This window comes from Rahnella sp. NRRL B-41462, assembly GCF_003263525.1.
GTDB classification, from domain to species: domain Bacteria; phylum Pseudomonadota; class Gammaproteobacteria; order Enterobacterales; family Enterobacteriaceae; genus Rahnella; species Rahnella aceris.
The window spans coordinates 1-90,519 of the sequence record NZ_JYDF01000039.1; the positions used below are offsets into that span (position 1 = coordinate 1).

75 protein-coding genes, 4 pseudogenes and 1 riboswitch are annotated in these 90,519 nt (G+C 53.0%); of the genes and pseudogenes, 25 read left to right on the top strand and 54 right to left on the bottom strand.

Annotated features, from left to right (window positions below; all coding sequences use genetic code 11):
• Nucleotides 1–22: 22 nt before the first annotated feature.
• Both UC14_RS10620 and UC14_RS10625 read right to left on the bottom strand, forming a co-directional pair.
• A complete protein-coding gene (locus UC14_RS10620; protein ID WP_013577314.1) occupies nucleotides 23–1,390 on the bottom strand; it encodes an NCS2 family permease in 1,368 nt (455 codons plus the stop codon).
• Between the two features lie 409 nt (nucleotides 1,391–1,799).
• Nucleotides 1,800–2,468 carry a glutathione S-transferase family protein gene (locus UC14_RS10625; protein WP_037034997.1) on the bottom strand — a complete coding sequence of 223 codons (669 nt, stop codon included), beginning with the start codon at nucleotides 2,466–2,468 and terminating at the stop codon, nucleotides 1,800–1,802.
• A 268-nt stretch (nucleotides 2,469–2,736) separates the two neighbouring features.
• Between UC14_RS10625 and UC14_RS10630 the strand changes: the two genes are divergently transcribed.
• Complete coding sequence (locus UC14_RS10630) at nucleotides 2,737–4,830, top strand: bifunctional diguanylate cyclase/phosphodiesterase (RefSeq protein ID WP_015690534.1); 2,094 nt, start codon at nucleotides 2,737–2,739, stop codon at nucleotides 4,828–4,830.
• A gap of 10 nt (nucleotides 4,831–4,840) precedes the next feature.
• Here UC14_RS10630 and UC14_RS10635 read toward each other — a convergent pair whose 3' ends face one another.
• Nucleotides 4,841–6,403 carry a methyl-accepting chemotaxis protein gene (locus UC14_RS10635; RefSeq protein WP_112197666.1) on the bottom strand — a complete coding sequence of 521 codons (1,563 nt, stop codon included), beginning with the start codon at nucleotides 6,401–6,403 and terminating at the stop codon, nucleotides 4,841–4,843.
• A 235-nt stretch (nucleotides 6,404–6,638) separates the two neighbouring features.
• Nucleotides 6,639–7,442 (bottom strand): inositol monophosphatase family protein, encoded by an 804-nt coding sequence (locus UC14_RS10640; RefSeq protein ID WP_013577318.1) that lies wholly within the window; start codon nucleotides 7,440–7,442, stop codon nucleotides 6,639–6,641.
• 157 nt (nucleotides 7,443–7,599) lie between these two features.
• Here UC14_RS10640 and UC14_RS10645 point away from each other — a divergent pair, with 157 nt between their 5' ends.
• The 3 genes from UC14_RS10645 (at nucleotide 7,600) to UC14_RS10655 (ending at nucleotide 10,190) form a co-directional block, all read left to right on the top strand.
• Nucleotides 7,600–8,232 carry a LysE family translocator gene (locus UC14_RS10645; RefSeq protein ID WP_013577319.1) on the top strand — a complete coding sequence of 211 codons (633 nt, stop codon included), beginning with the start codon at nucleotides 7,600–7,602 and terminating at the stop codon, nucleotides 8,230–8,232.
• Between the two features lie 81 nt (nucleotides 8,233–8,313).
• Entirely contained in the window at nucleotides 8,314–9,402 is a 1,089-nt protein-coding gene (locus UC14_RS10650; RefSeq protein WP_112151065.1) for an ABC transporter substrate-binding protein, read from the top strand.
• A 47-nt stretch (nucleotides 9,403–9,449) separates the two neighbouring features.
• Entirely contained in the window at nucleotides 9,450–10,190 is a 741-nt protein-coding gene (locus UC14_RS10655) for a substrate-binding domain-containing protein (protein WP_112197667.1), read from the top strand.
• Between the two features lie 28 nt (nucleotides 10,191–10,218).
• Here UC14_RS10655 and UC14_RS10660 read toward each other — a convergent pair whose 3' ends face one another.
• Nucleotides 10,219–11,076, bottom strand: a complete 858-nt coding sequence (locus tag UC14_RS10660; protein WP_013577322.1) for a PA4780 family RIO1-like protein kinase — start codon at nucleotides 11,074–11,076, stop codon at nucleotides 10,219–10,221.
• A gap of 447 nt (nucleotides 11,077–11,523) precedes the next feature.
• Here UC14_RS10660 and UC14_RS10665 point away from each other — a divergent pair, with 447 nt between their 5' ends.
• The gene (locus UC14_RS10665) at nucleotides 11,524–12,639 is read left to right on the top strand and encodes an SDR family oxidoreductase (protein WP_112197668.1); all 1,116 of its coding nucleotides are present in this window, start codon (nucleotides 11,524–11,526) and stop codon (nucleotides 12,637–12,639) included.
• A 165-nt stretch (nucleotides 12,640–12,804) separates the two neighbouring features.
• Here UC14_RS10665 and UC14_RS10675 read toward each other — a convergent pair whose 3' ends face one another.
• From UC14_RS10675 to UC14_RS10685, 3 genes are all read right to left on the bottom strand, one after another.
• Complete coding sequence (locus tag UC14_RS10675; protein ID WP_112151068.1) at nucleotides 12,805–13,428, bottom strand: glutathione S-transferase family protein; 624 nt, start codon at nucleotides 13,426–13,428, stop codon at nucleotides 12,805–12,807.
• Between the two features lie 35 nt (nucleotides 13,429–13,463).
• The gene (locus UC14_RS10680; RefSeq protein ID WP_013577325.1) at nucleotides 13,464–13,997 is read right to left on the bottom strand and encodes a GNAT family N-acetyltransferase; all 534 of its coding nucleotides are present in this window, start codon (nucleotides 13,995–13,997) and stop codon (nucleotides 13,464–13,466) included.
• A gap of 85 nt (nucleotides 13,998–14,082) precedes the next feature.
• Entirely contained in the window at nucleotides 14,083–14,961 is an 879-nt protein-coding gene (locus UC14_RS10685; protein ID WP_162906083.1) for an AraC family transcriptional regulator, read from the bottom strand.
• Between the two features lie 188 nt (nucleotides 14,962–15,149).
• Here UC14_RS10685 and UC14_RS10690 point away from each other — a divergent pair, with 188 nt between their 5' ends.
• Together UC14_RS10690 and UC14_RS10695 are read left to right on the top strand one after the other, a co-directional pair.
• Complete coding sequence (locus tag UC14_RS10690) at nucleotides 15,150–16,055, top strand: DMT family transporter (protein ID WP_013577327.1); 906 nt, start codon at nucleotides 15,150–15,152, stop codon at nucleotides 16,053–16,055.
• A gap of 116 nt (nucleotides 16,056–16,171) precedes the next feature.
• Nucleotides 16,172–16,552: a tautomerase family protein gene (locus tag UC14_RS10695; RefSeq protein ID WP_013577328.1), complete on the top strand. Its 381-nt coding sequence runs from the start codon at nucleotides 16,172–16,174 to the stop codon at nucleotides 16,550–16,552.
• 21 nt (nucleotides 16,553–16,573) lie between these two features.
• Here the strand turns inward: UC14_RS10695 and UC14_RS10700 are convergent, their stop codons facing one another.
• The 3 genes from UC14_RS10700 to UC14_RS10710 form a co-directional block, all read right to left on the bottom strand.
• Nucleotides 16,574–16,918 carry a type II toxin-antitoxin system PemK/MazF family toxin gene (locus tag UC14_RS10700; RefSeq protein ID WP_013577329.1) on the bottom strand — a complete coding sequence of 115 codons (345 nt, stop codon included), beginning with the start codon at nucleotides 16,916–16,918 and terminating at the stop codon, nucleotides 16,574–16,576.
• On the bottom strand, nucleotides 16,918–17,172 hold the full coding sequence (locus UC14_RS10705; RefSeq protein WP_223510138.1) for a transcriptional regulator: 255 nt from the start codon (nucleotides 17,170–17,172) through the stop codon (nucleotides 16,918–16,920). Before UC14_RS10705 ends, UC14_RS10700 begins: the two co-directional genes overlap by 1 nt.
• 116 nt (nucleotides 17,173–17,288) lie before the next feature.
• Nucleotides 17,289–18,029: an SDR family oxidoreductase gene (locus tag UC14_RS10710; RefSeq protein ID WP_112151070.1), complete on the bottom strand. Its 741-nt coding sequence runs from the start codon at nucleotides 18,027–18,029 to the stop codon at nucleotides 17,289–17,291.
• A gap of 121 nt (nucleotides 18,030–18,150) precedes the next feature.
• On the opposite strand from UC14_RS10710, the pseudogene UC14_RS10715 reads away from it, so the two are divergent.
• Nucleotides 18,151–19,054: pseudogene (locus tag UC14_RS10715) on the top strand (LysR family transcriptional regulator).
• 54 nt (nucleotides 19,055–19,108) lie between these two features.
• Nucleotides 19,109–19,594, top strand: coding sequence for a hypothetical protein (locus UC14_RS10720; RefSeq protein WP_112197670.1), 486 nt, complete (start codon nucleotides 19,109–19,111; stop codon nucleotides 19,592–19,594).
• A 37-nt stretch (nucleotides 19,595–19,631) separates the two neighbouring features.
• Here UC14_RS10720 and UC14_RS10725 read toward each other — a convergent pair whose 3' ends face one another.
• From UC14_RS10725 to UC14_RS10740, 4 genes are all read right to left on the bottom strand, one after another.
• Entirely contained in the window at nucleotides 19,632–21,218 is a 1,587-nt protein-coding gene (locus UC14_RS10725) for a hypothetical protein (protein WP_112197671.1), read from the bottom strand.
• A gap of 125 nt (nucleotides 21,219–21,343) precedes the next feature.
• A complete protein-coding gene (gene hpxO / locus UC14_RS10730; protein WP_013577335.1) occupies nucleotides 21,344–22,501 on the bottom strand; it encodes an FAD-dependent urate hydroxylase HpxO in 1,158 nt (385 codons plus the stop codon).
• A 300-nt stretch (nucleotides 22,502–22,801) separates the two neighbouring features.
• Nucleotides 22,802–24,733, bottom strand: coding sequence for a metallophosphoesterase (locus tag UC14_RS10735; RefSeq protein ID WP_232829665.1), 1,932 nt, complete (start codon nucleotides 24,731–24,733; stop codon nucleotides 22,802–22,804).
• 256 nt (nucleotides 24,734–24,989) lie between these two features.
• Nucleotides 24,990–25,523 carry a YopT-type cysteine protease domain-containing protein gene (locus UC14_RS10740; protein ID WP_232829666.1) on the bottom strand — a complete coding sequence of 178 codons (534 nt, stop codon included), beginning with the start codon at nucleotides 25,521–25,523 and terminating at the stop codon, nucleotides 24,990–24,992.
• A 361-nt stretch (nucleotides 25,524–25,884) separates the two neighbouring features.
• On the opposite strand from UC14_RS10740, the gene UC14_RS10745 reads away from it, so the two are divergent.
• Both UC14_RS10745 and UC14_RS10750 read left to right on the top strand, forming a co-directional pair.
• Nucleotides 25,885–26,739 carry a LysR family transcriptional regulator gene (locus tag UC14_RS10745; RefSeq protein WP_037034979.1) on the top strand — a complete coding sequence of 285 codons (855 nt, stop codon included), beginning with the start codon at nucleotides 25,885–25,887 and terminating at the stop codon, nucleotides 26,737–26,739.
• A gap of 95 nt (nucleotides 26,740–26,834) precedes the next feature.
• Nucleotides 26,835–28,253, top strand: a complete 1,419-nt coding sequence (locus UC14_RS10750) for an amidohydrolase family protein (RefSeq protein ID WP_112197673.1) — start codon at nucleotides 26,835–26,837, stop codon at nucleotides 28,251–28,253.
• An 87-nt stretch (nucleotides 28,254–28,340) separates the two neighbouring features.
• On the opposite strand, the gene UC14_RS10755 is transcribed toward UC14_RS10750, so the two are convergent.
• Complete coding sequence (locus tag UC14_RS10755; protein WP_013577340.1) at nucleotides 28,341–28,883, bottom strand: single-stranded DNA-binding protein; 543 nt, start codon at nucleotides 28,881–28,883, stop codon at nucleotides 28,341–28,343.
• 323 nt (nucleotides 28,884–29,206) lie between these two features.
• Here UC14_RS10755 and uvrA point away from each other — a divergent pair, with 323 nt between their 5' ends.
• On the top strand, nucleotides 29,207–32,062 hold the full coding sequence (uvrA, locus tag UC14_RS10760; RefSeq protein WP_013577341.1) for an excinuclease ABC subunit UvrA: 2,856 nt from the start codon (nucleotides 29,207–29,209) through the stop codon (nucleotides 32,060–32,062).
• A gap of 49 nt (nucleotides 32,063–32,111) precedes the next feature.
• Here uvrA and UC14_RS10765 read toward each other — a convergent pair whose 3' ends face one another.
• The 4 genes from UC14_RS10765 to UC14_RS10780 form a co-directional block, all read right to left on the bottom strand.
• Nucleotides 32,112–32,867, bottom strand: a complete 756-nt coding sequence (locus UC14_RS10765; RefSeq protein WP_013577342.1) for a hypothetical protein — start codon at nucleotides 32,865–32,867, stop codon at nucleotides 32,112–32,114.
• Entirely contained in the window at nucleotides 32,846–33,886 is a 1,041-nt protein-coding gene (locus tag UC14_RS10770; RefSeq protein WP_015690547.1) for a hypothetical protein, read from the bottom strand. Before UC14_RS10770 ends, UC14_RS10765 begins: the two co-directional genes overlap by 22 nt.
• Before the next feature lie 81 nt (nucleotides 33,887–33,967).
• The gene (locus UC14_RS10775) at nucleotides 33,968–35,149 is read right to left on the bottom strand and encodes an esterase (protein WP_013577344.1); all 1,182 of its coding nucleotides are present in this window, start codon (nucleotides 35,147–35,149) and stop codon (nucleotides 33,968–33,970) included.
• A 115-nt stretch (nucleotides 35,150–35,264) separates the two neighbouring features.
• Complete coding sequence (locus tag UC14_RS10780; protein WP_112197674.1) at nucleotides 35,265–36,182, bottom strand: LysR family transcriptional regulator; 918 nt, start codon at nucleotides 36,180–36,182, stop codon at nucleotides 35,265–35,267.
• Nucleotides 36,183–36,283: 101 nt separating this feature from the next.
• Here UC14_RS10780 and UC14_RS10785 point away from each other — a divergent pair, with 101 nt between their 5' ends.
• Together UC14_RS10785 and UC14_RS10790 are read left to right on the top strand one after the other, a co-directional pair.
• On the top strand, nucleotides 36,284–36,904 hold the full coding sequence (locus UC14_RS10785) for a glutathione S-transferase (RefSeq protein WP_112197675.1): 621 nt from the start codon (nucleotides 36,284–36,286) through the stop codon (nucleotides 36,902–36,904).
• Between the two features lie 6 nt (nucleotides 36,905–36,910).
• Nucleotides 36,911–37,831 carry a pyridoxamine 5'-phosphate oxidase family protein gene (locus UC14_RS10790; RefSeq protein ID WP_112197676.1) on the top strand — a complete coding sequence of 307 codons (921 nt, stop codon included), beginning with the start codon at nucleotides 36,911–36,913 and terminating at the stop codon, nucleotides 37,829–37,831.
• On the opposite strand, the gene UC14_RS10795 is transcribed toward UC14_RS10790, so the two are convergent.
• The 7 genes and pseudogenes from UC14_RS10795 to yihU form a co-directional block, all read right to left on the bottom strand.
• Nucleotides 37,813–38,166, bottom strand: coding sequence for an MmcQ/YjbR family DNA-binding protein (locus tag UC14_RS10795; protein WP_013577348.1), 354 nt, complete (start codon nucleotides 38,164–38,166; stop codon nucleotides 37,813–37,815). The genes UC14_RS10790 and UC14_RS10795 overlap by 19 nt on opposite strands.
• Before the next feature lie 77 nt (nucleotides 38,167–38,243).
• Nucleotides 38,244–39,659 (bottom strand): MFS transporter, encoded by a 1,416-nt coding sequence (locus tag UC14_RS10800; protein WP_112197677.1) that lies wholly within the window; start codon nucleotides 39,657–39,659, stop codon nucleotides 38,244–38,246.
• Nucleotides 39,660–39,705: 46 nt separating this feature from the next.
• Nucleotides 39,706–41,091 (bottom strand): MFS transporter, encoded by a 1,386-nt coding sequence (locus UC14_RS10805; protein ID WP_112151077.1) that lies wholly within the window; start codon nucleotides 41,089–41,091, stop codon nucleotides 39,706–39,708.
• Between the two features lie 56 nt (nucleotides 41,092–41,147).
• Nucleotides 41,148–43,185, bottom strand: a pseudogene (locus tag UC14_RS10810) (alpha-glucosidase).
• A gap of 17 nt (nucleotides 43,186–43,202) precedes the next feature.
• Entirely contained in the window at nucleotides 43,203–44,444 is a 1,242-nt protein-coding gene (yihS, locus tag UC14_RS10815; protein WP_112197678.1) for a sulfoquinovose isomerase, read from the bottom strand.
• A gap of 15 nt (nucleotides 44,445–44,459) precedes the next feature.
• Nucleotides 44,460–45,338 carry a sulfofructosephosphate aldolase gene (gene yihT, locus UC14_RS10820; protein ID WP_112151080.1) on the bottom strand — a complete coding sequence of 293 codons (879 nt, stop codon included), beginning with the start codon at nucleotides 45,336–45,338 and terminating at the stop codon, nucleotides 44,460–44,462.
• A 22-nt stretch (nucleotides 45,339–45,360) separates the two neighbouring features.
• Nucleotides 45,361–46,257 (bottom strand): sulfolactaldehyde 3-reductase, encoded by an 897-nt coding sequence (gene yihU, locus UC14_RS10825; protein WP_112197679.1) that lies wholly within the window; start codon nucleotides 46,255–46,257, stop codon nucleotides 45,361–45,363.
• A 172-nt stretch (nucleotides 46,258–46,429) separates the two neighbouring features.
• On the opposite strand from yihU, the gene UC14_RS10830 reads away from it, so the two are divergent.
• Together UC14_RS10830 and UC14_RS10835 are read left to right on the top strand one after the other, a co-directional pair.
• Nucleotides 46,430–47,326 (top strand): sugar kinase, encoded by an 897-nt coding sequence (locus tag UC14_RS10830; RefSeq protein WP_013577355.1) that lies wholly within the window; start codon nucleotides 46,430–46,432, stop codon nucleotides 47,324–47,326.
• A gap of 36 nt (nucleotides 47,327–47,362) precedes the next feature.
• Complete coding sequence (locus UC14_RS10835; protein ID WP_112197680.1) at nucleotides 47,363–48,148, top strand: DeoR/GlpR family DNA-binding transcription regulator; 786 nt, start codon at nucleotides 47,363–47,365, stop codon at nucleotides 48,146–48,148.
• 103 nt (nucleotides 48,149–48,251) lie between these two features.
• Here UC14_RS10835 and UC14_RS10840 read toward each other — a convergent pair whose 3' ends face one another.
• On the bottom strand, nucleotides 48,252–49,445 hold the full coding sequence (locus UC14_RS10840; protein WP_013577357.1) for an amino acid aminotransferase: 1,194 nt from the start codon (nucleotides 49,443–49,445) through the stop codon (nucleotides 48,252–48,254).
• A 225-nt stretch (nucleotides 49,446–49,670) separates the two neighbouring features.
• Here UC14_RS10840 and UC14_RS27070 point away from each other — a divergent pair.
• Nucleotides 49,671–49,841, top strand: a pseudogene (locus UC14_RS27070) (SDR family NAD(P)-dependent oxidoreductase); the annotation flags it as partial.
• 94 nt (nucleotides 49,842–49,935) lie between these two features.
• On the opposite strand, the gene UC14_RS10850 reads toward UC14_RS27070, so the two are convergent.
• Together UC14_RS10850 and UC14_RS10855 are read right to left on the bottom strand one after the other, a co-directional pair.
• On the bottom strand, nucleotides 49,936–50,568 hold the full coding sequence (locus UC14_RS10850) for a YitT family protein (protein ID WP_013577359.1): 633 nt from the start codon (nucleotides 50,566–50,568) through the stop codon (nucleotides 49,936–49,938).
• Nucleotides 50,569–50,813: 245 nt separating this feature from the next.
• Nucleotides 50,814–51,278 (bottom strand): Lrp/AsnC family transcriptional regulator, encoded by a 465-nt coding sequence (locus UC14_RS10855; RefSeq protein ID WP_112197681.1) that lies wholly within the window; start codon nucleotides 51,276–51,278, stop codon nucleotides 50,814–50,816.
• Between the two features lie 134 nt (nucleotides 51,279–51,412).
• On the opposite strand from UC14_RS10855, the gene UC14_RS10860 reads away from it, so the two are divergent.
• Nucleotides 51,413–52,192 (top strand): transporter substrate-binding domain-containing protein, encoded by a 780-nt coding sequence (locus UC14_RS10860; protein WP_013577361.1) that lies wholly within the window; start codon nucleotides 51,413–51,415, stop codon nucleotides 52,190–52,192.
• A gap of 3 nt (nucleotides 52,193–52,195) precedes the next feature.
• On the opposite strand, the gene alr is transcribed toward UC14_RS10860, so the two are convergent.
• Complete coding sequence (alr, locus tag UC14_RS10865) at nucleotides 52,196–53,275, bottom strand: alanine racemase (protein ID WP_112197682.1); 1,080 nt, start codon at nucleotides 53,273–53,275, stop codon at nucleotides 52,196–52,198.
• A gap of 108 nt (nucleotides 53,276–53,383) precedes the next feature.
• Nucleotides 53,384–54,790 (bottom strand): replicative DNA helicase, encoded by a 1,407-nt coding sequence (dnaB, locus tag UC14_RS10870; RefSeq protein WP_112197683.1) that lies wholly within the window; start codon nucleotides 54,788–54,790, stop codon nucleotides 53,384–53,386.
• Nucleotides 54,791–54,972: 182 nt separating this feature from the next.
• On the opposite strand from dnaB, the gene UC14_RS10875 reads away from it, so the two are divergent.
• Nucleotides 54,973–55,956 carry a quinone oxidoreductase gene (locus UC14_RS10875; RefSeq protein ID WP_112151084.1) on the top strand — a complete coding sequence of 328 codons (984 nt, stop codon included), beginning with the start codon at nucleotides 54,973–54,975 and terminating at the stop codon, nucleotides 55,954–55,956.
• Nucleotides 55,957–56,352: 396 nt separating this feature from the next.
• Here the strand turns inward: UC14_RS10875 and pspG are convergent, their stop codons facing one another.
• Both pspG and dusA read right to left on the bottom strand, forming a co-directional pair.
• Nucleotides 56,353–56,589: an envelope stress response protein PspG gene (gene pspG / locus UC14_RS10880; protein WP_013577365.1), complete on the bottom strand. Its 237-nt coding sequence runs from the start codon at nucleotides 56,587–56,589 to the stop codon at nucleotides 56,353–56,355.
• 192 nt (nucleotides 56,590–56,781) lie between these two features.
• Nucleotides 56,782–57,789 (bottom strand): tRNA dihydrouridine(20/20a) synthase DusA, encoded by a 1,008-nt coding sequence (gene dusA, locus UC14_RS10885; RefSeq protein WP_112197684.1) that lies wholly within the window; start codon nucleotides 57,787–57,789, stop codon nucleotides 56,782–56,784.
• 263 nt (nucleotides 57,790–58,052) lie between these two features.
• Between dusA and zur the strand changes: the two genes are divergently transcribed.
• Nucleotides 58,053–58,562 (top strand): zinc uptake transcriptional repressor Zur, encoded by a 510-nt coding sequence (gene zur, locus UC14_RS10890; RefSeq protein WP_037035116.1) that lies wholly within the window; start codon nucleotides 58,053–58,055, stop codon nucleotides 58,560–58,562.
• Nucleotides 58,563–58,720: 158 nt separating this feature from the next.
• On the opposite strand, the gene UC14_RS10895 is transcribed toward zur, so the two are convergent.
• From UC14_RS10895 to UC14_RS10910, 4 genes are all read right to left on the bottom strand, one after another.
• Nucleotides 58,721–58,930, bottom strand: coding sequence for a CsbD family protein (locus UC14_RS10895; protein WP_013577368.1), 210 nt, complete (start codon nucleotides 58,928–58,930; stop codon nucleotides 58,721–58,723).
• Nucleotides 58,931–59,119: 189 nt separating this feature from the next.
• Complete coding sequence (gene dinF, locus UC14_RS10900) at nucleotides 59,120–60,484, bottom strand: MATE family efflux transporter DinF (protein ID WP_013577369.1); 1,365 nt, start codon at nucleotides 60,482–60,484, stop codon at nucleotides 59,120–59,122.
• Between the two features lie 298 nt (nucleotides 60,485–60,782).
• Entirely contained in the window at nucleotides 60,783–61,391 is a 609-nt protein-coding gene (gene lexA, locus UC14_RS10905; protein WP_013577370.1) for a transcriptional repressor LexA, read from the bottom strand.
• A gap of 119 nt (nucleotides 61,392–61,510) precedes the next feature.
• A complete protein-coding gene (locus UC14_RS10910) occupies nucleotides 61,511–61,879 on the bottom strand; it encodes a diacylglycerol kinase (RefSeq protein WP_013577371.1) in 369 nt (122 codons plus the stop codon).
• Between the two features lie 117 nt (nucleotides 61,880–61,996).
• Here UC14_RS10910 and plsB point away from each other — a divergent pair.
• Nucleotides 61,997–64,479 (top strand): annotated as a pseudogene (plsB, locus tag UC14_RS10915) (glycerol-3-phosphate 1-O-acyltransferase PlsB).
• 97 nt (nucleotides 64,480–64,576) lie between these two features.
• Here plsB and ubiA read toward each other — a convergent pair.
• The 4 genes from ubiA to pgi form a co-directional block, all read right to left on the bottom strand.
• The gene (gene ubiA, locus UC14_RS10920) at nucleotides 64,577–65,443 is read right to left on the bottom strand and encodes a 4-hydroxybenzoate octaprenyltransferase (protein WP_041673175.1); all 867 of its coding nucleotides are present in this window, start codon (nucleotides 65,441–65,443) and stop codon (nucleotides 64,577–64,579) included.
• A 41-nt stretch (nucleotides 65,444–65,484) separates the two neighbouring features.
• Nucleotides 65,485–66,024 carry a chorismate lyase gene (ubiC, locus tag UC14_RS10925; RefSeq protein WP_013577374.1) on the bottom strand — a complete coding sequence of 180 codons (540 nt, stop codon included), beginning with the start codon at nucleotides 66,022–66,024 and terminating at the stop codon, nucleotides 65,485–65,487.
• An 89-nt stretch (nucleotides 66,025–66,113) separates the two neighbouring features.
• Entirely contained in the window at nucleotides 66,114–66,521 is a 408-nt protein-coding gene (gene psiE, locus UC14_RS10930) for a phosphate-starvation-inducible protein PsiE (protein WP_112197685.1), read from the bottom strand.
• 250 nt (nucleotides 66,522–66,771) lie between these two features.
• Nucleotides 66,772–68,418 carry a glucose-6-phosphate isomerase gene (pgi, locus tag UC14_RS10935; RefSeq protein WP_013577376.1) on the bottom strand — a complete coding sequence of 549 codons (1,647 nt, stop codon included), beginning with the start codon at nucleotides 68,416–68,418 and terminating at the stop codon, nucleotides 66,772–66,774.
• Between the two features lie 228 nt (nucleotides 68,419–68,646).
• Nucleotides 68,647–68,836: riboswitch (Lysine riboswitch) on the top strand.
• A gap of 106 nt (nucleotides 68,837–68,942) precedes the next feature.
• Between pgi and lysC the strand changes: the two genes are divergently transcribed.
• Together lysC and panS are read left to right on the top strand one after the other, a co-directional pair.
• Nucleotides 68,943–70,331, top strand: a complete 1,389-nt coding sequence (lysC, locus tag UC14_RS10940) for a lysine-sensitive aspartokinase 3 (RefSeq protein WP_013577377.1) — start codon at nucleotides 68,943–68,945, stop codon at nucleotides 70,329–70,331.
• 90 nt (nucleotides 70,332–70,421) lie between these two features.
• Nucleotides 70,422–71,339, top strand: a complete 918-nt coding sequence (gene panS / locus UC14_RS10945; protein ID WP_013577378.1) for a ketopantoate/pantoate/pantothenate transporter PanS — start codon at nucleotides 70,422–70,424, stop codon at nucleotides 71,337–71,339.
• 65 nt (nucleotides 71,340–71,404) lie between these two features.
• Here panS and UC14_RS10950 read toward each other — a convergent pair whose 3' ends face one another.
• The 7 genes from UC14_RS10950 to UC14_RS10980 form a co-directional block, all read right to left on the bottom strand.
• Nucleotides 71,405–73,057 (bottom strand): Na/Pi cotransporter family protein, encoded by a 1,653-nt coding sequence (locus tag UC14_RS10950; RefSeq protein WP_013577379.1) that lies wholly within the window; start codon nucleotides 73,055–73,057, stop codon nucleotides 71,405–71,407.
• A 15-nt stretch (nucleotides 73,058–73,072) separates the two neighbouring features.
• On the bottom strand, nucleotides 73,073–73,729 hold the full coding sequence (locus UC14_RS10955) for an HAD family phosphatase (RefSeq protein WP_112197686.1): 657 nt from the start codon (nucleotides 73,727–73,729) through the stop codon (nucleotides 73,073–73,075).
• Nucleotides 73,726–74,718, bottom strand: a complete 993-nt coding sequence (locus tag UC14_RS10960; RefSeq protein ID WP_112197687.1) for an ABC transporter ATP-binding protein — start codon at nucleotides 74,716–74,718, stop codon at nucleotides 73,726–73,728. The genes UC14_RS10955 and UC14_RS10960 overlap by 4 nt, the downstream gene beginning before the upstream one ends.
• 2 nt (nucleotides 74,719–74,720) lie before the next feature.
• Nucleotides 74,721–75,506: an ABC transporter permease gene (locus UC14_RS10965; protein ID WP_013577382.1), complete on the bottom strand. Its 786-nt coding sequence runs from the start codon at nucleotides 75,504–75,506 to the stop codon at nucleotides 74,721–74,723.
• Nucleotides 75,507–75,528: 22 nt separating this feature from the next.
• Entirely contained in the window at nucleotides 75,529–76,371 is an 843-nt protein-coding gene (locus UC14_RS10970; RefSeq protein WP_037034946.1) for an ABC transporter permease subunit, read from the bottom strand.
• A 26-nt stretch (nucleotides 76,372–76,397) separates the two neighbouring features.
• Nucleotides 76,398–77,195, bottom strand: coding sequence for an alkaline phosphatase family protein (locus UC14_RS10975; protein ID WP_013577384.1), 798 nt, complete (start codon nucleotides 77,193–77,195; stop codon nucleotides 76,398–76,400).
• An 81-nt stretch (nucleotides 77,196–77,276) separates the two neighbouring features.
• A complete protein-coding gene (locus UC14_RS10980) occupies nucleotides 77,277–78,335 on the bottom strand; it encodes an ABC transporter substrate-binding protein (RefSeq protein WP_013577385.1) in 1,059 nt (352 codons plus the stop codon).
• Nucleotides 78,336–78,539: 204 nt separating this feature from the next.
• Between UC14_RS10980 and UC14_RS10985 the strand changes: the two genes are divergently transcribed.
• Nucleotides 78,540–79,250: a UTRA domain-containing protein gene (locus tag UC14_RS10985; protein WP_013577386.1), complete on the top strand. Its 711-nt coding sequence runs from the start codon at nucleotides 78,540–78,542 to the stop codon at nucleotides 79,248–79,250.
• Nucleotides 79,251–79,398: 148 nt separating this feature from the next.
• On the opposite strand, the gene metH is transcribed toward UC14_RS10985, so the two are convergent.
• On the bottom strand, nucleotides 79,399–83,100 hold the full coding sequence (gene metH, locus UC14_RS10990; protein ID WP_013577387.1) for a methionine synthase: 3,702 nt from the start codon (nucleotides 83,098–83,100) through the stop codon (nucleotides 79,399–79,401).
• 247 nt (nucleotides 83,101–83,347) lie between these two features.
• On the opposite strand from metH, the gene iclR reads away from it, so the two are divergent.
• Nucleotides 83,348–84,190 carry a glyoxylate bypass operon transcriptional repressor IclR gene (gene iclR / locus UC14_RS10995; RefSeq protein WP_013577388.1) on the top strand — a complete coding sequence of 281 codons (843 nt, stop codon included), beginning with the start codon at nucleotides 83,348–83,350 and terminating at the stop codon, nucleotides 84,188–84,190.
• Between the two features lie 45 nt (nucleotides 84,191–84,235).
• On the opposite strand, the gene aceK is transcribed toward iclR, so the two are convergent.
• The 4 genes from aceK to metA form a co-directional block, all read right to left on the bottom strand.
• Nucleotides 84,236–85,948, bottom strand: a complete 1,713-nt coding sequence (gene aceK, locus UC14_RS11000; protein WP_112197688.1) for a bifunctional isocitrate dehydrogenase kinase/phosphatase — start codon at nucleotides 85,946–85,948, stop codon at nucleotides 84,236–84,238.
• 52 nt (nucleotides 85,949–86,000) lie between these two features.
• On the bottom strand, nucleotides 86,001–87,323 hold the full coding sequence (gene aceA / locus UC14_RS11005; protein WP_013577390.1) for an isocitrate lyase: 1,323 nt from the start codon (nucleotides 87,321–87,323) through the stop codon (nucleotides 86,001–86,003).
• A 40-nt stretch (nucleotides 87,324–87,363) separates the two neighbouring features.
• On the bottom strand, nucleotides 87,364–88,962 hold the full coding sequence (aceB, locus tag UC14_RS11010; protein ID WP_112197689.1) for a malate synthase A: 1,599 nt from the start codon (nucleotides 88,960–88,962) through the stop codon (nucleotides 87,364–87,366).
• 374 nt (nucleotides 88,963–89,336) lie between these two features.
• The gene (gene metA, locus UC14_RS11015) at nucleotides 89,337–90,266 is read right to left on the bottom strand and encodes a homoserine O-succinyltransferase (protein WP_013577392.1); all 930 of its coding nucleotides are present in this window, start codon (nucleotides 90,264–90,266) and stop codon (nucleotides 89,337–89,339) included.
• Nucleotides 90,267–90,519 lie beyond the last annotated feature (253 nt).

Below are 90,519 nucleotides of genomic sequence, written 5' to 3' on the forward strand. Positions count from 1 at the left end.
CGCAGGGGAGGGAGCAAACAGATCAAATCGCCCATCCGCCCGCATAAAACACCACTAACGCTACGGCGATAATCACCGTGCCGATGTTCAGTTTTCGCCATTCGCCGGAGAAGATGCGTCCAATCACCAGTGCGCTGAAACCGAGCATAATACCGGTGACGATGTTACAGGTCAGAACGATAAATACTGCGCACAGTAACCCTGACATCGCATCCACGAAATCATTGAAATCCAGTTTGGTGACATTGCTGAGCATCAGCAAACCCACGTACATCAGCGCGGGTGCGGTGGCGTAAGCCGGTACCAGATAAGACAGCGGAGAGAGGAACAGCATCAGCAGGAACAGCACACCGACGACGGTAGCCGTCAGACCGGTTTTGCCGCCCGCCGCCGTACCGGCTGCCGATTCGATATAAACCGCTGCCGGAGATGCGCCAACCAGGGAGGCAAAAATACTGCTCACGGAGTCAGCCGTCAGGGCTTTACCGCCGCTGATGATCTGGCCGTTTTCATCCAGTAAGTTTGCCTGTCCGGCGACAGCGCGGATGGTGCCGGTGGCATCAAACACCGCTGTCATCACCAGTGCCAGCACGCTGGGCAATACCGCAGCTTTCAGTGCACCCAGAATATCGAGATCGAAAATCACCGATTTACCGTCAGCCCCCGCCAGAGAAGGCATGGCGAATAAACCCTGATATTTCACTGTTGGATCGAAGATCAGGCCGATAATGGAAATCGCGATAATCACCAGCAAGATGCCGCCCGGAACGCGCAGTTTCTCCAGGCCAAAAATCACCGCCAGACCAAGCAACGTCATCACGACCGGGAATGAGGTAAATGCGCCGAGTGCCACCGGTAAGCCGTCCAGCGGGTTTTTCACCACCAGACCGACGCCATTGGCGGCGATCAGTAACAGGAACAGGCCGATACCAATACCGGTACCGTGCGCAACGCCGGTTGGCAGATTGCGCAAAATCCACGAACGGATGCCGGTCACCGAGATAATGGTGAACAACACGCCCATCAGAAATACCGCGCCGAGCGCCACCGGTACGCTGATGTGCTGGCCGAGAACCAGACTAAATGCGGTAAAAGCAGTCAGAGAAATGGCGCAACCAATCGCCAGCGGCAAATTCGCCCACAGCCCCATCAGCAGGGAGCCGAAACCGGCGACCAGACAGGTCGCGACAAACACTGCGGTTGGCGAGAAGCCCGCTTTGCCGAGCATCGAGGGCACGACAATCACCGAATAGACCATCGCCAGAAAGGTGGTTAAGCCAGCGATAACTTCCTGGCGGACGTTACTGCCACGCGCACTGATTTTGAAAAAAGCATCAAGCGGGCCTTTTGGCGCAACTGCGCGGCCAGCTTGAGGTTGTTGACTCGACATGGAAAATCCTCTGAATGTCTTTACTGATTAGCCGGCGTGGTCATTATGAAACCGTTTCTGCACGTTCACTTCCTTATTTGTCGCCTGAAATCGCCGAAAACGGCGTCAGAACGGCAAGGCAAACGTTTAACTCGCATCGCGTGTGGCAGGACAAAAAATTACGCAAACGATTATCCTGCCTTTAACCGCCGTACATCAACCGTGAATGACAACAATTTACCGTTGTCTGGTCAATAAAAACGCGGTTGTGGTGGAAATTTATCCGGTGGCAGAAAAAGAGACAAACAAGGAGGGGAAAGAAGGGAAATAAATAACAGGGTATTTATTGTGGTTTATCTTTTATAAGACGTTTATTACGTAAAACTCCGCCCGCAATGAACGCCTGAAAATATAAAAAATGGATAAGAAATTAACGCAAAATATTAAACGAACCGCCGTTTTCCAGCACTTTCTGATATGCCGGACGCGCTGTGACATTCGATAACCAGGCCTTCAGCAGAGGATATTTTCCCAGTCCGGCGCGGGCATTGATCGCCTCTATCGGGAAACTCATCTGAATATCTGCCGCGCTGAACTGTTGACCGGCGAAATAAGGATGTGTACTCAGATGCTGTTCCAGATAATCCATATGCGTATAAATCTGCTTATCCAGATAATTCTTCTGCACGCCCTGTCCTATGGCGCCGGCAATCGGACGGATGAGCCACGGCATCGGCGGTTTACCCAGACGGCTAAAAATCAGCTTCATCACCAGCAAAGGCATCAGAGAACCTTCAGCGTAGTGCATCCAGTAACGATACTGCTGATGCTCAGCAAACGCCGTGGGTTTCAGCGTGCCCGCCTCATCGTACACTTCCTGCAGGTATTCAATGATGGCGCCAGATTCCGCAAGGATCAGCCCGTTGTCTTCCAGCACCGGCGACTTGCCCAGAGGATGGACTTTTTTCAGCGATGGCGGCGCCAGCATGGTTCCTTTATCCCGCTGATAACATTTGATTTCGTAAGGGACGCCCAATTCTTCGAGCATCCATAAGATTCGCTGTGAACGGGAATTATCCAAATGATGCACAGTTAGCATAAAAGTCTTCTGTCCTTTTTCAATTAATTATTTGTTAACTATAGACAACACTTTCAAAGCGCGTATCAGATTCGCTTTATTAACCCTGACTTTCTTCAGGGTTAATTTATCAAAAATCTTTTTATTTGATTAAAATCACTTACGGATTAATCTTAATTATGCCAAAAAAATTATCGCAACTTCGTTCGCCTTTAATAAGGCTTAATGCCATTATCGCCGGATAACAAATTAACCCGTCGCTTTCGACTCTCTGTTGGTGGAGCCTCACATGTTTTCCAGTAATTACAACAATGTGCTTGTGATGTTTTCGTTCATTGTTGCAATGCTTGCCTCTTATACCGCGCTTGATATGGCAGGCCGGGTTGCCACCACAGAGGGAAAGGCTTCCCGACTTTGGTTAACAGGTGGCGCCATTGCAATGGGTATCGGCATCTGGTCGATGCATTTTATCGGCATGCTGGCCTTTAATGCTTCGATGCCAATGGGTTACGACCCTTTAATTACCCTGCTTTCTATGCTGATTGCCATCATTTCCTCAGCTTTTGCGCTGTGGCTGGTATGCCTTGAGGAGTTACCCACCGGGCGGTTACTTGCCGGTGCCTTGCTGATGGGCGGCGGTATTGCCGCGATGCATTACACGGGTATGGCGGCGATGCAGATGATGCCGCCCATTGTCTACGATTACCGTTGGGTCGCGTTATCCGTGGGAGTGGCGATTGTCGCCTCCGGCGCGGCGCTGTGGATGGCATTCAATCTGCGTCATCAGTCACCCAATGTCCGTCTGCTGCGCATCAGCGCTGCGGTGGTAATGGGCGCTGCCATTGTCGGTATGCATTACATTGGCATGGCTGCGGCACAATTCCCGATGGACAGCCACAGTATGGCGGCGTTCAGCGGCGTAGACAATAACTGGCTGGCACTGCTGGTGATTGTGGTCACGCTGGCGATTCTGGCGATCACCCTGATCATTTCTATCCTTGATGGCCGGATGCAGGCACGCACCTCGATTCTGGCATCTTCGCTGGCACAGGCGAACCGCGAGCTGACCCAACTGGCGCTGCACGACAATCTGACCCATTTGCCAAATCGTTTGTTGCTGGAAGACCGCCTGAGTCAGGCGTTTCAGAAAGCGTCACGTGGCGAATCACAGTTTGCGGTGCTGTTTTTCGATCTCGACGGATTCAAAGCCGTTAACGATGCCTTCGGCCACCACATCGGCGATCAGCTGTTAATTTCAGTCACCGAACGCCTGCAATCGCAGCTGAGGGCGACAGATACGCTGGCGCGGCTCGGCGGCGATGAGTTTGTACTGCTGGTTGAGATCACCGAACCCACCGATGCCTCGCAACTGGCCGATAAACTGGTGCATCTGATTGCGCGTCCGTTTTACGTTTCCCGCTACGAACTGCTGGTCTCTGCCAGCGTGGGGATCGCAGTGTATCCGGGCGATGGCGAGAATGAACGCGAGCTGATGCTCAATGCAGATGCCGCGATGTATCACACCAAAAATTCCGGCCGTAACGGTCACAGTTTCTTCCAGCCGTCGATGAATGCCAATGCCCAGAACCAGCTGCAAATGCTCAATGATTTGCGTCTGGCGGTTGCACACCATGAGCTGCGTTTGCACTATCAGCCGAAATTTATTGCGCCTTACGGGCCGGTGAGTGGCTTCGAAGCGCTGCTGCGCTGGGAGCGCGACGGTAACCTCCTCAGCCCGGATGTGTTTTTGCCGCTGGCGGAAAAAACCGGACTGATTATCCCGATTGGCGAATGGGTGCTCAATGAAGCCTGTCGCCAGTTGCGGGAATGGCATCTGGCCGGTCATACGCAATGGACGGTAGCGGTGAATCTTTCCACGCTGCAATTTGAGCAGGCGAATCTGGTCGAAATGGTGATTGAAACCATTGAACGCCATCAGATCCCGCCTGAAATGCTGACGCTGGAAGTGACAGAAACCACCGCGATGCGTAACCCGGATGCCAGCGTGGAAATTCTGGAGCGCCTGACACAGTACGGCGTAAAAGCCTCCATTGATGATTTCGGTACCGGCTATTCCAGCCTGCTCTATCTGAAACGTCTGCCGGCCAGTGAGCTGAAAATCGACGGTGCATTTATTAATGACCTGATTGCCGGTAGCGAAGACGCCAGTATCGTTTCTGCGATCATTGCCCTCGGCCAGACGCTGAACCTGAAAGTGGTGGCCGAAGGCGTTGAAACGATCCAACAGCAGGAATTTCTGACGCAACTGGGCTGCGACACCTTACAGGGTTATCTTCTGGGGCGTCCGATGACGCCACAGCAGATTGCCCAACACCCCGATACTGACTGGGAGTCGCAGATAACCCTCACAGATAAAGCCTGACGCTCCCGGCTCAGGCTGTCGCCGTGCGGAAAAACCGCACGGCGTTGCGTAGCTCAACACTTTGTTCCGTCAGGGATTGCGCCGCTGCCGCTGCCTGTTCCACCAGCGCGGCGTTCTGCTGCGTCACCCTGTCCATCTGGTCAACGGCAATCCCCACTTCGTGAATACCGGTGTGCTGCTCAGAACTTGCTGTCGAGATTTCTCTGACAATTTCAGCCACCTTATTCACCGAGCTGACAATCTCATTCATGGCTTTACTGGCGCGATCAGCCTGCAATGACCCTTCGGCAATTTTGCTGACGGTGCCCTGAATCAGATCTTTAATTTCTTTCGCCGCCTGCCCGCTTTTTTGCGCCAGCACCCGCACCTCACTCGCCACCACCGCAAACCCTTTACCCTGCGTACCGGCACGCGCCGCTTCCACGGCGGCGTTTAGCGCCAGCAGGTTGGTCTGGAAGGCAATGCCTTCAATCACGCTGATGATATTGATAATTTCATTCGAACTGCCGGAAACATCACGCATATGTGCCTGCATCCCCGTAACAATCACGCCGCCCTGAGACGCCGTTTTCGAGGTTTCCAGCGCCAGCTGGCTGGCCTGCCGGGCGTTCTCAGCGTTCTGGCTGACGGTCGCGGTCAGGTTTTGCATATTGGAACTGGTCTGCACCAGCGAGGCCGCCTGTTCTTCGGTGCGCTGTGATAAATCCACATTACCCTGTTCAATTTCACTGGCGGCATGATTGATGGATTCACTGCCTTCCATAATCTGATGAATAGTTTTATTCAGTTGCTGGTTCATGCCGTTCAGCGAAGCCAGCAAACTGCCGTCATCACCCGGTTTCAGCGTGATTTTTGCCGCCAGATTACCGGCAGCGATTTCACGCATAATAGAGGCGGCATAAGCCGGTTCACCGCCCAGTTGTTTCACCAGATGGTGCGCCAGCAGCAGTGCCATCGTCAGTGAAAGAATAAACGCCACGCCGACCAGCAGTAAAAACATCGCGCTGGCCGTGTGATAGCTGCTGCGCGCATCCGCTGCCGCCTGCTCACTGTTGGTCAGCTCGTTTTTGACCAGCGTCGCCAGATCCGCCATTAACTGTGTGCGATATTTCCGTGAGTTATCGCCACTGATTTTCGTGGCCTGCGCAATGTCGTTGCGTTCAACCGCCGCAATCACATCATTATTCGCCAGCGAAAACTGCTCAAAATTAGCGACGATTTGCTTAAACAGATCTGACTGACTGCCGCCGCTGTCCAGCTTCAGATACGCATTTTCCGCGTCTTTAAAAGTGGCAACCGCCTGAAGGATTTCGACCCGGTGGCCGTCGCGCGGCGCCCCCTCTGGCGAGGCGATATATTGCACCTGTTGCAGGCGTAATTCCGCCAGCGTGCCACGCATCACCAGCGGATACTGCACGCCGGGAAGCCGGTAGGCACGGTAGTTTTCAATCTGCTGATTACTGCTGTTGAGCAGCCAGGCTGACATCGCCGCCAGAATCAACAGCAGGCTCAGGACGAGTGCGAATGCACCCAGCAAACGGGCAAGTATGGAAAGGTTGGTGATCTTTTTCATCTGGGCACATCGGAAAGTCAGTGACAGGAAACACTCATAACGGCCGGAATGAAGGGAACTTTAGGGAAAATGAAACTATATTTCATTTTGTTAAGCGCTGTCTTTCGTAATGTAATTTTAGGGTTACCGGACGAATTTTTCATGTTACCGGCCCGCCTTAAAAACATGATCTGCCACGCGTTGCAAAGATTTGCTCTCTCATAAAGAGAGAGCACTCAGCGCGACTCACTTTGGCTCACTTCGGTTCAAAAGCGGGCCATAACGGAGTGACTGCCGACAACAGATTCGCCGTACCGGCCGCCACCGACATGTGTCGGAAATTGTCGCTGCCGTCCGCTGTCTTCGCAAATTTCACCACCGTTTCCAGCCCGGCTTCCTGACACAACACCGTGCCGCCAGCGATATCCCACAGCGTGGTGCGCCGTTGCAGATGGCCGTCGATAATGCCTTTTGCCGCAAACACCATGCCGACCGTGGTACAGCGATAACAATGTACTGACCAGTCAGCCGCGCGGATCCCCTGATAAAAGGCCGAGGCTTCGTCCAGCTTGTCGTCCGCACTGTCGCCCAGCGACACAATCTGTACATCTTCAAAACGATCATCGCGACGGAAGGGTTTGTCGTTGAGGAAAATCCCCTTTCCGGATTCTGCTGCAAACAGGTCGTTTAAAACCGGCAGTGCCACAATGCCGATCACCGGCTGTTTATTTTCCACCAGCCCGAGCGACACGCCCCACAGCGGCGAACCGCGCAGGAAATTCGAGGTGCCGTCGATAGGATCAATCACCCAGCACGGCGCGTCGGTCAGAATGCCGCCCATCTCTTCGCCGATCACCGCATCCTGCGGAAAATGCTCTGCCAGCCGGGTGCGGATAAACTGCTCAACCGCCAGATCGGCTTCTGAAACGAAATCCTGCGTACGCTTACTGCTGATTTCGATAGCGTCCCGGCGGTGAAAAAAGTCCAGCGCCAGTCTGGCGGCCTGTGCCGCAATCTGACTGGCAACCGCCAGACGCGGGGACATCATAGTGTTGGTCATGATAAATCCTGAGTTTTCAGTCGGAAGGAACAAAAGCTGTCTTCATAGAATGCATCGGAATCGATGAATAAAAAATGACAACCTGCCACTTGCTAAAATAGCGTAAAACACTCTATATCTGTGTGCTTCAACTTTCTGAATTTTGCCGGAGATTTCCATGCCCGATGCCGCCCATTGGTTGCCCTTTCTGCTGATTTGTCTCGGGCTGGTATTAACGCCCGGCCCGAACATGATTTACCTGATTTCACGCTCACTCTGTCAGGGGCCGAAAGCCGGACTGATTTCCCTCGGCGGCGTAGTGCTGGGCTTCCTGTTTTACATGTTGTTTGCTGCGCTCGGCATTACCGCGCTGCTGATGGCGGTGCCCTTCGCTTATGACGCCCTGCGCATCGGCGGCGCTGCGTATTTGCTGTATATGGCGTGGCAGGCGGTGAAACCCGGCGGACGCTCGCCGTTTCAGGTCAGGGATTTACCCCGCGACAGCAATAAAAAACTGTTCACCATGGGGCTGGTCACTAATCTGCTGAACCCGAAAGCGGCGGTGTTATATCTGACGCTGTTACCGCAGTTTATCGTGCCTGAACAAGGGCATGTGCTGACGCAGTCGCTGATTCTGGGCAGCTCGCAAATTCTGATCAGTGCGACGGTCAACGCGCTCATTGCCCTTTCGGCCGGTTACATTGCCGTCTTCCTGGCCGGACGACCATTGTGGATGGTCATCCAGCGCTGGTTTATGGGCGCAGTGCTGGGCGGGCTGGCTATGCGTATGTTGCTCGACGGGCGTAAATAACCGGCCATTTGTCACGCGTCATATTCAGTTCCGCATCAACGCTATATAATCCTTTGCATAACGAAACCAGAGGATTTTTCCATGCGTCTATTTTCATCCCGATTTTTGCCTTCCGTTGCCTTGCTCGGGCTTGCCCTGAGCCTGGCTTCCCCTTGCGCTTTTGCCACACGCCAGATAACCGATCAGCTTGGCCGTCAGGTCACGATTCCCGATCAGGTGGATCGCGTCGTCGTTTTGCAACATCAGACCCTTAATCTGCTGGTTCAGCTGGATGCCACCAAAGATATTGTCGGCGTGCTGAACAACTGGCAGCGACAACTGGGCAGCGGTTATGTGCGTCTTGCGCCGGAACTGGCGAAAACGCCGGTGGTCGGCGACCTGACCAGCGTGAACCTGGAAAGCGTGGTGGCGCTTCATCCGCAAGTGGTGTTCGTCACCAACTATGCACCACAGGAAATGATCGACCAGATCAGCCAGGCCGGGATCGCCGTCGTGGCGGTTTCATTGCGGGATGATCCGAAAGGCGAAGAACATATGATGAACCCGGTGCTGCCGGATGAAGATGAGGCGTACACCGAAGGGCTGAAGAAAGGCATCGCGCTGATTGGCGACGTGGTCAATCACCAGAAACAGGCACAGGCGTTGATCGACTATACTTTTTCTCAGCGTCAGTTAACTGGCGAACGGCTGAAAGATATTCCGGCCAATCAGCGGATCCGCACGTATATGGCAAATCCCGATCTGACCACTTACGGTTCCGGCAAATATACCGGCCTGATGATGGCGCATGCCGGTGCGATGAACGTTGCGGCAGCCACAGTGAAAGGGTTTAAGCAGGTCGCGCTGGAACAGGTGATCGCCTGGAACCCGCAGGTGATCTTCGTGCAGGACCGGTATCCGGAAGTGGTCGGGCAGATCACCGGTGATCCAAAATGGCAGGGTATTGATGCGGTCAAAAATCACCGCGTTTATCTGATGCCGGAATACGCCAAAGCCTGGGGCTATCCGATGCCTGAAGCGATGGCGATCGGCGAACTGTGGATGGCGAAAAAACTCTACCCGCAAAAATTCGCTGACATCGATATGCAAAAACAGGCTGATGCCTGGTACCAGCGCTTCTACCGGACGGATTTTAAACCCGCGGCAGACGCGGCGCGCGCGGGGAAATAGCCTCGTCTCCGGCGCTTTACGTTGAGGCAATGTGACAAGGAGACCTGATGACAAATACGATTAAAGTGCTGGCGGCAGGGAGTTTACGCCGCGCATGGGCGCCGCTGTGCGATGCTTTTACGGAAGAAACCGACAGCAAAGTCGACGTGGAATTCGGCCCCGCCGGGCTGTTGCGCGAACGTATCGAACAAGGGGAAAAGGTCGATCTGTTTGCCTCGGCCAATACCGCGCATCCGCTGACGTTGCAGCAGCACGGTAAGGCGCTGAACGTGGAAGCATTTTGCGGCAACAGCCTGTGTGTCACCGCCCGAAAAGGGCCGGAACTGGATAAACTCAACTGGCTGAGCGTATTACTTGATCCCCGTTTTCGGCTGGCGACATCGACGCCGCAAAGCGATCCTTCCGGTGATTACACCTGGCAAATGTTTGAGCAGATCGAAAGGCGACATCCCGATGCCGGGGCTATTTTACGCAACAAGGCGCTGCGTCTGGTGGGCGGTGAGAAATCGGCCAAAATTCCGGCAGGCAAACTGGCGGCAGAATGGCTGATTTGCAGCGGTCAGGCCGATGTTTTTATCGGCTACACCAGTTATGCCGCGCTGTTGCGGGAAAATGATGCGCTGGAAGTCTACAACATTCCGGCGGATTACAACGTGCGGGCCAGATACGCGCTCGCGACCTGCACGGAGAAAGGGAAACCGCTGGCAGAATTTATTCTTTCAGAAACCGGCCAGCATATTTTGCAGAACGCCGGTTTTTGCGGGAGACATGCGGTGATGCCGGAATAGAAAAAATACAAACAGGTACAACGCGACCTTAGTGATCGAGGTCTCTTTCTTTCATTGCCCGCTGACGATCGTAATACTCATCTTCAGCGGCAGTGATTTCATCGAGCAGCGAATCCACATCGGCTTTGTGCGTATCTTCGGTGAACAATCCGGTCAGAATAGTTTCCGGTGTCAGTTTGCCGTCTTCGTACAATGCCCAGATTTCTTTGGCAAAGCGCGTTTCCAGCAACTGCGGTGCAAACTGCCCGTAGTACTCGGTCATGTTATTCACATCGCGCTCGAACATCGATTCAGCGTGGTTATTGGCAGCGGCGTCCACGGCCTGCGGCAGGTCGATAATCACCGGCCCTTCAGCGTCCATCAACACGTTAAACTCTGACAAGTCACCGTGAACGATACCGGCGCACAGCATGCGCACGATGTTGCGGATCATGGTGTCGAAATCGGCTACCGCTTCTTCTTCAGTCAGGATGACGTCACTCAGACGCGGCGCGACTACGCCGTCAGCGTCGGTGATAAGCTCCATCAGCAGCACGCCGTCCAGACAAATGTAAGGCTGCGGCACGCGCACACCGGCATTCGCCAGACGGAACAGTGCATCCACTTCGGCTGTCTGCCAGGATTCTTCCTGCTGTTTACGCCCGAACTTTGACCCCTTTTGCATCGCACGCGCGTTGCGGGTGTTACGGACTTTACGGCCTTCCTGATACTGCACGGCCTGCTTGAAGCTACGTTGTGTCGCTTCTTTATACACTTTGGCGCAGCGGATCTCTTCACCGCATAAAACGGTGTAAACATCGGCTTCTTTGCCACTTTTCAGTCGACGGACCACATCATCAATCAGGCCGTCATCCACCAGAGGTTGGATTCTATTTGGGATTTTCATGCAGCCTTGTACCTTATTTCAGCGCATGAGGGAATGACCTGCGCAATATTCCCTGCATTACACACCAGACACGCCGTTCGCGTCATCCTTTCTGATCCTTATCGCTTACTGTTCTCAAGGGTACAGTTTAACGTAGTGGCGATGGAGTGGATACTTTATGCACATACGTTATCACTTTTTACCGGTGCTTTTCACCGTCAACGCCCGCCGGGGTTTTATGGCACCCTGATTAAATTTAACTTAAATAATTAATTTATGTCCGCTAATTATTTCTTACTGTAAATAAAGCATGCCAGTTAATAAATTTTTATGTCTTCGGAACTTTTTCTTTAACTTAAGCTTTTCGTGCTGTTTACGCTTCGTTTATTCAAGGCAAAAAACGGTATACGTTCCGTTTAGAATAGAGGTGATACTGTGCCGGTAATTTCCCGTTGCAGGTCTTCTGATATGAATACTATTTTAATAACCGGTGCCACTGGTTTTGTTGGCGGAGCTGTCGTTGAATATTTTCTTCGCCAGCAACTCACCACCAATAATGCATTATTACTCTTAGTCAGGGCTGACGATAATGCGACGGGACTCGCCAGAATTATCGATAATTTGAAGAAGTTTGAATTACATGATGCTCAGCTTTCTCCGCTAACTGAGCAATCAATATTGACCGGCGATCTGGCCGATCCGGAAAGTTTTATTCATGACGCGCGTTTAGATAATGTCACGCACGTTATTAACTGCGCCGCCATCGCCTCGTTTGGTCATAATCCGGCCATGTGGCGTGTGAATGTCGAAGGTTCACTGGCCTTCGCCAAACGTATGGTGCAGGTAAAAGGCTTGCAGCGATTTGTGCATGTTGGCACGGCGATGGCATCGATGCCGGATAAAGACAGCGTCTTCTACGAAGGCATGCCGGACAACGAGCAGAACGAAGATCTGGTGCAGTACACGGCTTCCAAGCGGGCGATTGAGAATCTTGTCCGCGCCGAATGCCCGTCGCTGCCGTTCGTGGTTGCACGACCGTCGATTATCGTCGGTCACACGCAGCATGGCTGCCAGCCTTCAAGCAGCATCTTCTGGGTGTTCATGATGGCGATTAAACTGAAGAAATTCACCTGTACGCTCGACGATCAGGTGGATGTTATTCCGGTGGACTATTGCGCGATGGTGCTGGTAAAACTGTGTCTCGCCAAAGACCTCAGCCATAATTTTTATCATATTTCTTCCGGCGAAGAGATGTGTACGCCATTCCATGAAATAGATACCTCGGTGGCAAAAGCCAATAATACTTCACGCATTATCAGTGAATATGAACAAACCAGTTATCAGGAATTTACCGGCATCCGCAAACAATTTAAAGATGTGCTCGGCCCGTGTAATGATAAAATTATTTTACGTGCCATTAAACTTTATGGCGGTTTTGCTCAGTTAAACGTGAAGTTTGATAATTCTCGTTTATTAGATATGGGCATTCCAAAACCTGCTGCCTTTAACAGTTATATTGATAAATGTGTTTCCTCAACCCGTGGACAATCTATCAGCGAACTGATGCAGGTTGATTTTAAATAAACCCGGTGTCTGTTAAATATTAAACACTCCCCTAAATCATTCAGTTGCTTCAAGGCGGCAACTGAATGAATCCCCGGGAGCTTACATAAGTAAGTGACCGGGGTGAATGACCAATCTGCAGGGAGCAGATTGGAACGCTGCTTGCAGCGTGAAGGATGACGGGGATTAGACAAGGCCGTTTCGGCCATACAGCCTGAAACCTTCGCGCTGATTCAGGCGGTCATAATACGCCGTCACTGCCGGTAACGCCGGACGGGACATGGGTGTCATCGACCAGCGGTTCACTGCCAGCCCGATGGGAATATCCGCCAGCGTAAAATTATCCCCCAGCACATAATCGCCGCTGCGCTGAAGTTGTTCCTCCAGTATCTGCATATGACGGTTCCATTCGCTGACACCGGCATCAATCAGCGCCGGATCCTGATGCTGCGGACTGTTGCGCGCCAGCGCCGGAAACGCATAGCGCCAGGAATTATTCAGTTCACCGGATTGCCAGTCCATCCACTGTTCGGTCAGCGCACGACGTTTCGGGTCAGATGACAGCAAATCTTCGCGCCCTTCCCGCGCCGCCAGATAGCGGCAAATCACGTTGGATTCCCACAGTACAAATTCGCCATCGAGCACTACCGGCACCATCGCATTCGGGTTCAGTGCTTTAAATTCCGCAGTCTGGACAGACTGAAAACCCGAACCGAATTGTTCCTGTTCGAAATCCAGCCCCAGCTCCTGACAGGTCCACAACACTTTACGCACATTGATCGACGGTGATTTACCCAAAATCTTTAGCATGATTTCCCCTGTTAACGTGGTACACGAATAGCCGGTCACGACGGACGAATAAAGATCCGCGTGGCTGAGCCGTGATAAGTGGTATCCGTTTTTGCCACGAAACCACATTTTTCCGCCAGACGAACCGAGGCCTGATGCTCCGGTGCAATAATGCAGCATAGCTGACGATCGACGTGTGTACCGGCCCATTTCAGCACTGCCTGTGCCGCTTCAAAGGCGTAGCCTTTGCCGTGAAATGCCGGAGAAACGACCCAGCCCATTTCCGCCATGCCTTTGAGCGAGGGTGTGATATCACGCTGATAATCCGCCAGGCCAATTTCGCCAACAAACGCGCCTTCTGCACCCGCCGTTTTTTCGAACACAATCCAGTAACCGAAACCGAGCATCTGCCAGTGGCCCGGATACCGCAGCAGACGACTCCAGCTGGCTTCGCGACCCGAAGGCGTGCCACCGATGTATTTCACAACCGCCGGATCGGCCCATTGCGCGGCAATATCTTCAAAATCATCAACATGATGGCCACGTAAAATCAGACGTTCGGTTTCGATAACGGGAGCACTGGTCTGCATGGTTTTTCCTGAATAAGGTGAATTACCATTAACTTAGCACCACAATTGTGCTGACCGGAAGAGAGGTTTTAGCGGGAAATAAAAATCAGACGATAATGCCGCCGCGCAGTGCCGTCGGCGTTATGCCACGCACGGATTTGAAACGGTTACTGAAATGGCTGGCGGAGCTGAATCCGCATTCCAGCGCAATGGACGTGATGTCCATCTGACTGGTTTTCAGCAAGTTTTCCGCGCGGATCAGCCGGGCATTCATCACGTACTGATGCGGTGCCAGCCCCATGCTTTGTTTAAACATGCGGGCGAAGTGGAATTCGCTGAGTTCTGCCAGCGCGGCAAGTTCCGGCAGTAATAAAGGCTGCCCGAGATGCGTGTGAATATAATCTTTTACGCGGTTGAGCATATGCGGTGCCAGCCCGCCGCGTACCGTTGGCAGCGCCCATTGCAGATGGGTGTAATGTTTCACCAGATGCGCCATCAGCAGATTGGCGGCGCTGCTGAGCATCAGTTGATTGCTGTTTTCCTGCCACTGGCTGCTGAGCAAAAAGTGGCGATACAACAGCGTAATTTGCGGATCCTCTCCGAATGTGCGTTCTTCCAGCTCAATCGCCGCCGGGCTGCGATCCCAGGTTTGTTCCACCAGATGTCGCAGGTGTTCGTCGGAGCAATACAGATGCACAAACGACAAATCGTCGCGCACATCCCAGCTCGACATACTGCCTTTCGGCATCAGACAAAAACGATCCGGCCCGCCGCCGTTACGCCAGCCGCTGCGGGTTTTGTGGTAACACTCGTAGCCGTCGGCAACGTACAGGCTCAGCGTATGGTGATCAGCGCTTTCCTGATTCACGATGTCATTTTTGTTCGACCACGCCGCCAGCTGAATGCCGGAACCCAGTTCCACACTGTCATGCAGAACCGCTTTGTGCTGACGCAGCGTTTCGAAAGCCTGATAGACCTTAGTCATGGCGTACCCGTGTGGAGGAAAGATGACGCTCATTTTACGGTTTTCCCCCGCCCCGGTGCCAGATCTTGCTGTGCGGGTGACTGAAAAAATGCGCAAGAATATGCAACTCAGCGCAAAACGTTGAAAGCCAGCGGTCTGCCGTTACCGCAGAATGTCCTCAGTCATTACTGTCTGAGTGAGAGATTTCTATGAACGCACTGCTTTATATTTTGGTGATCCTGATCTGGGGTACCACCTGGTTTGCGATTTACCTGCAACAGGGCGACGTGCCGGTCACGGTGTCGGTTTTCTACCGTTTCCTGCTGGCTGCGGTGATCATGCTGGTGGCATTGCTGGCGACACGCAGGTTGCGTCGTCTGGCGCTGAAAGATCACCTTTTCTGCCTGGTTCAGGGTTGCTGCGTTTTTTGCTTCAATTTTTACTGCTTCTATCACGCCGCAGCCTACATCACCAGCGGGCTGGAATCGGTGATTTTCTCGATGGCCGTGCTGTTCAACGCGTTCAACGGCATGCTGTTTTTCCGTCAGAAACTGGCTCCGGCAGTGATCCCGGCGTCGGTTCTCGGGCTGGCAGGTATTATCACGCTTTTCTGGCATGACCTCAGCGCCGCGCATATCGCACCGGAATTGCTCAAAGGCATCGGCCTCAGCCTGCTCGGCACTTACGGTTTCTCACTCGGCAACATGATCAGCTCACGCCATCAGCGTCACGGGCTGGATGTGCTTTCCACCAATACCTACGCGATGTTTTACGGTACAGCCGTCATGGGCGCGCTGAGCCTGATGCAGGGCGCTTCCTTCGCCATCGACCTGACGCCGCAATATCTCGGCTCGCTGGTCTATCTTTCCGTGTTTGGTTCGGTACTGGCTTTCGGCATTTACTTCACGCTGGTCGGCCGCATCGGTGCCAGTCAGGCGGCCTACAGTACGCTGCTGTTCCCGCTGGTCGCACTGACGGTTTCCACATTTTATGAAAATTATCAATGGCATGCCAATGCGGTTATTGGGCTGGCGCTGATCCTGCTCGGTAATCTGGTGATGTTCTGCCGTCCGGCCTGGCTGGAGATGTTCAGGCGCAAAGCCGCTGCGGCGTAGGGCGGCTTACCGGCGGGTACAAAAAAACACTCGACAACTCTCCTCCTCGTGTTGCATACCTGAAAGGCCGCATCCTAAGAGATGCGCGCCCTACAGAAAATAATGAGGAGAATAAAATGCCTTTTGTACGTATTGATATGGTCGAAGGAAAACCCGAAACCTACCGCAAAACCGTCGGCGATGTGATCTATGACGCGCTGCGCTCAGCTCTTAATGCGCCGGAAAACGACAAGTTTATTGTCATCTCCGAACACTCTCCGGCAGAAATGATGATTTCCCCTGATTATCTGAATATACAGCGCAGCCCGAACTGCATTGTGATTCAGGTAACGCTCAACACCGGCCGTACACTGGAAATGAAAAAGGCGTTCTATCACGCCGTCGCTTACGGGCTGCATGAAAAAGTCGGATTACGTCTGGAAGATGTGTTCATCAGCCTGGTGGAAGTGCCGAAAGAAAACTGGTCCTTCGGCAACGGCGAAGCGCAATACGCGTGAGAAAAGGTCTGAAGGTAAACTTCAGGCCAACAAGTTCTCACCACCAATCAGCGGAATGATTCGGGCAAGCACGTCGTTAAAGACGCCACTTTCCGCAACAGCGATAAACTTTGCCTGACGGTGCCGCCAGTCCATTGTATGGATCAACGTGGTGGCAACCACACAAGGTGCGCTCAGATTGTTGACCGGCACTTCGGTCGGCGCGCCCCGGATGCTGCTGCTCACCGGCATACAAATCACCAGCCCGGTAACCTGATTATACGTTTCATGAGACAGGATCAGCGCCGGTCGATATTTGCCTATTTCCTTTCCTTTGGTGGGCTCAAAATCCAGCCAGCAAATATCCCCGCGCTTTGGTAAATACATTAATAATCAAGCTCCCTGTCAGTCGGTTCTGCCAATTCATCAGCGTGAGCATTATACGCGCTCAGCCCCGATAACAAGCTGGCCTCAGTGACCTTCTGCTTATCGGCTTTACGAATTTGCAGCCCGTCTTCAGAAATCTCGATATCAACGACATCACCTTCCTCGAATTGTGGAATTGACTTCAAATTTCCGGACAGCCGTAACGCGATGCTGTTACCCCATTTCTGTAATGTGGCCTGAGTACGCATGTTCATTTCTCCACCGTTGTATCTACAAAGAGTATACAACCAAAAACCCGTAACAGTATTCCTGATACGGGTTTTTGCGAGCTACATTCCAGCTTTTTATTTTCCTGCGTTAAACGGAAGGATTAAATAATCCCGCCATTCGCCTTCAGCGTCTGGCCGTTGACCCACGCACCGTCGGGACCGGCGAGGAAGGCGACGACGGAGGCGATATCTTCCGGCTGACCGAGGCGCTCGAGCGGCGAGGTTTTGGCGATGGTTTCCACCAGTTGATCCGATTTACCGTTGAGGAATAAATCCGTTGCTGTCGGGCCGGGCGCGACGGTATTGACGGTTATCTGACGGCCGCGCATTTCCTTGGTGAGCACGCGGCTCAGCGCCTCGACAGCCGCTTTGGTCGCGGCATACACGCCATAAGTCGGCTGATATAACCCGACCACGGTTGATGAGAAATTGATGATACGTCCGCCGTCGTGCAGATGTTTCGCCGCTTCACGCAGCGTGTTGAAAGTGCCTTTCAGGTTGATATCGATAAGGCGGTCGAATGCTGCATCGTCGGTTTCGGCAATGGCGGAAAGCGTCATAATACCCGCATTATTCACCAGCACATCCACGCCGCCAAACGCCTGTTCCGCGCTGGCAAACATCCGGCCGACCGCCGCCGCGTCGCTGACATCCGCCTGCGCGCTGATAGCTTTTCCGCCTGCCTGTTCAATTTTTCTGACCACCGCGTCGGCTTCTGCCGCACCGCGTGAGTAGTTCACAATCACGGTAAAACCGTCGTGCGCCAGACGCTCTGCGATGGCGGCGCCAATACCCCGTGATGCGCCGGTGACCAGCGCGACTTTCTGTTTGGATGAAGTCATGATGCGTTTCCTTTTTTCAGTGATTCGGATCTGTTGTCAGTGAGGAAAGCGTAGCCGATTGACGCTGCCGGATAATTACCTGATATTCGTTATCACTATCCGGAAAAGGCGAACAATTATCATGGATAAACTCGACAGCATGCAGTTATTCACCCGCGTGGTGGAGCTGCGCAGTTTTACGCAGGCTGCACAAGCGCTGAATCTGAAACGTTCCACGGTGACCGATGCCATTAAACAACTGGAGTCGCGGCTGAACATCCGGCTTCTGCAGCGTACCACCCGACACGTCAGCGCGACGCTGGATGGCGAAGCCTATTACCAGCGCTGTCTGCGTATTCTGGCAGATGTGGAAGATGCTGAAATGGCGTTTGCCGGTGCGCAGCCGAAGGGGTTTATTGCGGGTGGATGTACACGGTTCGATGGCGCGGCATTTTCTGCTGCCCGGCCTGGCGGATTTTCTGGCGCAGTATCCCGACATTGAGTTTTACATGAGCGAAGGCGACCGGCTGGTGGATCTGGTGCGGGAAGGCATTGATTGCGTGATCCGCGCCGGTGAACTGAAAGACAGCGATATGGTGGCGCGCCCGCTCGGTACGCTGCCGGAAATTACCTGCGCCAGCCCGGACTATCTGCAACGTTTTGGCATACCGGAAACGCCAGACGATCTCGCCGGTCACCGGATGATTGGTTTTCGTTCCAGCGCAACCGGCGGGCTGTTGCCGCTGATTTTTCAGGTGCAGGGCAAAAACCGTGAAATCCTGCTGCCGACCAGTTTGTCGGTCAGCGGCGCGGAAAGCATGAAAGAAGCGGCACGGCGCGGGATGGGGATTATTCAGGTGCCGCATTACGGCCTGCTGGAGGATCTGGCGCAGGGAAGTCTGGTACAAATCCTGGCGGATTTCCCGGCCGGTTCACTGCCGGTTTCCTTGCTTTACCCGCGTAACCGCCAGCTTTCACCGCGCGTACGGGTGTTTATCGACTGGATGGTGAAAGAGTTTGCGCGGCGCGATCCGCATCTGACATGATAGTTTTTCTGCTCTGAAAGCATGACGTCACAACGTTAACGACTGGAGATGCCGATGACCACACCTGCTGTATTGCTGCATATCGGCAGCGAAGAAACGCAAGTTATCGTCCGTAATGATGATAACGACGATAAAAGTTTGCTCCTGACACTGGGCTCACAACTCACCTCTGTCGGCTATTTTCGTCATTCACCGCCGACGCCGGATGAAATGGAAACTGCCATTATGGTGGTCGAGGACGAAGTGATGCGCATCCGGCACGACATTCCGCCGGGCGCTAAACTGTTCAGCACAGACAACGATATCCGTGCGCTGGCCCGCATTGCCGGTGAGGCGGAAAATGAAGTGATGACGTTGTCGCTCGACGCAGTGGAACGCACTTTCGACCGGCTGGCGCTGGTCATTAATGGCCGCCCGGCGCATTTCGAAGGTATCCCCGAGGGCAATGATTTCGCCGCCACACTGCTGATTTTGCGCGAATTTATGCATCATCTGCAATTTGATGAGATCGTGGTGAGAGGCATGAAATTTGAGATGTAATGATTAACAGCCCCGTCAGGGGCTGTTTTGGTTTTATCTACACTAATGAAGGACTGTTTTTCAACTGCGCAGCATCCGATTCCATCAGTACCATCCCGCTGAGATCCGGCAGGGTCTGATGATTCAGATAATCCCGGAACGACATGCGCGGGGCGTTATTTTCCCAGGCCGATTGCAGCGTGCCCAGCAGGTCAGTGGTTTTCGACGTGATTTCCGGCGTGGTGATGTCGGATTCCAGTGCACCTTTCACATATTTCTGAATATGTGTTGAGTTGCTGGCGGACTGAGCCACTGTGGCACTCATCAGCGCACCTTTGTGATATTGCACGGACGTCGTGCTTTCTGCCTTGTCATCAATCTGATAGTAAAGGTAATTCTGCGAGTTGCGGTCGCTGGTCAGATTCAGTTTCAGCCCCGGTGTCAGCGATGCATGATAACTGGCGGCCAGATGTGACTGTTGCTTCTGCGTGATATTGCGGTCCTGCGTACCCGTGCCGGTGATCGTGCTGGTTTGAGAAACCTGATAAGAGAACGTATCGGTTTCATCCGGGCGCATCGGATTGGTGGAATCGACCGGTGTCTGCGAGACTGACGCCGTGAAATCCGCCAGCCCGGTCATCATGTTTTTATCGGTTTTGGTCAGCGAGAAATAAACCGGCTCAGCCCCCCCGCTTTTATAAGTCGTCGCGGTTTCGCCATAATTGCTGTTCAGCGCCGTAAAGGCATCTTTGAACATGTTCATCAGCGATTCGTCACCATTGCCACGATTACCCGCGCTGCTGATTTGTTTCAGATAACTGTTCAGCGCCTGCTTCTGCTGGCTTTCTGTGCCCAGCAGTGCGCGCTTACTCATGTCGACGCTGATATCCACCGTGCCAGCAACACCGGTCGATTTCACTGAGCGGGTATTCGCATCAGCATGAAAATCCAGCGTCTGGGTATTGGTGGTGCCCAGCGTGGCGTGTAAGTCCACCGACGACAGCACCGAGGTATCAAACTTCGTCAGGCCACTCAGATCGAGCTTCGGCGGTTGCGCCGTCAGGCCATCAATCGCTTTCTGAAAACCTTCCGCAAGACCGGCCAGCGCTTTGCGATCGGCATCGCTGAGCGTGCCTTTGCTGACATTCACCTGCACGCCGAGTCCGTCATCATCACTGCCCAGCGTGATATCCACCAGTGCGCCGCTGGCAGTTTTAATGCTCAGGTTTATCTGGTTATCAGCTTTGGTATGAAGTTGGGTTTGGGCGGCAACATTGGCCGCTGAACGGGTCGACTGAGCGGAAGTCTGCTTCATCACCGATTGCGAATAACTGCTGCTGTCGGTAGTGAAACGCTCAAGCAGCGCCGCACCGAGTCCGGTAAAACGCGCCGCATTGCCGGAATGGCTGAAGTTCGATGCAAGCTTTGAAGACATCAGATCACTGGAAGAACGTTCCCAGACCAGTGCCGGTTTGGTGATGTTGTAGACCGGCGAAGCGGTGTCCGCCTGGCCGATCATTACCGTGGTGGATTGCGCCGTCGAAGCCTGCTGCTGGCTGGCTGCAGTAGTGACTGCCGTCAGTGATTTTGTTGACGTAACCAGCGTGTTGAGCGCCTGATTACCTGTCGCAGAGATAACTGTCATCCCGATGAGTCCCTATGTTTTTGCGCCATAGCGCCAGTGGATACCTTGATCCTTCTGATGCTATTTTCGGCAAGAACACAGGAAGCTTTAAGGATATGTAAAAGTTGTTTCTTACGCCCCCGACGTTATTCCAGCGGACCGCCCAGAATGGTTTCGCACATGCCGGAAAGAATGCGTTCGCCGGTTTCGCTTTTCAGATCCTCATACCATTGTTCGGTCACGGCCATTTCTTTGCCGTGGGTGACATCGCAGCGTTTACGCGCCTTCAGCACCAGATCCTTCACGCGATATGCCCGTTTTTCCTGATAACGCAGCAATGCATCTTCAATGCCTAATGAATTGGTTTGCAGCATATTTGCCAGCACCACTGCATCTTCCATCGCCGCGCAACCGCCCTGCCCGATATCCGGCGTGGTGCTGTGGCCGGAATCACCGAGCAGCGCAATCCGTCCTTTGACCAGTTGCATAAAGGGTTCGATGTCGTGGATTTCAACGCGGTTGGTGGTTTCAGGATTGATCTGGCTGATCAGCTTCTGCACCGGTTCCGCCCAGCCCGCAAAGTAACCCTGTAAATCCTCGCGTACCGTAGTGCGATCCTGCGGCAAGCCTTTTGGCAGCGGCACATCAAAGAAAAAGTAGAAACGGTTGCCACTCACCGGCATCAGGGACACGCGTTTACCCTCGCCGACAAACGTCGTCCACTGGTCGGCAGGCGCGATGCTTTCATCGATTTCCACCAGGCCGTTCCAGTTAACATAACCGGCATAGCGGCGCTCCGTTGCATAACCCAGAACGTGCTGGCGGATAATGGAATGGGTGCCGTCAGCGGCAATCAGCAGATCGCCGGTCGCGGAAGTGCCGTCGTCAAACCAGGCGGTGACGCTGTCGGCAGATTCTTCAACGTGCGTCACGCGCTTGCCAAACTGCACCTGGTCGCGGCCATAAGTCTCCAGCAGCATCGACTGAAGTTCCGCGCGTGCCACCGGATATGGCTGCTCGCCGACGCTTTGGATCAGCGGATCCATACTGAAACGCGTCATGGTCTGACCCTGCTGATATTCTTTGTAGGCCATAAAACGCATGTTGCCGCCGAGTTCGCGCAGCGCCTCTTTCATGCCGAGATAATTCAGACACTTTACGCCGTTAGGCCAGATGGAAATCGCCGCACCGACCGGTTTGATCTCTTTCACTGCCTCGTATACCGCCGTTTCGATACCAAAACGCTTCAGCGCAATCGCCGCACACGCACCGCCAATACCGCCACCAATCACGATCGCTTTCATATTTTTCTCCCCTGAGTCTCTTTAGGGAGAAGCAATTTCTGTACCAGAAAGACGATTTACCGCCAAAGCCTTGTAGTCAATCTTAAGTGAAATCATTAACTGCCGAAGCGCAGGTGAAATGCGCTAAAACGAGGCGTTGTTTTGGAGCAAGAGTGGCGTAATAGCAGCGAAGTGAATCACTCTGGTGCGAAAGGATGGGGCGGAGAGAAAGCCGGAGGAAGATTTACATCAGACAAATATTCGCAAATCACTCCCCCAGCAGAGGGAGTGATAATTTGGATCCACAAATGCCGCAGTGCGTTACTTGCACCAACCCCAGTGCAGGTTACGAGGTAGCGTTCCCCACGTTTCTATGCAGGTATTTTCCTGTTTGGTCAGTGACTGGGAATATAAAGCCCGTCCTGTTCCTGTTACGCCTTTAATTTTTACGTTCGTCGCTTCAGCAGGAATAATAACCTGCTGAGTATTACCCAGCGATAATTTATATTCTTTATTGAAATTGGCTTTAGTACTGCTGTTGGTATAAGTGAGTCTGTAATAACCTGTGTAACCGCCTTTATTACGCAGACTCAGGACGTAACTTTTCGGTACAGGTGCCATTTCCGGGACGTTGAAATTAAGTGTAAATTCCGCTCCCGGTGACATTTCATCAATTTTATCATTGCTTACCATATATGTTTTTCCCATCTGCTTATTGTAATCAAGCTCAAGAATCAGCATATCGCCGTAATAAGCCGCCCCGCTGTTTGATGAAGAGATACCATGTGAATGGCCACCAAATCTTATCGAGCCGCCATACTCCCCCAGTATATCCCGCGTTGGAGTCTCATTTTCACTGTAACTTTCACCTCCATGCTCCAACGCTATTGTTGCTTTACCTTTTATGCCTGCATCGCGTAACTGCTCACGGAACCAGCCTTCACCGTCCCTGACCTTAATATCATACCGGCGGGCAGCATCCGAATTAAACCCTGAAAATTCCTTCGTATAATGCAAATTATTATTAAGCTGAATGAAACGAATACCCGCAATATCAAAACTGTAACCGAAACTGCCAATATAGTTGGTACTGAGATGCGGGAATTTATAACCATTCATGACGTCGTAATCAACGGAAACGACATCTTTCAAACTATTAATATGATCAACTAAATTCCGGATACTACGAATTGCACAGCGATTTTCCCACAAACCACAGTCATTCACATTGCCGTCATAATCATGATTACCCAGCCCGTACCAGTAAGGCGCATTAAGTTTGCCAAAAGCTTTCTTGGCATCAGACCACTCGCCACCATGCCCCCAGTGGGTAATGTCGCCGTTAATAATCGTCCCCCTGAAGGCATCACCGTATTTGTCTTTCAGTGTGTTAATTGCATCAATCTTCTTAAAGTTACCTTTGCTGGGTACCGTGTTATATGGCGTAGATGTAGTCTCTGCCCCAAAATGCCAGTCAGACGTAATGGCATAATATTCTTTTGGATGAACAACACGCCACCAGGCATTATCTTTTTTATTTTCCGGGTAATACCAGTTTTTACTTTTCGCATTACCATTAAACTTTGCTTCAAAGAATTCAGTAGTCCCGTTAACCTGACGGCCATGTATTTCACCGACCGTCGTATCAGCGCTCCAGGCTTTTGGCGCAGCAATGGAACCATAGACCGCAGAGGTTACCGCCGCGTCCGGGAAGACCTCCTGTCTCAGCTGTTCTTTGATATTTTTCAGTGCTTCGAATGTTTCTTCCGCACTGTCTGTTGAAACTTCGTAAGGACGGGAATGCTCCACCCCATTTACATCGGTGTAAACCATCTCCCCTTTTGCAACAACTGGAGAGATATTGTTATCACTGGAATCGACCGTTTTAGCTTCTAATAAACGCACGGCTTGTCCACCTGGCACAGTGATTGCTTTTATTTCATATGGACTTGAATTCTCTGAAACCTTATAGCCAGATATTTCGGTTGAGAGTTTCATCCGGGCATAGTCATTTTGATCATCAGGAATAGGTAACCCGTCCTGATGAGGGTCAGGTACCGGAACAGGCGCGGGAGGATTAGGAGAAGGACCCGGTGATATTTCCCGTTGCATAGAACTCATGTCGATCATCTTCATGCCATCAGGCACAGTGAGTACAACATCCGGTACATGGTAACCACCTCTTTGCGTTGCCACATTGCTAATATTTATTTCTGCTGAGGTATAAAATGGCAAACAAGCAGCGATAGCCATGGCTATCCTGCCATATTTAATTTTATTTTTTGAGACGAACACACTTTCACCCTTGAGGTTAATCATTTTACTGTTAGTAAATTATCGTACCTCGACATTATAATTTGTAACAAACATTTGTTTTAGAATAAATAATTAAGTTGACTTATTTTACAACGACCATTAAACAATCGGAATACAGATAGTTAAATACATATCAACGCTAAGAATAAAACCTCAAAAGTAGTTTTTCACTGTTATCTGTGAATCCGGAGATTCAGGAAAAAACGGAAGCTGAATAATGTTCAATCGTCAACATAAAGTACTGGCTGTAGTATTCAGAAAAAATATGTATCAGAAATTTTTCCATTTCATCGCTGATACCATTCTTAAAGGGAAAAACCGTCTCACCATAATTGGGGTCAAAGATTTTTATTTGATTGGATTCTGCCCTGAGACCTAATGAGTGTCCGCTGGAAGATTTTTTAATCGATATATGACAGCCATTGCCCTGGCTGACACTTTTTAATATTGACTGCGCCATGGTAATTGCGGTATTTCCAGTCAATTTTATTTCCTCCCGAATAAAATTAACCTGATAAGATTTTAGAATACCATGAAAAACACTTTTCATTTCTTTCATATTCCCGCTGGCACTCAGGTGTTCCTGAAAATTCATGATCCCCCGCACCACCGTCTTACCTTTTTCACTGGCAATATAGGCACTGAACCGGCTCCAGCTTTGACCTGATATCAGGTATGCGCCCACCAGCCCCTGACACACACCGTTTTCAAGACCATATTCAACCACCCGGCCGCGCGATCATAGACATTTCCGGTCCATGCGCCCTTACGTTTTTTCTCATCACAATGATCCCATTTATTTTTCTTAATATATTCCCCCTGTCGGAATTTATTATATATCCCATTATAATTTTGTATCAGTCTAACTGAATCCATTCTCATAAAATCACTTCATTCCATTATTAAGAAAAATTTTGCAAATGATAAAGAAAAAATACTTTCAATGTTGAACATGATTAATTCAGAAAACATAAAGGAAACCTTTTCTTCTAAGGGGTTCTCAGCCTCTGGTCTGGTGCGAGAGCGGGAAGGTTGATACTCTGCTAAGTATTGATATTTCGAATACCAAAAGCATAAACATTTAAAAAATGAATCGCTATCCCATGTTCAGCCCGCAGCAGTTGCTTAGTTTTGTCGCCGTCTGCGAAACCGGCAGTTTTACCCGTGCGGCCGACCGCGTGTACCTGTCGCAATCGACAGTCAGCCAGCAAATCCGCCGCCTGGAAGAAGCGCTGGGAAAACCTTTGCTGGAACGCACGTCTCATCAGGTGCAACTGACTGAAGAAGGTGAACGGTTGCTGGGTTATGCGCGGCGGATTATCGCCCTGAACGGTGAAGCGCACGATGCGCTGAGTGACCAGTGGCCGGACGGCGTAGTGCGTCTCGGCGTGCCGGAAGATTTTGCCGCGGCTACCACGTCCCTGCTGGCGCAATTCAGCCGCGCCCATCCGCATATTCGCCTCGATGTCACCAGCGGCCTGAGTCACGAACTGCGCCGCGCCTGGCAACAGGAGATGCTGGATATCATTCTGGTGAAACAACTCACCGGCGAAAAGGCCAACGCCTCGCGCCCCGAGCCGATGCTGTGGCTGGACAGCGCGGCGTTTCCGGCGTTTGAACGGGATCCCATCCCGCTGGTGCTGTTTCCGCTCAACGGGTTATACCGCGAAGAACTGTGTCAGGCACTGGATGCTCTCGGACGTAGCTGGCGTATCAGTTACAGCAGCGCCAGTCTCGCCGCGCTGGTCGCTGCCAGTGCGGCCGGATTGGGTGTCACCTTATTGCCCGCCAGTTGCCGCCAGCCGGAGCACCGGATTCTTGGGGCAGAAAGCGGATTGCCGCCGATTGATAACGTCGAGCTGGCGCTGTTTTACCGCCACGACGCGACGCCTGCGCAGATTGCACTGGCCGGAAAATTAAAGGATTTTTGTCAGCTTAGTTAGCCATTGCATTTTCCACTGGCAGGCAGTGGGAAAAATCGCAGCCGGAACCGGCGTCATCTTTTAAGGTGAAGGGAAAAGCAGCATCCTCCCGCATCATGATTAAGGAATTCGACGTGCAAAATCCTCAGCAACAAAGCCGCAGAAACTTTCTTTCGCATAGCGCCAAAATCACTGCCACCGGCGCGCTGTTAACCGCAGGTATGGCATCAGCCTCCCCGTTCAAACCGGGCGCGATGGACGAAAAATGTGACGATGCCAGCCAGATCAACGCGATTTCTGCGCCGCATTACCAGTTGCGCAATGTGCGGCTGGAAGAGGGTTTTGAGCGCGAAGGCGATATCGTTATTGCCACCAGAACCGGTTTGTACAATCTGGAAATCAACAACGGCAAAATCGTGGCGATCCAGCCGGCAAAAGACGCCCCGGCCAGCACCTTGCCTGCTTTTGATGCCAGAGGATTACTTCTGCTGCCCGCCACGCGCGACATGCATATTCACCTCGACAAAACCTTCTACGGCGGCAAATGGGAAGCACCGCGCCCGCGTAAAGGCAAAACTATCATGGACATGATTGCCCGCGAACAGGTGCTGATCCCCAAACTGCTACCAACATCGGTGGAACATGCCGAAGCGATCATCGGGCTGCTGCATTCCAAAGGCACCACCGTGGCGCGCAGCCACTGCAATATCGACCCGGTCAGCGGCCTGAAAAGCCTTGAGCATCTGAAAATCGCACTGGAAAAACATCAGCAGGATTTCAGTTGTGAAATTGTGGCGTTCCCGCAACACGGCTTGCTGCATTCGAAAGTCGATGGCCTGATGCGTGAGGCGATGCAAATGGGCGCGCAATACGTCGGCGGACTGGATCCGACTAACGTGGATGGCGCGATGGAAAAATCCCTCGACGCGATGTTTCAGATTGCACTGGATACGAATAAAGGCGTGGATATTCATCTGCATGAAACCACGCCAGCCGGTATTGCGGCAGTGAAATACATGATTCAGACCGTGGAGAAAAACCCGCAACTGAAAGGCAAAGTGACGCTCAGCCACGGTTTTGCGCTGGCGATGATGCAGGGCGCGGAACTCGACGACGTCATTGCAGGGCTTTCAGAGCAGCAGTTCACCGTCGCTTCCACCATTCCGCTCGGCAAACTGAATATGCCGCTGCCGCAGCTCAGCCAGAACGGCGTATTTGTCATGACCGGCACAGACAGCGTCATTGATCACTGGTCGCCGTTCGGCACCGGCAGCATGCTGGAAAAAGCCAGCCTCTACGCCCAGCTCTACGGTAACTCCGACGAATTTGGCCTGACGCGCTCCCTCGCTATCGCCACCGGCAACGTCCTGCCGCTCGACGACAGCGGCACACGCCAGTGGCCTGCGGTCAACGATAACGCCGAAATGATCCTGGTCGACGCCAGTTGCTCTGCCGAAGCGGTGGCGCGGGTGTCAGAGGTGAAAGCGACATTCCATCAGGGCAGATTAGTGTTTGGTGCGGTGGGGAAAGTGTGAGGAATTGAAAGTAGTAAACGCTGCAAAGCAAAAAGCCCCTTTCGGGGCTTTTTGTTGTTCTGAACGTTGATGCCCGAAGGCAATGAATCAGAACGGGATATCGTCGTCGAAATCCATTGGGGGTTCGTTGTTCTGTGCTGGCGCGTTGTTTTGCGCAGCCGGACGAGATTGCTGACCGCCACTGAACTGGTTGCCGCCTTGTGGCTGCTGAGGCTGACCCCAACCGCCCTGCTGGCCGCCTGCGGATGGCTGACCGCCACCTGCTGGTGCGCCACCGCTTGCACGGCCGCCGAGCATCTGCATGGTGCCGCCTACGTTAACGACGACTTCGGTGGTGTATTTTTCAACGCCAGCCTGATCGGTCCATTTACGGGTTTGCAATGCGCCTTCGATGTAAACCTGAGAACCTTTCTTCAGGTATTCGCCTGCGACTTCCGCTAATTTGCCGAACAACACCACACGGTGCCATTCGGTTTTTTCTTTCTGCTCGCCGGTGGCTTTGTCACGCCAGCTTTCAGACGTTGCCAGAGTGATGTTGGCAACCGCGCCGCCGTTAGGCATGTAGCGGACTTCCGGGTCTTGCCCCAGATTACCGACGAGAATAACTTTGTTTACGCCTCTGCTGGCCATGTGGATTCTCCTGATGATGTATGTCGTGGTTGAAACCACAGTTGAAGGTGATGAATTCACTTTGTGCCATTATAACCACAAAACGTGTTATCCGTACCATGCATGTAAAGCCTTGGAAGATTCCTCGCAGATCGGCCAGTAAACATTCCATTGTTACATTGAGTACTGGATATACATTCAGGTTTTGGGGTGGCACAGGCTGTGATTTGTGTCATAATTGCGCGTTACGTTCTTCTCTGTGCCCGATTCGATGGCTGGCGCGAAACTGGTTTTCACGGCGGTCACCGGCACGGTGAGCTATCAAGTTAATCCGGGAATGATGAATGGATAAGATCGAAGTTCGGGGCGCACGCACCCATAATCTCAAGAATATCAACCTGATTATCCCGCGCGACAAACTGATTGTTGTCACCGGCTTATCCGGTTCAGGCAAGTCCTCTCTGGCGTTCGATACGCTGTACGCCGAAGGCCAGCGCCGCTACGTCGAGTCGCTGTCGGCCTACGCACGCCAATTTTTATCCTTAATGGAAAAACCAGACGTCGACCATATTGAAGGTCTGTCTCCGGCGATTTCGATTGAGCAAAAATCAACGTCGCACAACCCGCGCTCTACCGTCGGGACCATCACCGAAATCCACGACTACCTGCGCCTGCTGTTTGCCCGCGTGGGCGAGCCGCGCTGCCCGGATCATAATATTCCGCTGTCAGCCCAGACCGTCAGCCAGATGGTGGATAACGTACTGGCACAGCCGGAAGGCCAGCGTCTGATGCTGCTGGCGACCATCATTAAAGATCGCAAAGGCGAGCATACCAAGACGCTGGAAAACCTGGCGTCGCAGGGCTATATCCGTGCGCGTATTGATGGTGAAGTGTGTGATTTGTCCGATCCGCCAAAATTAGAATTGCAGAAGAAACACACCATTGAAGTGGTCGTTGACCGCTTTAAAGTGCGTGACGATCTGGCGCAACGCCTGGCGGAATCGTTTGAAACCGCGCTCGAGCTTTCCGGTGGTACCGCCGTGGTCGCCGATATGGATGACCCGAAAGCCGAAGAAATGCTGTTCTCGGCCAACTTTGCCTGTCCGGTGTGCGGCTACAGCATGCGCGAGCTTGAACCGCGTATGTTCTCGTTCAACAACCCGGCGGGAGCCTGTCCGACCTGTGACGGGCTGGGTGTGCAGCAGTTCTTCGATCCTGATCGCGTGGTGCAAAACCCTGAGCTTTCACTGGCGGGTGGGGCTATCCGCGGCTGGGATCGTCGTAACTTCTATTATTTCCAGATGCTGCGCTCTCTCGGTGAGCATTATGATTTCGACGTGGAAGCGCCGTTTAACGAACTGAGCAGCGACGTGCAAAACGCCATCCTGCACGGTTCCGGCAAAACCACCATTGAATTCAAATACATCAACGATCGCGGTGATACCTCGATTCGTCGCCATCCGTTTGAAGGCGTACTGCACAATATGGAGCGCCGTTATAAAGAAACGGAATCCAGCGCAGTACGTGAAGAACTGTCGAAATACATCAGCAACCGTCCGTGTACTTCCTGCAGCGGCACCCGCCTGCGTGAAGAAGCCCGTAACGTATTTGTCGAAGAAACCACGCTGCCGGAAATCTCTGATTTCAGCATCGGCCATGCGATGGATTTCTTCCGCAATATGAAACTCAGCGGTCAGCGCGCCAAAATTGCTGAGAAAGTGCTGAAAGAGATTGGCGATCGCCTGAAATTCCTGGTGAACGTCGGCCTGAATTACCTCTCGCTGTCACGTTCTGCGGAAACGCTGTCCGGCGGCGAAGCCCAGCGTATCCGTCTGGCGAGCCAGATTGGTGCCGGTCTGGTGGGCGTGATGTACGTGCTGGATGAGCCGTCTATCGGCCTGCATCAGCGCGACAACGAGCGTCTGCTGGAAACCCTGATCCACCTGCGCGACCTCGGTAACACGGTGATTGTGGTCGAGCACGACGAAGACGCGATCCGCGCTGCCGACCATATTATTGATATTGGTCCGGGTGCAGGCGTACACGGTGGCGAAGTGGTGGCTGAAGGCACCGCTGAAGACATTATGGCGACCGAGAATTCACTGACCGGCCAGTTCCTGAGCGGTAAACGGGAAATCTCCGTACCGGCGCAGCGCGTCCCGGCGGATGCCACCAAAGTGCTGAAACTTTCCGGCGCTAAAGGCAACAACCTGAAAGATGTCACGCTGACGCTGCCGGTGGGCCTGTTTACCTGTATCACCGGCGTGTCCGGCTCCGGTAAATCGACGCTGATTAACGACACGCTGTTCCCGCTGGCACAGCGCGAGCTGAATGGCGCAACGATTGCTGAAGCTGCGCCGTACCGTGAAATCGAAGGTCTGGGCCATTTCGATAAAGTCATCGACATCGACCAGAGCCCGATTGGCCGTACGCCGCGCTCTAACCCGGCAACCTACACCGGTATTTTCACGCCGGTGCGCGAGCTGTTTGCCGGTGTGCCGGAATCACGTTCACGCGGCTACACGCCGGGGCGTTTCAGTTTCAACGTCAAAGGCGGCCGCTGCGAAGCCTGTCAGGGCGACGGCGTGATCAAAGTTGAAATGCACTTCCTGCCGGATATTTATGTGCCGTGCGATCAGTGCAAAGGCAAACGCTATAACCGCGAAACGCTGGAAATTAAATACAAAGGCAAGAGCATCCACGAAGTGCTGGAGATGACCATTGAAGAAGCGCGTGATTTCTTCGATGCCGTCCCTGCGCTGGCGCGTAAATTGCAGACGCTGATCGACGTCGGTCTGACCTACATCAGCCTCGGCCAGTCAGCGACCACGCTGTCCGGCGGTGAAGCACAGCGCGTCAAACTGGCGCGTGAGCTGTCCAAACGCGGCACCGGTCAGACGTTGTATATTCTCGACGAACCGACCACCGGCCTGCACTTTGCCGATATTCAGCAACTGCTGGAAGTGCTGCATCAGCTACGCGATCAGGGCAACACCATCGTGGTGATTGAACACAATCTGGACGTGATTAAAACCGCGGACTGGATTGTTGATCTCGGGCCGGAAGGCGGCGCGGGCGGTGGGCAGATTCTGGTCGCCGGTACGCCGGAAACCGTTGCGGAATGCAAAGAATCGCATACTGCGCGCTTCCTGAAACCGTTGCTGGAACGCCACAGCCAGCAGGCGAAGAAAAGCGCTTAAGCCATAGCAAAAGGCCTTCCCAAACGGGAAGGCCTTTTGTTTGTCCTGATTACAGACCAAATCCTTCTCTGATCCTTTTAATGACATCTTCTACAGACCCCCGCTGATTCAGTGACCTGAGATCAATATTCTCATCTGACAGTTTTGTGAGAAAGCTCTCCATGTCAGCCCGAATGTTCTCGGGAATGGTGGCAGCCTTTCCTGTCAGTTGACCTGATAACCGGATCACATCATTTCTGTGCTTATTCACAACACGGGAATCCACAGGTTCTCCTGCCGCCTTGCGGGTTGACAGATCAAGCCACGCATTCATTTTTAAAGGGATTAACCTGTCTGCTCCGATATACGAGAATAATTCCGTGCGCAGGAGGCCATCCCTGAGGAAGGAATAATAATGTTCATCGAGGAGGATAGCTGAGAGGCTGGAAACACCTTCATCTTTGGGGATCGGGATAATCTGAGCATCTTCCGGAGGTTCCATTCCTTGTGGAGAACGCGAGAAAAGTTCAATCTGAAAGGGGTAACTCGTGTTTTCTGGTTTCAGAAACCGGTAAAAAATGGGCTTTCCCTCACCCGTCTGGCGGATTTCGTAGTTGCCTGACTTTATAAATTCCCAAAACAGACTGACAAAATCAGGGCTCAGCGCCTCAATAATGAGGACAATATCCAGATCTTTGGTGGCCCGAAATTCTTCCCCGGCTTCATCCATAGTGATCCAGGATGCGACACCACCGATGAGGACGTATTGATCCTGATATTTTTTGAAATACTCGCCAAACAGTTTTAGTCCCCGAATTTCATCCATGGGTATTGATCCTTAAGTTCACTGAGCGCCAGTTGGACCCGTTCATCCTGATTATCTTTCTGTGTCAGATACAGAGATATTTCATCAACGATATGTGTTGAAGCTTTGGGACTCCGGTAGCTCCAGATTTCAACTGTAGCTACAGCGCTGTCGATATGAGTCACTTCATCAAATTCCCCCCTTTTCAGGAGTGAAGTGAATACTTCCCGGGTCATCGCAAACACAGGCTTAGCGCCACGGGCCAGCATCGTGTATTCCGCTAAAGCGCTGTCTCCGGCATAACAGACCCCCTCATCTAAAGGAGGTAGCTTGTTAATCCAGACGATTTTCTTCACCGGATTACGCATCAGCAGAAGAGATTTTACGAAAGTCTCTGAGCGCGAAAATCTGAGTGAATAAAATCGGGTCGAAAAATCTTTCTCATGCGTTGAAGCAAGAAGCCCGGATTTTGTCAGCTCAGAAATGGCTTTTGAGAGCGTCACGCGACTGTAATTATATAAGCCCATCAACTGCTCAGCCGTACAGGTAATACCGGATTTAGAGAATGACTCATCCCATAAAAGCTGGATGAGCATAGCCTGAGTGGCCGGAGAAAAATCGTTTTGCACGTCTTTGCCGGCGCTTTTTTTACGAATTCTGAAGGCATCGCGCAAATCCATGGCCAGTTCAGGAATAAATAACTGCTTTTTAATCGCAATAAAATTTATGTGATGGTCAATCAAGCTGCGGCGTTCCGCCAGATTCATATTTTCGCAGACGTAGACAACCACCTTATCTGTCATCTTTTCAATGAGTGACAGACGTTTCCTTATCGTGACAATGCCCGGATAGGTGTCATCCCGCTGTAAAGCCGCCAGCAGAATCAGAGGAGCGTCACCCGGCACACCAACTTCCAGTTCGAAGAAACCAAACAACTCCTGAAGACTGAATGAAACTGAGAGTTTTACTTCGGTGGCTGTAGTGCGAAAGCCTAAAACCGTTTCAAGGTAGCTAACCAGTTGCGTTATCTTCTGTGTCATTTGCAGATCCGTGTAAAGTCATTTTTTAAAGTATAAAGCAAATCACTTTATACATCGAAAAAGACTTTACACGGTGTGACCCTACTTAAATATCTTCTGCACAAACTCCGCATAGGCCGGGCGCCAGACGTCCATTTCATGGCCGAGATTCGGGTATTCGTGGTAATCGAATTTAATCTTTTTCTCTTCCAGCTCGGTTTTCAATCCGGCAATGTCCTTCCCTGTTACCACATCTTTCTCGCCGACAACCACGGTGAAATTCTTCAGTTGTGCATTGATTTTTTCCGGTTCAGCTAAGCGTTTCGCCACATCCGCATTGGGTACGGTGGTGGTGCTGACACCGCTGAGTGTCGCCAGCCAGCCAAACTGGTCGAGATGCGTCATGCCACTGACCAGCGTCTGATAACCGCCTTGTGAAAGCCCGGCCAGCGCGCGTCCGGTTGCGTCATCACGCACACGGAAGGTTTTAGAAATCAGCGGGATAATATCACCGGTCAGCTCTTTATCTGCGGCGGCAGCATTGCGCGGATAAAACTCTTTGCGGCGATCTTTGGTGACGTAATCTTCCGGCACCACGCCTTTGGCGTCGGTTTCGGTATCCGGAATGACCACCAGCATCGGCACGATTTTTTTCTCCGCCAGCAGGTTATCCATGATTTGCGGAATGCGCCCCTGATCCAGCGCCGAGCGACCGGTGTCGCCAAAGCCGTGATAGAAATACAGCACCGGCAACGGCTGTGAAGCATCGGTGTAACCCGGTGGCGTCCACACCGCGACCTGACGCTCGGAATTCAGCGCGGCGGAATGATAGGTCAGCGTGCGGACTTCGCCGTGCGGCACGTTTTTCACATCAAGAATACTGCCGGGCACCAGGATCAAACTGGTATTCACCTGACGCTGTGGCTTGGGCATTGCACTGCCAGGATCGGCAATCCTCAAGCCATCCACGTTGAAGAAATATTCATAGAGATCAGGCTTCTGTGCACCCGATGTCCAGCTCCAGACACCTTTATCGTCCTTGGTCATCTGATGCGGAATGTAGGTCACCGGCGTGGCACCGGTCACCACATCGACATGTTCGGCAGTCGGCGCATACAGCCGGTAAGTGATGGTTAAATCAGGATTCACCGCCGTGATGTAATTTTTCGCAGGCACCGACGCATCAGGATCCTGCGGCAAGCTTTGCGCAGAGACGGTCAGCGGGAACGGCGCGCTGAGCGCCAGAATCAAAAGCGTGGCAAGATTCAGCCGGTTACGGGTCATCATCCTTTCCTTCTGGGTTGGCGTGAGCAAACGGACAACCTGTCCTCAAGTAACTCACTGTTTTTGCACAACTCTCAGAGTAGGTTATTTTTACCGCCAGCGAGCGTGATCGGCGTCACTGTTCCGAAGATGCATCTAAAGCATGAAGCTGCGGCAGTGCACTCAGCCGCTGATAAGCAAAATCCCAGAAAGTCCGTACCTTGCGTGGCATTTGCTGTACCTGCTGCGCCACCAGTTGTACCGGCAACGGCAAAGGTTCGAAATCCTTCAGCAGCCGCACCATACGGCCTGCCTGCACATCATCCCTGATCTGATACGACAATAACCGTGCTATCCCCTGCCCGCTGCGCACCGCCAGCAGTTGCGATTCCACATCGTTGGAAAGCAAACGTGGCGACAGCCGCACGCGCAAATCGTCCTCATTCGGCCCGAAACGCCATTCACGGATTTGGGTGCGCAGCGTGCCCATCACCGTCTGATGAGAAGCGAGTTCCGACGGATGTTGCGGTTCACCATGCTGCGCCAGATACGCCGGACTGGCGACCAGAACGCGGGTGACTTGCGCAACCTTACGGGCGACTTTGCCTGAATCTTCCTGATGACCGATGCGCACCGCCAGATCTAACCCTTCGTCAATCAGATCCAGATTACGGTCATTTAACATCATTTCGATTTGCATATCAGGATGTTGCGCCAGAAATTCCATCACCAGCGGCGCGACGTGTTTACGACCAAACTGTACCGGTGCGGTGATGCGCAGCAGGCCGCTGAGCTGGGTTTCTGCGGTATCTTCTACCGCGTTCTGATACTGGCTGAGCAGCAGTCGCGCTTTTTCCGCCAGCCGTGCGCCTGCTTCTGTCGGCGCCAGACTGCGCGTGGTGCGCTCGACCAGCCTTGCGCCGAACCGGTGTTCCAGCGAGGCAATGGCGCGGGTGATCGCCGGAGGAGAACGGTGAAGTTTACGGGCAGCTTCCGCCAGGCTGCCATACTGAAGTACAGCGACAAAAATCGCCATTTCATCTAAACGGTCCATAGATTCTTCCACCAGGTGAAACGCTCAATTTCAATCTTCGTGGATCCCAATCATTTGATGCAAGAGTAATCTTGACGCCAGACCCATAAAGGAGACATTCCATGCCAGCCATTCAACTTTACAGCACACCGCTTTCCGGCCATTGCCACCGCGTAACTCTGTTGCTGAACATGCTCAGCCTGCCCTTTGAGAACAAAGACGGCGGCAAAGACATTCGTCAAACCGCCGAATTCGCGCAGTTAAATCCGCTGCAGCAGGTGCCGGTGCTGACCGACGGCGAACTCGTTGTCACCGACAGCAATGCGATTCTGGTGTATCTGGTGAAACGTTACGCGTCCGACAGCCACTGGTTGCCGGAAGATCCGGTGCAGGCCGCTGAGGTGCAAAAATGGTTGTCCCGCGCCGCCGGTGAAGTGCGTTACGGCCCGGCATCTGCCCGTATGGTGAAACAGTTCGCGGCACCGGAATCTTATGAAAGCGCGCTGGCCGTGACGGCAAAGTTTCTGCCACAGCTTGAACAGCATCTGGAAAGCCGCGAGTTTCTGGCGACGGAGCGGGCCACCATTGCCGATCTGGCCTGTTACAGCTATGTGGCGACGGCTCCGGAAGGCGGCGTTTCGCTGGCGGATTACCCGGCGATTCGCCGCTGGCTGAAACGGGTGGAAAGCCTGCCGGGCTTTACGCCACTTCCGGCGTTGCCACTGCCTGAAATTGTGGGGTAAAACGCGATGAACAATCCTTTCCATGCAGACGAAATCCTGGCACAGGACATGGCAGGGTTTGATGTTTCCGCACACGGCATCCGCGATGCGATGCCGGAACAGCACCGGCTTTTTTTCGCCGCGCTGCCGTATCTGTTTATCTCAACACTGGACGAAAACGGCTGGCCGGTGGCAACTCTGCTGACCGGCCCCGCCGGGTTTATCAGTACGCCGGATGACATCCATTTGCGGATAAATGCGCCGCGACGGGCGGACGATCCGGCCCTGGCCGCTTTACAGCCGGGGAAACAGATTGGCGGGCTGGGGATCGATTTTTCCAACCGGCGGCGTAACCGCGTGAACGGCAGGATCGGGCGCATGGATAAAAACCGCATTGAGATCGTCGTCGATCAAAGTTTTGGTAATTGTCCGCAGTATATCCAGATACGCAAACTGGCCGATGTGCCCGTCAGTTTGCCGCTGGCTGCGCGGGAGGATATGACCGAACCGGATGCTGACGCCCGCGCACTGATTGCCCGCGCCGATACGTTTTTTATCGCCAGCCACGCGCACGGCGGTGCCGATGTGTCGCATCGCGGCGGCCAGCCGGGATTTGCGCATCTGGTGGGAAACCGCTTGTGGGTGCCTGATTTTCGCGGCAACCGTTATATGAATACGCTGGGGAATTTGCTGGCAGAACCGCGTGCAGCGCTGCTGTTTATCGATTTCGAAAACGGTGACCTGCTGCATCTTCAGGGACACACGCAAATCCACTGGCAGCCGGAGGATATTCCCGGGCCAGCAGGCGCAGAACGTTACTGGAGTCTGGACATCACCCGCGTGTGGCGCTTTCGCGGCGCACTGCCGTGGCGGGCAGAGGTGGCGGACTTCTCTCCTGCAACCCTCAGCAGTGGCAACTGGCCGGATAATCAGCGGCCAATTTCCTGACGCACCGCCTCCGGCAGACCGGATACCACCAACTGGTAGGAATCATCAATCAGATAATAAAACTGTGAATCGGGCAGCGAGCCGTCGAGGAACACGGTATTCCAGTGCGCTTTGTTGAGATGATCTCCCGGCACAATATCCGGATGTGCTGCCCGTAATTGCTCTGCCAGTTCAGGGCTGGTTTTCAGCGAAATAGCCTCGCGGCCATCAATTTCACACACCATGGCAAACATCGCGTCGCCCACTTTTACCTGATTTGCGCCGCGCTGATTTTCAACACTTTGCTCCGCACCGGGTTTTCCCATGCAATAGGTCAGCAATTCCGAACTGGTCATGTTTGGGTTTCTCCTTGTAACGTGATGGCTACGTAGCACGAAAGTGCCCTCGGTTAACCATAGCAAACCTGAACGATTTACAGGCTTAACACAGACGTCTTTTCTTTGCCGGTGACAGGATCTGGAATCTCCCCTTTTTTGCGCGCGCCGATTTCCTCAATGATTCTGGCAAAGCGTTCCTCATTGAGTTTGTAAAATACGCCCATAATGATCGCCGCACTGATAGCCAGTGCACAGGGCCAGATAAAGATCAGCTGACGCAAACCGAGTAAGGTCGCGCTGCCCTGCACCGCATTCGGGATATAACCGATTTGAGTCAGCATAATTCCCGGCAGGAATCCGGCAAGCGCGGCAGATATTTTTCGTGAAAAGGTATAACCGGTATACACCGAGCCTTCGGCACGAATACCGGTTTTCCATTCGCCATAATCCACGGTATCTGGCACCAGCGCCCAGTTCAGGCTGTTGACAAATGCGGTGCCAAAAAATGCCATGCAGGAAAACAGCACAAAGCTTAACGAGCTGTTTCCCCACAGGAAATTAAGCATATCGCCGGTTGCCCACAACAGTAATCCCCCCAGGTACACCTGTTTTTTGCCAAAGCGTTTCACGCAACCCGGCACCAGAAAGACACCGACCAGAATGCAGCCCATGCTGAAAAACCCCATCCACGACAACAGATGAATATCATTAAGCACGTACTGCGTGTAATACACCTGGATCGCCAGTTTGATGTTAAACGCCGCCAGCGTACACAGATTGGCGAGGCACAGTACCAGCAACGGCGGATTACGAGATATGGCGCGAAACGACCGCAGGATGCCGGATTTATGTCCCGCAGGCGTGAGTTCAACGTAACGTTCCCTGACGCCGCGATAGCACCAGCCCATACACAGAATGCCGCAGGTGGCGAAAATCAGGGCAGCGGAGAAATACCCCACCGAAGGGGAATTACCGAACAACGCCTGTACCGGCATAAACCCGACGGTACACAACAATAATCCGAGCGTGGCACCGCCCTGGCGCCAGGCGGCAAGCTGCGCCCGTTCATGGGGATTTTTGGTGATAGCGGGCACCATCGCGCCGTATGAACAATTCATCAGGCTGTAGAACAAGCCGAACAACATAAACAGTACGGTGGCGAGCGCCGTTTTCACCGGCAGGCCGAAATCATTCGCCATAAACTGCGCCGTCGCGATCAGCCCTACCGGGACGGAGGCATACAAAATGAACGGTCTGAACTTACCCCGCGCACCAATATGACGGCGGGAATCAAGTAACACGCCGGTCAGCATATCGGTGAAAGCGGTGAAAAACTTCGCCACCAGGAAGATGATGCCGCCATAAAACGCCGGCATGCCCAGTTCATCGGTATAAAACTTCAGGAGATACAGCGTCCCGATACATAACATCAGGTTCGAGCCAAAATCGCCCATTCCATAGGCGCACTTCTCACGCAACGTCAGCGGATCAGGGTGATGACAATCCTTCATAGGCGATCCTCAAAGCGCCCCGCAGGGCGCTGTTACAGTGAATGCATTATGCCGTCTGCTTACGCTGCTCAATTTCCGCAACGATGCGCACGTACATTTTCTCGTTGAGGTTATAGAAACAGCCCATCGCCACGATGGTGATTGCCGCCAGCGCACAGGGATAAATGAAGATCAACTGACGCAGCCCTTCCTGCGTGTGCGCCGACTGCACCACGTTAGGCACATAGCCGATTTGCGTCAGCATCAGGCCGGGGAAGAACCCCGCCAGTGCCTGTGAAACTTTGCGAAAGAAGGTGAAACCGGTGTAGACCGTGCCTTCCGAACGCACGCCGGTGCGCCACTCGCCGTATTCCACCGTGTCGGACACCAGCGCCCAGTTCAGGCTATTGACGAACGCCGATCCGAAGAACGCCAGACAGGAGAACGCGACAAAGCTGACCGAGCCGCTGCCATAGAAGTAGTTAAGGATGTCGCCGACAATCCACAGCGCCAGACCGCCGATATACACTTTTTTCTTACCGAATCGCCGGACGGCGGCAGGCATCAGGAACACGCCAATGAAAATGCATCCCATGCTGAAAAAACCCATATAAGAGAGCAGGATCGGGTCATTCAGCACGTACTGCGTGTAATACACCTGAATCGCCAGTTTGACGTTAAACGCCCCCAGCGTGCAGAGATTGGCGATGCACAGAATGAACAGCGGACGGTTACCGGCAATCGCCCGGAATGACGGCAACAGCCCCGGTTTTTGCGTATCACTGGCGGGCTGCGCCTCGACATAACGCTCTTTCACGCCGGCATAACACAGCCACATAAACAGTAACCCGACCAGCGAGAACAGCGTCGCCGCAAAGATATAACTGCGCTGCGAACTGCCTTCGAGCAGATTCATCACCGGCACAAAACCGACAGTGCACAACAGCAGTCCCAGCGTGGCACCACCCTGCCGCCATGCCGCGAGTGACGCCCGCTCGTCCGGGTTTTTGGTGATAGCAGGCACCATCGCGCCATACGAGCAATTCATCATGCTGAAAAACAGCCCGTACAACATAAACAACAGTGTTGCCACGACGGTTTTACCGGTGATTTCAAACGGTGTGCCGACGAAATTGGCGACGGCCAGCAACGTCACCGGAAACGCGGCGTACAATACGAAGGGGCGGAATTTGCCCTTTGGCCCGATCTTACGGCGCGAATCCAGCATGATGCCGGTGCCCATATCGGTAAATGCGGTAAAGAATTTGGCGATCAAAAAGATAATGCCGCCGTAAGTCCCCGGCAGGCCGAGCACGTCAGTGTAAAATTTCAGCAGGTACAGCGTGCCAATATCGAGCAGGATATTGGAGCCTAAATCCCCCATGCCGTAGGCCAGTTTTTCCCTGAAAGGCAGGCGCAGGGTCGCGGGGTTTTCCGATGTTGTCTGACTCATTATTATTCTCCTTCACCCGCCGGGGCGATGTATTCCCCCCCGGCGGGCAAGCCTTATCAGAGGTGACGTAATGCACCGAACAGCGCTGCCCACTCGCTGTCTGCACGATAAAAGACCGGCGGCTGTCCTAACGGCGCGGCCACCGTAATATCGCCGCCGTGATGCGTTTCCCCGGTCCAGGCGTTGATCCACGTATCCTGCGGCAGATACAGCGACCAGTCGCTGCGCCCTTCTTCATGCACCGGTGCCACCAGCAGATCGCGGCCAAACAGGTACTGATATTTCAGGGTATAGGTGCGGGCATCGTCTTCGTAATGCAGGAACAACGGACGCATCACCGGTAAACCGCGCTGACTGTTTTGTTGCACGGCCTGCCGGATATACGGTTTGAGATGAGTGAACACGCCGGTCATGCGGGCGAAATGCGCAATGGTTTCCGCGTCGCCGTCAAACTGCCAGTTATCGCCCGGACGGTTGCCTTCGTGAGTGCGCATCATCGGGGTGAAGGCGCTGAAATCGCACCAGCGCAGCAGCAGTTCCTTGCTGCGTTTCATCTCGAACAGCGTGGTGTAACCGCCAATATCGCTGTGATGCAGACCGTGGCCGCTCATTGCCAGCGACAAGGCCGCCGGGATCACCGAGGCCAGCCCGTCATCCAGGCTCCAGTCAACGTTCTGATCACCCGCCCACATCATCGTCGAATATTTCTGGCTGCCGGTGTAACCGGCGCGCATAAAGAACAGCACCTCGCCGAGCTTGCCGGTTTCCTGCAAGGCTTCGTAGTTACATTTCGCCCACAGTGCGGGCCAGGCGTTATGCATGATTTCCGCACTGACGCCGTTGTGCAGGAAGGTATCGGTTGGCAGATATTCACCGAAATCCGCCATCCAGCCGCCACATCCCAGTTCAATCAGGTTCTTTTTGATGACGTTTTTGAACCAGTCATAGGCAGCAGGATTGGTCAGATCGACCACGCCTGCGTAAAACTCGCCGAACTCGACGTGATAATCGCCCCCCCGTGGCATCTTTGGTCAGATAGCCTTTTTTTGAGGCTTCGGCACACAAATCCCGATCGCTGGCGACATACGGATTGATGTAAGAAAGGAACTGCACGCCCTCTTCTTTCCACTGAGGAATACGCTGGTCGAGTTGCGGATACAGCTCACTGTTCCACTTCCAGTTCCACATCACGCGTTTGCCGAATGAGGTCATGCGGATACCGGACCAGTCCTGCGCCCAGATGCCGTTGACCTTCACGCCGCCTTCGCGCATCACGTCGAGTTTCTGCTGGCAGACTTCCGTGCCGCCCTGAATACCCAGCGTCACGCCGTCGTATACCCAGTCCGGTAATTCCGGCTGGCGGCCCAACAGCGCAGTGAGTTTTTCCAGCAGGCTGATATAGTCGTCGGCACATTCAAAACGCAGCGTGGCGCTATCTTCCCAGAAGGCCAGTTCGTGGTAGTCCGGCGCGCTGAAATCGAAATTCATATAACCGCTGTTTTCAACATGGCAGTAAACCTTCTGCGTGCTGACAAAGGTCGGCTGGGGGAAGAACGTCCAGTAATAGTCGCCGCCTGCGTTCTCTTTGCAGTCGGCCTGCCAGGTCACATAGGTTTGTTTGTTGCGCCCGACGCCCTGCTCGCTGGTCCACAGCGGGAAAGGTTTGCCGCGCAAATCAAAGTAAGAGAATTGTTCACCGCAGCCGTAAATATGATCTTGCGGTTGCGCTGCCAGCCGCAGCCAGATGCGGTTATGTGCGCGGTTATCATTTTGCAGGTTGAGCTGTAAACGCCCGTTATCATCGGTGGTGATAACCAGCGTGGCGCTGAGCGTATTGCCACGGCTGAAATGTAAGTGCCATCCCGCGGGTTGCGCAGTGATCTTAACGTCTGTCAGGGCGACCTTTTCATTCAGACGATCTTTAATACTGAAATTACCGCGAAACATATCGATATCCGCTTCGCCGCCGCCAATCCACAAACAAGGCGCTTGCGCGGTATGACGTAAAATCAGACGCTGTTGATAAATCAGCGAAAATTCGTTATTACCGGCGATAAATTCAATCTGAGTATTTTTATTTTGTAGAGTACTCATGATGGTCTCCGTGATTTTTATTTTGCATTAACGTCCAGCAGACCCGCAGCCACGGCAGGCGCCAGCCCAGGTGCCAGCGGCAGACGCGGGATCACCAGGCAGTGCAGCAGATGATAAATATCCTGTTTGCCGTCCCAGACTTTGGTGGTGACGTTGTTGTCAGTGTCCAGCTCCTGCCACCACGAACCATTTTCGTAGTCCATCAGGTATTTCACGCAGTAATCCCACCAGGTCTGATACCAGGTTTCGTATTGCGCCTCGCCGGTCACGCAGTGCAGTGCATACGCGGTGCCCATTGCCTCCACAACCGGCCAGCGCACGCGTTCACGCACGATGGGTTTCCCGTCCCAGTCAACGGAATAAACAAAACCGTCTGCGCCATCCGGTGCCCAGGCATCGCGGAGGGTGGCGTGGAACAGCCCTTTGGCATCTTCCAGCAACCAGGCTGGTGGCGTTTCAAAACGGGCTTCCAGCGCGGCATGCAGATGCAGCATCAGCCGTCCCCATTCGATCCAATGCCCCGGCGTGCCGCCGTAAGCGCGGAAACGGTGCGCCGGATTATCTTTGTTGTAATCGCGGATCGGGTTCCAGTGCGTATCGAAATGTTCATTAACGCGATACTCGCCGGGCCGGGCGACGTCATGAATAATGACCGAGGCAATTCTCAATGCGCGATCCAGCCATTTGCGTTCGTGCGTGACGTCATAAACAATCAGGAAAGCTTCGACGGCGTGCATATTCGCATTGCCGCCGCGATAGGCTTCGGTTTCGCTGAAGGCTTCATCCCACGACTCGAGACACATCTGTTCGTCTTCACTCCAGAAATACTTTTCGATCACGCCGATGGCCTGATCGAGTAACGCTCCGGCCTCAGGATGGCCGGTGGTGACCGCGCTGGCGGCGCCCAGCAAAACAAAGAAATGCTGATAACCTTGTTTCGAGGCATCCACCACGCCTTCATCATTTACGCAGGCGTACCAGCCGCCGTATTGTTTATCCGCCAGCGCGCCGTTGAGGGCACGGATGCCGTGATCCACCAGCGCATACGCACCGGGACGGCCCATGCCTGCGGCAACGGAATAGACGTGCAGCATGCGGGCAGTGATCCACAAATGGGTGCCCATCTCTGCCCGGACCTGGCCGTTATTGCCCAGCCAGCCAAAGCCGGTGGCCACAGCGGCATTTTTGCCAAAATCGAAGATCCGGTCGGTTTCCTGCTCAAGCCAGCGGTGGTGGCTCAACGTGTTAAACCATTTCATTTTCCACTCCTTTCGTTAGCGGCGGCGCGCCATCATCTCGTCCACAATGTCGCCCAGGCGCTGTAATTTCGGCGCGGAAACATCCCTGAGCATGAGTTCGGTATCAGGTAAACCGACCACGGATGACCAGACCGCACGGCCTGCGAGGAAACCGGACGCGCCCGCCGTCATGGCGACGCTGACCGCGCGCGGGAAGAGTTTTTCATCAACACCGGAGGAGAGGATCACCCACGGCATATGAATATGTTCATTGAGGTGTTGCGATGCACGTAGCAGTTCAGCCTGCGTACCGCGCCCGCTGAGTGGCATTTCGACTTTATAAAGATCAGCGCCGCTGTCGCCGAGTTCTTTTGCGGCATCGATAATCGCCTGTTCGCGGTCAAATTTGTCGCCACGACGCGGCGGCCTGACCACCGGCTCGATAATGCTCAGCAGCCCGTGTGCATGGCAGCGCTGATTAAATTCCTTCACCATCGCCAGACGTTGCTGCGGATCTTCATCGCTGCGCCACAGCACCAGTAATTTCAGCGCCTTACCGCCGTTTTCCCGGACCTGTTGCGGATCCACACTTTTATCGATCACCACGCTGTCCACCGGAATGCCGTTGCCCGGAATAAATTCGTCTGCCGCGACAATCATGGCGCAGCTTTTCGCGATGGCCTGTTGCTCAACAATCTGGCGGTAACAGAACTGCTGATCGACCAGAATCGCCGAGGCGTACGGCGATAAAATCCGCGCGGCATTGACTTTAAAATCAGTCAGCACCTGATCGGCGACCGGGGCTTTCGCGCCGGCTGCCGCGAACATTAAGCGCATCGCTTCACGCTGATCGACCGCCAGCATGGCGAAGCCGCCGGACGGACGGGTGATATCGTTAAGGCTGTAATGAGTCATTTAACTTTCCTTGGTTAATGCGTTACGGATGTGTTTTCTGAGCCAGACCGGCGCTGGTGCGCACCTGCTCAAGAATGGCGGTCCAGTCCTGACGCCCGCGCCCGGCGGCACGCGCCTGGTTGTACACTTCGCGGGAAGCCGCACCGAGCGGCATCGGCACATGCAACTGATTAGCGACGTCCAGCGCGATACCGAGGTCTTTATGGGCGAGGTCAATCATGAAGGCCGGTGACAAATCACCTTTCAGCACTTTGTTCGGCCATGAGGTGGTGAAGTGGCCTTTTCCGGCCGGGGTGCCGCTCATTACCTGCAGCGCCACATCAAAAGAGAGATCCAGCGCTTCGCACAGCACGGCGGCTTCGGCGGAGAGCGCATTCAGGGCGATACTCATGTAGTTATTGATCAGCTTGACGCGGATGCCTTTGCCCGGCCCGCCCGCGTTAATCAGCTCCGAGCCCATCGCCATCAACACTGGCCTCGCGCGCTCAACCTGTTCTGCCGTGCCGCCTGCCAGTAGCAGTAAGGTACCGGCCACTGCGTGATCAGAGGTTCTGCCCACCGGCACATCCATCATGCTGAAGCCTTTTTCGTGCATCTGCGCAATCAGCTTGTCGGTCTGTAACGGATGGATAGTCGACATATCAATAACCAGCGCGGACGGGCTCAGGGTTTCGCAAATACCATCACGGCCAAATAAAACCTCACTTACCAGATCGCCGTTGGGCAGCATAGTAATGACAAATTCTGCGCCCGCCGCCGCTTCTGCCGCGCTCTTGCTGCCCGTTGCCCCCTGCCGTATCAGTGAGTTAACTGCCTGCGGGTTGAGATCGAACACCGCTAACCGGTGTCCCTGTTTAATCAGATTGGCCGCCATCGGAGCGCCCATTTGCCCCAGACCAATAAATGCCACGTTTGCCATCCGTCTCTCCTTTGTGCTGATCAGGCATGTCACTTTTTGATAATCAGCGGTGTCTGTGTTTGTCGTTTTTTGATCGTATTTGTAATTTAAGGTCAAAAAATTGACAGCCATCACTTTTTTAACAATTCACTAAATTAAAATAACCCCATCAAAACACGCTTAAGGAATAGCCATGATTCGTATCGCCTGTGTCGGAATTACCGTGATGGACCGGATCTATTACGTTGAAGAACTGCCTGCGGAAGGAGGGAAGTATGTCGCTGAAAAATATCATGAAGTGGGTGGCGGTCCGGCGGCCACGGCTGCGGTGGCGGCGGCCAGACTGGGCGCACAGGTGGACTTTATTGGTCGCGTGGGCGATGACGATACCGGCAACCGGCTGCTCGCGGAGCTGGAATCCCTGGGGGTAAATACCCGCTATGTCCGTCGCGTTGAGCAGGCCCGTTCTTCGCAATCCGCCATTCTGGTGGACAACAAAGGTGAGCGGATCATCATCAATTATCCCAGCCCGGATTTACCCGTTTCCGCCGAGTGGTTACAAGCCATCGACTTTTCCCAGTGGGATGTAGTGCTGGCTGATGTGCGCTGGCATGACGGCGCGAAGCAGGCGTTTACCCTGGCGCGCCAGTCCGGTGTGCTCACCGTGCTGGATGCCGATGTGACGCCACAGGATATCGCCGAACTGGTGGCGTTAAGCGACCACAGCGCCTTTTCCGCGCCCGGTTTGCAACGGCTGACCGGAAAAACGGACGCCGGTTCTGCGTTAGTTGACGCCCAAACGCTCACAAATGGTCATGTGTATGTCACGCAGGGCGGGCAAGGTTGTCTCTGGCTGGAAAATGACCGTCTGCATCATCAGCCGGGTTTTGCCGTCAACGTAGTGGACACCACCGGCGCAGGGGATGTTTTTCACGGCGCACTGGCGGTCAGTCTGGCCCATGGAGCGTCGCCCGCCGAAGCCGTGCGCTTTGCCAGCGGCGTTGCTGCACTGAAATGTACCCGGCCGGGTGGCCGTGCGGGGATACCTGACTGTGATCAGGCCCGGTCTTTTTTGTCACTTTCTGTATAGAATACGACTCAGACGCTCATTTTAAAGGATGTATCCATGAGTCTTACTGAACTGACCGGTAATCCGCGCCACGATCAACTGCTCGCATTGATTGCCGAGCGTGGTTACATGAACATTGAAGAACTGGCGGCGTTACTGGATGTCTCGACCCAAACCGCCCGCCGCGATATCCGCAAGCTCAGCGATCAGGGGCTGATCACGCGCCATCACGGTGGCGCGGGACGTGCCTCAAGTGTGGTCAATACTGCCTTTGAGCAGCGCGAGATTTCCTGGACGGAAGAGAAAAAAGCCATTGCGGAATCCATCGCCGATTACATCCCCGACGGCTCAACGGTGTTTATCACCATTGGCACCACAGTCGAGCAGGTCGCGCATTCGCTGCTCAATCATAACCGGCTGCGGATTATCACCAATTGTCTGCGCGTCGCGCATATTTTGTATAAGAACCCGCGCTTTGAGGTGATGGTGCCTGGCGGCACGCTGCGCCCGCATAATGGTGGCATTATCGGCCCGGCGGCCACGGCTTTTGTCGCCGGATTTCGTGCCGACTATCTGGTGACCAGCGTCGGCGCAATTGAAAGCGACGGTGCCCTGCTGGAGTTCGATGTCAACGAGGCCAGCGTGGTGAAAACCATGATGGCGCATTCACGCCATATCCTGCTGGCTGCTGACCATACCAAATTTCATGCCTCAGCGGCGGTCGAAATCGGCAATGTCTCACAGGCCACGGCGCTGTTCACCGACGAACTTCCGCCCGCCGGATTGCTCAAGGTGCTGAAAAACCATCAGGTCGAAGTGATAAAAGTCAGTACCGCGGAATAAAAAAGGCCGACATTTCTGTCGGCCTTAATCAACATCTTATCCCCTAAATAATTCGGGTTGCGGGAAGGCGGTAAGCTCACGCAGCCCGAAGTATGACGGGGATTTACTGAACCGCGGCGAAAGCCTCAGCCACTTGCTTCACATTGTGGTGATTCAGACCGGCCATGCAGACGCGGCCGCTGAGTATCAGGTAAACGCCAAATTCTTCACGCAGACGGACAACCTGCGCTTCGCTGAAACCGGTGTAGCTGAACATCCCGCGCTGTTGCAGCAGGTAGTCAAAATTACGGCCCGGCAAGGCGGTTTTCAGGCTGTCGACCAGCGTGTGGCGCATTTCGAGAATACGGGTACGCATTTTCTCGACTTCGGCTTTCCACTGGGCATTCAGCGCGCTGTCGCTCAGGACTTTCGCCACTACTTTCGCGCCGAAGCTTGGCGGGCTGGAGTAGTTACGGCGCACGGTGGCTTTCAGTTGCCCCAGTACACGTCCCGCCGCATCGCTGTCTTCACAGACCACAGACAGGCCGCCGACACGTTCGCCGTACAGGGAGAAGATTTTCGAGAAGGAGTTGCTGACGAAGCAGTTCACACCTGCCGCAGCCATCGCCCGGATGGCGTAAGCGTCATCGTCAATGCCCGCGCCAAAGCCCTGATAAGCGATGTCGAGGAACGGGATCAGCTCACGCTGTTTGGTGATTTCAATCACCTGATCCCACTCCGCTGGCGTCAGGTCAGAACCGGTCGGGTTGTGGCAGCAAGGGTGCAGCAGCACAATGCTTTGCGCTGGCAAGGTTTTCAGGCGGTCAATCATCGCCGGGAAATTTACCCCCAGCGTCTCCGGGTCAAAGTACGGATAGGTATGCACTTTGAAGCCTGCGCCTGCAAAGATAGCCACGTGGTTTTCCCAGGTCGGGTCGCTCACGTAAACTTCTGAATTCGGGAAATAAAACTTCAGGAAATCAGCACCGACTTTCAGTGCGCCGGAACCGCCGACGGTCTGAATGGTCGCAATACGCTGTTGTTTCAGCGCCGGATGATCGGCACCAAACAGCAATTCCTGAATGCCTGCGCGGTATGCGGGCAGACCTTCCATTGGCAGATAGACTGACGCGGCCTGTGGCCCGGCGTTCAGTTGTTGCTCTGCATTTTCCACTGCCGCCAGTTGCGGAATAATACCCTGCTCGTCGTAATAAAGACCGATGCTCAGGTTTACCTTATCTTGTCTCGGATCGGTCTTGAAGCTTTCCATCAGCGACAAAATCGGGTCACCGGCATAGGCATCGACATGTTGGAACACGGTATACATCTCCTTGGTTTGGTTAAGTGGCGCTGCGATCCACATCCGGCAACCCGGCGCATCGCAACTGTTTCACAGACTATCAAAGTTCGTTAAAAAAGATGACAACTATGTTGTCGATTTTCGGGCACTCATTGCGTATCAAACCGTCCGTTCGCCTGAGATGCTGATCCGCTCACATCAACTACGATCAAATGGACATCTCATTCTTCCCGGAGCAAACCAATGACAACTCAACACTCACTGCAAGGTAAAGCCGCTTTCGTTCAGGGCGGTTCACGCGGCATCGGTGCCGCCATCGTTCAGCGTCTGGCCCGCGAAGGCGCCAGCGTGGCCTTCACCTACGTTTCTTCTGAAGAAATTTCCGGCCCTGAAGCGGGGTATATCACCGGCGCAAATCTAACGATTGACGGCGGTTTCGGCGCGTAACACTTGCCGGTTCATTCATAAAAATGGCGCAGTCCCCTGCGCCATTTTTTTATCCATTTCGTCAGACGCTGTAGCGCCCCGGACGGTGATTCATCGCAATGATCAGGTTGACGATCACCGCGCCCAGCACCGAAGCAATCAGCATTTCAAGGCTGACGACAAACAGCGATGCCAGCACGATGCAGCAGTCCACACCCATTTGCAGTTTACCGGCTCGGATGCCGTATTTGTCCTGCAGGAACAGCGCCAGAATGTTCACGCCGCCCAGACTGGCTTTGTGGCGGAACAGGACAATGAAGCCGATGCCCATAATCACGTTGGCAAACAGCGTGGCGTAAAACGGCTGAAGATGATCGAAATGAACAAACAGCGGATGCAAATCAGAAAACACGGAAACCAGCGCGACTGCAGCAAAAGTTTTCAGTGTGAACTGCAAACCCATGCGACGAAAAGAGAGGTAATAAAAAGGTAAGTTGATGATAAAAAAGGCCGTACCGAATGATACCTGCGTCACGTAATGCGCCAGAAACGCCATTCCCGCCGTGCCGCCGGTCAGTGCGCCGACCTGACGCAACATCACCACACCAAAAGAGACCATCAGCGTACCGATAATGATCGCCAGCGCATCTTCAACCAGCGTGTGCCCGATGCGCGGCTGCTCAACCGGCTGTTTGATGTCGTCTACACTTGCCATAATTCCCTGTACCTCAAAATAATAATACTAAAGACTGATTTTGAGATAATTAATGAGATGGAGAGTTAAGGCAATATTCACGCATAGAATTTGCATTAAAAATCGAAAATAAGATTTTATGACGCGTTAATTATTCTTTACATGCACAGATCACGCATATTAATTCAAAATATTGCACCATTAAAGTGAGTCTGCACCAAAATAAATCACCCAAACAGTGCACCTGAAATACGCCCTTATTTTTCTCAGCTCAGCGTCAATAAGCCGTTTTCTTTTAAACGGTTAAGCACTACCGATGTTTTTACGTGGGCGACACTTTTATGGACTGACAGAATTTGGCTGATCAACATGCTTAAACCGGCTAAATCTTTCACCGCAACTTTCAGCAAATAATCCGCATCGCCAGTGGTTTTATAGGCATCAATAATGGAATCGACTTCGCCCAGCATGCTGTGAAATGCATCGACCTGTGCGTGCAAATGATTGATAAGCCTGACTTCAATCAGACCAATCATGCCTAAGTCGAGGGCTTCCGGTGCCAGACGGGCATGATAACCGAGAATGAGTTGTGCCTGTTCCAGACCAATCCGGCGTCGTGAACACTGTGATGCTGACAGTCCGACCAGCTCGCTTAGTTCCTGGTTAGTCAGTCTTCCGTTGGTTTGTAATAAGGTCAGAATTTTCAGATCGTAATCATCAATGCTGTACATGGCAGTGTTCCTGTCGCTTTAATTTTTATATGTGGATTCTTATTGCAAAAAACATTCCCACTATAACCAGTTATAAATACTTTTCGGCCGTTTTTTCTTATACTTGCGCATGATTTAAACGCAAGGAAAAAATAATGAAAAAAGTATTCTACTCTCTCGTTTTGCTGTCAGTTTTGCCCGGTCTCGCAAAAGCAGAGCCGGCATCTTCACGCCTTGAACGCGTATTACAGAAAGGCTCGCTGAATGTTTGCACCACCGGCGACTATAAACCGTATACATTTTTGAAAGAAAACGGTGAGTATGAAGGCATTGATATTGCAATGGCGGAATCGCTGGCGGCGAGTCTGGATGTGAAAGTGAACTGGGTACCGGTCACCTGGAAATCTCTGCCGGACGAAATGAGCGCAGGGCATTGTGATATCGCGATGGGCGGGATTTCGGTCACGCTGAAACGCCAGCAAAAAGCCTGGTTTGCCAACGTACTGGATCAGGACGGCAAAATCCCCCTGGTGCGCTGCGAAAATGTGCGTCAGTACCAGACGGTTGAGCAGTTAAACCGTGCCTCCGTGCGCCTGATTGAACCGGCAGGCGGTACCAATGAAGCCTTCGTACACAGCCATCTGCCAAAAGGCACGCTGACCCTGAGCGATAACGTGACCATCTTCCAGAAGCTGGTGGATAAGAAAGCGGATGTAATGATTACGGATGCTTCGGAAGCGCTGTTTCAGCAGAAACATTACCCGAAACTGTGTGCGGTAAACCCGAAGAAGCCGCTGCAATATGGCGAAAAGGCTTACATGCTGCCGCGTGATGACGTGAGCTGGAAGATGTATGTCGACCAGTGGCTGCACCTGAGCAAAGCCACTGGTGAATATCAGAAGATCGTCAGCCAGTGGCTGGCCGTGAAAAAGTAAGACTTAGTCGCCAATATAAACGCGGGCGACGCGCTCGCTGAGCTGGGTAATCAGCTCATAAGCACTGATACCGGTTGCCTGCGCAATGCGCTCAACCGGTAATTTCCCGCCCCAGAAAATCACTTCATCGCCGACCTTATCGGTCGCATCTGGCCCTAAATCGACAGTGATCATATCCATCGACACACGCCCGGCAACCGGCACTTCCCGACCATTGACCAAAACCGGCGTGCCGTTCGGCGCACTGCGCGGATAACCGTCGCCATACCCCATCGCCACCACGCCCAGGCGGGTATCACGGTTGCTGACCCAGGTACTGCCATAACCGACCGGCTCACCGGCAATATGTTCACGCACGGCGATCAGGCTGGAAGTCAGTGTCATTGCCGGTTGCAGCCCGAAATCGCTGGCCGTTCCGGTTTCCATTGGCGATACGCCGTACAAAATAATGCCGGGGCGAACCAGGTTCATATGCGATTCCGGCCACAACAAAATACCGCCGGAAGCCGCAATAGATTTTTGTCCCGGCTTGCCTTCGGCAAATTCATTAAAACAGTTCAGCTGTTTCGGTGTGGCGTTGCTTTCCGGTTCGTCCGCGCGGCAGAAATGGCTCATCATATTGACCGGCTGAACCACGTTTTTGCAGGCACTCAGACGCTGATAAAATGCATCGGCCTGTGCCGGATGAACGCCCAAACGGTGCATACCGGTATCGATTTTCAGCCAGACATTCAGCGGACGCGCGAGGTCAGCACTTTCCAGCGCATCAAGCTGTTCGAGGCTGTGAACAGCGGTATCAAGCTGATGTTCAATCAGCAACGGTAATTCGCTGGCGGAGAAAAAACCTTCGAGCAGGAGGATGGGTTTTACCACACCGGCTTTACGCAGCATCAGCGCTTCGCTAAGCCGGGAAACGCCGTAATAATCAGCGTCCTGCAAGCTATGCACCGTCTCCAGCAGACCGTGCCCATAAGCGTTTGCTTTCACTACCGCAACCAGACGACTTTGTGGCGCCAGATGACGCACCCGTTGCAGATTGTGTCGCAGAGCGCGGCGATCAATGACAGCCGTAGCCGCTTTCATTTTAAGTCCTTTGCATGAAATTGAGAGTTTCTGACAGCAAGGCTGAGAACCAAACCCCACCTAGCCTCCCCTTGTGAAAGGGGAGGGATAAATTCAAAACCCGGGAAGTTAATCCTCGTCGTATTGCGGGCCGCCATAGTTATCAAACCGCGACCACTGACCGTTAAAGGTCAGGCGGACGGTACCGATCGGGCCGTTACGTTGTTTACCGAGGATGATTTGCGCGATGCCTTTTTCTTCACTGTTATCGTGATAGACCTCATCACGATAGATGAACATGATTAAGTCGGCGTCCTGCTCAATGGAGCCGGATTCACGTAAGTCGGAGTTGACCGGGCGTTTATCCGCACGTTGCTCCAGGCTTCGGTTAAGCTGCGACAGCGCCACCACCGGCACCTGCAATTCTTTCGCCAGCGCTTTGAGCGAGCGGGAGATTTCGGCAATTTCCAGCGTACGGTTATCAGACAACGCCGGAACGCGCATCAGCTGGAGGTAGTCGATCATGATCAGGCTCAGGCCGCCGTGCTCACGGAAGATACGTCGCGCACGCGAACGAACTTCGGTTGGCGTCAGCCCGGACGAATCATCGATATACATGTTACGTTTTTCGAGCAGAATCCCCATGGTGCTGGAAATACGTGCCCAGTCTTCATCATCGAGCTGGCCGGTACGGATTTTGGTCTGGTCGACGCGCGAAAGCGACGCCAGCATACGCATCATGATCTGGTCGCCGGGCATCTCAAGGCTGAAGATTAAGACCGGTTTATCCTGCATCATCGCGGCATTTTCTGCGAGGTTCATCGCAAAAGTGGTTTTACCCATCGACGGACGCGCCGCCACAATGATCAGGTCGGATTTTTGCAAGCCTGCGGTTTTCTTGTCGAGGTCAGCATAGCCGGTTGAAACGCCGGTTACGCCGTCATGCGGGCGCTGGAACAGCTCTTCGATACGGGAGACCGTGCTTTCCAGAATACGGTCGATACTTTTTGGACCTTCGTCTTTACTGGCGCGGCTTTCGGCAATCTGGAATACGCGGGATTCGGCTAAGTCCAGCAGGTCTTCGCTGCTGCGACCTTGCGGATCATAGCCCGCGTCGGCAATTTCATTGGCGACGGAGATCATTTCCCGGACAACAGCACGTTCGCGCACAATGTCAGCGTAAGCGCCGATGTTCGCCGCACTGGGGGTGTTTTTAGAGAGCTCTGCCAGATACGCAAAACCGCCGACGGAATCCAGATCGCCTTTCTGTTCCAGCGATTCGGAAAGCGTGATCAGGTCGATTGGTTTGCTCATTTCCAGCAAACGCTGCATTTCGGTAAAAATCAGGCGGTGCGGGCGGCTGAAGAAGTCATTGCTGACCACCCGTTCGGCCACATTATCCCAGCGTTCGTTATCCAGCATCAGCCCGCCCAGAACGGATTGTTCAGCTTCCAGCGAATGCGGCGGAAGTTTCAACCCTTCCATCTGGCGATCGCGGTTTTCGTTCTGTTGATTGGTCGGTTTTTTTACTGCCATCTGTGGATTATTTCCTGCTCTAAGCGCCTGTTTTATGAGCGTCGGGTTTCCAAAAATCGGAGCCTGACTCGCGCGACAGTATAAACCATTTCAAAAGGGTATTAACCCTTAGTGCCGAAAATCTGGATTGTCCCTGACATTTAGCCTAGGGTTGAAATCAGACTCCATCACGAGGAAAAAACATGGCAAAGCGCATCCAGTTTTCTGAAACAGGCACCCCAGACGTTCTGCAATACGTTGATTATCAGCCACAAGATCCGCAGGCAGACGAAGTCCAGGTCGAGAATAAAGCCATCGGTATCAACTATATCGATACTTATGTGCGCAGCGGTCTGTACGCACCGGCCAGTTTTCCGGCGGGTTTAGGCACGGAAGCGGCAGGCATAGTCAGTAAAGTCGGTAGTGGCGTAACGGACATCAAACCTGGCGATCGTGTGGTTTACGCACAATCCGCGCCCGGCGCTTACAGCGAATTCCATAACGTACCACAGGAAAAAATCGCCCTTTTGCCGGACGCGATCAGCTTTGAGCAGGCCGCAGCCTCCTTCCTTAAAGGGCTGACAGTTTATTATTTACTGCGCAAAACCCATGAAGTACAGGCCGGTGAAACCATTCTTTTCCATGCCGCAGCCGGTGGCGTAGGCCTGATTGCCTGCCAGTGGGCGAAAGCGCTGGGCGTAAAACTGATTGGCACCGTGGGCTCTGATGAAAAAGCCGAACGCGCCAGACAGGCCGGTGCATGGGAAACCATTAACTACCAGAAAGAAGATATCGCGACCCGCGTGGCGGAACTGACGAACGGCGAAAAAGTCGGTGTGGTTTACGATTCCGTCGGCAAAGATACCTTTGAAAAATCGTTAAACAGCCTGAAACGTCGCGGTTTACTGGTCAGTTTCGGCAATGCGTCCGGTCCGGTAAAAGGTGTGGATCTGGCGATACTCAATCAAAAAGGTTCGCTGTTTGTGACGCGCCCTTCCCTGAATGGCTACGTGACTAACCGTGAAGAACTGCTGGAGGCGAGCAGCGAGCTGTTCTCAATGATCGCCAGTGGCGCGATAAAAGTGGATGTCAGTGACGCGCAGAAATTCCCACTGTCCGAGGCAAAACGCGCGCATGAAACGCTGGAAAGCCGCGTGACACAGGGTTCAAGTCTGCTCATCCCATAAAAGTTTCCCTGAACCAATGCAAAAAAGGCTTTCACAGTTGTGAAAGCCTTTTTTACTGCCTGACTCAGACGACCTCTGATTTCAGACGGGTACTGCTGTAGGGTACTGCCGGGTAAATCCACAGGGCGATGTCACTTAAGCGACTATTGTGTGCCTCAGCGGACTTGATGAATTCGGTTTACAGCCTGCTGGCTGCCAATGAATTCCATCCTAACAGTCACCCATGTTAAAAAATATGATTTATGCATTTTGACCGCACATTCTGACCTAGCTTGTGATCGCTAGCACATAAGCAAAAGTTATCACTGCAACGGTTACATTTTTTTGCGCTCAGAATACGGTCAGCAATCCCCATCATTTCATGCAGTTACGGAAACCGATAAAGTGAAGCTGTTATTACGGCAAACGACGGCGACGGTATTTTGGCTCATCAGGCCGGAAAAATGTCCGGTAAATCCAGACCGCAAGCACGGCCAAAAGCAGCCACGGCAACATTTTTACAACAATCGCCAAAAACCCACCCAACATCATCAGAGCAAATGCCACGACCAGCGCCGCAACCATACCCAGTAAAGAAATGCCGGTCAGCATCAGCATAAAGAAAAAACCAAGCACGAAGAGAATTTCCAGCATCGGGTGCTCCTTAATAAGCCATGTGCGATAAGACGTAGCGTCCAAACACGCATTAACCATTACAAGAAACATGCCAGTGTGATGGGATAAATAATTGATTGAATGATAAGGAAAAAATAATTCGCAGGCACGAATGGCCTGCGAAAAGATAGTAAATTTGACTAACAGATAGTGATTTTACTCACCCTGTTTTTATGCCTGCGCCACCACTTCCTGCGGCTGAGCAACCATCTGCAACGCCTGTTCGACCACATCAATGCCCGCGCCGGCTTTATGCGCATTCTCACTCAGATGACGACGGAACTGACGCGCGCCCGGCACCCCCTGGAACAGACCAAGAATATGGCGGGTGATGTGACCGAGGTAAGTACCTTTGCTCAGTTCCGCTTCGATATACGGATACAGCGCGCGGATAATATCCGGCCCGGTTTTCAGCGGCGCATCAGAGCCGAACAGCTCGCGATCCACATTCAGCAACAGGCCCGGATTCTGGTAAGCCTCACGCCCCACCATCACGCCATCCATATATTGCAGGTGCGTTTTGGCTTCTTTGAGGGTTTTGATACCGCCGTTAATTGCCAGGGTCAGGTGCGGGAAATCACGCTTGAGCTGATATACGCGCGGGTAATCCAGCGGCGGAATTTCACGATTTTCTTTCGGACTGAGGCCCGAAAGCCAGGCTTTACGCGCATGAATAATGAAGGTATCGCAACCGCCGTTTTCTGAAACCTGACGGATGAAATCACACAGAAATTCGTAGCTGTCCTGATCGTCAATACCGATTCGCGTTTTAACCGTGACCGGAATTGAGACTACGTCGCGCATGGCTTTGATGCAGTCAGCCACCAGCGACGCCTGCCCCATCAGACAGGCACCAAACATGCCGTTCTGCACGCGATCTGACGGACAACCGACGTTGAGGTTAATTTCGTCATAACCACGTTCTTCCGCCCGTTTTGCGCAATGCGCCAGATCAGCCGGATTGCTGCCACCAAGCTGCAAAGACACCGGATGTTCTGCATCGCCAAACCCGAGATAATCCCCTTTGCCGTGAATAATGGCGCCGGTCGTGACCATTTCGGTATACAGCAACGTCTGGCCGGTCATCAGCCGGTGAAAATGGCGGCAGTGGCGATCGGTCCAGTCGAGCATCGGCGCAACGGAAAAACGCTGGGCGGAAAAGGGAGTGGTCTGGGGCATTACGTGTTGAGTTTCTGACATCGGCCTGACATTCGCTGAAGGGGTTCGTGACGCTCCCCCCGGCTTCGCGCCAGAGGGAAGGTAATCGCTGATTATACCACAGAACAAAGATTCGGCATCTTGTGCCGCTGAGCAGGCGGATGCCGACGTTGCATCACATCTGAATGGCGCATAATTCGTCGTTTTGGTGCAAGCATGATAAAATCATCGGTGGTCGCATGATGTGGCCTATTCATTCCAATCTGCGCTCAGAGACCGTTGCTATGACCCTGAATAATCCGGAAAAATTACTTTCACAAGCTGAAGAACTTTGCCAGCAGCGCAATGTTCGCCTGACGCCGCAGCGGCTGGAAGTACTGCGCCTGATGACGCAACAACCCGGTGCGATCAGCGCCTATGACTTGCTGGATCTATTGCGCGTAAGCGAACCTCAGGCGAAACCACCGACCGTTTACCGGGCGCTGGATTTTCTGCTGGAACAGGGATTTATTCACCGTGTTGAATCCGCAAACAGCTATGTTCTCTGCCATCATTTTGAAGAGCCGAGTCATACTTCTGCGCTGTTTATCTGTGACCGCTGCGGGTTAGTTACCGAAAAAACCACCGACGGCATTGAAGAGCGTCTGGCAAAACTGTCATTAGAATCCGGATTTGAGCTTCGCCATTCTGTCGTTGAAGCGCATGGCTTATGTGCAGAATGCAAAGTAGTAGAAACCTGCGACAGCCATGACCATTGCGATCACGACCACAGTATTGTGGTGAAAAAACGCTGAATGATCGGGTTTTAAGGTCTTGAAGGTGACTCGTAAGAGGGGGATGTTTTGTACAGAGAAGAGGTTGGGTACATCCGTGTACCCGTATCCTGAAGCGTTCCGGGTAGGAGCAGCTAAATCTCAGGATACGTCACTGGCACGCGAGGGGGAGTCGCGTCTTACCAGTGATATTTGTTTTTGGTTTCCCATTCATTGAGCTCTTTCTCGGCCTGATCTTTTTGATAGCCGTAACGCTCCTGAATTTTACCGACTAACTGATCACGTTTACCTTCAACCACTGTCAGGTCGTCATCAGTCAGTTTGCCCCATTGTTCTTTCACTTTCCCTTTGAACTGCTTCCAGTTACCGTCGGCTTGGTCCTTATTCATAAAATATCTCCTGTTACCTTGGGTTTTATGAACTGCATTTCGTCTTGCAGCTCGTCCTTAACACTTTAAAGGTTAGTAGAGAATCTCGATTAATCCTCCTTAAACAGGGATAAAAACCACTATTAGGATTAATCTAAAGCATGAAATAACGACAAAGCTGCGCTTATTTCTTTGAAAATAGCTGAAAAATCAGTGCGACGGAGACGAAAACCATGTGTCATGCCGCCAGTAACGACGCCATATCCAGCCCAGTGAAATCCCGCGTAACCCGAGGAATACCGTCAGCGCCAGCCACAACGCATGATTGCCCAGCAGCGGTAAAGTGAACAATGTCAGCCCGAACCCCAGCGCCGCCACCAGCATGCTGTTTCGCATATCCCGCCCACGCGTTGCGCCGATAAACATGCCATCAAGCAAATAGCACCAGACAGCCACCAGCGGCAGTATAATTTGCCAGCCAAGATATCGGTCCGCCAGCTCACGCAATTCCGGTAATGATGTCAGCGCATCAATGATCGCCCCACCCGCCAGCGCGTAAACCAGAGCAAAAAACAGCGCAACCAGCCCGGCCTGACGACACGCGGCATGCCAGACATTCAGCAGTTTTTCGCGGTTGCGGGCACCGAATGCCTCACCGGAATGCGCTTCGATAGCATAAGCAAAACCGTCAAGTGCAAACGCGGTAAATGTCAGCAGGTTCATCAACACGGCGTTGACCGCCACAATGTGGCTGCCCAGCCGCGCGCCCAGAACGGTCAGCGATGCAAAGCAAAGCTGCAACAGTAATGAGCGCAGCATGATGTCGCGGTTAAGCCCGAGAAGACGGCGCAAATTACCACGCCACGCGGAGGTGATTTCTGCGCCGGTGATACCGCGTCGTTTCATCACCCGCCAGACGAAATACAGCCCGATGAGTAGCGTGAAATACTCGGAGCTTGCCGTCGCCATGGCTGCGCCACGCACGTTCCAGCCCAGCCCGATCACCAGCCACAGATCCAGAATGATATTCAGCAAATTCCCGGCAATCAGCAAAATCACCGGCCCGCGAACGTACTGAATGCCGAGCAACCACCCGAGGATCACCAGATTCGCCAGTGAAGCCGGGGCGCTGAACCAGCGGATTTCGATAAACAGCCTCGCCTGTTCAAGCACGGGCTGGCTGCCGCCGACAATGTGAAACGCCAGCTCCATCAGCGGATGACGGAATACCACAATAATGACGCCCGCCAGTACAGCCAGAAGGAAGGGTTGTACAAAAGCACGCGCCAGAAGCTGGTTATCTTTCGCGCCCAGCGCCTGAGCAGTCATGCCGGTGGTACTCATCCGCAGAAACAGTAAGAGCATAAAAAGGAAAGTGGTGATCATCGAACCCACAGCCACGCCGCCGAGATAATCCGGGCTGTCGAGATGACCGATCACTGCGGTATCCACCAGGCCGAGGAGCGGCACCGTGATATTGGAAAAAATCATCGGCAATGCCAGCATCCAGAGCGCTTTATCGGCAGGGCTTAAAAAGGTGTTTTTGAGTGTGTGTCGCAGGGAATGATGTTGCATAGAGAATCTCATGCCGGAGGTTCAGGTTATGCCTGTAAATGACATCGCCCCGAAAGGGGCGATGATGAGAGAAACGCATTTCTCTTTGAATTCACATGGATGCCAGAGGCCGCCGCCATCCATATTCAATTAGTTTTAGTCTTGTCTATCTGACACAGCAATTTCTGACTTAGTCATATCTGACCGAGTAATTCGCGTTATATCAAGGCGGCAACTAAGCGAACGCCGGGAGCATACACAAATATGTGACCGGGGTTCGCGAAGGCAGCCAACGCAAAGATAGCTCGAAGTACGAAGGTCAGATCCAGTCGCCGTTGCGGATAACACCTACGGCTAAGCCTTCAATGCTGAAATTCTGCTCGCGCAAATCCACCACGATCGGCTGAAACTCGCTGTTCTCTGGCAATAACTGCACCACACTGCCTTGTTTTTTCAGGCGTTTCACGGTGACCTCATCATCGATACGGGCCACCACAACCTGACCATTACGCACGTCTTGCGTTTTATGCACGGCCAGCAGATCGCCGTCAAGGATACCAATATCACGCATCGACATACCGCTGACACGCAGCAGGAAATCGGCGCTCGGCTTAAACATTGCCGGATCGATCTGATAGTGCCCTTCGATATGTTGCTGCGCCAGCAGCGGTTCACCGGCGGCAACGCGGCCAATCAGCGGTAAACCTTCTTCTTCTTCCATCAGCAGACGAATGCCGCGTGATGCACCGGAAACAATCTCAATAACACCTTTACGCGCCAGCGCTTTAAGATGCTCTTCCGCCGCATTGGGAGAACGGAACCCCAGACGTGATGCAATCTCTGCGCGGGTTGGTGGCATACCGGTGGTGGAGATATGATCGCGAATAAGGTCGTAGACCTCTTGTTGTCTGGTCGTTAAAGCTTTCATTCCGCCCCCTGGTTGTTTATACAGTCTTGCTGTGAGTATATACAGCTAAACGGTCAATGAAAACCTAAGATTGAATAAAAACAGGGCATAACGTTGATTCCTGGAATGCAGATTCCAAATCAGAACCATCGCGACCAAAAGATGCTGACCCAGACAAAAATCGCCAATATGATGGTCAGAAGTACGGCAGCAGAGCCGATATCTTTTGCGCGACCGGAAAGCACATGAAACTCAGGCCCGATGCGGTCTATTGCACATTCCACCGCGCTGTTGAGCAACTCCGTGACACAGACCAGCACGACGGATCCCACCAGCAGGATACGTTCAATGGTGCTGACATCAAGCCAGAAAGATAGCAAAATTAACGGGATAGCGACGCTGGCCTCCTGGCGAAATGCCGCTTCGTTTTGCCATGCCGCTTTGAATCCTTTCCAGGAATAGCCGGCCGCTTTATAAATTCGGGTAAATCCGGTGACTTGGTTCGCCATTTCGGGTACTGATCCTTAGAGTGTTTGCAGCATTTTAGCTTTTATATGACCACAGATCTCCACGGATCTTTCTGGTATCCTTGCGGCGAAATTGCTAACAAGAGGCTTCACGTTTTTATGTCAGGTTGGCGTAGACTTTATTACACATTATTGAATTTACCACTCTCATTGCTGGTAAAGAGCAAGGTCATACCTTCAGATCCGGTTACCGAGTTGCATTTAGACCCGACGCGGCCGATTTTGTACGTATTACCTTATAATTCCAAAGCCGATTTGCTGACGTTGCGTGCGCAATGTCTGGCGCAGAATCTGCCTGATCCTCTTATTCCGCTGGAAATTGACGGAACCCTGCTACCAAGCCATGTCTTTATAGCCGAAGGCCCGCGCGTATTCTCTTATTACACGCCGAAGCAGGAGTCCGTAAAGCTGTTCCACGACTACCTTGATTTGCACCGCAATAATCCGGATTTAGACATTCAGATGTTGCCGGTGTCGGTAATGTTTGGTCGTGCACCGGGCCGTGAAGGTCAGGACGACACGCCGCATCTGCGCGTGCTGAACGGTATCCAGAAATTTTTCGCTGTGCTGTGGCTGGGGCGGGACAGTTTCGTCCGTTTCTCCAATACCGTTTCCCTGCGTTATATGGCGACGGAACACGGCACAGATAAGACGATTGCTCAAAAACTGGCACGTGTGGCGCGGATGCATTTCTCCCGTCAGCGTCTGGCTGCGGTTGGTCCGCGTCTTCCGGCACGTCAGGATTTGTTCAATAAATTGCTGGCCTCAAAAGCCATTGAGAAAGCGATTGAAGACGAAGCCCGCAGCAAGAAAATTTCCCACGAAAAAGCCCAACAAAACGCCATCGCCCTGATGGAAGAGATTGCCGCTGACTTCTCTTATGAAGCCGTGCGCCTCTCTGACCGTGTGCTGAGCTGGACGTGGAACCGTTTGTACAAAGGCATCAACGTTAATAATGCCGAGCGTGTACGCCAGTTAGCGCTGGACGGTCAGGAAATTGTGTATGTGCTTGCCACCGCAGCCACATGGACTATCTGCTGCTGTCTTACGTGCTCTATCATCAGGGTCTGGTACCGCCGCATATTGCCGCCGGTATCAACCTGAATTTCTGGCCGGCTGGCCCGATTTTCCGCCGTCTGGGTGCGTTCTTTATTCGTCGAACCTTTAAAGGCAACAAGCTCTATTCGACGGTTTTCCGTGAATATCTGGGCGAACTGTTCAGCCGCGGTTATTCGGTGGAATACTTTGTGGAAGGGGGGCGTTCGCGAACCGGGCGTCTGCTGGAGCCGAAAACGGGCACGCTGTCCATGACCATTCAGGCCATGCTGCGCGGCGGTTCACGTCCGATTACGCTGGTACCGATTTACATCGGTTATGAGCACGTCATGGAAGTGGGTACGTACGCGAAAGAATTACGCGGTGCGACCAAAGAGAAAGAAAGCCTGACGCAAATGCTTAACGGGCTGCGCAAGCTGCGTAACCTCGGCCAGGGTTACGTGAACTTCGGTGAGCCGTTGCATCTGACCACTTACCTGAACCAGAACGTGCCAACCTGGCGTGAAGCCATCGACCCGATCGAAGCACAACGTCCAAGCTGGCTGACGCCGACAGTGCAGGATTTGGCAGAACAGATCATGGTGCGCATCAACAATTCAGCGGCAGCCAATGCCATGAACTTGTGTTGTACCGCGCTGCTGGCCTCCCGTCAGCGTTCACTGACACGCGAACAGCTGACCGAGCAAATCGACTGTTATCTGCAATTGCTGCGTAACGTGCCTTACAACGCGGATTCGACGGTGCCTGATCTGACCGCTGACCAGTTGCTTGATCACGCGCTGAACATGAATAAGTTCCAGGTTGAGAAAGACAACATTGGCGACATCATCGTTCTGCCTCGCGAACAGGCCGTGCTGATGACGTATTACCGCAACAACATCCATCATATGCTGGTGTTGCCATCACTGATTTCAAGCATTGTGATGCACCACCGCCAGGTCAGCCGCGCGGAATTACTGCATCAGGTCGAACTGATTTATCCGATGCTCAAAGCCGAACTGTTTATGCATTTCGATACGCCTGAGCTGCCACAAGTGCTGGATGTTCTGACGCTGGAGCTGGCGCGTCAGCAAATCATTCACCTTGAAGATGATGAGCTGACACTTAATCCGGCCCGTATCCGCACCCTCCAGTTGCTGGCGGCTGGCGTACGTGAAACGCTGCAACGTTACGCGATTACCTTCTCCCTGCTCACCAATAACCCAAGCATCAACCGCGGTGCACTGGAAAAAGAGAGCCGGATTATGGCGCAGCGTTTATCCGTGCTGCACGGTATCAATGCCCCTGAATTCTTCGATAAAGCTGTGTTCTCGACGCTGGTCGGCACACTGCGCGCAGAAGGCTATATCAGTGACACCGGCGATGCCATTCAGGAACAAACGCGTGAGATTTACCTCATGCTCAGCGACCTGATGACACCGGATATCAAGCTAACTATCGAGAGTGCGGGAATGCCTTCTGAGCTGCCGCAAGCAACGGAGCCACCGGCTGAACCGAAGATGGATGTACGCGATACCGATCATTAACCCGTATTAGCGCCAGACATCAGATTAAAAAAACAAAACGCCCGGACTTTTTACAGAGTCCGGGCGTTTTTAATTGTTGTCGCGCAGGCTAACTTACTTAGAAATTGAAGCCTGACAGGCTCATCAGAATACCGAGGAACAACACCAGCCCGACATAATTGTTCTGGCGGAAAGCCAGGAAACAGGCATCACGTTCACGTTTAGCAATCAGCTTTTGCTGATGCACAAACAGCGCAGCAGCCAGCAGCAACGACCAGTAAAACGGTGCGCTGAGCTGGGAAAGATAACCGACAATCCCCATCAGGATCAGCGTTGCCAGTTGCAGAAGGCCGATGATCAGCGTGTCAAAACGACCAAACAGAATCGCTGTCGATTTCACGCCGATCTTCAAATCATCGTCACGATCGACCATCGCGTATTGCGTATCGTAAGCCACCGTCCAGCAGATATTTGCCACGAACATTAACCAGCAGCTAAGCGGCACACTTTCGCTCACAGCGGCATACGCCATCGGAATTGCCCAGCCAAACGCCGCGCCCAAAACCACCTGCGGCAGATGGCTGACGCGCTTCATGAACGGATAAATCCATGCCAGCGCCAGTCCGGCCAGAGACAGCCAAATGGTCATGCGGTTAAGCAGCAGAACCAGCAGGAATGACACCAGCACCAGTCCGGCAAATAATATTTTCGCCTGCTTGCCGGTGATCGCCCCGCTCGGCAATGGCCGGTGAGCGGTGCGTTTTACGTGACCATCAAACTTACGGTCAGCGTAGTCATTCACCACGCAACCGGCGGCACGCATGAAGAACACGCCCAGCACGAAGACCAGCAAAATCTTCGCAGACGGCATTCCCCCCCCCGCGACCCACAATGCCCATAACGTTGGCCACAGCAGCAGCAGTGAGCCAATCGGCTTATCAATGCGCATCAGGCGGCAGTAATCACGCCATGTGCCCTGCGTCATACTTCCTGACACTCTCTGTTCTCCTTGTTGATTAGTCTGACTCATGCCTTGCTCACTTTGCCCTCAGGGCGGTGCACCGGCGAATCCGGGAGGAAAATTTCGGTCAGCAGCAGCGGCTTGTCAGACAAACGCAGACGGGAACGGCGCGCCCATAATTCTCCCTGCTCACTGTGTAACTGGCCTAAATGAATGTAATCGCGGGACAAGTTGTTCCCGCTAAACAGATAGCGCCCCAGCGGCACCGTGCCTAAATCGACCAGCGCCAGATCCGGCCCGGTCAGCGTTTCTTCAGGAATGACCGTGCGCCCCAGCAGCCAGGGTTCGGCATCGCCAAACAGCACGATTTCGCGGATCCAGTAACGGGCACTTTCCGGCAACTGCTGTGCTTCGCTTTCACCCAGTTCTTCGCGACTGACAAAACATTCATTTTGCGGTTTCACGGTGACGGTAACACCCTGCTTTTCAAACCGGCGGGTCATGGACCCCATTTCCATCAGCCAGTCAGCCACATCCGCAGGCACCTGCGAAGGGTCGTCAAACCAGTGGATCGGGGATGGTTCGGGGGAATGGGGATCAGACATCAACGGCTCCGTAATGAAGGCATTCATACCTCCAATGAATTATCTGCCTCGCATTCTAGCGCATCAATGCGAGGCAGTAATTGCCTGATTTATTCGCGGCGCAGACGTTCGCTATTGGCAAGAAACAGTGTCACGACCAGCACAAGGATCGCGCAGGCGTAAACCAATGTGTCATAAGGACTTTTGTGGTCGACGATGATCAGGCGGATAATCGCGGTGATGCCGATGTAAATAAAATAGCGTAACGGGAAATGATAGCCCGACGAAAAATATTTAATAATCAGGGCAATAAACTCAAAATAGAGGAAGTAAATTACAATCCCTTCGATGAGCAGATATGACGAAGACTGATCGTTATTCACGAACAACACCATTGCTAAATGATAGGTTTCGCGCCCGATAAAAATCATCAGGATCACGGCCAGTCCTAATAAGAATACGTTCAAAATTCGCTGCATAATGACGGATATCATTAATGCCCGTTTTGATCCTGCCATGTGATCTACATCCCACTTTTGTTATTAATCCCCGCAGAATACCACAGAGTCAGCACAGGAAAAGCGCCATTAAAAAAGGGCCAGCCGGTGAAGGCTAACCCTTTTATTGAGAAATATTTCGACCTGTCCCTCTAAATCATTCGGGCTGGATCCAGTCGGCAAGGGAATGAATCCCCGGGAGTATACACAAGTATGTGACCGGGGTTCATGAAGGCAGCCAACGCCGAGGCAGCGCGAAGGAAGACGGGTATTAGCGCCAGTTTTTGAAGCGGTTAATTAAACCGTTCGTGGAACTGTCGTGGCCTGTCACTTCTGAGCTACCTTCCAGTTCTGGCAGGATACGGTTTGCCAGCTGTTTGCCCAGTTCTACGCCCCATTGGTCGAAGGTGTAGATGTTCAGGATCACGCCCTGGGTGAAGATTTTGTGTTCATACATTGCGATCAACGCACCCAGGCTGTAAGGCGTGATTTCACGCAGCAGGATGGAGTTGGTCGGACGGTTCCCTTCGAACACTTTGAACGGCGCAACGTGTTTAACGTCTTCTGGTTTTTTACCCTGATCGGCGAATTCTTTCTCGACAACATCCAGAGATTTACCGAATGCCAGCGCTTCGGTCTGGGCGAAGAAGTTAGACAACAGTTTCGCGTGGTGATCGCTCAGCGGGTTATGGCTGATGGCCGGTGCGATGAAGTCACAAGGGATGATTTTAGTCCCCTGGTGAATCAGCTGATAGAACGCGTGCTGACCGTTAGTGCCCGGTTCGCCCCAGATGATCGGGCCAGTCTGGTAATCCACCGGGTTGCCGTTACGGTCAACGAACTTACCGTTAGATTCCATGTTGCCTTGCTGGAAGTAAGCGGCAAAACGGTGCATGTACTGGTCGTATGGCAGGATAGCTTCGGTTTCGGTGCCGTAGAAATCGTTGTACCAGATGCCGATCAGCGCCAGCAGTACCGGCAGGTTTTTCTCAGCCGGCGTATTCGCGAAGTGTTTATCCATCGCGTGCGCACCGCTCAGCAGTTGTTCGAAGTTATCGAAACCTACAGACAGCGCGATAGACAGACCGATTGCGGACCACAGAGAGTAACGGCCACCGACCCAGTCCCAGAATTCGAACATGTTGTCGGTGTCGATACCAAACTCGCTCACCGCTTTACCGTTGGTGGACAGCGCCGCGAAGTGTTTCGCCACGTGTTGGTTATCGCCAGCGGTTTTCAGGAACCAGTCACGCGCGCTGTGGGCGTTGGTCATGGTTTCCTGCGTGGTGAAGGTTTTTGATGCAACCAGGAACAGCGTGGTTTCCGGAGACAAATCTTTCAGCGTTTCAGCGATATGCGTGCCGTCAACGTTGGAGACGAAATGCATATTCAGGTGGTTTTTGTACGGACGCAGCGCTTCAGTGACCATGAACGGACCGAGGTCTGAACCGCCGATACCGATGTTCACCACGTCGGTGATGGCTTTGCCGGTATAACCTTTCCATTCGCCACCGATAACACGTTCGGTGAAGCCTTTGATTTTCGCCAGAACTGCATTCACTTCCGGCATCACATCTTTGCCGTCCACGACGATTGGCGTGTTGCTGCGGTTACGCAGTGCAACGTGCAGAACAGCACGGTCTTCGGTGCGGTTGATCTTCTCGCCAGAGAACATCGATTTGATTGCGCCCTGAAGGTCAGTCTCTTTCGCCAGCGCCTGCAGCTTATCCAGCGTCTCTGCGGTGATGCGGTTTTTGGAGAAATCGACCAGCATCTGGTCTTCAAACGTGGCAGAGAATTTGGAGAAACGATCACCATCTTCAGCAAACAGATGGCTAATCTGCACATCTTTCATCTTGTCGAAATGCTGCTGCAGGGCTTGCCAGGCAGCGGTCTGAGTTGGATTGATATTTTTCATAGCAATGCTCTTAGGCTGAGAATAAATATGAGGTAACTGTCCCGATTGTAGCCTGAAGTTCCCGGGAAGAGATGCCTTTTCTTGCGATAGGTTAGATCTGCTTAATCACAATGACAGAGAACAATATTAGATGAGAATCGCTCAAAATGTGGCGCATGCATTGCCTGACCGTTGACAGACGGGCGATAAACGGCTATTCCTAAGCGCCTAACTCGCGCGCTCGATGCGCGAGCCAGAAGAGGCGCGTCGCCCAGGCAGTGTATCGGAGGAGCCGAAATCCTACGAAGATACATCAGGGGGAGCGGCGCCGAGATCATAAGCCCACGGCAGGCAAATGATCGACTACAGGGGCTGAATCCCCTGGGTTGTCACCGGAACACCCAACAGGGTGTCGGCTAGGTGGGGCGCTTCTGGGTGTATCGTAGTATCTCTACGCCTGCTCCCGTTTCCCGCTCTTCCCTTTGTGCCAATTCTTATGGAATCGATGGCCGTCATGATATGGCGACCCGGACACGAGGTTTTACATGAATCACGCAGTATCCCGCAACGCCAGCCAGCAGCCTTTGGGCAATGTCATCGTCGCCAAATTCGGCGGTACCAGCGTGGCGGATTTCGACGCAATGAACCGCAGCGCGGATATCGTGCTGTCGCGCCCTGAAGTGCGTCTGGTTGTTCTCTCCGCCTCTGCGGGCGTCACCAATTTATTAGTTGAGCTGGCAGAAGGTAAAGAAACCGAACGCCGGGTGTTCCTGCTTGATGAAATTCGCCGCATCCAGAGCGCCATTATCGATCGCCTCGATAATCCCACCGTGATCCGCGAAGAAATCGGCCGCATGCTGGAAAATATCGCCATGCTGTCAGAAGCGGCGAGCCTTGCGACCTCTACCGCGCTGACCGACGAACTGGTGAGCCATGGCGAACTGATGTCCACCCTGCTGTTTGTTGAAATCATCCGCCAGCGCAACGTGCCAGTGGAATGGTTCGACGTACGTAAAATCATGCGTACCAACGATCGCTTTGGGCGCGCGGAGCCGGATACACAGGTATTAAGCGAGTTAACCGTTCAGCAGCTACAACCGCGCTTGCAGGACGCCCTGGTAATCACACAAGGTTTTATCGGCTCAGAAGGCAAAGGCCGCACCACGACGCTTGGCCGTGGCGGCAGCGATTACACCGCCGCATTGTTGGGTGAAGCGCTGAGCGTTTCCCGTGTGGATATCTGGACTGACGTTCCGGGGATTTATACCACCGACCCGCGTCTGGTGCCGGCGGCAAAACGTATTGACCGCATTGCGTTTGAAGAAGCCGCTGAAATGGCGACATTTGGTGCCAAAGTTCTGCATCCAGCCACTCTGCTGCCCGCGGTGCGTCGCGGTATCCCGGTGTTTGTAGGCTCGAGCAAAGACCCGTCAGGCGGCGGCACCTTAGTGTGTGATACCAGCGATAATCCGCCGTTGTTCCGTGCGATAGCCCTGCGCCGCAGACAAACGCTGGTCACGCTGCACAGCCTGAGCATGCTCCATTCACGCGGTTTCCTCGCCGAAGTGTTTGGTATTCTGGCACGCCACAGTATCTCTGTGGATCTGATCACCACATCCGAAGTCAGCGTCGCGCTGACGCTGGATACCACCGGTTCCACATCCTCAGGCGACAGCCTGCTGACCACCTCACTGCTGACAGAATTATCCTCACTGTGCCGCGTGGAAGTGGAAGAGAATCTGGCGCTGATTGCGATTATCGGCAACAAACTGTCCCAGGCCTGTGGCGTCGGCAAAGAAGTGTTCGGCGTGCTGGACCCGTTCAATATCCGCATGATTTGCTACGGCGCAAGCAGCTACAACCTGTGCTTCCTGGTGCCGGGCAACGATGCCGATCAGGTCGTTAAAACTCTACACCGCAACCTGTTCGAATAATGACGGGCGCGGTATGTGAGAAGACCGGGCCATGTGCCCGGTCTTTTTTTGTCTGTACTTTTGCAAACAACAAAGACAAGGATCACCTCAATGTTAGCCAAAATAACCCGCCTGTTCCCGTTGTGGGCCGTGCTGTTATCCGTCGCGGCCTATTACTCGCCCGGTACGTTCACGCCGATCGGCCCGCATGTTTCTACCCTGCTGATGCTGATTATGTTCGCGATGGGTGTCACTCTCGAATTCGGTGATTTCAAACGCGTGCTTTCCCGACCTGGCCCGGTTGCTGCCGCCACGTTCCTGCATTATCTGATCATGCCGCTGGCGGCGTGGGTGCTGGCAAAACTGTTCCATATGCCGGCAGATTTATCGGCGGGAATGATTCTGGTGGGCAGCGTTGCCAGCGGTACAGCCTCTAACGTGATGATTTATCTTGCGAAAGGAGATGTCGCGCTTTCCGTGACGATTTCAGCAGTTTCCACACTGGTGGGGGTTTTCGCCACGCCACTGCTGACGCGTCTGTATGTCGATACGCACATTAAAGTGGATGTGGAAGGCATGCTGTTAAGCATTTTGCAGATCGTCGTCATCCCGATTTTAGCCGGTCTGATTATTCATCATCTGTTCACGAAAACCGTGAAACGTATCGAACCGCTGCTGCCGCTTTTCTCAATGGCATGCATTGTCGCCATTATCAGCGCCGTCGTGGCGGGCAGTCAGGGCTTTATCGGTTCGGTGGGATTGATCGTGATTGTGGCGGTTATTCTGCACAACGGCATAGGCTTACTGAGCGGTTACTGGGGCGGGAAACTGTTTGGCTTTGACGAAACCACCTGCCGCACGCTGGCGATGGAAGTCGGGATGCAGAACTCAGGTTTAGCGGCGACGCTGGGGAAAATCTATTTCACCCCGCTGGCCGCACTGCCGGGCGCATTGTTCTCGGTATGGCACAATCTGTCAGGTTCTTTGCTGGCCGGTTACTGGTCCGGTAAGCCGGTCAAAAAAGACTGATTTCCAGACGAAAAAGAAGATGAAAAAGAAACGGGCGCCTTCCTCAGCGCCCGTTTTGATTCGTCCTACACCCGTTGCACATCATCATTCGGTTCGCGCTGCTCATCTTCCTGCTCATCCTGATCCAGCACGTTATAGGCCACTGCACAGAACAGTGAGTTCAGACGTTTCATATCCCCCAGCAACCCGAGGTGCAGCGAGCTGGTTTCGATACTCTGCACATTATGCTGATGCAGGCGATCGACGTGCGCATGCGCATAACGGCGGTCGAGAATGCGGAAACGGTGTTTGGAGCGGCGCAGACGGCGCGCACTGGTCAGATCGTTCGACAGGAAAACGCCCAGACTCAGGCGCAGGTTATCCTGCAATTTCTCATGTAAGGCATCCAGCTCCACCAGTCCTTCCGGCGAGAACGCGCGTCGGGTAGCGTGGGATTTGGCGGTGATATCGCCGGTCATGCGCTCGATAATGTCACCGGCCTGTTCGAGGTTCAGCGCCATTTCGATGATTTCAGCCCAGCGGCGGGAATCATCTTCGCCAAGTCCTTCCTTGTTGATTTGCGCCAGATACAGTTTGATGGCGGTATAGAGCACATCAACGTCATCGTCGAGACGCCGCACTTCGCGATCCTGCGCCAGTTTACCGTGCATCACTTCCCGGTTGAGGATCAGCATATGTTCGACCACGTCGCCCATGCGCAAGGTTTCACGGGCGGCATTGGCCAGCGCCAGCGTCGGGGTATCAATTGCGCTGACATCCAGATGGCGCGGACGCAGACGGGGATCATCTTCAGGCACATCGGCAATCATCATCTCGCAAACCTTCGCCATCGGCGCCGTCAGCGGCACCATCGCCAGACAACGGATCAGGTTGTAGAACATGTGGAAGTAGATCACCAGTTCTTCATCCGGAATGCCAAGCCGCGCCAGTTGCGTCGACAACAGTCCGACAAACGGCAGCACAATCACCAAACCAATCAGTTTAAACAGCGTACTGCCGAGCGCCACGCGGCGACCGGCGGCATTCATTTTACTGGCGTTAATCATCGCCAGCAGCCCGCTGCCGAGGTTGGCACCGATGACCAGACAAAGTGACACTTTAAGCGAAATCACGCCGGTCGCGGCAAGGGTTGCCGTCAGCAACACCGCCGCCAGACTGGAATAACTGATGATGGCAAACACTGCGCCGGTCAGGGCATCGAGCAGCACATCACCGGTCAGGGACGAGAATAAAACTTTAACGCCGGAGGCCTGCATGATCGGCGTCGCGGCGCCCACAATCAGCTCCAGCGCCAGTAAAATCAGCCCCAGCCCGATACCGACACGACCCATTTGCCCCGCGCGGGTCTGTTTACGGCTGAGGAAGAACGCGACACCGACGAAAATCAGCAGCGGAGAAAGCCAGGAGAGATCGAAGGTCAGGATACGCGCCATCACGGCGGTCCCGACATCTGCACCGAGAATAATCACCAGTGCCGGAGCCAGGGCTACCAGCCCCTGCGATACAAACGACGTGACCAGCAGCGCGGTAGCATTACTGCTTTGCACCAGCGCAGTAACGCCAATGCCCGCCACAAACGCCAGCGGTTTTTTCTCGACACTGTTACTCAGAACACGGCGCAGATTGGCGCCAAAGACACGCATGATGCCGGTACGCACGATGTGCGTACCCCATACGAGCAGAGAAATAGCAGACAACAAATGCAAAAGGGTTAACACGAAAGAACAGCTCCATTAACGCCAGGCATAGACCGGCCATCCTGCCTGCCGGGCGTGCTGGAGCAGGATAGCGTCTGGATTCACCGCCACCGGCTGGCCCACGCGGGTCAGCAACGGCAGATCATTATGGGAATCAGAATAAAAACTGGCTGATTGCAAAAGGGATGCGTCCTGATTGATGAGCTCCAGCAACCGCGAGACTTTTCCCTCGCGATAGGTCATCGTCCCTCGTGTGGCGCCGGTAAAACGCCCGTCTTTCATTTCAACACCAATCGCCAGCGTTTCATCAACACCGAGAAAACGGGCAATCGGCTGCACCAGATGTTCACCGGACGCGGAAATAATTACCGTCCGGTCGCCCTGTGCACGGTGAGCAGCCAGACACTCACGCGCCTGCGTGTAAACACGCGGGGCAATCACATCCTGAATATAATTCGCGACCATCGCCGCGACATCACGTTGACTGCGGCCGGACAGCGGCACCAAAGTACAACGCATGTACTCCTGCATATCCATCTGACCGATAGCATATTGCTGCATCAGCGCGGCATCTTGTTGCAGAAAAGCCTGCTCATCGGCCACCCAGCCATTTGCCACCATGTAGGCTGACCACAAACTCGAACAGTCGCCGCTAATCAGGGTTTCATCGAGATCAAACAGCGCCAGTTTCATGCAACTTCCCGTAACGTAACAAGATCTAACTGTAGACCAATATCGCTGCCATCGGCGCGAAGTGAGGCCACAGAACGGTTTAAGACATCCACAGAAAGCTCAACTCCGTGTGCTAAAACGCGATAACGCACGACGTTGCCAAGCAGACTGTGGCTGATAATTTTAGCCGGAATACCTTCAATCAGCTCGCATATTGTGACCGACTCCGGACGGATGGCGACACGGCTCGTGTAAGTTATGCCGGTCAGCGCCATCGCCTGTTCAGGGCTTAGCAGGTTGTAGCTGCCGATAAAGCCCGCAGCAAACGCATCCACCGGTTCAGTATACAGGGTTTCGGCATCGGCATTTTGGACGATTTGCCCTTTGTTCATCAGCACAATCCGGTCGGACATGGTCAGCGCTTCTTCCTGATCGTGGGTCACGAAAATCGCCGTCAGATTCATTTCACGCTGAATACGGCGGATTTGCTCACGCAGATGCTTACGGATACGGGCATCGAGCGCGGAAAGGGGTTCGTCGAGCAGCAACAGGCGCGGCTGCGTAACCAGTGAACGCGCCAGTGCCACACGCTGACACTGACCACCGGAAAGCTGATGCGGATAACGTTTTGCGTAATCGTTCATTTCCACCAGTTCCAGTACTTCACCGACGCGCCGGTGCAGCTCTGAAGCCGGTATCTTTTGCATTTTCAGGCCGAACGCGACATTGGCTTCCACCGTCATATTAGGAAACAGCGCATAGCTCTGGAAGACCATGCCGATGCCGCGCTGTTGTGGCGGCAGCGGCACAATATCCTGCCCCTGAATCAGAATTTTTCCGCTGTCGACGGAAGTCAGACCGGCCAGACAGCGCAGCAGCGTGGATTTTCCGCAGCCGCTTGGCCCCAGCAGTGTGACGAATTCTCCCTCTTCTGCTGAGAAATCGATGTTGTTGAAAATCTGCGTCGGACCGTAAGACTTGTTGAGTTGAGTAACCTGCAAATACGACATAATCAGCTCTTTCCTTTGTTCAGCATGTTCGCCACCCAGGTGAAAATCAGGACGACCATGAAATAGGAGATGACCAATGCGCTGGTAAAATGGCCGCTGCCATTACGCATGTTATAGAGGTAAACCTGAACCGTTTCATAACGGCTGCCCGCCAGCAGATTGGCGAACACAAACTCCCCGATCAGGAAGGAAAACGACAGCAGGACGGCAATCATTCCGCCTTTGCGTAAGTTAGGCAAAACCACCAGCAGCGCCGCTTTCCAGGTGCTGGCACCGAGCAGATGTGCAGCATCCATCAGGTCACGCAGGTTGATCGCCTGCATGTTGTTAGAAATAGCACGATAGATAAACGGCAGCGCGATGGTGAAGTAACAGCCAATCAGGATCCACGGCGTACCGGTGAGCGCCAGCGGTTCAGCGGAATAGAGTTGCATCAGGCCCACCGATGACACCACCGGCGGCACGGCGAACGGCAGCAGGATCAGGATGTTCATCAGTGCATCGAGCTTAGGGAAATAGTAAGCAATCACAAACATTAGGGGCAGGATCAGCACCAGCGACAGAAAAAGTGTGCCGAAACACACCAGCAGCGAATGCCAGAGCGCAATCAGGAAGCGCGGATCGCTCCACAGTTCCACCAGCCATTTCAGCGTAAAGCCGCTCGGTAAAATGGTCGCCCCCCATTCCAGCACCAGCGCATAGACCAGCGTCGCCAGCAGCGGCAACATCAGGACAATCAGTAAAATCCAGATCACCACACGGTGGTAAATTGCTTCAGACCGCGACATCTTACGTTCCTTTTTCTGCCCGTCAGCTGCGCTGACTGAGATAACTTTTACGCAATAACCACTGATGGATCAGCGTGATAAAGGCCATCAGCACCACCAGCAACATCGCCAGCGCGCTGCCCATATTCGGATCGAGAGAAATATCCCCCGAGACCAACGCCGCGATACGCACCGGCACCACGTTAAAGTTACCGGTGGTCAGCGCATACACCGTGGCATACGCGCCAAGGGCATTGGCGAGCAAAATAACGAAGGTGCCGAGCAAGGCCGGGAACAGTACCGGAATACCGATATGACGCCAGTAACGCCAGCGTCCCGCGCCCAGCAAGGCCGCTGACTCGCGCCAGTCCTCCCGTAACGCATCAAATGCCGGATACATCAGCAACACGCCGAGCGGGATCTGGAAATAGGTATAGAGCACAATCAGGCCATCTTTTGAATAGAGGTCGAAGTGTTCCATCAGGCCATATTTTTTCAGCAGCAGCGTCAGACAACCATTCAGGCCAAGCAGGATAACGAAGGCGAAGGCCAGCGGTACGCCCGCAAAGTTGCTGGTCATGTTAGTAAACGACATCACAAAGTCGTGCAGCTTTGTCGGGCCAAGCTGGCGAAGTGAGTAACTACCCACTAACGCAATAAGCAAACCGTATAAACTCGACCAGATGGAAATATCCAGTGAGAAACGCATAGCCTGTAAATAGAACGGTGATGTCAGAATGTCGGTGTAATTGCCCAGTCCCCAGGCTTCATAGGTTTCGCTGTAAAAGCTGCTCACCGCAATCCATGTCAGCGGCGCCAGCTGAAAAGCGATGAAAAACACCAGAAACGGCAGCATAAACAACGCCGCAATCCACTTAGCTTTCATCGGGTATCCTCTAAAAGTGACGGGATTCAGGCCAGTAATGCCGCGCAATGTGGCTTGTCGTGGGCAATATTGAGGATCTGACAAACAGTTCCGCATAACTCCGTCTGCAACGGTGCGGCCTCTTTGAAGCTGAACGCACTGCCGAAGACGAACAGCGGCACCTGACGCTCCTCCGGCAAAATACCGCCGTGGCTGCGGTCATCATTCATACCGTGATCCGCAGTCACGATCACCTGATAACCGGCGTCCAGCCAGTCGCCCAGATAGCGCGACAGGATGCCGTCTGCGGTCCGTGCTTTGTTGCGGTATTGGGGCGTCGACAGGCCAAATTTATGCCCGGCATCATCAATGTTCATCGGGTGGATCAGCAGGAAGTCGGGATCATGACGACGACGCAGGCTTTCGGCGTCATCGAACAGATGCGAATCAGGGTAACTATCATCGTAATAAAAATGGCCGTGCTGGATAGTCAGCGAGTCATCGCTGGTGTGGCGGTCACGCGGCGGGTCAAACGGCGTGCGGTTATACAGCTCGCTGACCCAGTGATAAGCCGCAGCAGCCGTCGTCAGGCCAGCGTCGCGGGCATAGTGGAAAATACTACGTTGAGTCGATAACCGGTCAACGTGGTTGTGAACAATGCCACTCACCACCGGCGTGATACCGGTGAGAATGCATTCATAAAGTGGCCGGGACAGCGAAGGCAATTCGCATTCCAGTTGATACAAGCGGCCGCGTCCTGCGGCACACTGGGCTTGCAGATAACCCATTGCGTCGCGGCCGACCTGATAATTCAGCCCGTCGAGTACTACCAGAATGCTCTTCATACCATGTATACCTTTCATTTCTTACAGGTGTTGTTATTAACCAATGCTTTCGCTGTCCGGTTTTTCTTATTTTTTAATCAATTACTGCTGCATGTTGATCATGACGTTTTCCTGCCACAGACGCGGCAAGGTTTTCGCGCTCTTATCCCAGGCAGCCGGATCTGCAATCGGGTGCGCATTTTTGTATTCGCTGGAAGGCAGCAGTTTGGCTTTTGCATCGTCTGGCAGCGTGATGTGATCGGCACGGATTGGACGGGCATAGCCTTGTGCCAGATTGATCTGACCGGCATCAGAGAAGATGTATTCACGCGCCAGTTTGGCGGCGTTCGGATGTTTGGCGAATTTGTTGATGATCGTGGTGTAACCGGACGTGATAGTGCCATCAGATGGGATCACCACGTCGAAGCGGGTTTTGTCGATTTTGTCGCGATAGCTCAGACCGTTGAAGTCCCAGACTACGCCAACCTGCACTTCACCTTTTTCCAGAGACGCGATGACCGGGTTAGTCAGGCTCAGACGCCCTGCTTTCGCCAGTTTGCCAAAATATTCCAGACCTGGTTTCAGGTCCTTTTCATTGCCGCCCATCGCGTAAGTTGCCGCCAGCACGCCATTTGCGGCCTGCGCTGCGGTGCTCACGTCACCGATAGTCACTTTGTATTTGCTGTTTAGCAGATCAGCCCAGCTGTGTGGCTCATCTTTAACCTGCGATTTATCAATGATGAAGGCGATAGTGCCGGTATAAGCAAGTGCCCACATACCCTCTTTATCTTTTGCCCAGTCTGGTACCTGATCCCAGGTGGTCGGTTTATAGGGCTGAGTCACGCCTTTTTGCACGGCAACGGGTCCAAAAGCTGCACCCACGTCGCCAATATCAGCACTGGCATTGTCTTTTTCTGCCAGGAATTTCGCGATCTCCTGTGCCGAACTCATATCGGTATCGCTGTGTTTCAGGCCATACTTGGTGCTCAGATCACTCCAGGTTCCTTTCCAGTTCGCCCAGTCATCAGGCATACCGACACTGTTTACCGTTCCTTCGGCTTGTGCCGCTTTCAGGAGTGCAGCAGGAGGTTCAGCGGCAAATGCCGATGAAGCGGAGAGGACAAGCGCGCTGGTTAACACAGAAGCGAACAACTGTTTCATAACGTATGCTCCGGATGGTAGTGTGTGTGAAGTGCTGGTCTAGTCCAGCAAGAACCAAGCCAATCTAACGCTCAATTGTGATAATTATATGTCAGTGCGAAAAAGCAGCAGTTTTAAGCTTATCGCTGTTAACAAGCGCACATTATTTACATGATGAAAGTTCAGATTGGTGCAAAAACGCACTGAAATGAGGCTTGCTGACCGATGAGTGAATCGCAGACTACCCTTGCCGTTATCTGCAAGGCATTAAGCGAAAGTATTGCGGCCGGGGCATTTTCTGCCGAGGGAAGGCTGCCTTCTGAGCGCACGTTGAGTGAACAGTTTTCCACTACCCGTATTACATTACGGGAAGCATTGAGCCAGCTTGAGGCCCAGGGTCTGATTTACCGGGAAGTACGCCGGGGCTGGTTTGTTTCCCCGCCACGCATTGTCTACAACCCGCTGCAAAGAAGTCACTTTCACGCAATGGCGAAAGATCAGGGGCGCAGCGCAAAGACCACAGTGATTGATGCGAAGCACTGTATTGCCAGCGATACGGTGTGTCAGAAGTTATTGTTGCCGTCAGAGAGTGAGGTCATTTGCATCCGGCGGTTGCGTTATATCGATAACCGCCCGGTTTTGTACGTCGAGCACTATCTTAATCCTCTGTATTTTCAGGGCATTCTTGACGCGGATCTCACGACATCGCTGACTGATTTGTACGCATCCCGCTATGACATCCATTACGGACGCGTGCGTTTCGACATGGTGCCGACATTGCTGCCTGAAGAGGCGTCACATGCGCTGAAAGTGGCTCCCGGCAGTCCGGCGCTGTTTATTACGCGTATTAACCGCGACCAGCACGACCGGGTTATCGACTGCGATTTAGAATACTGGCGCTATGACGCGCTGCACATTGATGTGGAAGTGAGTTGATTTAAGTGGAAAAAAACACCGATGGGATACCCTAAATCATTCGAGATGAATTAAGGCGGCAACTGAATGAACCCCAGGAGCTTACTGAAGTAAGTGACTGGGGTTGTGATGGCAGCCAATGCAGAGTCAACTTGAAGGATGACGGGTATTAGTCGGCGTCGTAACCTAAGTTCGGCGCCAGCCAGCGCTCCACTTCGGCGACCGGCATATTTTTACGTGCCGCGTAATCTTCGACCTGATCACGCTGGATTTGTGCCACGGCGAAGTATTTGCTGTCAGGGTGGCTGAAATACCAGCCTGACACCGCAGCACCCGGCCACATCGCAAAGGATTCGGTCAGTTGCATACCGGTATTGGCTTCCACATCCAGCAGCTTCCAGATTTGCCCCTTTTCAGTGTGTTCAGGACAGGCCGGGTAACCGGGCGCCGGACGTATTCCCTGATAATTCTCGCGGATCAACTCTTCGTTGCTCAGATTCTCGTTGGCGGCAAAACCCCAATACACCTTGCGCACTTTCTCATGCAGGTATTCCGCAAACGCTTCTGCCAGACGGTCAGCCAGCGCCTTGATCATGATTTTATTGTAATCATCATGCTGTTTGTCATACGCCTCGGCCAGCGCATCCTCCTCCAGCCCGCCGGTTACAGCAAATGCCCCCATGTAATCTTTCTTGCCGCTGGATTTCGGTGCGACAAAGTCAGCCAGGCAATAGTTGGCGAAATCGGTTTTTTCCGTTTGCTGACGCAGATGATGGCTGACCACCAGCACGTCTTCGCGGCGTTCATCGCTGTAGATTTCGATGTCATCGCCTTTGCGGTTTGCCGGGAAGAGACCGACGACGCCGCGTGGGTTGAGCAATTTCTCAGCGCAAAGTTTATCGAGCAGGTCATTGGCATCTTTGAACAGGCGTTTCGCTTCTTCGCCGACAACTTCATCTTCAAGAATGCGCGGATATTTACCTGCCAGCGACCAGGTCATGAAGAACGGCGTCCAGTCGATGTAATTGCGCAGTGTTTCAATGCTGGCTTCGACTTTCTGGATGCCCAGACGATGGACCACCGGTGGCGTGTAAGCTTCCCAATCGATAAAAGTAGCGTTGTCGCGGGCCACTTCAAGACTCACTGGCGGCGTGCGCGGCTTTTTACGACCATGCTGGATACGTACAGTGTCGTACTCTTTACGTGTACGTTCGATAAACGCGTCCCGCTGATCTTTTGACAGCAACGCAGACACCACGCCGACAGAACGCGAGGCGTTTTGCACGTAGCAGGTCACACCACTGTAATTTTTTTCGATTTTCACCGCAGTGTGCGCTTTCGATGTGGTTGCGCCGCCAATCAGCAACGGCATGGTAAAACCACGCCGCTCCATTTCTTTCGCGACGTTGACCATTTCATCGAGTGACGGCGTAATCAGCCCGGAAAGCCCGATGATATCGACGTTTTCTTCGATGGCGGTTTTCAGGATTTTGTCCGTCGGCACCATTACACCGAGATCGATAATCTCGTAGTTATTACATTGCAGCACCACGCCAACGATGTTTTTACCGATGTCATGGACATCGCCTTTGACCGTGGCCAGCAGGATTTTGCCGTTGGTCTGGCCCTTTTCCTTGCTGGCTTCAATGTATGGCTCCAGATAGGCCACAGCCTGTTTCATCACGCGCGCGGATTTCACCACTTGCGGCAGGAACATTTTACCGGCACCAAACAGGTCGCCGACGACGTTCATACCGTCCATCAGCGGGCCTTCGATCACTTCGATAGGACGCGCGGCCAGCTGACGGCACTCTTCAGTATCCAGTTCGATAAATTCGGTAATGCCTTTCACCAGCGAGTATTCGAGGCGTTTTTTCACGTCCCAACTGCGCCATTCCGCCTGCTGCTTATTCGCTTCTCCATCGTCCTTGCTGCCACGGTATTTTTCAGCCAGTTCAAGCAGGCGCTCAGTACCATCATCGCGGCGGTTGAGGATCACATCTTCGACGGCGTCGCGCAGTTCAGCCGGTAAATCATCATAAATCGCCAACTGACCGGCGTTGACGATGCCCATATCCATACCGTTGCGGATGGCGTGATACAGGAAGACGGCGTGAATGGCTTCACGTACCGGTTCGTTACCACGGAAAGAGAATGAAACATTGGAAACACCGCCGGAAATCAGCGCATGCGGCAGTTGTGCTTTGATATCGGCGCAGGCTTCGATGAAATCGACGGCGTAGTTGTTGTGTTCGTCAATGCCGGTCGCCACCGCAAAGATATTCGGGTCAAAAATGATGTCTTCCGGCGGGAAGCCGACTTTTTCAGTCAACAGCTTGTAGGCACGGCGGCAGATTTCAATTTTGCGGGCGCGGGTATCCGCCTGCCCGGTTTCATCGAATGCCATGACCACAACGGCCGCGCCGTACCGGCGTACCATACGGGCGTGGTGCAGGAAGGCTTCTTCGCCTTCTTTCATGGAAATGGAGTTAACAATCCCCTTGCCCTGAATGCATTTCAGGCCTTTTTCGATAACATCCCATTTGGAGGAATCGATCATGATCGGCACACGGGCGATATCCGGTTCACCGGCAATCAGGCTGAGGAAACGCACCATTGCCGCTTCGGCGTCGAGCATCCCTTCATCCATGTTGATATCGATGATTTGCGCGCCACTTTCTACCTGCTGACGGGCTACCGCCAGCGCTTCCGCATACTTTTCTTCTTTAATCAGTCGCTTGAAACGAGCAGAACCGGTCACATTAGTACGTTCACCGACGTTCACAAACAGCGTCTGTGGATCGATGGTCAGCGGTTCCAGCCCTGCCAGACGACAGGCAACAGGAATGGTCGGTAAAGCGCGGGGCGGTACGCCTTCCACGGCTTTCACCATCGCCGCGATATGCGCAGGCGTGGTACCACAGCAGCCACCGACAATGTTCAGAAAGCCCGAGCGTGCCCATTCGGCAATATGCTCAGCCATTTCTTTGGCTTCGAGATCGTATTCACCGAAAGCATTAGGTAAACCGGCGTTCGGGTGCGCGGTAACATAACATTCTGCAATACGAGATAACTCAGCGACATACTGACGTAACTCATCCGGCCCCAGCGCGCAGTTAAGGCCAAAGGTGAGCGGTTTAACGTGACGCAGCGAGTTATAAAAAGCTTCGGTTGTCTGGCCAGATAAGGTGCGGCCGGAAGCATCAGTAATCGTGCCGGAAACCATGACAGGCAATACGATGCCCATTGCTTCGAATTCACTTTCTACTGCGAACGTCGCGGCTTTGGCGTTGAGAGTGTCAAATACGGTTTCGATCATGATCAGATCGGCACCGCCTTCGATCAGTGCCCGGGTGGATTCGCGGTAGGCTTCAACCAGCTGATCGAAAGATACGTTACGAAATGCGGGATCGTTAACATCCGGGGAAATCGACGCCGTCCGGTTGGTCGGGCCTAAAACCCCGGCAACATAACGCGGTTTATCCGGCGTACGGGCGGTCCACGCATCGGCACATTGACGCGCCAGCCGCGCAGCTTCATAGTTAATTTCAGCCGACAGCGATTCCATATGGTAGTCAGCCATTGCAATCGTGGTGGAGTTGAAGGTGTTGGTTTCGAGGATATCTGCACCAGCAGCAAGATAACCGTTATGGATCTCGACGATCACGTCGGGTTTGGAGAGCACCAGAAGATCATTATTGCCTTTAAGATCGCTTTCCCAGTCAGCAAAACGCTCACCACGGTAATCTTCTTCTTCCAGACGATAGCTTTGGATCATGGTGCCCATGCCGCCATCCAGAACCAAAATGCGCTGTGCCAGCTGCTTATGTAGCGCCTCAACTCGATTAGTCACTTTCACCTCATCACCCATCACGCACACCCGGCAAATTGTTCATTCATGCGCCGGAAATCATGGTCAACATCCTAGCATACCTTCCTCAGCCAAAAGCCCGCACCGACGTGAGACTTTTTCAATTCGGGAAGACATCCCGCAAACGCAGTGCAACACATCGGATGAGCGTAAAGGCAGGTTGCGATCCATACTGTAAAAACGAAAACCAATTCCAAAAATGATTTTTCTTCGCCAGCTTTTGGCACATCTTACAAGGAACAGGCTCATGGCAACGTCCGTAACGGCTCCGGCCAAACGTGCTAAGAAAACCAAAGCCGCGGCTGTAACCGGCAGCGCCGCGACCGGGCAGGTACAGTCCCTGACACGTGGCCTTAAGTTGCTGGAATATATCGCTGAAGCCCAGGGCAGCGTGGCACTGACCGATCTCGCCCAGCAGGCGGGTTTACCCAATTCCACCACCCACCGCCTTCTGACCACCATGCAACAGCAGGGATTTGTCCGTCAGGTCGGCGATTTGGGCCTGTGGACCATTGGCTCACATGCTTTTATCGTAGGAAGCAGTTTCCTGCAAAGCCGGAATTTACTGGCAATGGTGCATCCGATGTTACGCCGCCTGATGGAAGAATCCGGCGAAACGGTGAATCTGGCGGTGCTGGATCACAGTGATTATCAGGCGATCATCATCGATCAGGTGCAGTGCAATGCCCTGATGAGGATGTCAGCGCCGATTGGTGGCAAATTACCGATGCATGCGTCGGGTGCCGGTAAAGCATTTCTTTCGACGTTGCCGGAAGAGCGTCTGGCAAAACTGCTGCATAAAATAGGCCTGCACAGCTATACGCCCCTGACAAAAACGTCTCCTGTGAATCTGAAGCAGGAGTTGGCGGATACCCGTAAACGCGGCTATGCCTTTGATGATGAAGAGCATGCGCTCGGACTGCGTTGTGTGGCAACCTGCATTTACGACGAACACAACGATGCCTATGCGGCGATTTCAATCTCGGGCCCGGTTTCACGAATCACCGATGACCGCGTGACGGAACTGGGTGCACTGGTGATTCATGCGGCGAAAGAAATCACGCAGGCCTACGGCGGTGGAAAACACTGAGAAAGATGCTGAAATCCCACCATTATCCGGGAGGATTTCAGCAAATTAACGCTGGCTAAAACGCCGGGAACGACGATACGCAAAAACATCTTCGACGTGCCCTTCACGGATACGCTGTTGCAAACCGCGCCAGTAACCGGCGCTAAACAAATCGTCGTGTAGCGTTTCAAAGATTTGACCAAGGCGTTTGTCGCTGCAAAGGAAATGCCGGAATTCTTCCGGGAAAACATCGCCCGGAGCAATGCTGTACCAGGGTTCGCTGGCCAGTTCATCCTCCGGGTAACGGGGTGCGGGAATATCGCGAAAATTAACTTCAGTCATGTAGCAGATTTCATCGTAGTCATAAAACACCACACGACCATGACGGGTCACGCCAAAATTCTTAAACAACATGTCGCCGGGGAAGATATTCGCCGCAGCCAGTTGTTTGATCGCATTGCCGTATTCTTCAATCACGTCATGAAGCTGCGTATCGCTGGCCTGTTCCAGATATAAATTCAGCGGCGTCATACGCCGTTCAATGTACAGATGCCGGAGCGCAATGCTGTCCCCCAGATCTTCTATCTTGGCAGGTACTTCGCGCTGTAGTTCAGCCATCAGTTCAGGGCTGATGTTATTCTTTGGCAGAACAAAGTGCTCAAATTCCTGGGTATCGGCCATCCGCCCGACGCGGTCATGCTCTTTCACCAACTGATAGCAGGCTTTGACCTGTGCCTCAGTCACTTCTTTCTGCGGCGCAAAATTATCTTTTATCACCTTGAACACGCGGTCACTGCCAGGCAGGGTAAATACCAGCATGACCATGCCTTTGACCCCCGGCGCAATAATAAAAGACTCGTCGGTTTGCGCTATAAAGTGCAAATGCTCACGGTAACATTCTGTTTTTGCGTGTTTTTGACAACCGATAGCGCTGTACAGCTCAGCCGTGGTTTTGGCCGGTAAAATCTCACGTAACCATTCAACCAGCGCACCGGGCTGCGGGGCATACACCATAAAATATGAGCGGGCAAAGCCAAAGACTATGCTGGCATCGTTGCTTTCCGTCAGACAGGCATCAACAAATAACTCATTCTGATGACTAAGATGCACCGGCAATAACAGCGGGAATATCTGTGAAGCACATCTGATTTTGCCGATTATCCACGCGGCTTTATTGCGATAAAAAATCTCGGTAGCGATCTCAATATCAGCATCCGCAAGCCACTCTGCGGGGAAGCGTTGCTTTAATGCAGTGGCAATATAATCCACATCACGGTTCGCATCCTCCCACGGTAAGCGCACCGGCAGGTCATCAAGGACTTTTACCAGCGTGGCAAAGAAATTACCCTGAACCGGGTAGAGGCGTGACAAAGGACGGGCACAATGTTGCTGACGCCGGGAGGACTGCTCACTGAAAATAAAAAGTTTGTCCGCTGTCAGATCGCGATGTTTGAAAATCCGGCAATAGACTGAATTAAAAAAGCTTTCAGCGATTTCAGCCCTCGGATAATCAGGCAGTAATCCGGAGTAACATTCCTTTATGCGGATCAGAAACGCGGCATCATAAAAACGCTGGCCGGTAATGCATTTGAGCTGGGCGACAACCAGACCGACATGGTGGTCATACAAATGGATACGTTGCTTCATCGCTGCCTGTACCGCTGACCAGTCGGCATTTTCAAAGCGCTGCTGCGCCCCCGATGTCACTTCGAGAAAGCGGCCGTACTGGGCGTCGAACCCCTGTAAAATAGTCTGCGCAATCAACAGCTCTATACGCATAGTGGCGACTCCCTGAGGAAAGAGACCCGGCTTTCACCAGGTCTGATGAGCATCAGTGTGACGTCGGAGAAAACTGCTGTTCTTCGGTAGAGCCGGTGAGTGCGGTGACCGAGGAGCGACCGCCCTGAATAATGGTGGTGACTTTGTCGAAATAGCCGGTTCCGACTTCCTGCTGATGAGAAGCAAAGGTATAGCCGCGATCTATGGCCGCAAATTCCGGCTCCTGCACTTTATCCACGTAGTGCTTCATCCCCTCGCCCTGTGCATAAGCATGGGCAAGATCGAACATGTTGAACCACATGCTGTGAATGCCCGCCAGCGTAATGAACTGATACTGGTAACCCATCGCGGCCAACTGGTCCTGGAAACTGGCGATGGTTTTATCGTCGAGATTCTTCTTCCAGTTAAACGATGGCGAACAGTTATAGGCCAGCAATTTGCCCGGGAATTTAGCGTGGATGGCCTCAGCAAAACGCTGAGCCAGTTTCAGATCAGGCGTCGATGTCTCGCACCACACTACGTCGGCATAAGGTGCGTACGCCAGACCGCGACTGATGGCCTGCTCAATACCGGCGTTCGTCCGGTAGAAACCTTCATGTGTTCTTTCGCCGGTAATAAACTGGCTGTCATACGGGTCGCAGTCCGACGTCAGTAAATCTGCCGCATCGGCATCGGTACGTGCCACCAATAACGTCGGCACACCAAGAACATCGGCGGCAAGACGCGCGGAAATCAGCTTCTGTACGGCTTCCTGTGTCGGCACCAGAACTTTGCCGCCCATATGCCCGCACTTCTTCACCGCAGCAAGCTGATCTTCAAAATGAACGGCGGCAGCACCGGCTTCAATCATGGATTTCATCAGTTCAAAGGCATTGAGTACGCCACCAAAACCGGCTTCAGCGTCCGCCACAATCGGCAGGAAATAGTCGGTATAGCCAGGCTGCCCGGGCTCAATGTTATTGGCCCACTGGATCTGATCAGCGCGACGAAAAGTGTTGTTAATCCGCGCCACAACTTCAGGCACCGAATTCACAGGATACAAAGACTGGTCGGGATACATACTGGAAGCCGTATTGGCATCCGCGGCAACTTGCCATCCCGAGAGATAAATGGCTTCGATACCCGCTTTTGCCTGTTGTAAGGCCTGGCCACCTGTCAGCGCGCCGAGGCAATTCACATACCCTTTACGCGATGCGCCGTGGAGTAAATTCCACAGGCGGGCGGCTCCGTGCTGAGCCAGCGTACACTCCGGATTGACTGAACCTCGCAGGCTGATCACTTCTGCCGCCGTGTAAGGTCGGGTGATATTTTTCCAGCGTGGTTGGCTCCACGTTTCTTCAAGCTGCTGAATTTGCTGAGTACGGTTCGTTTTCATGGCAAATACTCCGGTCTTTTTATGTGTAGGGTAAGAAGGATCAGGCCAGCAGCTGATAGCCCGGCAGGGTCAGGAAGTCGATTAACTCATCTTGTGTGGTGATTTTTTCCATCAAGGCAGCCGCCTGCGTGAAACGACCGGCGCTGAAACGTTGTTCGCCCAACTCCTGCTGAATAACCAGCATTTCTTCGTTCAGCATGCGGCGGAATAACGGCTTGGTGACGGGTTGTCCGTCATTAAGCGTTTTGCCGTGGTGGATCCATTGCCAGATGGATGTGCGGGAGATTTCAGCCGTGGCAGCATCTTCCATCAACCCGTAAATCGGGACGCAGCCGTTGCCAGAAATCCAGGCTTCAATGTATTGCACTGCGACGCGAATATTGGCGCGCATTCCCTCTTCAGTACGCTCGCCGGAACAAGGTTCGAGTAATTGCTCTGCAGTAATTTCGGCATCTTCTTCACGTAGTACATCCAGCTGGTTTGAACGGTTGACCAGCGCTTTATCGAACACTTCAAGCACGGTGTCAGCCAGCCCAGGGTGTGCAATCCAGGTACCATCATGTCCGTTATTCGCTTCCAGCTCTTTATCTGTCCGGACTTTATTCAGCACCCACTCGTTACGCTTAACGTCTTTGCTGGGAATAAAGGCTGCCATTCCGCCCATCGCAAATGCTCCACGCCGGTGACAGGTTTTAATCAGCAGCCGGGAATAAGCATTTAGAAAAGGCTGAGTCATCGTTACGGACTGACGGTCAGGTAATATACGGTCAGAATGATTCTTCAACGTTTTGATATAACTGAAGATGTAATCCCAGCGACCACAGTTCAATCCGACAATGTGATCGCGCAAGTGGTAAAGGATTTCGTCCATCTGGAAAACCGCAGGCAGGGTTTCAATCAGCACCGTGGCTTTAATCGTGCCCCGCGCCAATCCCGCATAATCCTCGGCAAAACTGAAGACCTGGCTCCACCAGTCAGCCTCATGATAAGACTGCATTTTTGGCAGATAGAAATAGGGGCCACTGCCTTTTGCCAGTAATGCGCGATAGTTATGGAAAAAGTACAAAGCGAAATCGAACAACGAACCGGGAATAGCTTCACCCTGCCAGTTCACATGCTTTTCAGGTAAATGCAGGCCACGTACACGACAAATCAGAACGGCAGGATCAGGTTTGAGCTGATAAATTTTCCCGGATTCATTGGTGTAGCTGATACTCCCGTTCACCGCATCGCGTAAGTTAATCTGCCCTTCTATAACTTTCTGCCAGTCCGGTGCCAGAGAGTCCTCAAAATCCGCCATAAAGACTTTTACATTGGCGTTCAGCGCATTGATCACCATCTTGCGTTCGACAGGACCAGTGATTTCTACCCGGCGATCCAGTAAATCAGCCGGAATGCCCCGTACCTTCCAATCTGAATTTTTTATGGAATGCGTTTCCGAAATAAAATCAGGCAACACCCCCTGATCTATCTTCTGCTGTACGGCAATGCGATCGGCCAGTAATCGATTTCGCAGCGGGGTAAAACGGACAACCAGTTCGGATAAAAAATCCACGGCTTCTTCGGTCAGAATTTGCGCTTCGTTTTCACCAAAACGGCGCGTAAAACCAAGCTGACTGCGGGTAATTTGCTCAGACATCGTTTATCTCCTGATTTATCTGCTTAATCTGCCAGACCGCCTCACTGAACAGATGCTATTACGGTCGAAAACATACCCGAGATACGCTCATGATCCTGAGGTGGCTTTTCTCTGGTTATTTATTGCCCGATAGATTTAAGCGTAATCAGTAATTTCATAAAATCAAAAACGATTTCCATTTTATTTAAAAATTAAAAAAGTTCTGTTTTTAATCAATTAGATAGAATTAAATAAATTTTCCGTAAAATGGGAATGAATTTCGAATCTAAGAAAAATGTATGCAGAAGGAAGAAGATCAGAAAAAAGATCGCAGGGAGAAAAAGGGGAGAAAAACAGACGACCGGTAAGATCGTCTGCTGGAAGCGGAAGGGGATTTACTCGAGTGTCGGATTCATCTGGCGCAGATCAAACGGCGTGATCTGATAAACATAGTAATTCAGCCAGTTAGTGAACAGCAGATGTCCATGGCTTCGCCAGGTCGCCTTCGGTGCCAGCTCGGCGTTATCCTGCGGGAAATAGTTGTAAGGCATTTCAGGTGATAACCCCGCCGCCACATCACGCAGATACTCTCCTGCCAACGTTCCCGCATCATATTCAGGGTGCCCGGTCACAAAAGCCATCCGCTTATCTTTTGTCGCAAAGAGATAGGCGCCGGCTTCGTCGGATTCAGCAAAGATCTCCAGATCCGTGTGCTGGCGGAGCACATCAGCCGGAAAATCTGCATAACGGGAATGGGGTGCCAGGAAGCTTTCATCAAAGCCACGGGTCAGTAATGCCAGCGGTTGCAGCGTCTGATGAGGATACACACCCGAAAGCTTCGCTTCGCGGGTCATTTTAGGTAGTCCATAAAGCACATTCAGAGCAGCCTGAACCGCCCAGCAAACAAAAAGTGTGGATGTTACATGCTTTTTCGCCCAGTGGATCACGCGCTCAATTTCCGGCCAGTATGCTACATCACAAAAATCGACCAATCCTAAAGGCGCACCGGTAACGATCAGGCCATCATAGTTGTCATGCTGAATGTCTTCAAAGTCACAATAGAAATTATTCAGATGCTCTGCAGGGGTGTTTTTAGATTCACGACTGTCAATGCGCAGCAGCTGCACATCTATCTGCAGAGGAGAGTTGGAAAGCAGCCGTAAAAACTGATTTTCGGTCTCAATTTTCTTCGGCATCAGGTTGAGAACCAGCACCTTAAGAGGACGGATCTCCTGCGTTTTCGCACGTGATGACGTCATGACAAAAACGTTCTCATTGCGCAGGAAATTCACGGCTGGTAATTCATCTGGAACCCGGATCGGCATGACAACTTCCTCACTACATCCATTTATACGTTTAGACTTCTAGATAGCCGAAGATAACGGGTTTTGATTGAGATGTCGAGCCTGCAAGCGGTAAGTGAAAATGTTTCAGCTTAAGCTACTAATTTAGACGGTCTGGTTATAAAGGAGAGCAGTTCAGGGCGCAGGAGAGATAAAAACGGCGAGTTAAGTTGTGGATCCTGACGGTTTTTAGGATAGATAATGTACAGAGCATTTCAAATTCCGCATAGCAAAA

Coding starts and splice junctions, on each gene's coding strand:
- UC14_RS10835 (WP_112197680.1), top strand. CDS start 47,363: ATGAGTCTTACTGAACTGACCGGTAATCCGCGCCACGATCAACTGCTC.
- aceK (WP_112197688.1), bottom strand. CDS start 85,948: ATGCGTATAGAGCTGTTGATTGCGCAGACTATTTTACAGGGGTTCGAC.
- UC14_RS10765 (WP_013577342.1), bottom strand. CDS start 32,867: ATGGATGAAATTCGGGGACTAAAACTGTTTGGCGAGTATTTCAAAAAA.
- lysC (WP_013577377.1), top strand. CDS start 68,943: ATGAATCACGCAGTATCCCGCAACGCCAGCCAGCAGCCTTTGGGCAAT.
- UC14_RS10695 (WP_013577328.1), top strand. CDS start 16,172: ATGCCTTTTGTACGTATTGATATGGTCGAAGGAAAACCCGAAACCTAC.
- pspG (WP_013577365.1), bottom strand. CDS start 56,589: ATGCTGGAAATTCTCTTCGTGCTTGGTTTTTTCTTTATGCTGATGCTG.
- UC14_RS10875 (WP_112151084.1), top strand. CDS start 54,973: ATGGCAAAGCGCATCCAGTTTTCTGAAACAGGCACCCCAGACGTTCTG.
- UC14_RS10745 (WP_037034979.1), top strand. CDS start 25,885: ATGAATCGCTATCCCATGTTCAGCCCGCAGCAGTTGCTTAGTTTTGTC.
- UC14_RS10780 (WP_112197674.1), bottom strand. CDS start 36,182: ATGGACCGTTTAGATGAAATGGCGATTTTTGTCGCTGTACTTCAGTAT.
- zur (WP_037035116.1), top strand. CDS start 58,053: ATGACCCTGAATAATCCGGAAAAATTACTTTCACAAGCTGAAGAACTT.
- UC14_RS10750 (WP_112197673.1), top strand. CDS start 26,835: ATGATTAAGGAATTCGACGTGCAAAATCCTCAGCAACAAAGCCGCAGA.
- UC14_RS10895 (WP_013577368.1), bottom strand. CDS start 58,930: ATGAATAAGGACCAAGCCGACGGTAACTGGAAGCAGTTCAAAGGGAAA.
- metH (WP_013577387.1), bottom strand. CDS start 83,100: ATGGGTGATGAGGTGAAAGTGACTAATCGAGTTGAGGCGCTACATAAG.
- uvrA (WP_013577341.1), top strand. CDS start 29,207: ATGGATAAGATCGAAGTTCGGGGCGCACGCACCCATAATCTCAAGAAT.
- dinF (WP_013577369.1), bottom strand. CDS start 60,484: ATGCAACATCATTCCCTGCGACACACACTCAAAAACACCTTTTTAAGC.
- UC14_RS10655 (WP_112197667.1), top strand. CDS start 9,450: ATGACAAATACGATTAAAGTGCTGGCGGCAGGGAGTTTACGCCGCGCA.
- UC14_RS10775 (WP_013577344.1), bottom strand. CDS start 35,149: ATGACCCGTAACCGGCTGAATCTTGCCACGCTTTTGATTCTGGCGCTC.
- UC14_RS10800 (WP_112197677.1), bottom strand. CDS start 39,659: ATGAAGGATTGTCATCACCCTGATCCGCTGACGTTGCGTGAGAAGTGC.
- UC14_RS10855 (WP_112197681.1), bottom strand. CDS start 51,278: ATGTACAGCATTGATGATTACGATCTGAAAATTCTGACCTTATTACAA.
- yihS (WP_112197678.1), bottom strand. CDS start 44,444: ATGAAATGGTTTAACACGTTGAGCCACCACCGCTGGCTTGAGCAGGAA.
- UC14_RS10860 (WP_013577361.1), top strand. CDS start 51,413: ATGAAAAAAGTATTCTACTCTCTCGTTTTGCTGTCAGTTTTGCCCGGT.
- UC14_RS10630 (WP_015690534.1), top strand. CDS start 2,737: ATGTTTTCCAGTAATTACAACAATGTGCTTGTGATGTTTTCGTTCATT.
- UC14_RS10735 (WP_232829665.1), bottom strand. CDS start 24,733: ATGGCTATCGCTGCTTGTTTGCCATTTTATACCTCAGCAGAAATAAAT.
- panS (WP_013577378.1), top strand. CDS start 70,422: ATGTTAGCCAAAATAACCCGCCTGTTCCCGTTGTGGGCCGTGCTGTTA.
- UC14_RS10660 (WP_013577322.1), bottom strand. CDS start 11,076: ATGAAAATCCCAAATAGAATCCAACCTCTGGTGGATGACGGCCTGATT.
- UC14_RS10710 (WP_112151070.1), bottom strand. CDS start 18,029: ATGACTTCATCCAAACAGAAAGTCGCGCTGGTCACCGGCGCATCACGG.
- UC14_RS10725 (WP_112197671.1), bottom strand. CDS start 21,218: ATGACAGTTATCTCTGCGACAGGTAATCAGGCGCTCAACACGCTGGTT.
- UC14_RS10675 (WP_112151068.1), bottom strand. CDS start 13,428: ATGCTAAAGATTTTGGGTAAATCACCGTCGATCAATGTGCGTAAAGTG.
- iclR (WP_013577388.1), top strand. CDS start 83,348: ATGGCAACGTCCGTAACGGCTCCGGCCAAACGTGCTAAGAAAACCAAA.
- ubiC (WP_013577374.1), bottom strand. CDS start 66,024: ATGTCTGATCCCCATTCCCCCGAACCATCCCCGATCCACTGGTTTGAC.
- UC14_RS10720 (WP_112197670.1), top strand. CDS start 19,109: ATGACCACACCTGCTGTATTGCTGCATATCGGCAGCGAAGAAACGCAA.
- dnaB (WP_112197683.1), bottom strand. CDS start 54,790: ATGGCAGTAAAAAAACCGACCAATCAACAGAACGAAAACCGCGATCGC.
- aceB (WP_112197689.1), bottom strand. CDS start 88,962: ATGTCTGAGCAAATTACCCGCAGTCAGCTTGGTTTTACGCGCCGTTTT.
- lexA (WP_013577370.1), bottom strand. CDS start 61,391: ATGAAAGCTTTAACGACCAGACAACAAGAGGTCTACGACCTTATTCGC.
- UC14_RS10785 (WP_112197675.1), top strand. CDS start 36,284: ATGCCAGCCATTCAACTTTACAGCACACCGCTTTCCGGCCATTGCCAC.
- UC14_RS10910 (WP_013577371.1), bottom strand. CDS start 61,879: ATGGCGAACCAAGTCACCGGATTTACCCGAATTTATAAAGCGGCCGGC.
- UC14_RS10650 (WP_112151065.1), top strand. CDS start 8,314: ATGCGTCTATTTTCATCCCGATTTTTGCCTTCCGTTGCCTTGCTCGGG.
- UC14_RS10685 (WP_162906083.1), bottom strand. CDS start 14,961: ATGACTAAGGTCTATCAGGCTTTCGAAACGCTGCGTCAGCACAAAGCG.
- UC14_RS10705 (WP_223510138.1), bottom strand. CDS start 17,172: ATGAACATGCGTACTCAGGCCACATTACAGAAATGGGGTAACAGCATC.
- ubiA (WP_041673175.1), bottom strand. CDS start 65,443: ATGACGCAGGGCACATGGCGTGATTACTGCCGCCTGATGCGCATTGAT.
- pgi (WP_013577376.1), bottom strand. CDS start 68,418: ATGAAAAATATCAATCCAACTCAGACCGCTGCCTGGCAAGCCCTGCAG.
- UC14_RS10755 (WP_013577340.1), bottom strand. CDS start 28,883: ATGGCCAGCAGAGGCGTAAACAAAGTTATTCTCGTCGGTAATCTGGGG.
- psiE (WP_112197685.1), bottom strand. CDS start 66,521: ATGGCAGGATCAAAACGGGCATTAATGATATCCGTCATTATGCAGCGA.
- UC14_RS10665 (WP_112197668.1), top strand. CDS start 11,524: ATGAATACTATTTTAATAACCGGTGCCACTGGTTTTGTTGGCGGAGCT.
- metA (WP_013577392.1), bottom strand. CDS start 90,266: ATGCCGATCCGGGTTCCAGATGAATTACCAGCCGTGAATTTCCTGCGC.
- UC14_RS10830 (WP_013577355.1), top strand. CDS start 46,430: ATGATTCGTATCGCCTGTGTCGGAATTACCGTGATGGACCGGATCTAT.
- UC14_RS10770 (WP_015690547.1), bottom strand. CDS start 33,886: ATGACACAGAAGATAACGCAACTGGTTAGCTACCTTGAAACGGTTTTA.
- UC14_RS10620 (WP_013577314.1), bottom strand. CDS start 1,390: ATGTCGAGTCAACAACCTCAAGCTGGCCGCGCAGTTGCGCCAAAAGGC.
- UC14_RS10635 (WP_112197666.1), bottom strand. CDS start 6,403: ATGAAAAAGATCACCAACCTTTCCATACTTGCCCGTTTGCTGGGTGCA.
- UC14_RS10645 (WP_013577319.1), top strand. CDS start 7,600: ATGCCCGATGCCGCCCATTGGTTGCCCTTTCTGCTGATTTGTCTCGGG.
- UC14_RS10975 (WP_013577384.1), bottom strand. CDS start 77,195: ATGAAGAGCATTCTGGTAGTACTCGACGGGCTGAATTATCAGGTCGGC.
- UC14_RS10690 (WP_013577327.1), top strand. CDS start 15,150: ATGAACGCACTGCTTTATATTTTGGTGATCCTGATCTGGGGTACCACC.
- dusA (WP_112197684.1), bottom strand. CDS start 57,789: ATGCCCCAGACCACTCCCTTTTCCGCCCAGCGTTTTTCCGTTGCGCCG.
- yihT (WP_112151080.1), bottom strand. CDS start 45,338: ATGACTCATTACAGCCTTAACGATATCACCCGTCCGTCCGGCGGCTTC.
- UC14_RS10970 (WP_037034946.1), bottom strand. CDS start 76,371: ATGAAAGCTAAGTGGATTGCGGCGTTGTTTATGCTGCCGTTTCTGGTG.
- UC14_RS10850 (WP_013577359.1), bottom strand. CDS start 50,568: ATGGCAAGTGTAGACGACATCAAACAGCCGGTTGAGCAGCCGCGCATC.
- UC14_RS10955 (WP_112197686.1), bottom strand. CDS start 73,729: ATGAAACTGGCGCTGTTTGATCTCGATGAAACCCTGATTAGCGGCGAC.
- UC14_RS10960 (WP_112197687.1), bottom strand. CDS start 74,718: ATGTCGTATTTGCAGGTTACTCAACTCAACAAGTCTTACGGTCCGACG.
- UC14_RS10805 (WP_112151077.1), bottom strand. CDS start 41,091: ATGAGTCAGACAACATCGGAAAACCCCGCGACCCTGCGCCTGCCTTTC.
- UC14_RS10625 (WP_037034997.1), bottom strand. CDS start 2,468: ATGCTAACTGTGCATCATTTGGATAATTCCCGTTCACAGCGAATCTTA.
- UC14_RS10795 (WP_013577348.1), bottom strand. CDS start 38,166: ATGACCAGTTCGGAATTGCTGACCTATTGCATGGGAAAACCCGGTGCG.
- UC14_RS10980 (WP_013577385.1), bottom strand. CDS start 78,335: ATGAAACAGTTGTTCGCTTCTGTGTTAACCAGCGCGCTTGTCCTCTCC.
- UC14_RS10640 (WP_013577318.1), bottom strand. CDS start 7,442: ATGACCAACACTATGATGTCCCCGCGTCTGGCGGTTGCCAGTCAGATT.
- UC14_RS10680 (WP_013577325.1), bottom strand. CDS start 13,997: ATGCAGACCAGTGCTCCCGTTATCGAAACCGAACGTCTGATTTTACGT.
- UC14_RS10790 (WP_112197676.1), top strand. CDS start 36,911: ATGAACAATCCTTTCCATGCAGACGAAATCCTGGCACAGGACATGGCA.
- aceA (WP_013577390.1), bottom strand. CDS start 87,323: ATGAAAACGAACCGTACTCAGCAAATTCAGCAGCTTGAAGAAACGTGG.
- alr (WP_112197682.1), bottom strand. CDS start 53,275: ATGAAAGCGGCTACGGCTGTCATTGATCGCCGCGCTCTGCGACACAAT.
- yihU (WP_112197679.1), bottom strand. CDS start 46,257: ATGGCAAACGTGGCATTTATTGGTCTGGGGCAAATGGGCGCTCCGATG.
- hpxO (WP_013577335.1), bottom strand. CDS start 22,501: ATGAAAGCGATCGTGATTGGTGGCGGTATTGGCGGTGCGTGTGCGGCG.
- UC14_RS10965 (WP_013577382.1), bottom strand. CDS start 75,506: ATGTCGCGGTCTGAAGCAATTTACCACCGTGTGGTGATCTGGATTTTA.
- UC14_RS10985 (WP_013577386.1), top strand. CDS start 78,540: ATGAGTGAATCGCAGACTACCCTTGCCGTTATCTGCAAGGCATTAAGC.
- UC14_RS10700 (WP_013577329.1), bottom strand. CDS start 16,918: ATGTATTTACCAAAGCGCGGGGATATTTGCTGGCTGGATTTTGAGCCC.